We start from the raw sequence: 114,687 nt of genomic DNA, 5'->3' as shown, positions 1-114,687 counted from the left end.
GAATGAAGAACTCGCTGGGCATGCGGTTACCTCGCAGGGGCGACAGCCCCGGTTACGGGTCGGACAGGGATCACGTCAGCGAGACGCACCCGCGCTCCGCGGTCACCGACGCGCTCGTCGGCGACGGCGCCGCCCCGCCGCCGGCCCAGCCGGACCGCGACGGACGGGCCGTCGTGGGAAACCGGGGAGTGGCGGTACCGGCCGGTCCACCCGAGGGAGGGCCGTGCTCAGCCCACCCGAGGGGTGGGTCCGGCCGGACGGGGTGCGAGCGCGCGTACGCGCTCGGGCCATCGCATGCCGTTGACCTGACCCGGCTCGTCGCCGATGACGTAGCGGACGCGGCGCCCGTGGACCCGGCGGGCGGGGGCCCGGCAGCCGCGCGGACGACAGCCGCGGGCCAGCCGCGCGTAGGGATCGCGGGCCGCGGAGGCGGCGGGGAGCACCGCGCCGGACGGCACGAAGGGCCGCCCGGTCCCGGCGCGGCCGGGAAGGTCGAGGTGCCCGTCCGGCGCGGCGGACGGAAGGCAGTCTCCGTCGTCCGTGCGCGCTACGGGCGATCCGGCGCGAGGCCGGACGAGATCGCCGGACCGGTCCGGCAGGGCCGACCCCGCGCGCGCCGGTACGCCGTCGGGGCGGGAGCCCGGACGGGGTGCGGCGGCGGCGAGGGTCGGGGTGGTCACCGGCGGGTCAGTCCCGTCCGTGCCGCAGCGCCGGGTGGGCGCCGGCGGCGACGAGGTCGGAGACCGCGGTCTTCGGGTCGCGGCCGGTGACGAGGGACTCGCCGACGAGGACGGCGTCGGCGCCCGCGTTGGCGTACGCGATGAGGTCGTGCGGGCCGCGGACACCGGACTCGGCGATCTTGACCAGATCGTCCGGGATCTCGGGGGCGACGCGCTCGAAGGTGGTGCGGTCCACCTTCAGCGTCTTCAGGTTGCGCGCGTTGACACCGATGATCTTCGCTCCGGCGTCCACCGCGCGCTCGACCTCGTCCTCGTCGTGCACCTCGACGATCGGCGTGAGTCCGATGGACTCGGCGCGCTCGATGAGGGACTCCAGGGCGGGCTGGTCGAGGGCCGCGACGATGAGCAGCGCCAGGTCGGCGCCGTACGCGCGGGCCTCCCAGAGCTGGTACGACGTGACGATGAAGTCCTTGCGCAGGACCGGGACGTCCACGCGGGCGCGGACGGCCTCCAGGTCGGCGAGCGAACCGCCGAAGCGGCGCTGTTCGGTGAGGACGGAGATGACGGCCGCGCCGCCCGCCTCGTAGTCGGCCGCCAGGGCCGCCGGGTCCGCGATCGCGGCGAGCGCGCCCTTGGAGGGGCTGGACCGCTTGACCTCGCAGATGACCTTGACGCCGTCACCTCGCAGGGCGGCGACGCCGTCCTTGGCCGCAGGAGCCTTCGCCGCGCGCTCCTTGAGCTCGTCGAGGCTGACGCGCGCCTGCCGCTCCGCGAGGTCGGCACGGACTCCGTCGATGATCTCGTCGAGCACACTCACGCGAGCGGCCCCCTTCCCTGCGGTGGACGGTTGAAGCGGTGGAGCAGTCGACCCGGGTTCACCGTCGCTGACGGAAAAGTGAGTCACTGCGATGGTATCCGGAGGAAGGCGTAGCCCTCGCATCCGGTTGACGCCGGTCCCACTACCTGGACATTTGTCATTTGATCAAGGATGCAACCAGCCGCCGAAGGGCAGGTTCCGGACAACCGTGAAGACCAGCAGCAACGCGCCCACGCTCCACAGGTGGACCGGTCCGAGGTCGAGCCGGGCCGGCCGGCCGCGCACCACACGGATCACCCAGAAGGCCCACACGACGGCGAAGACGAGATAGCCGGCGACGGCCAGCGCGTTATCCGTGAGCGCCGCGGCCACGTCTCCGTGGACGAAGGCGTGCGCGCTGCGCAGACCGCCGCAGCCGGGGCAGTACACGCCGGTGAGGCGCAGCAGCGGGCAGACCGGGTAGTGCCCGGGCTGGTTGGGGTCGACGGCCCCGACGTAGGCGAAGGCGCCGACGACGGCCGCGAGCATCCCGGCCGGGACGGCGAGCCGCCGCAGGACCGCGCCGGTACCCGTCCCCGCGGAGGAGGTGCCCGCGGGGGCTGCCGGGGCCGGAGCGGGGACGGTGGGCGCCTGCGCGGCGGGACCGGCGTGGGGCTCCGCGCCGGACGTGCTCCAGGAGCCGGGGCCCCCGGTCTGCGTCACCCTCTGGGATTCGGCGTTCACCCAACGCATTCTGCCTCGCGCGCGGGGTGGACGCTCGCCCGGTACGCGAAAGGCGGCCCCGGCGGATGTGCCGGGACCGCCCTTCGGCGAAGACCTTCGCGGATCAGGCGTCGGCGCTCGCGGTCTCCCGGGCGCGCACGACCTGCTGGGAGGAGGTCTTCGGCTGGCCCAGGCCCATGCTCCGCATGACCATGCCGACGACACCACCGAGGGCGACGACGACCAGACCGGCCCAGAAGCCCAGCGGGTCGGCCATCACCATGAAGGCACCCGAGATGCAGAAACCGATGAAGGCGATGATGACACCGGTCCAGGCGGCCGGGGTGTGACCGTGGCTGCTGCCCGCCATGACTTGCTCCTCGTTGCTGTGTGCGTGTGTGAGTCGGACGCTCACCGTCCATTGTCCCGTACGGACGGGTCTGCCGTGAGCCGGGGGTCGCCGCTCGCGCGTCGGTCCGGCCACGTCAGGACGTGCGGCCCGGGGCGTGGGACCCGGTGGGGTGGGACGAAGGTCCTCCCGGGCCGGGGCTCAGGTCCCGGCAGGGTCGGGGCCGGTCGGGTCCTCGCCGCGGTCCAGGGCCTTCCAGAGGTCCTCGGGGCGGTCCGGGTCCACCGGCTTCGTCCTGCGGGGCCGGGGGGCGCCGTCGCGCTCGTAGCGGCCGGACATGGCGGGCCACAGCCGTCCGTAACGCACGGCGAGCAGGCCGGCCAGCAGGATCAGCGCGCCACCAGCCGCGGCCACGTACGGCCAGGCGGTGTGGCTGAGTCCGGCCGCGGTGGCGGCGGTGTTGCCGGAGGCGGCGGCGGCCTGTTCGTCGAGGGCGGAGCTGTCGCCCGCGCCGAGGACGGCCGCCACGACCGTGCCCGCGCCGGAGAGGGCGAGCAGCACGGAGACCAGCAGGCGGCCGGAACGGCGGACGGCGAAGACGGCGACGAGCGCGGCGAGGCCGACTATCGCGAGCGCCGCGGGCACGCCCGTGACGTCGCTGCCCTTGGCGGTCAGCGGAAAGGCGCCGCCGGCCACGGTCGCGGTCCCCTCCGCCCAGCTCTGCCGGGTGGACAGCAGGGCCACGGCCGCGCCGAGCGCACCGCTCAGCAGGGCCACGCCAAGGCTGCGGCGGCCGGACCGGGAGGGTCCGGCGGCTTCGGATCGGGGGTGAGGTACAGCAGTCACGTACTCCACTATCGCCTGAACCCTGGGCGAACCGTCACCCGGGGCTCACGTGACCCTCGTCCTATTGCCCGCACCGGTACGTCCCCGCCCCCGACCGGACGTCCCTCAACTGCCCGCGATCCGACCGCTCCAGGGGTCGGTCCCGGGCGGGCGGGGCGCTTGCGGGGTGGCCGTTTCCGTCGGCCCGCGGGTCGCAGGCAACCGCGGCCGCCTGCCGGTCGGTGACGTCCTCGGATCGGTCCTCCGGGCGCTGGGCGGGGCCGGGCGGCCGGGGTCAGGTGCCGAGGCGGTTGGCCGTGTGGACCGCTCGGAGCACTGCCGCCGCCTTGTTGCGGCACTCCTCGTCCTCCGCCTCCGGGACCGAGTCGGCGACGATGCCGGCGCCCGCCTGGACGTACGCCGTGCCGTCGCGCAGCAGGGCCGTGCGGATGGCGATGGCGGTGTCCGAGTCGCCGGCGAAGTCCAGGTAGCCGACGCAGCCGCCGTACAACCCGCGCCGGGAGGGCTCCAGTTCGTCGATGATCTGCATCGCGCGCGGCTTGGGCGCGCCGGACAGGGTGCCGGCGGGGAAGCAGGCGGTGAGCACGTCGAACGCGGTGCGGCCGGCGGCGACGCGGCCGGTCACCGTGGACACGATGTGCATCACGTGCGAGTACCGCTCGATGGACATGAAGTCGACGACCTCGACGGAGCCCGGCTCGCAGACCCGTCCCAGGTCGTTGCGCCCGAGGTCGACGAGCATGAGGTGCTCGGCACGCTCCTTGGGGTCGGCGATCAGCTCGTCGGCGAGGGCCTGGTCCTCCTGGACGGTGGCGCCGCGCGGCCGGGTGCCCGCGATGGGGTGCACCATCGCCTGCCCGTCCTCGACCTTGACCAGGGCCTCCGGGGAGGAGCCGACGACGTCGAAACCGTCGAAGCGGAACAGGTACATGTACGGGGAGGGGTTGGTCGCCCGCAGCACGCGGTAGACGTCCAACGCGCTGGCCGTGCACGGCGTTTCGAAGCGCTGGGAGGGGACGACCTGGAAGGCCTCGCCGGCCCGGATGCGCTCCTTGACGTCCTCGACGGCTGCCCGGAAGTCGGGGCCGCCCCAGAGCGCGGTGTACTCCGGCAGTTCGGAGGGCGGGAGCGCGGCGGGCGGCTGGGAGACCGCGCGCGAGAGGTCGGCCTCCATGGCGTCGAGACGGGCGACCGCGTCCGCGTAGGCCTCGTCGACGCCCGTGTCGAGGTCGTTGTGGTTGATGGCGTTGGCGATGAGCTGGACCGAGCCGTCCCAGTGGTCGAGGACGGCCAGGTCGCTGGTGAGCAGCATGGTCAGCTCGGGCAGCTTCAGGTCGTCGCGCTCGCCGGGGCCGATCTTCTCCAGGCGGCGCACGATGTCGTAGCCCAGATAGCCGACCATGCCGCCGGTGAACGGGGGCAGGCCCTCGCCGTGCGGGGTGTGCAGTGCCTCGATCGTGGCGCGCAGGGCGGCGAGCGGGTCACCGTCCACGGGGACGCCGACCGGCGGGGTGCCGAGCCAGTGCGCCTGTCCGTCCCGCTCCGTGAGGGTCGCGGCGGAGCGGACGCCGACGAAGGAGTAGCGGGACCAGGACAGGGAGGTGCGGCCGTTCTCCGCGGATTCGAGCAGGAACGTGCCGGGGCGCTCGGCGGCCAGCTTGCGGTAGAGCGCGACCGGCGTGTCGCCGTCCGCGAGCAGCTTGCGGCTGACGGGGATGACACGGCGGTCGGTGGCCAGCTTGCGGAACGTCTCGAGGTCCATGGCGGCTGACCTTACTGATCCCGGGCCGGTACACCGGAATCGGCGCCCTCGGGTCCGGTCCCGGCGTCCTTCAGCAGCACGTCGGCGTCGAAGCAGGTGCGGTCGCCGGTGTGGCAGGCGGCGCCCACCTGGTCGACGCGCACGAGGACCGTGTCCGCGTCGCAGTCCAGGGACACGGACTTCACGTGCTGGACGTGGCCGGAGGTGTCGCCCTTGACCCAGTACTCCTGGCGGCTGCGCGACCAGTAGGTGCAGCGGCCCGTGGTGAGGGTGCGGTGCAGCGCCTCGTCGTCCATCCAGCCGAGCATCAGCACTTCACCGGTGTCGTACTGCTGGGCGATGGCGGGGACGAGTCCGTCGGCGCCGCGCTTGAGGCGGGCGGCGATCTCGGGGTCGAGGCTGCTGGGCGGAGGCGTGCTGGTCATGGGTGCCATTGTGCCGCGCCCGGCGGACGTACCCGCCCGTTGTCCACAGGCCGGACCCGATGGCCGTCCCCGGGGCGGGACTGGCCGGATCCGCCCTGTTCTCCACTGGGCGGACCGGCTACCCGGTCGTAGGCTGGCTGGCATGTCGACCCATGCGAAGCGTGAACGACTCCTTCTCGCCGACCTGTTGGAAGCCGTGGGCCCGGAGGCCCCGACCCTCTGCGAGGGCTGGAACTCCCGGGACCTCGCGGCCCACGTGGTGGTCCGCGAGCGCCGCCCCGACGCGGCCGGCGGCCTCCTCGTCAAGCAGCTCGCCCCCCGCCTCGACCGGGTGATGGCGGAGTTCGCCACGAAGCCGTACGAGGAACTGATCCAGCTGGTCCGTACGGGACCGCCGCGGTTCTCGCCCTTCTCCCTGAAGCAGATCGACGAGGCGTCGAACGTGGTCGAGTTCTACGTCCACACCGAGGACGTGCGGCGCGCGCAGCCCGGCTGGACTCCGCGCCCGCTGGACGCGGTGTTCCAGGACGCCCTCTGGTCGCGCCTGGAGCGCACGGCCCGGCTGATGGGCCGCGGCACCCCGACGGGCGTGGTCCTGCGCCGTCCGAACGGTCAGACGACGGTGCTGAACAAGAACACGCCGGTCGTGACGGTGACCGGCGAGTCCTCCGAGCTGCTGATGTTCGCGTTCGGCCGGCAGGCTGTCGCGGACGTCGAGCTGGACGGCGACAAGGAGGCGATCACCAGGCTTCAGGAAGGGAAGCAGCTGGGGATCTGAGGACACGGGCCGCCCGACGGTGCGGCCGGTCCGGCGGGCACCGCCGGGACGGGCGCCGGCCGGGGCGCAGACCTGCGTCGCTCCCCGGCCGTCGGGCTCCTGCCCGTTCGGTCGCGAACCCGTCAGCGGGGCAGTTCGGCCCGCCGCAGGTCCCGTACGCCCAGGGCGACGACCCCGCCGAGGCCGCACACGACGGCGCTGCCGACGAAGACGGGACCGGTGCCCCACCAGCCGATCGCGGCGGCGGTCAGCGGCATGCTGAGCGGGGCGAGGCCGAGGCTGACGATGCCGGCGACGGCGGTGACCCGGCCCAGGTAGGCGGGGTCGGACTGGGTCTGCAGGAGCGCTCCGCACAGGGCCCCGCTGAGTCCGGCGAGCAGTCCGATGGCGAGGGCGACACCGACGGCCGCGCCGACGCCCGGCACGTAGGCGAGCGCGCCGATGGCGACCGAGCCGCCGAGGAGGGCCGCGGCGCCGGCGCTCCCGGCGCGCGGCAGCGTGCCGCGCCAGGCCAGCAGCAGCGCGGCGGCTCCCGCGCCGGCGCCGAAGGCGGCGACCACGAGGCCCATGCCGGACGCGCCCCACCCTCGCCGGTCGGCGAGCAGGGCCAGTCCCACGTTCAGGGGGCCCACGAAGCCGAGGTCGCCGAGGGCGATGGTGACGATGAGCGGGGCGAGGACGCGGTGGCCCCGGATGTAGCGCAGTCCGTCGCGCAGATCGCGCCAAGCGGTGGCGCGGGCGGGCTGCTCCGGCGCGGCGGCCGCGCCGTCCTCGCCGTCGGGCACGCGCGCGTCCGGGGCGGATTCGTCCACGCGCGCGGGGACCGCGCCGAGGTCCCCAGGCGTTCCGTCGGCATCGGCGACCACGTCCGGGGTGTTCGCGCCGTCGGCGACGCCCGGCGCCGGCTCCCGCATCCGTACGGAGATCAGCAGCGGCACCGAGACCGCGATGAGCAGGCCGGCGAGCGCGAACGCCGTCGCCGAGCCGCCGAGGGCCACGCCGAGTCCGCCGAGGGGCGCGCCCACCACGTTGGCGAAGCGGACGGCGAGGCCGCGCATGCCCTGGACCCGGGCGAGCTGGTCCCGGCCGGTCACCCGGGCGGGCAGGGCGCCCACGGCGGGCATGAACACGGCGTCGACGATGCCGAAGACCACGGCGAGCAGAGCCAGCAGCCAGAGCCCGGGACTGGTCACGAAGAGCAGCGCGGCGACGGTCAGGACGGCCGCGCACCGCACCGCGTCGCTGCCGATGACCACCCTGCGCGGCCCGAACCGGTCGGCGACCACTCCCCCGCCCAGCATCAGCAGGGCCCGCGGCACGGCGCTGACGGCCATCACGAGCCCCGCCTGCGACGGCGTGCCGGACTGGACTGCCGCCCAGGACAGGGCGATGTAGAAGACGTTGTCGCCGATCATCGAGGCCGTGTAGGCACCGAGCCAGCGCAGTACGTTGCCGTCGCGGTGGGCGGCTCTGCCGGGGGCCTGGGCGGCGGGCGGTATGACGGTCGTGGTCACGGACCGGGTCCTCTCGGAGTCAGGCGCGGAAGGGGAAGCCGTACGTGTGCAGCGCGACGTTCTCGCGCCCTTCGGTGTCGCCGGCCGCCTCGTCCGCGCGGCCCTTCTCGTCGTACTTCCTGATGACGTCGAGCAACTCCTTGTTGAGCGCGGCCAGTTCGGCCGGGGTCAGGCGCAGGTTCGACTCGGAGTCGGACGCGGCGCCGCCCCACTCGGCGCCCCAGGCGTGCCGCTCGTCCAGAAAACGCCGGTAGAGGGCGGCCCGCTGGTCGACGAGGAGCCGGGCGAACGCGGTGTGGGCGGCGGCCTTCTCCGGGGCGCTCCGGAAGTCCTCGTCGTGGACGCTCACGCCTTCCGAGGCCGGTTGCCACCAGCGCTCGCGGGCGTCGCTGCGCGGCTCGGCCTCCTCGATCAGGCCGTGCTCGGCGAGTTTGCGCAGGTGGTAACTGACCAGCGACGGCGCCTCGTCGACCTGTTCGCCGAGCTGGGAAGCCGTGGCCGCCCCGGCGACGTGCAGGGCGCGGTACAGCTGCATGCGGAGCGGGTGGGCGATCGCCTTGAGCGTCCCCATGTCGCTGATCCGACGGTCTTCCTTGCGTGTCATGCCTTCAGCGTAGATGCGAAAGAAAAGTTGCGCAATCAAAATTGCGCAACTTCTCTTTCACACTCTTCGCGCTCCGTCGCGCCCACCGCGTCCACCGCGTCTCGCCCGCCCGCACCGGCGGACCGTCGGCTCCCACGACGAAGCCCCGGCCGCCGAGGCGACCGGGGCTTCCCCCACGACGGGGCGGCGAGCGCCGCCGCTCAGGGGTCGAGCAGCGTGTGCGCGGCCAGCGCCAGGGACAGCTCCACCACGTCCGCGGGGCGGGTCAGCGAGCGGCCGGTGAGCTGCTCGCAGCGGCGCAGCCGGTTCAGGACCGTGTTGCGGTGGCAGTAGAGCCGTCCGGCGGCCCGCTGCGCGGACCCGTCGCAGGCGAGCCAGGCCGTGAGGGTGTCGAGCATGATGTCCCGGTCGGACAGGTCCAGCCGCAGCAGCGGCCCGAGGACCCGCTCGGCGAGCGCGGCACCGAGGGCGGGGGCGGAGACGACGAGCGCGGCCGGCAGGTGTTCCTCCAGCACGACGGTGCCGCCGGACCGGGGGCAGGCCCGCAGGGCGGTGTCGGCCAGCCGGCGGGCGTCACCGATCGCCGCGAGGCCCTCCACCACCGGGCTGACCCCGATCCGGGCCACGGGCGGGGCGGTCAGCCGGCGGGCGATCTCCCCGGCGTCCACGTCGAGTCCGTACGCCCACGGGCGCCCCTCGTCCCGTCCGTCACCGCCGTCGTCGTCGGCGCCCGGGGTGCGTTCCCCGGTGCCGTACGTCGGCCCGGTGCCGGTGTCGAGAAGTCCGGTCTCGTGGCCGTGGCCGGGTCCGTCCCCGTCGTGGGGGTGTCCGCCGAGCAGGACGATGCCGTAACTGCCCGCGCCGTCCCGGTCGCGGTCGCGGTACCAGAGGACGCGCAGCCCGGAGAGGTGCACCTGGCTCCGCGCCTCGGCGAACGCCCGGCCGGCGGGCAGGCGGGCCAGGACGACCGCGTACCTCCCCTGTTCGGGGAGGCCGAGGGCGGCCGCCGTGGCGGGCAGGTCGGCGATCCGCGCGGTGCCGTCGAGCAGCGCGGCCGTCATCAGCCGCAGCCTGTTCTCCCGGCGCCACATCAGCTCGCGCTCGGTCTGCCGGTAGGCGTCGGCCACCACGGCGCAGTGGTCGTCGACGAAGTTCCAGACGTCGGCGGCGACATGGACGAGCAGGCGGGCGTCGGCGGGATGCCGGCGGGTCGTCTCGTCGACGAGTTCCTGCCAGATCATGCCGCCGCCGAGGCGGAAGGCGCGCAGCAGCGCGTCCAGCGGGAGTCCGCGTTCGGCCCGCGCCCTGCCGATGGCCCAGGAGCAGCGCTGGGCGTCCTCGCGCAGCTCGCCGGGCCGGATCAGGGAGCCGACGTTGAGCCGCAACGAGCGCTGCACCTCGTCGCGCACGCCGTCCACGTCGGTCTCCATGGCCGTGCGGTAGGCGGGCTCACGCTCCCTCAGCAGCGTCATCAGGCGTTCGGTCAGCTCGGGCAGCCCCGCCATCAGTGCCCGGGCGGCGCGGTGCAGGACCGAGAGGGCCTCCGCGTCGACGGCGGAGCGCGCGGCCGGTACCAGGGGCCGCCGTCCGGGCAGGGGCCGGCCGTGGGCGGGTACGAGGTGCTGCATCGCTGTCCTCCACCGGAGTCGGCTCGGTCCGGCCGGTCCCGGCGGCCGACGCGCGGCACACGGGTGCTCCGGACCTCCTGATCCCGCAGGATGACATACCGCCCAGTCGGTACCTAGGGGTGTGCGGTGGTCTTCTCCGCGCGGTCCACCCAGCGGGAGAGTTCGACGCGGGAACGCACCCCCAGGGCGGCGAAGACATTCCGCAGGTGATGGTCCACCGTGCGGGGGCTGACCGACAGGCGCAGCGCCACTTCGCGGTTGGTGGCTCCCTCCGCCACACAGCGGGCGATCCGCAGCTGTTGGGGTGTCAGGAGGGCCAGCGGGCCCACCGGTTCGGCCGGGGCCGCGTCACCGGTGGCCCGCAGTTCCGCTCTCGTCTGCGCCGCCCAGCCGAGCGCGCCGCCCCGCTCGAAGGACACCAGCGCGTCCCGGAGGCGGCCACGCGCCTCCCCCGGTCTGCGCCGCCGTCTCAGCCAGGCCCCGTACAGGAGTTGGGTGCGACCGCGTTCGAAGTCACCGCCGGCCTCCTCGTGGTGGGCGAGCGCGGCGGCGAACAGGGGCTCGCAGCCGTCACCGTCACTCAACAGCGCCCGACAGCGCGCCAGTTGTGCCGGTGCCTGCGGATCGGCGCCCTGTGCGGCCCAGTGTGTGAACTCGGCGACCGCCGACCGGGCGGCCTCCGCCTCGCCGGTGCGGACGGCCGCTTCCACGAAGCAGGGGACGGCGAGCATCCGTAGGGCGAAGTGGCCGTGGCGCGGGCCGGCGCCGACCAGCGGGCCGAGCCGCGCGGCGGCCTCCGGGAGCCGGCCGCGGGCCAGATCGGCACGGGCCCGCGCCCATTGGGACAGGGTGGCGGCCTGCGCGAGACCGTGCGGCGCGGCGATGCGCTCGGCGGCGGTCGCGTGCTCCGCGACGGCCTCCTGGGACCCCTCGACGGACGCCACCAGCGCGAGGATCGCGTGGTGGTGGGCCGCGAGGTTGCTCTGCCCGGCGGCGAGGGCGGTGCGCAGGCCGTCCTCGGCGTGGGCGCGGGCCCGCGCGTGCCGGCCCGCGCGCAGTTCCCCGTACGCGAGGCGCTCCAGGGCCTGGGCGACCAGGACGTACGGTCCGCGGGCCCTGGCGACGGCGAGCGCGCGGGAGTTGGCCCGGCAGGCGGCGGAGAGGTCACCGGTGACGAGCGCCGCTCCCCCGGCCAGCAGCAGGGACTCGGGTCCGTCGTGCATCCCCGCGGCCCCCGCCCCGGCGACCACTTCCCGCAACCGCGTCCGCCCGGTGTCCAGCCGGCCGTGCATGACCGCGGACATCCCGGCCCGGTACGCCGCGACCCCGCCGTCGGCCGCCGGCTGCCCGGGCGCGTGGTCCGGGCCCTCGGAGTCCGCCGCTCCCACAACGGGGTTCACGTCGTCGGATCCACCGGGTCCGGGACCGCGATCCAGGACCTCCAGGCAGGCCGCCGCGTCGCCCACCGCCCAGGCGGCCTCCATCGCGGCGAGCCGGGCGGCCAGGGCGCGGGCGGGATCGGCACGGGCCAGCAACTCGGCTGCCAGCAAGAGCACTTCGTGGGCGTCGGCGACGGGCCCGTCCTGGAGGCCGAGCCGTCCGTACACCAGCTGGGCCGCTCCGCGGACGGCGTCGGGCGCCCCCTCGTACCGAGCTTGCGCGAGCAACTCCCGGGCCCGGCGCGGAAGTCCGGAGAGCCGGGCCTGCTCCGCCGCGTCGATGAGTCCGAGGGCGCGTCCGCCCTCGTCGCCGGTTCGGGCGGCGGGCCGGATGGCGGTACCGGCGGAGTCCGCGCCCGCCGAGCCGGGGCCGGCCGGACCGGCTTCGACTCCCCCGGCGGGAAGGGCGAGTTCGGCGGCGTCCGTAAGCCCGTCACCGGCCGGGAGGACGATCGACGGTGCGCCGGAGCGGGCGGGCCCGGTGGCGAACCGCGGGGTGGGATCGGGGAGTTCGGCGGCCGTCGGCGCGATCCCCGACTCCCCACCGGGGCTCGATCCTCCACCGGACCGAGGAGTGCCCTGTGGGCCGGGGTCGTATACGACCGCCGTTCGACGCGGGCCGAACGGCGGCACCCGGCGTTCGACACCGTCCTGTCGGTCCCGGCCCTCGGGGCTCTGGGGGCGGCGTGCGGCCGCTCCGGTGCCGGCGTCGTCCACGCGGCGGGGCGGCTCCGGAGCGGTCGCGGCAGCCCGGGGTGGCGTGGGGCCCGGCAGGTCGGGGCGCTCCGCCGGGCACCCGGGAGGGGCCGGGCGGCCGGGCTCGCGGCTCCGGCCCGGCTCGTGCGCCGCCCCTCGCGAGGGCGGCGGTAAGGCGCTCCGGCCCGCTGTCCGGAGTGGACTTCGCGCAGTCGCGTTTCCCGTCACGACCGTCACGTTACTTCCGCGTAAACGAAGGCGGAAGACCCGCGTTCACTTGCCCGACTCGCCCCGGAAACCCCCTGTGACCAGGACGGACAGGGCCCCGGAGGGGTGCCGGATGGGCCGGCTCCCAGGCCCGGGAGGCAAGGCTTGTGCGCCGGCACAACTGCCGCCGTCCCCACGGGCCGGGGCAGAGGCGCCGCGTCCGGCGGCGGGCGCCGACGCGGGTGACGGCCACCGGATCCGGTGGCCGTCACCCGCGCACGGGGTCGTGCGGGTCGAGGTCAGGAGGTGTGCGGGCAGTTGCCCCGGTACTCGGCGATCGCCAGGGACGCCTGCGGCAGCGGGCAGAGGAACTGCTCGTAGCGGGTGTCGTTGTCGATGAACCGCTTCAGCCACGAAATGCTGTACTTCGCGATCGTGGTGTTCGAGCTGTTGGGCGTGAAGTGGGTGGCGCCCCGCAGCTCCAGGTACGCCTTGTCGAGGGTGCTCGGCAGGCTCTGGTAGAAGGGCTCGGAGTGGGTGGCCACGGGCGCGATCGTGTCCCCGTCGGCGCCCACGACCAGTGTCGGCGTCTTGATCTCCGGCCAGGTGGTGTCCAGGTTCCAGCCGGTGAGCGGGATGGCCGCCTGGAGCGAGGGACGGCTCTTCGCCGCCTCCAGCGTGCCGCCACCGCCCATGGAGTGGCCCATCACGCCGAGCCGGGTGCTGTCGATCCGGGTCCGCACGGAGCTGCGCTGGGTCAGGTAGTCGAGCGCGGCGAGCAACTGCCGCCCACGGCTGTCGGGTTGGTCGAGGGTGGTCAGGGTGTCGATGGTGAACACCACGAAGCCCTGGGAGGCGAGCCGCGGTCCGAGCCAGGAGATGGACGACTGGTACGCGGTGTATCCGGGGGAGATGGCGACCGCGCCGAAGGTCCCGTCGCTCGTCGAGGTCGGGTAGTAGATGGTGCCCCCGCCGAAGCCGGACACCGACAGCGAGGAGACGCTGGTCTGCGAGACGGCGTACGAACCTCGGGTCGCCTCGATACTGGCCGTCGTGGGGGCGGGGCCGCGCTCGTACGGGTTCGCGGCGAGCTGCGCCGCGACGACCGGTTCTCCGGCGGCCTGCGCTCCGGTGGCCTGGGCGGCGACGAGCCCGCCCGCTGCCAGGAGCGCCGCGAGACCGGCCCGCACCAGGCGGCTCGTGAGTCGATGCGGTCGGCGTCCGGACGGGGCGGGGCCGCCGGGTGCGGCGGGGAGTGCGCGGTTCTGCTGCACGGTGGGTGCATCCTCTCGGTGAGGGACGACGGACCCGCACCGCGCCACGGCGCTGCCGGGGCATGGGTGTCGGATGGCGCTGCGGAGCGGCGGGGTCCGTCTCGGTGGTTGCGGTGGCAACTGTCCGGCCCTCAACCGCCCGCGCACATCGGCAGAATCACCGGCCTTGGCTTGCGCCGGGCCGCGCCCGTCCGACCGGGGAGCGGCGTCTCCCGGTCCGCTCTCCCCGGCCGGAACGTGGCGTGTGCCGGCGGCAGCACGGCCGGTGTGCCACGGCCGAGGACGAGGCAGGCGAACGGCCCGCACCCGGCAGCAAGTGCTGCTCGGATGCGGGCCGTTGACGTGGTGCCGGAGTCCGGCGGGCGGTCCTAGCGGACGGGGTGCCCGGCCTCCCGCAGGGTCTCCTTGACCTCGCCGATCCGCAGATCACCGAAGTGGAAGACGGACGCGGCCAGGACCGCGTCGGCGCCCGCTCCGACGGCGGGCGGGAAGTGGTCGAGTCGCCCGGCACCGCCGCTGGCGATCAGCGGAACGGTGACGTGCTTGCGTACGGCCTCGATCATCTCGATGTCGTAGCCGTCCTTCGTGCCGTCCGCGTCCATCGAGTTGAGCAGGATCTCGCCCGCGCCCAGCTCGGCGGCCCGGTGGGCCCACTCGACGGCGTCGATGCCGGTGCCCTGCCGGCCGCCGTGCGTGGTGACCTCGAACGAACCGCTCTCGGTCCTGCGCGCGTCCACGGAGAGCACCAGCACCTGGCGGCCGAACCGCTCCGCGATCTCGCGGATCAGGTCGGGCCGGGCGATCGCGGCCGTGTTGACGCCCACCTTGTCGGCGCCGGCCCGCAGCAGCTTGTCGACGTCCTCGGCGGTGCGGACACCACCGCCGACCGTCAGCGGGATGAAGACCTGCTCGGCGGTGCGGCGCACCACGTCGTACGTGGTCTCGCGGTTGCCCGAGGACGCGGTGATGTCCAGGAACGTCAGCTCGTCGGCGCCCTCGGCGTCGTACACCTTGGCCATCTCGACCGGGTCGCCCGCGTCGCGCAGGTTCTGGAAGTTGACGCCCTTGACGACCCGGCCGTTGTCCACGTCCAGGCAGGGGATGACCCGGACCGCCAGGCTCATGAGGCCTCCTCGTCCACCGGACCGCTCGAACGGAACGCCTCCACCTCGACCTCGACGACCAGGCGCGAGTCCACGAACCCGGAAACGATGATCATCGACGAGGCGGGGCGGACGGCGTCGAACAGCTCCTTGTGGGCGCGGCCGACGTCCTCCACGTCCCGGGCGTGCGTGATGTACATGCGCGTACGAACGACGTCCTCCCGGCCCAGGCCGAGCTGCTCCAGCGCCGCGAAGGCGACGTTGAAGGAGGTGATCGCCTGGTCGTACGGGCCGCCCTCGGTGATCTCACCGTCGAGCACGGAGGTGCAGCCGGAGACCAGCACCAGGCCGTTCGGCAGCTCCACCGCTCGGGAGTACCCGAAGGCGTCCTCCCAGGGCTCACCGGTGTTCACCCGGTGTACGGCGCTCACTTCGCCACCGCTTCCAGGGCCTCTTCGAGGGTGAACGCCTTGGCGTACAGCGCCTTGCCGACGATGGAGCCCTCGACGCCCAGCGGCACGAGTTCGGCGATGGCGCGCAGGTCGTCCAGCGAGGACACCCCGCCGGAGGCGACCACGGGGCGGTCGGTGGCGGCGCACACGGTCCGCAGCAGCTCCAGGTTGGGGCCCTGGAGCGTGCCGTCCTTGGCGATGTCCGTCACCACGTAGCGGGCGCAGCCCTCGGAGTTGAGACGCTCCAGCGTCTCGTAGAGGTCGCCGCCGTCGCGGGTCCAGCCGCGCCCGCGCAGGGTCGTGCCACGGACGTCGAGGCCGACCGCGATCTGGTCGCCGTGCTCGGCGATGACCTTGGCGACCCACTCGGGGGTCTCCAGGGCGGCGGTGCCGAGGTTCACGCGGGTGCATCCGGTGGCGAGGGCGGCCGCCAGGGAGGCGTCGTCGCGGATGCCGCCGGACAGCTCGACCTTGATGTCCATCGCGCGGGTGACCTCGGAGATGAGGTCGCGGTTGTCGCCGGTGCCGAACGCGGCGTCCAGGTCGACGAGGTGCAGCCACTCGGCGCCCGCGCTCTGCCAGGCGAGCGCCGCCTCCAGTGGGGAGCCGTACGAGGTCTCGGTCCCGGACTCGCCGTGGACGAGACGGACGGCCTGGCCGTCGCGGACGTCGACGGCGGGGAGGAGTTCGAGCTTGCTCACAGTGTTCCGATCCAGTTGGTGAGGAGCTGGGCTCCGGCGTCGCCGGACTTCTCGGGGTGGAACTGGGTGGCCCACAGGGCGCCGTTCTCGACGGCCGCCACGAACGGCTTGCCGTGCGTGGACCAGCTCACCAGGGGCGCGCGCATCAGCGGGTTGCCGACCTCCAGGGACCAGTCGTGGACGGCGTAGGAGTGGACGAAGTAGAAGCGCGCGTCGGCGTCGAGGCCCGCGAAGAGCCGGGAGTCCGCCGGGGTGTCCACGGTGTTCCAGCCCATGTGGGGCACGACGTCGGCCTGCAGCGGTCCGACCGTGCCGGGCCACTCGTCGAGGCCCTCGGTCTCCACACCGTGCTCGATGCCCCGGGTGAAGAGGATCTGCATGCCGACGCAGATGCCCATCACCGGGCGCCCGCCGGCCAGCCGGCGGCCGATGATCCAGTCGCCGCGCGCTTCCTTGAGGCCCTGCATGCAGGCGGCGAAGGCACCGACGCCGGGCACCAGGAGACCGTGCGCGTTCATCGCGGTGTCGAAGTCGCGCGTTATCTCGACCTCGGCACCGGCGCGGGCGAGGGCGCGCTCGGCGGAGCGCACGTTGCCGAAGCCGTAGTCGAAGACGACGACCTTCTTGGCGGCTGCGCTCACGCCCACACCGCCAGCCGCATCACGCCCGCGACGAGACACATCACGGCACCGAAGGAGAGCAGCACGATGAGGCTCTTCGGCATCTGCTGCTTGACGAAGGAGTAGATCCCGCCGAGGAGGAAGAGACCGACGACGATGAGAATGCTGGAAAGACCGGTCACAGTGCGCCCTTGGTGGAAGGAAGAATGCCTTCGGCGCGCGGGTCGCGCTCGGAGGCGTAGCGCAGGGCCCGGGCCAGCGCCTTGAACTGGCACTCCACGATGTGGTGCGCGTTGCGCCCGTACGGTACGTGGACGTGCAGGGCGATCTGGGCCTGGGCCACGAAGGACTCCAGGATGTGCCGGGTCATCGTCGTGTCGTACTCGCCGATCATCGGCGCCATCTTCTCGGGCTCGGTGTGCACGAGGTAGGGGCGGCCGGACAGGTCGACGGTCACCTGGGCGAGCGACTCGTCCAGCGGGACGGTGCAGTTGCCGAAGCGGTAGATGCCCACCTTGTCGCCGAGCGCCTGCTTGAAGGCGGCGCCGAGCGCGAGGGCGGTGTCCTCGATGGTGTGGTGGGAGTCGATGTGCAGGTCGCCCTCGGTCTTCACCGTCAGGTCGAACAGGCCGTGCCGGCCGAGCTGGTCGAGCATGTGGTCGTAGAAGCCGACGCCGGTCGACACGTCGACCTTGCCCGATCCGTCGAGGTCGATCTCGACGAGGACGGACGTCTCCTTCGTCACCCGCTCCACGCGTCCTACGCGGTTCATGCGCTCTGCTCCTTCTTCAAGTCACGTACCGCGTCGAGGAACGCGTCGTTTTCCTCCGGGGTTCCGGCGGAGACCCGCAGCCACCCCGGTACGCCGTTGTCCCGGACCAGGACGCCCCGGTCGAGGATCTGCCGCCAGGCCTCGTGGGAGTCGGCGAACCGGCCGAACTGCACGAAGTTGGCGTCGGACTCGGTCACCGCGAAGCCGAGGGCGCGCAGTTCGGCGACCAGCCGGTCCCGCTCGGCCTTCAGCTGCTCCACGTATCCGAGCAGGACGTCGGTGTGCTCCAGGGCGGCCAGCGCGGTCGCCTGGGTGACGGCCGACAGGTGGTACGGCAGCCGGACGAGCTGGACGGCGTCCACCACGGCCGGATGGGCGGCGAGGTAGCCGAGGCGCAGTCCCGCCGCGCCGAAGGCCTTCGACATCGTGCGGGAGACGACGAGATTCGGCCGTCCTTCGAGCAGCGGCAGCAGCGAGTCGCCGTGGCTGAACTCGACGTACGCCTCGTCGACGACGACCATCGACGGCTTGGCCCGCTGCGCGGCCTCGTAGAGCGCGAGGACCGTCTCGGGCGGGACCGCGTTGCCCGTGGGGTTGTTGGGGGTGGTGATGAAGACGACGTCGGGCCGGTTCTCGGCGACGGCCTGCTCGGCGGCGGCGGCGTCGATGGTGAAGTCCGCGTTGCGCGGCCCCGAGATCCAGGCCGTGCCCGTGCCGCGCGCGATGAGCGCGTGCATCGAGTACGAGGGCTCGAAACCGATCGCGCTGCGGCCGGGGCCGCCGAAGGTCTGGAGCAGTTGCTGGATGACCTCGTTCGACCCGTTGGCCGCCCACACGTTCTCGCTGGTGACCAGGTGCCTGCCGGTCTTCGTCAGATAGGCGGCCAGCTCCGTGCGCAGTTCCACCGCGTCCCGGTCGGGGTAGCGGTTGAGCCCGCGGGCCGCGTCGCGGACCCGCTCGGCGATCCGCTCGACGAGCGGTTCGGGCAGCGGGTAGGGGTTCTCGTTGGTGTTCAGCCGTACGGGGACGTCCAGTTGGGGCGCCCCGTAGGGGGACTTGCCGCGCAGCTCGTCCCGGACGGGGAGATCGTCGATGCCGGTCACTTGCCCTCGGGTACCTTCCATCCGAACCTTGCCTTGATCGCCGCGCCGTGGGCGGGCAGGTCCTCCGCGTCCGCGAGCGTCACCACGTGGTGGGCGACGTCGGCGAGGGCGTCCTTCGTGTAGTCGACGATGTGGATGCCGCGCAGGAAGGACTGGACGGACAGGCCCGAGGAGTGGCAGGCGCAGCCGCCGGTGGGCAGGACGTGGTTGGAGCCCGCCGCGTAGTCGCCGAGCGACACGGGGGACCAGGGGCCGACGAAGATCGCTCCGGCGTTCCTGACCCGGTCGGCGACGGCCGCCGCGTCCGCCGTCTGGATCTCCAGGTGTTCGGCCCCGTACGCGTCGACGACCCGAAGGCCCTCGTCGATCCCGTCGACCAGGACGATCGCGGACTGCCGGCCGTTCAGGGCCGGGACGATCCGGTCGTCGATGTGCTTGGTGGCCGCGACCTGCGGTTCCAGCTCCTTCTCCACGGCGTCCGCGAGGGAGACGGAGTCGGTGACGAGGACGGCGGCGGCGAGCGGGTCGTGCTCGGCCTGGCTGATCAGGTCGGAGGCGACGTGCACCGGGTCGGCGGTGTCGTCCGCGAGGACCGCGATCTCGGTCGGTCCGGCCTCCGCGTCGATGCCGATCCGGCCGGTGAAGTAGCGCTTGGCGGCGGCGACCCAGATGTTGCCGGGGCCGGTGACCATGTTCACGGACGGGCAGGACTCGGTGCCGTACGCGAACATCGCGACGGCCGTGGCGCCGCCGGCGGCGTACACCTCGTCGACGCCGAGGAGGGCGCAGGCCGCGAGGATCGTGGGGTGCGGGAGACCGCCGAACGCGGCCTGGGCCGGGGAGGCGAGCGCGATGGAGCCGACGCCGGCCTCCTGCGCCGGGACGACGTTCATGATCACGGACGACGGGTAGACGGAGCGGCCGCCGGGCGCGTACAGCCCGACGCGGTCGACCGGCACCCACTTCTCGGTGACCGAGCCGCCGGGCACGACCTGGGTGGTGTGCGTCGTCCGGCGCTGCTCGCGGTGGACCAGACGGGCGCGGCGGATGGACTCCTCCAGGGCCGCGCGCACGGCGGGGTCGAGCCGCTCCAGGGCGTCGCCGAGAGCCTCGGCCGGGACCCGTACGGACTCCAGCCGGACCCCGTCGAACTTCTCCGCGAAGTCGATCAGCGCCGCGTCGCCCCGATGATGCACGGCCTCGCAGATCGGACGCACCTTCTCCAGGGCGGCCGAGACGTCGAAGTCGGCTCGGGGCAGCAGGTCGCGCAGGGCGGTGCCCTCGGGGAGGGCGTCGCCGCGCAGATCGATTCGAGAGATCACGGGGACAATTCTCTCAGACGGCGCGGAGGCGCCGGACGCCTGTATCAATGGCTGATACAAGCCACCTTCGGTTCACCGGAAGATCCCCTTCACCTATAGCGTTCGGGCGGTCACTGAGCGGGCATTGCACGCATGTACGAAACCCGCGAGTAGCCGGGGAGGAAGGGACGTGCCGTGACCGAGGGTGCCGGCCTCCGCACCGGGGATCTGCCGGACGAACTGACCGCCGCCGAGGCCGGGATGTGGCAGGCGTTCCGCAACGGCAGCGTGTACGACCTGCGCTGCGGGGACGGCACCGCCGACGATCCGCACGGCGGCCATCCCTGGGGGCCCGGGCGGAGCGTCCGGGCCCGGATCGTCGCCTGGCTGCTGCTCGACGGGCCGCCTCCCCTGCAGGGCCGGGTCGCCTCCCTGAAGCTGACCGGCGTACTGATCACCGGGGTGCTCGACCTCGCGGGTGGCACGGTGGTGCCGTACGTGGAGCTGAAGGGATGCCGCTTCGAGAAGGAGGTCCTGCTCCCGGAGACCCGCTTCACGACCGTACGGCTGGTGGACTGCGCGGTGCCCCGCCTGGAGGCGGCCCGGCTGCACACCGAGGGCGATCTGCATCTGCCCCGCTGCCGCTTCCACAACGGCGTCCGGCTGACCGACGCGCACATCGGCACGGACCTGCTGCTCAACCAGGCCGTGGTCTACCGGGACCGGCGCGGGCGTTCGATCACGGGCGACGGCATGACCGTCGGGCAGGACCTCCAGGCGGAGATGCTGGAGTCGCACGGCGAGCTGAGCCTGCGCGGCGCCACCGTCGGCGTCTCGCTGAGCCTGCGCGGCAGCCGGCTCAGCAACCCGTACTCCCGGCTCGCCCTCAACGCCCCCCAGCTGACCGTCAACCGCACGGTGTACATGACCCCGGCCGGGCTCGGCAATCCGGTGCTGACCAGCGGCACCACCCCGGCGCGCGGCACGCTGGTGCAGCGGTTCGAGTGCCAGGGCGGTGTCCGCCTGGACGACGGGCGGTTCGGTGACGCGCTCGATCTGGAACGGGCCCGCTTCGTCCTCGGCGAGGACCAGGAGCTGTCGTTGCGCCGGGTGCAGACGCCCGAGCTGCGTTTCCTCGGCGAGGCACCGGAACGCGGCAAGGTCGTGCTGTCCGGCGCGCGGATCGTCACCCTGGTCGACCGGGCGTCCAGCTGGCCCGCCCCCGGCGCGCTGCACATGGGCGGTTTCGCCTACGAGAGCCTGGTGCCGCAGGGCGCCTTCCCGCTGACCCGCCGCCTGGAGTGGGTGGCGGCGGCGACCGCCGAGTACAACCCGGAGCCGTACGAGCGGCTGGCCGCCGTGCTGCGCGGTTCCGGCGAGGACGAGGACGCCCGCGAGGTGCTGCTCGCCAAGCAGCGCCGCCGCCGCGAGACCCTGCCCCTCGCCGCCAAGCTCTGGGGGTACGCACAGGACTGGACGGTCGCCTACGGGTACCGGCCGGGCCGGGCCGCCCTGTGGATGGCGGTGCTGTGGGCGGCGGCGTCGGTCGCCTTCGCGCACGCCGACCATCCGCCGGTCGACGCGGGCTCCCATCCCCAGTGGAACGCCTCGCTCTTCGCCCTGGACCTGCTGCTGCCGGTGATCGACCTGGGCCAGGTCGGGGCCTGGCAGCTGCGCGGCGGCTGGCAGTGGCTGTCCGCGGCGGTGATCCTGCTCGGCTGGATCCTGGCGACGACGGTGGCGGCCGGGGCGACCCGGCTGCTGCGGCGCGGCTGAGCCGGCGGCCCGTACCGCGCCGGGGGCTTTCGCGCCGACACGGGCCGCCCGTCCGCGCACCTCGGCGGCCCCGGCCCGGAGCGGCAGGCACGCTCCCTGGGCGCCCCGGAGCCGGTCCGGCCCCCCGCACGGTGGCCGAGTACCGGAACGAGCCACTCTTTGCCCGTCCTTGACCAGGGCCGAAGCAACCGAACGACGGTTACGAAAGCGTCACCGCGTCCCTCTGGTGCAGCCCCGACCTGCGGTTTTCAATAGTCGACACCATGGCATTGCTGCGCGCACTCATCCGTACGGCCCGGATGGCACGGAACACCTCCCGCCTCGCCGTCGGGCTGCCCGCCGACGACGAGGTGCTGCTCGACGCGCCCGACGAACGCCTCGGCCCCGCGCTCGTCGCGGCGGGCCGCGGCGAGTACGCCCCCGCCGCCAAGCTGCTCGCCGCCACCCGTGACGCCGCCGAGTGGGAGAGCCGCGACCGGTACGCCCTGCGCCTCGCGGCCTTCGCGCGCTCTCGCGACCAGTGGCTGCGGGCGTGGCAGGCCGCCGACCCGCACGACCCGGACGCGCTGCTCGTCAGGGCGGAACTGGCGGTGCGGCGCGGCTGGGAGTCGCCCGCGCGGGCGGAACTGCTGCGCGAGGTGAGCCCGCTGATCACGTCAGCCGCCGAGGGCGACCCGCGCGACCCGGTGCCGTGGCGGATCGCGCTCGACCACGCGCGCGGCACGAACCTCGGACACACCGGGTTCGAGCGGCTGTGGGGCGAGGCCGTCCGGCGCTCACCGCACCACTACGGCTGCCACGTGGCAGCCCTCCAGTACCTGTCGGCCGCCTGGTACGGCTCGCACCGGGAGTGCTTCGACTTCGCCGAGCCGGCCGCGCAGGACGCCCTGCCGGGCTCTCTCGTGCAGGCGCTGCCGGTCCGCGCGGCCTTCGCGTACCTCACCGAGGGCGGCGGTCCCCGGATGCCCCGGAAGAGGCTGGACGCCGCGGCGGATCTCGCGATCGAGGTCTCCGCGTCCTACGCCGCCGCCGACCCGTGGCCCGCCGAGGTCCGCAACCTGCTGACCTACGTCCTCATCCGCCTCGACCGCTGGCAGGACGCCCTGGAACAGCTGCGCCTCATCGGCCCGTACGCGACCTCCTTCCCCTGGGACAGGGTCTCCGACGACCCGCTCGGCCAGTTCCTGGAGATGCGCGACGGCGTCCGTCTGGAGGTCGCGGCGGGGCTTCCGCTGCGGGCTCCGCGGCCCGATCGGCATCCAGTCGGTGGGCACGGCGGACCTGATCGCTCCGGCGACCATTAGGCTTTCGCGTCGTGACCACCGTCCGGCTCCCGCTCTTCCCCCTGAACTCGGTGTTGTTCCCCGGGCTCGTGCTTCCTCTGAACGTGTTCGAGGAGCGCTATCGCGCGATGATGCGCGATCTGCTCAAGATCGCCGAGGACGAACCGCGCCGCTTCGCCGTCGTCGCCATCCGCGACGGCCACGAGGTCTCGCCCAGCGCTCCCGGCATGCCGGACCAGACCGCCGTACCCGAGCGCGGGGCCGCGGCCGGCTTCGGCGACGACCCGGTGAAGGCCTTCCACACGGTCGGCTGCATCGCGGACGCGGCGACCGTCCGGGAGCGCGCCGACGGCAGCTTCGAGGTCCTGGCGACCGGCACGACCCGCGTCCGGCTCCTCTCCGTGGACGCCTCCGGGCCGTATCTGACGGCCGAGCTGGAGGAACTGCCGGAGGAACCCGGCGAGGAGGCGGGCGCGCTCGCCGAGGGAGTGCTGCGCGCCTTCCGCCAGTACCAGAAGCGGCTGGCCGGAGCGCGGGAGCGTTCGCTGTCGACCGGCGCGGACCTGCCGGACGAACCGGCGGTGGTCTCCTACCTCGTCGCCGCCGCCGTGATGCTGGACGTCCCGGCCCGGCAGAGCCTGCTCCAGGCCCCGGACACCGCGTCCCGGCTGCGCGAGGAGCTGAAACTGCTGCGCACGGAGACCGCCATCATCCGTAATCTGCCGTCGTTGCCCGCGTCGGAACTGACGCGCGGCCCGACGAGCCTGAACTGACGCGTACGGGAGGGCCGATGGCGAAGAAGCCGAAGAAGCAGCAGCCCGGAGGAACCCCGGCGACGGTGGCGCTGACGGAGGCCGGGGTGCCGTACACGGTCCACGCGTACGAGCACGACCCCTCCCACCCCTCGTACGGCGAGGAGGCGGCCGAGGCCATGGGGGTCTCCCCGGAGCGGGTCTTCAAGACCCTGGTGGCGGACGTGGACGGGGCGCTGGTGGTCGCGGTGGTCCCGGTGGCGGGCTCGCTCGACCTGAAGGCCCTCGCCACGGCGGTGGGCGGCAAGCGGGCCGCGATGGCCGACCCCGCGGCGGCGGAGCGCACGACGGGCTACGTCCGGGGCGGCATCTCGCCGCTCGGCCAGCGCAAGAGGCTCCGCACGGTGCTGGACGCCTCGGCGTCCGCCCACGCCACGATCTGTGTCTCGGCGGGCCGTCGCGGCCTGGAGGTCGAGCTGTCCCCGGCCGACCTGGCGCGGCTCACGGAGGCGGTGTCCGCGCCCGTCGGACGCGCGTGACTCCCTGGCACCGGCGGACACCGGCCGGTGTCCCCCTCACCCGGCCACGCGCGCGCGGCCGGGTGGCCGAGCCCGCGCGGACGCGTCGTGCGCGTGCCCTCGACGGATGCCCCGTCCTCGGTTAAGCACGAGGGGCATGTCGAAGAGAACGCGCAAACGCAAGTGGCGCACCAGGAAAGGCCGCTCGAACCACGGCCGCCGTCCGGCATGACCCACGCTCCGCACCACGGCACCGGCCGGGACCGGACTCCTTCGGGAGCGCGGGCACCGGCCGGTCCCCCGTCGTCCTAGGCGACGGGCGGTCCGGAAGGCGTCGACGCGTAGGGGCTCTGCTCGTACGGGTCGGGGTCGCGGGGGCCGAACAGGGCCGTGAGGGCCAGATGGACCACCAGGGCGGTCAGCGACCACGCGAGCAGCGCGCCCTTCGCGCCGAGTTTCAGCGGCGCGGAGAACGTGACGCCCTTGCCGACGGCCTTGGCGTGCGCGACCACGTTCTGCGTCGGACCGAGCCAGACCCCGATGCGCCAGGCGAGCAGCGAGCCCAGCAGGCCTCCGAGGGCGAGCGCGACCACCAGCGGCACACCACCGCGCCGGCGCAGCAGGAACACGACCAGCGCGCTCAGCGCCCCGAAGCCCAGGGCGAGAAGAGTGAACGTTCCATCGACGCCGATGGCCTGCTCCCCCTCGGTGTCCTTGAGGTACACCGCGGTGTCGTCCGCGATCAGCGGCACGTGCGGCGCCAGCCACCACCAGAGCACTCCGAGGAGCGCCCCCGCGAGCGCCACCGCCACCGTGATCACGGCGGCCTCCCGCAGTTCGGTCTTCATCCCGGGTCCGTCCTGTCCGTAGGAGACCTCGTACGCGGCGGGGTACGCGGGGTGTGCCGCGGGTCCGTGCGTCTGCGGGGCCTGCCAGGCATGGTGCGGCTGCTGCCGGTTCTGGGGGGACTGTTCGTGCGGCGGCGGAGGTGGAGTCAGCGGAGCGGTCACCCTGACATCGTGCCAGGCCCGGCTGTCACCCGCGTCACCGGACGGCTGCCCGGCGGTAGGCCCAGGTCGCCAGGGCCAGCGAGACGACCCCGACCCCGGCGCAGACGGCCAGATCACCGAGCACGGCGGCCCAGTCGGGCTGGGCGGCGAAGGTGCGGGCGAAGGCCTCGACGCCGTAGGTCGAGGGCAGCAGATCGCGGGCGTACCGGACCACGGTCGGCATCCGGTCCGCGGGCAGCACGCCCAGGAGCAGCGCGGCCGACATGCCCAGCTGCCCGAGCAGCGTGGCCAGCTCGGGACGCGGCGCGAGCAGCCCGAACGCGGCCCCGAGACCGGCGAGCGCGGCACCCGCGAGGGGGACGACCGCGGCGAGCACCCACAGGTGGGCGAGCGGCAGCCCGAAGAGCACGCACCCGAAGACGGCGGTGACCAGGGTGCCGGGCACGGTGAAGGACGCGTACGCGCCCGCGGCCCCGAGCACCACGGCCGCCGGGGGCACCGGCAGCGTCGCGTAGTGGTCGAGCCCGCCGCTCGCCCGGAGCTGTCCGAAGTACTGCGCGAGCAGGTTGAGGGCGACGAACGCGACGACCAGGACGGTCGACCCGGCCACCACGGCCCGCGCCTCGGCGCCGCCGTCCACCACGCCGCGCATCATGATCATGATGCCGACGGACTGGAAGGTGGCCACGAACAGCAGCGGGATCCGCGCGACACGGGCCCGGGAGAGCTGTGCCCGGTACACGGCGGCCAGCGACGGCCAGAGCCGCGCGGGCGGCCCCAGCTCCGCGGCGCCGGTGTCCGCGGCCAGGGGCAGCGCACTGCCCGGCAGAACTCCGGCGGGTACGACACTCACGTCGAGCTGCTTCCCTTCACTCCGGCAGCCGTCCTGTTCGGCACACGTACGACGCCCTCCTCCCGTACGGATTCCACACCCCGGACACTCACGCCTTCACCAACCCCTGCGTCGTGTGGCCGCCGAGGGCGAGGTACACGTCCTCCAGGCTCGGCGTGGCCAGGGTGAAGTCGTCGAGGGCGGCGAAGGCGGCGCCTCCGGTGACCGTGGCGACGGCAGCGCGGGCCTCCTCCGGGGCGAGCCGCAGCGTCCATCGGCGGCCCGACTCGACCGCGCGGTCGCGCAGGGCTGCGACCTCGGGGACGTGCAGCGGGGCGCTCGTACGCCAGACGAGTTCCACCCGCACCTCGCCCGCGACGCGTTCCTTGAGCCCGGCCGGGGTGTCGCAGGCGATGACCCGGCCCTCGTCCATGACGGCGACCCGGTCGAGGACGGTCTCGGCCTCGATGACGTTGTGGGTGACGAGCAGGACCGTGGCGCCCTGTTCCACCCGGCGCCGGTCGACGGCGGCCCAGACGGCGCGTCGGGCGACCGGGTCCATGCCGGTGGTGGGCTCGTCGAGGACCAGCAGCGGGCGCTGCCCGACGAGTGCGGCGGCCAGGCAGGCGAGCCTGCGCTGCCCCCCGGACAGCTTCCTCAGCGGGCGCGGGGCGAGCGCGGTCAGGCCCAGTTCGTCGAGGACGGCGTCCCGCTCCGCCCGCGCGGCGCGCAGGTCGAGTCCGCGCAGCCGTCCGGTCGTCTCGGCGGCGAGGGAGACGGTCAGGTCGTCGAGGGCGGTGGACTCCTGCCCGAGGTAGGCGAGGATCCGTGCGGCCCGCTCGGGATGGCGCACGATGTCGTGCCCGAGGATCTCGACGCTGCCGCTGTCGGGGCGCATCAGCCCGGTCAGCTGGCGGACCAGGGTGGACTTGCCGGCGCCGTTCGGGCCGAGGAGCCCGAAGATCTCACCGCGACGGATGTCGAGACGCACGTCGTCGGTGGCCCTGACCTCGGGCGTCGCCGGGGCGCCACGACGGCCGCGGACGGCCGGGTAGGTCTTGGTCAGACCGCGCACGGCGCACACGACATCGCCCCTGTGTCCCATCCGGACCGCCTGTGCCGTGCGCGTACTCACGAAGGACGAGAGTACGGGGTCCGATGCCCCGTTATGCGCTCGGGGCCGCGGCGGGGCACCGGCGAGGGCCCTCCCGCGCCCGCTCCGGAGGTTTCGGATCACTCCCCGGCGGGCGCGTGCTCGGCGGCCGTGCGCACGTCGATCTCGCGCCAGAAGCCGGCCCGGATCGCGTACCGGTCGTGCTCGTCGATCTGGTCGTCCTTGTGCGCGAGCAGGCCGAACCGGGCCGCGTAGCGCAGCAGTTCACCGTCGACCCGGTGCGGGACCCGCGGGTACATCGCCGACAGCTTCTGCAGATGACCGGCGTCGGTGAGGCGCGCCATCCAACGGCGGGCGAAGACCTGACCGACCTCGTACGGATCGCCGCCGACGGTGGTGATGTCCTCCTCGCGGTCCGCCCAGCGCTGCTCGGCGGAGGTGAGCTGCGCGAGGGTGGGCAGCGCGGCGGCCTCGGCCGGCTCGGCCACTCCCCCGGGCCGGTCGACCCAGCCCTTGTCCGAGGACCAGCGCAGGGTGGCGTTCGTGGGGTGCTGGGCGGCCTGGGTGCCCGGTCCGCGCAGCGCGGCCAGGTCCTTGGGGGTCGGTACTCCCTTGGGGGTGGGCACGCGGTCCTGGACGCCGTTCTGCGCTTCGACGGCCTGGTGGTGCTCGGGCTCCGGGGCGGAGTGCTCGGCCGCCGCCGCGAGAGCCGACTCGGGCAGCGGCGCGGAGAGGATCGCGGCGATCTCCGGACGCGGTACCGGCGGCGGCGCGCAGACTCCGCCGAAGTCCTTCGCGCGGACCGCCTTGGTGATCCAGACCCGGTCGAGGACCCGCCGCTCGTCCGCCTCGGCCACCAGGTCCTCGGACTGGTTGTAGTCACCGTCCGCGGCCTGCACGGCCCACAGGTGTACGGCGACGCCGTGCTCCTTGGCGGCCATCATGCCCGGCAGCAGATCCCCGTCGCCGGTCACCAGGACCACGTCGGAACAGGCGCGGTTGCGGGCCAGCTCGGTCAGTTCGGCGTGCATCGCGGCGTCCACGCCCTTCTGCGCCCAGCGTCCGTCGCTGCGGGTCAGCGCGCCCAGGCGCACGGTCACCCTGGGCATCACGCGCAGCCTGCGGTGTTCCGGCTGCGGTACGCGGTCGGGGGCGCCGTCGAACCAGTAGATGCGCAGCAACGGCCGCTCGGTGTCGGACTCGGCGCGCTCGCGCAGACCCTGGATGAGGGCGGCGTGGTCGACGGTGATCCGGGAACGTGAAGGCTCCCCGGCCAGAAGGCTGGCAGCAGCCCCGAGCAGATACCCGGCGTCCACCAGGACGATGCAGCGGTCCACGCGGTCCACCCTCTTTCCGGGAGGTTTGCTTCGGGCTTCCTTGGAGTCTGCCCGACCGTGCGGAGGTTAACGGCCGGAACTCGATCTTCGGCGTGGCGGATCGGGAGAGCACGTACCGACAGGGCTTATTACGCACGGTAATTCTACGAAATGCGCCACTTGCCAGCCTATGTGAATCTGGTCGCGGCCCTGGCCCCTACATCCCCCTCAGGAGGCTGATCCCCATGGCCAAGAACAAGAACCGCAAGCAGGGCGGGCAGCAGGACCGCTCCTCGCAGGCCGAGCGTGCGCAGGAGCAGGCCCAGCGGTCGTCGACCGAAGCACAGTCGCCGATATCGCAGGCGCAGGGCAGCCCCGCTGATGTCGCCCGTAAGCATCAGAAGCGCTTCGGCCACAACTGAGGCCGCTGCGTGGACTGTTGAGGTCCAGGGTCCGTAGCGAGGCCCACCCGGGCCGCCTGGGTCCGGGCATGAATCGAGGGGCGCATCCGCGTGCGGATGCGCCCCTCGCGCATGTCACGTGGCCCGGCCCCGCGGGGCCGGGCGGTGCTCAGCCGGCCAGGCAGGACGGGCCGAGCAGCACCTTCAGGTCGCCGAAGAGCGCCGGGTCGGGCTTCACCCGGTGCCGGTCGAGCCGCAGCACCGTGGTCTTGCGCGGGCCCTGGAGCTTGATGCGGACCTCGCTCTCGCCCTTGTGGTGGCTGAGGATCTCGCCGAGCCGGCTGACCATGGGCGGAGTGACCTTCAGCGCCGGGATGGTGAGGATCACGGGCGCGTTGGTGCCGGCGTTGGACAGGTCGGGGACCTGGAGTTCCATCGCGACCAGGCGCGGCACGTCCTCGCGCTTGTCGAGCCGTCCCTTGACGAAGACCACGGCATCCTCGACGAGTTGGGTCGAGACCAGTTGGTAGGTCGCCGGGAAGAACATGCACTCGATGGAGCCCGCGAGGTCCTCGACGGTGGCGATCGCCCAGGCGTTGCCCTGCTTGGTCATCTTGCGCTGGAGGCCCGAGATGATGCCGCCGATGGTCACGACGGCGCCGTCCCCGTGCTCGCCGCCGGTCAGCTGCGAGATGCCCGCGTCCGCCTTGTCGGACAGGACGTGCTCCAGGCCGAAGAGCGGGTGGTCGGAGACGTACAGGCCGAGCATCTCCCGTTCCTGGGCGAGCAGATAGACCTTGTCCCACTCGTCGGTGGTGAACTCCACGTCGAGTCCGAAGCCGGGCTCGCTGCTGGCCTCGTCGCCCATGCCGCCGAAGAGGTCGAACTGGCCCTCGGCCTCCTTGCGCTTGACCGCCACCACGTTGTCGATCATCGGCTCGAACTGCGCGGTGAGGCCCTTGCGGGTGTGCCCCATCGTGTCGAAGGCGCCCGCCTTGATCAACGACTCCGTGGTGCGCTTGTTGCAGGCGACGGCCTCGACCTTGTCGAGGTAGTCGGGGAACGAGCCGTACTTCCCCTTGGCCTTGCGGCTGCGGATGATCGACTCCACCACGTTCGTACCGACGTTGCGGACGGCGGAGAGGCCGAAGAGGATCACGTCGTCGCCCTGGGCGGCGAAGTTCTGCTCGGACTCGTTCACGTTGGGCGGCAGCACCTTGATGCCCATGCGCCGGCACTCGTTGAGGTAGACGGCCGACTTGTCCTTGTCGTCCTTGACCGAGGTGAGCAGCGCCGCCATGTACTCGGCGGGGTAGTTCGCCTTCAGGTAGCCGGTCCAGTACGAGACGAGTCCGTACGCGGCGGAGTGCGCCTTGTTGAAGGCGTAGCCGGCGAAGGGGACCAGCACGTCCCACAGGGCCTGGATCGCCTCGTCGCTGTAGTTGTTCTCGCGGGCGCCAGCCTGGAAGAGGACGAAGTTCTTCGCCAGCTCGTCGGCCTTCTTCTTGCCCATCACGCGGCGCAGGATGTCGGCCTCGCCGAGCGAGTACCCGGCGATGATCTGGGCGGCCTTCTGGACCTGCTCCTGGTAGACGATCAGGCCGTAGGTGACCGCGAGGACCTCCTGGAGCGGCTCCTCCAGCTCCTTGTGGATCGGCGTGATCTCCTGGCGGCCGTTCTTGCGCTCCGCGTAGTTGATGTGCGAGTTCATGCCCATCGGGCCCGGCCGGTAGAGGGCCGAGACGGCGGAGATGTCCTCGAAGTTGTCGGGCTGCATCTGGCGGAGCAGCGAGCGCATCGGGCCGCCGTCGAACTGGAAGACACCGAGGGTGTCACCGCGGCAGAGCAGTTCGAAGGTCTTCGGGTCGTCCAGCGGCAGGGCGAGCATCTCCAGGTCGATGCCCTTGTTGGCCTTCACCATCTTGATGGCGTCGTCCATGATCGTGAGGTTGCGCAGGCCGAGGAAGTCCATCTTCAGCAGGCCCAGCGACTCGCACTGGGGGTAGTCCCACTGCGTGATGGTCACGCCGTCGGTGTGCCGCACCCAGATCGGGGCGTGGTCGACGATGGGCTCGCTGGACATGATCACGCCGGCCGCGTGGACGCCCATCTGCCGGACCAGGCCCTCGACGCCCTTGGCGGTGTCGATGACCTTCTTGACGTCCGGCTCGTTCTCGTACATCGCGCGGATCTCGCCCGCCTCGCCGTAGCGGGGGTGCGAGGAGTCGGTGATGCCGTTGAGGTCGATGCCCTTGCCGAGGACGTCGGCGGGCATCGCCTTGGTGAGCCGGTCGCCCATCGCGTACGGGTAGCCCAGCACGCGCGCGGAGTCCTTGATGGCGTTCTTCGCCTTGATCTTGCCGTACGTGCCGATCATGGCGACCTTGTCGGCGCCGTACTTCTCGGTCACGTACCTGATCACCTCGACGCGCCTGCGCTCGTCGAAGTCGATGTCGACGTCGGGCATGGAGACGCGCTCGGGGTTCAGGAACCGCTCGAAGATCAGACCGTGCGGGATCGGGTCGAGGTCGGTGATGCCCATGGCGTACGCGACGATCGAACCGGCCGCCGAGCCACGGCCCGGGCCCACCGCGATGCCCTGGTTCTTGGCCCACATGATGAAGTCGGCGACGACGAGGAAGTACCCCGGGAACCCCATCTGGATGATGACGTCCATCTCGTACTCGACCTGCTTCTGGCGGTCGTCGGGGACGCCGCCGGGGAAGCGGCGCTCCATGCCGAGCCGGACTTCCTCCTTGAACCAGGTGATCTCGGTGAAGCCCTCGGGGATGTCGAACTTCGGCATGAGGTTCTTCGCCTCGAACATGCCGGTCGTGTCGATCTGCTCGGCGACCAGGAGGGTGTTGGCGCAGCCCTGCTGCCAGGCGTCCGAGGAGTCGACGGCGTACATCTCGTCCGTCGACTTCAGGTAGTAGCCGGTGCCGTCGAAGCGGAAGCGGTCGGGGTCCGAGAGGTTCTTGCCGGTCTGGATGCACAGCAGGGCGTCGTGGGCGGTGGCCTCGTGCGCGTACGTGTAGTGCGAGTCGTTCGTCACCAGGGGCGGGATGCCGAGCTTCCTGCCGATCTCCAGGAGCCCGTCACGGACCCGGCGCTCGATCTCGATGCCGTGGTCCATCAGCTCCAGGAAGTAGCGGTCCTTGCCGAAGATGTCCTGGTACTCGGCGGCCGCCTTCAGTGCCTCGTCGAACTGGCCGAGGCGCAGCCGGGTCTGCAGCTCACCGGAGGGGCAGCCGGTGGAGGCGATGAGCCCCTCGGACCACTTGGAGATCGTCTCCTTGTCCATCCGGGGCCACTTCTGGAGCCAGCCCTCGGCGTACGCGTCCGAGGAGAGCTTGAAGAGGTTGTGCAGGCCCGTCCGGTTCGCCGCCCAGATCGTCTTGTGCGTGTAACCACCCGAACCGGACACGTCGTCGCGCTTCTGGTGCGGCTGGCCCCACTGGATCTTGCGCTTGTTGCGCCGGGACTCGGGGGCGACGTACGCCTCGATGCCGATGATCGGCGTGACGCCCGCCTTCTTGGCCGTGTGGAAGAAGTCATAGGCCCCGTGCAGGTTGCCGTGGTCGCTCATCGCGATATGGGTCATGCCCATGTCGTTGCACGCGTCGAACATGTCCTTGAGCCGCGCGGCACCGTCCAGCAGCGAGTACTGGGTGTGGACGTGCAGGTGCGTGAACGGCGGCTTCGACACGGTTGCGGCCTCCAAGAAGAACGATCGGCGACAGGCTGCGGACAGTCTGGGGGGACAGCGTCGAAGTCTATGACGCCCGACTGACACTCCGCGGAGCATCACCCGTACCTTCATGCGGGGTCCCGGGACCGGGGGTGTGCGTTCGCCGCCGGAGGCCGGGCACTCCGGCGTATCTTCGTCCGTTGGAAGTGGACGGACACCCTTGTCCCGGGTGCGGCGCGTCCGCTCCCTCATGTCCCGCACCACCTGCACCAGGAGGCACCCAGCGATGTCGGTTCCGCAGCTCAGCGACGAGCAACGCGGCGAGCAGATCCTCGCCGTGTTCGACACCGCCTTCGGCCAGCTCCTGGCCGCCGACCCGGCCGCGTTCCGCGTGAAGTTCCGCAAGATGGCGGCCTCCGCCTTCGCGTTCTACCGCGGCACGGCCGGCCTCTTCTACCACGACCTCGAACAGGACAAGCGGGGCGGCCCGTACCTGGACGAGCGCACCTCGCGCGTGTGGATCCACGGCGACCTGCACGCGGAGAACTTCGGCACCTACATGGACGCCCAGGGCCGCCTGATCTTCAACGTGAACGACTTCGACGAGGCCTACGTCGGCCCCTTCACGTGGGACCTCAAGCGCTTCGCCGCCTCCGTGGCCCTGATCGGCTACGCGAAGGCCCTCAGCGACGACCAGATCACCGAGCTGGTCCGGATCTACGCGGGGGCCTACCGCGAGCGCATCCACGCCCTCTCGACGGGCGCCAAGAACGACGAGGTGCCCCCCTTCACGCTGGACACCGCCGACGGCCCGCTGCTGGGCGCGCTGCGCGTGGCCCGGTCGCTCACCCGCTTCGGGCTGCTCGACTCGATGACCGAGATCCGTGACTTCGAGCGCCGCTTCGCGTCGGGCGGCGGCTCCATCGAGCTGGACGCGGCCACGCGCTACAAGGTCCTCGCCGCCTTCGACGGCTACCTGGAGACCCTCCCGGAGTCCTCGCTGACCCGCCCCGACTCGTACCGCGTGAAGGACGTCGTGGGCCGCCGCGGCATCGGCATCGGCTCGGCCGGTCTCCCGTCGTACAACATCCTCCTGGAGGGCAACAGCGACGCCCTGGAGAACGACGTGGTGATCTACATCAAGCAGGCCCAGACCCCGGCCGTCTCCCGGCACATCACGGACCCCGCCGTCCGCGGCTACTTCCAGCACGAGGGCCACCGCACGGTGATCTCGCAGCGCGCCCTCCAGGCGCACGCGGACCCGTGGCTCGGCTGGACCGAGCTGGACGGCGCGGGCCAGCTGGTCGCCGAGGTCTCGCCGTACGCGGTGGACCTCGACTGGAGCGACCTCGACGACCCCGAGGAGATCGCCTCGGTCGTCGCGGACCTCGGCCGGGCCACCGCGGCGATGCACGCGGCCGCGGACGACGACAGCGGCCACTCGGAGCTGGTGCCGTTCTCCACGGAGCGGGCCATCGACGCGGCGATCGCCGGCGACGAGGAGGGCTTCGCCGGTCTCCTGGTCGACTTCGCCCACAGCTACGGCTCCCGGGCGCGCGCCGACCACCAGATCTTCGTGGACCTGTTCCGCAACGGCCGCATCCCGGGCCTCTAGCCCGGCGGCCGGGTCTGCGCACCACAACGCTCCCGTAACGCACAGGCACCCTTTAGGGGGCTCTTACGGCAGCGCGTGGGAGACTCTCCTCCGCTATGGACATATCCGGGATCCAGCTCAGAGCCGTGCGCGCGGCGGTGTTCACGGCTGTCGTCGTGACGCTGTCCGCCGCGTCGCACGTGCTGCTGTCCCGGGTTCCGCTGCCGCTGACGACCGTGGCCGCGATCGCCACCGCCGTCTTCGCGGTCGCCTTCGCGCTGGCGGGCCGCGAGCGCGGCTTCGGCCGGATCGCGGCCCTGCTGATCCCGCTGGAGCTGGCCGCCGACACCGTGTTCACCACGGGCCAGCACGTCTGCTACGGCAAGGCCGGCGGCCCGGTCGCGGGCCCCCTGCGCGCCGTGGGCTTCGACGTCCTGTGCGGCGGCGGCAGCGTGGGCACGCCCCTCTCCCGCGTGACCGGCGGCGCACCCGGCCACGCCGGCGCCCTGCTCGCGCACGCCGACCCGGCCGCCGCCTGGCTGCTGCTCGGAGCCCACCTCGCCGTCGGCCTGCTGGCCGCCGCCTGGCTGCGGCGCGGCGAGCGCGCCCTGGACCAGTTGCTGCGCGCGGTGGCCGCCTCGACGTTCCGGCCGCTGCTGCTCGCGGTCGCCGCGGTGACCGTACGGCTCGCCCCGGCCCGTCCGCTGCCGCGCGCCCCGCGCCGGACGACCGCCGCCCGTACCCGCCTGTTCGTGCACTCCCTGGGGCGACGCGGACCGCCCGTCGCCGCCGCTCTCGCCTGAGCGACCGCTCCCGAGGTACGCCTCCCGAGCGGCGGCTCCGCACAACCGCCCCGCGCGCGGCTCCCCGAGCGCCGGCAGTCCCCCTCACGTATTCCGCGTACGACACGTGCGCGTCCCCCTTGGAGATCACCACCATGAGCAAGCGGAACAGCCAGTCGGCGAAGACGGCGGCCCGCGAGCGCCTGCGCGTCGAACGCGAGCGCCAGGCCAAGCGCGACAAGGTCAGGCGCCAGGCGATCGTGGCCGGCTCCCTGGTCGCGGTCCTCGCGATAGCCGGCGGCATCGGCTACGCGGTCGTGCAGAACAACAAGCCGTCCCAGTGGGAGGCCGTCGCGAGCGACAAGGTGGTCGCCCCGGCCAACACCACGGGCACGGACGGCACCACCGTCGTCCTCGGCAAGAGCACCGCGAAGAAGACGCTGAAGCTGTACGAGGACCCGCGCTGCCCGATCTGCGCCTCCTTCGAGCAGACCGTCGGCCCGACCCTGACAAAGGACTTCGACGCCGGCAAGTTCAAGATCCAGTACATCGGCGGCACGTTCCTCGACGGCGACACCGACGACAAGGGCAAGATCCAGATCGGTTCCCGCGGCGAGGGCTCCAAGAACGCCATGAGCGCCCTGGGCGCCGCGCTGAACGTGAGCCCCGAGGCCTTCCTCGAGTACAAGACCGCGCTCTACTCGGCGAAGTACCACCCCGACGAGACGAACGACAAGTTCAAGAGCGACGACTACCTGATCAAGGTCGCGAACACGGTCGACGCGCTGAAGAACAACACCGCGTTCCAGAGCGCCGTCAAGGACGGCAAGTACGACGCCTGGGCCCTGGCCATGTCCGAGACGTTCAACACGAACAAGGACGACGTGAACGGCACGCCGAGTCTGGTGATGGACGGCAAGAAGCTCACCGGAGCGGACGGCCAGGCCGCGCCGATGTCCGTCGCCGACTACACCAAGGCGATGGAGACTGCTCTCAAGGCCTGACAGACGCGGGCACCCCGAGGGTCCACGTGACCTGAGCGGCCAGAAAGCGAAGAGCGGGCGAACTTTCACAAGTTCGCCCGCTCTTGGGCTGTACCGGTCGGTAACCTGATCGCCCGTGACCAGTCGACAGAGATCATCCGACTCCGCGGGCGTCCTCGACTCCCGCGCTCCCAGCCGCCGTTCGGTCGTCAAGGCCGCGGCCGCCACCGCCGTCCTCGCCGGCCCCCTCGCCGCGGCGCTCCCCGCCCGCGCCGCGACCGAGACCCCCGCCTTCCTGCACGGCGTCGCCTCCGGTGACCCGCTGCCCGACGGCATCCTGCTGTGGACCCGGGTGACCCCCGAGTCCAGTGCCGTACCGGGCTCGGGACTCGGCGCGGACACCGAGGTGAGCTGGACCGTCGCCACGGACAAGGCGTTCGCCACGGTCGTCGCCAAGGGCTCCACCGTCGCGACGGCCGCCTCCGACCACACCGTCAAGGCGGACATCCGCGGCCTGCGGCCCGCCACCGACTACTGGTTCCGGTTCTCCGCCGGTGGCACCGACTCCCCGGCGGCGCGTACCCGCACCGCGCCGGCGGCGGACGCGGCGGTCCCCGGTCTGCGCTTCGGCGTGGTCTCCTGCGCCAACTGGGAGGCGGGCTACTTCTCCGCGTACCGCCACCTCGCGGCCCGCGGCGACCTCGACGCCTGGCTGCACCTGGGCGACTACATCTACGAGTACAAGTCCGGTGAGTACGGCACCCGGGGCACGGTCGTCCGGCCGCACGCCCCGGCCAACGAGATCATCACCCTCGCCGACTACCGCACCCGGCACGGCCGTTACAAGACCGATCCGGACCTGCAGGCCCTGCACCACAAGGCGCCCGTCGTCGCGATCTGGGACGACCACGAGTTCGCCGACAACGCCTGGTCGGGCGGCGCCGTCAACCACACCGAGGGTGCCGAGGGCACCTGGTCGGCCCGCCAGTCCGCCGCCAAGCAGGCGTACTTCGAGTGGATGCCGGTCCGCCCGGCGATCGCCGGCACCACCTACCGCCGACTGCGCTTCGGCAAGCTCGCGGACCTCTCCCTGCTCGACCTGCGCTCCTTCCGCTCGCAGCAGGCGGCCACGGCCAGCGGCTCGGTCGACGACCCGGACCGTACGATCACCGGCCGCGCGCAACTCGACTGGCTGAAGACCGGGCTCAAGGCCTCGGACACCACCTGGCGACTGGTCGGCAACTCGGTGATGATCTCGCCGTTCGCGGTGGGGGCGCTCTCCGCCGACCTGCTCAAGCCGCTCGCCAAGCTGCTCGGACTGCCGCAGGAGGGCATCGCCCTCAACACCGACCAGTGGGACGGCTACACCGACGACCGCCGCGAACTGCTCGCGCACCTGCGCTCCAACGCGATCCGCAACACGGTGTTCCTGACCGGCGACATCCACATGGCCTGGGCCAACGACGTGCCGGTGGACGCCGGTACGTACCCGCTGTCGGCCTCCGCCGCGACCGAGTTCGTGGTCACCTCGATGACCTCCGACAACCTCGACGACATCGTCAAGGTCCCCGAGGGCACCGTCTCCGCCCTCGCCTCGCCGGTCATCCGCGCGGCCAACCGTCACGTCCACTGGATCGACACGGACCGACACGGCTACGGCGTCCTGGACATCACGGCCGCCCGCGCGCAGATGGACTTCTACGTCGTCTCCGACCGCACGAACCCGAACGCGACCTCGTCCTGGGCCCGTTCGTACCGCACCCGCAGCGGCACCCAGACGATGGAGCGCACCTACGACCCGGTGTAGCACCGGGTCGCGGGCCCCTGCCTCCGGCCACAGGTACGGCTACAGCTACAGACTGTCGACGAAGCCGAGTGCCACCTTCCAGGTGGCCTCGGCCGCCTCGGCGTCGTAGTCGGGGAGGTCGGGGTCGGTGTAGAGGTGGCCGGCGCCCGCGTAGCGGTAGATCTCCACGTCGGCGCCGGTTCTCTGCATCTGGAGGTACCAGGCGCTCAGCCAGTCGTCGGTCTCGAACTGGTCGGGCTCGGCGACGTGGAGCTGGACGGGCAGGTCGTCCACCGACGCGGTCTCCGCGATGTCCGACGTGCCGTGCAGCAGGAGCAGCCCTCGGGCCTTCTCGTCCCCGAGGGCCAGGGTCTGCGCGACGGAGGCTCCGAGGGAGAAGCCCGCGTAGACCAGGCCCCGGTCGGAGTAGGGCGCGGCGGCCAGCACCGCGCGCTTGAGCAGCTCGACCTTGCCGATCTCCTCGTTGAAGGCCATGCCCTCCTCCACGGTGTCGAAGGTGCGCCCTTCGAAGAGGTCGGGCGTCCACACCTCGTGTCCCGCGGCCCGCAGCCGGTCCGCCGCCGCGCGCACCGCGGGGCGCAGACCGTACGTCGAGTGGAAAAGCATGATGTCCATGGGTTCCATGGTGCCAGCCGGGACCGACAGCCCCGGACGGAGGCCGTGCCCCATCTCACACCGGGCTCGTGGCCCCGCCGATCGGGCGGCGTACGCGGTACCGGCCTCGCGACGTACCCCGTTTCGTCCAGAGATCACATGTTCATGACCGCCGCGAGCCGGTTACGTTCCCTGGCATGGAGAACGTACTGCGCCCGGTGATCGTCGTCGGCGGCTCGGTCGTGATCGCACTTCTCATCGGGTGGTCCGTGGACCTCCTGTTGCGTCGGGTGGACGACCGGCACAGAGAGACCTCCCTGTGGGGTCTGCTCCGCCGTGGCCGCATCCCCTTCCAGCTGGTCCTGTTCGCCGCACTGCTCAGAGGCTCCTTCGACCAGGCGAAGCTGCTGATGGAGCACCGGATCGGCATCGGCAGGACCCTGACCCTGATCCTCATCGGCGCCGCCGCCTGGCTGGTGGTGAGCATCACGACGGCGATCGTCGACACCTCGTACTCGCGCTACGCGAACGCGCACCGCGATCCGGCGCGGGTACGCCGGGTCCGTACCCAGGTGGCGCTGATCCAGCGCGTGGTCACCGCTGTCGTCGGCGTGGTCGCCGTCTCCGCGATGCTGCTGACCTTCCCGGCGATGCGGGCGGCCGGCGCCTCACTGCTGGCCTCGGCCGGCATCCTGGGCATCGTCGCCGGTGTCGCCGCCCAGTCCACGCTGTCCAACCTCTTCGCAGGACTGCAGATCGCCTTCGGCGACATGGTGCGGCTCGGTGACACCGTGGTCGTCGACGGCGAGTGGGGCACCGTCGAGGAGATCACCCTGACCTTCCTCACGGTGCGGACCTGGGACGAGCGCCGGATCACCATGCCGGTGTCGTACTTCACGTCCAAGCCGTTCGAGAACTGGTCCCGCGGCACTCCGCAGATGACCGGGATCGTCTTCCTGCACCTCGACCACTCCGCCCCCGTGGAGGCGATGCGCGGGAAGCTGCGTGACATCCTGCGCGAGTGCCCGGCCTGGGACGGTCGCGACTACGGTCTCGCGGTCACCGACACGACGCCCAACACCATGCAGGTGCGCGCCCTGGTCACCGCGAAGGACGCGGACGACATCTGGACGGTACGGGTCACGGTCCGCGAGCAGATGATGCGCTGGCTGACCGAACAGCATCCCTACGCGCTGCCCCGCGTCAACACCGCCGAGGCGATGCTCACGCCCGGACAGGGACGGTGCGCCGGACGCGAGGACCGGGAGGGCAAGGACGGAGGGGACGGTGCGGCGGCCCGTCTGCACCGCAGCCGCTACGCGTACTCGTCCAGCCACGAGCCGCCCAGGACGGGTCCCGGCCGGGGGTGAACCCCGGGCCCCCGGCCCTTTCCGCGAACCCGGTCCGGGTCGCCCGCGCCGAAGCGCGCGGGCGGCCCGGACCACCTGTTTCACGTCTGCGGCTGTCCGGAGAAGGCGGCCCGGACCTGCTCACGACCGTCCGCAGGGGACGGCACGGGCCCGTCCGCGGCCCTCCGGAGAAAACGGTGCGGGAACCCGCCGCGGGTCAGCGCAGGCTGCGTACGTCGAGGTGCCGCAGGACCCGGTCCACGATCTCCGGATCGGCGCCGGGCTCGTTGCGCGCGGACAGCACCTCGTGCCGGGCCGCGCTCATCATCTCCGCCTGGATCCGCCGCATCCGCTTGATTCGCCGGACCCGCTTCTCGTGCGCCTCGCGCCGCTCCTCGTCCCCGACGTCGGGACTGATCCGCACCCCGATCTCGTAGGCCCGGCGCAGCAGTTGCTCGGAGACCTCCTCCGGCAGGTCCTCCGAGTCCTCGATCTCCCGCAGCCGGAGCTTCGCGGCCTTCGCGGCCCGCAGCGCCAGCTCCTTCTCGAACGCCTTCTCGACGTCCTCGTCGGCCCGCACGCCGAGCCTCCTGACCAGCCACGGCAGGGTGAGCCCCTGGATCAGCAGCGTGGCCATGATCACCCCGAAGGCGATGAAGACGATCTCGTCCCGGTCGGGGAACGGCGATCCGTCGTCCATCTCCAGCGGGATGGCGAGCGCGAGCGCGACGGACGCCACTCCTCGCATTCCGGCCCACCACATCACCACGGTCTCCCGCCAGGACGTGGGGATCTCCTCGTCGTAGTCCCGCTTGGCGTGCAGCCGCTTGGTCAGCCAGGTCGCGGGCAGCAGCCAGGCCAGGCGTACGAGCACGACCACGCCCACGATCGCGCCGGCCCAGCCGAGCATCTCGCCCCACCGCCCGGCGGCCGTGCGCAGCGCGTTGTGCAGTTCGAGCCCGATGAGCCCGAAGGCGACACCGGTGACGAGCGTGTCGACCACGTCCCAGACGGTCGATCCGGCGAGCCGGGTCATGACGTCGTCGGCGTCGGTGGCGTACTCCGACAGGAACAGGGCGGTGGTGAGCACGGCGAGCACGCCGGAGCCGTGCAGTTCCTCGGCCAGCACGTACGAGGCGTACGGCACCAGCAGGGTCAACCCGATCTGCAGGGTGGTGTCGTCGAGCAGCGTCATCAGTTTGTTCGCCGCCCAGCCGAGCGCGAAGCCGATGACGACGGCGACGACGGCGGACAGCACGAGGTCGAGCCCGGCCCGCCAGGGCGAGAAGCTCCCGCTGACCGCGGCCGCGATGGCGACGTGGTACAGCACGATGGCCGTCACGTCGTTGAAGAGTCCCTCCCCCTCCAGGATCGACACCAGCCGGCGCGGCAGGCCGAGCTGGCCGGCGACGGCGGTCGCGGCGACCGGGTCGGGAGGCGCCACGAGCGCGCCGAGGGCGACCGCTGCGGCGATCGGGAGGCCCGGCACGATCGAGCTGGCGACGGCCGCCACGACGACCGTCGTGACGAACACGAGCGCCACGGCGAGCAGGAGGATGGGCCGCACATTGGCGGCGAACTGTCTCCACGAGGTCCGCCGCACCGCCGCGTACAGCAGGGGCGGCAGCAGCGCGGGCAGGATCAGGTCCGGCGGGATGTCCACGTTCGGGACGAACTCGGGCAGGGCCAGGGCGATACCGAGCAGGGTCATCAGGACCGGCGAGGGCAGCCCGAGCCGGTCTCCCACCGGGACGCTGATCACGGCCCCGAGCAACAGCACGAACAGCAGGGCCAACTGATCCACGGTCAGCGCTCCGGCGAGGTCTAGGCGATCAAGGTCGATCCGGATCTCAAGCGTGCCATGCCGCTAGGACAAACCCCGCTCACAGGGCCTTGCGCATCGCGCGGTGCGGGATTCCGGCGTCGGGGAACTCCGGGCCGTAGGCCGCGTATCCGAGCCGTTCGTAGAAGCCGAGGGCGTGGGTCTGGGCGTGCAGGTCGACGGCGGCCAGGCCACGCGCGTGCGCGGCCCGCTCGATGGCGCCGACGAGCGCGGCGCCGACCCCGAGCCCGCGCGCCTCGCGCGTCACGGCGAGCCGTCCGAGGGAGCCCACGGTCGGGTCCCCGCCGGTCTTCGCCGCGGCCGCCTCGCCGTGCAGGAGCCGCCCGGTGCCGAGCGGTACGCCGTCCTCGCGGACCGCCAGCACGTGCAGGGCACCGGCGTCGTACGCGTCGTACTCGATGTCCTCCGGCACGCCCTGCTCACCGACGAAGACGTCCTTGCGCACCCTGAAGCAGGCCTCGCGGTCGGTCGCCTCGTCGGCGACCCGCACCACGTACGAGGCGTCCCGCGCAGCCGGGGAACCTGGCCCCGTCCCGTCCGGGCCCGTCACGCGTAGCTCTCCTCACGGACCTTGTCGAGGGCCTGCTGGAGGTCCTCGGGGTAGCCGCTCTCGAACTCGACCCACTGCCCGTCACCGGGGTGCTCGAAGCCGAGACGCTTCGCGTGCAGCCACTGCCGGGCGAGGCCGAGGCGCTTGGAGAGGGTGGGGTCCGCGCCGTAGGTCAGGTCGCCGACGCAGGGGTGGCGGTGGGCCGACATGTGGACGCGGATCTGGTGGGTGCGCCCGGTCTCCAGCTTGATGTCGAGCAGCGAGGCGGCGCGGAAGGCCTCGATCAGGTCGTAGTGCGTGACGGAGGGCTTGCCCTCGGCCGTGACCGCCCACTTGTAGTCGTGGTTCGGGTGGCGTCCGATGGGCGCGTCGATGGTGCCGCTGGTCGGGTCCGGGTGGCCCTGCACGAGCGCGTGGTAGCGCTTGTCGACCGTGCGCTCCTTGAACTGGCGCTTCAGCGACGTGTACGCGTACTCCGACTTGGCGACGACCATCAGGCCCGAGGTGCCCACGTCGAGGCGGTGCACGATGCCCTGGCGCTCGGCGGCGCCGGAGGTGGAGATCCGGTAGCCGGCGGCGGCGAGACCGCCGATGACGGTCGGGCCGGACCAGCCGGGGCTGGGGTGGGCGGCCACGCCGACGGGCTTGACGATCACGACCACGTCATCGTCGTCGTGCACGATCTCCATGCCCTCGACGGGCTCGGCGACGATCTGCACGGGCGCGGGGGCCTGCGGCATCTCGACCTCAAGCCAGGCGCCGCCGTGCACCCGGTCGGACTTGCCGACCACCGAGCCGTCGACCGAGACCTTCCCCGCCGCGGCGAGCTCTGCGGCCTTCGTACGGGAGAAGCCGAACATGCGGGAGATGGCGGCGTCGACACGCTCGCCCTCCAGGCCGTCGGGCACGGGCAGGGTGCGGATCTCGGGAATGGTGCTCACCCGTCGAGTATGCCGGACGCCTCGGACACCCCCGGACCACGGCCCGAACACGCGTACCCCTGGAGCCCCCGGCGAAGCGGCTCCGCGGACGGTGGGCGGGCGGTCCCCGACGCCTGCGACGAGCGGAGCCGGGACAGCTCCCCCGGCCCGCCGTCGGGGCGTACGTCAGTCCTTGTGGACCGTTCCGTCCGGGTCGAGGCCCCGGAAGGACAGCAGGACGATCAGGATGCCGCCGCAGACGATCGCCGAGTCGGCGAGGTTGAAGACGGCGAAGTGCTTGGGGGCGATGAAGTCCACGACCGCGCCCTCGAAGACGCCCGGCGAGCGGAAGATCCGGTCGGTCAGGTTGCCGAGCGCGCCGCCGAGCAGCAGGCCGAGGGCGATGGCCCACGGCACGCTGTACAGCTTGCGGGCGAGCCGGGCGATGACGACGATCACCGCGGCGGCGATCACCGTGAAGATGATCGTGAACGCCTCGCCGAAGCCGAAGGCCGCGCCCGCGTTGCGGATGGCCTCGAACCTGAGCCAGTCCCCGATGATCTCGATCGAGTCGTGGTGCTCCAGCTTCGCCACGACGATCATCTTGCTGATCAGGTCGAGGGCGTAGGCCAGAACGGCCACCGTGAAGAGCACGGCGATCTTGCGCCTGCCCCTGGGCCGCTCGTCCGTCCCGTCCGCCGCGGACGCCGGGACGGAGTTCCCGGAGGGCCGCTCGGCCGGGGTCTGCCCGTCGCCGCCGGACCGGTCCCCCGACGCCGCGTTCCCGTCGGACTGCTCCGGCTCGGCAGACGCCGCCCCTGGGATGCCCGGCGTACCGATGATGCGCTCCGCCTCTGCCACGTGAGTGAGTCCCTCGACCTAGGTTCCTGACTGAGGACGAGGGTACGGCACACCCCTGCGGGCCCCCGTGCTCAGGAGCCCTCCCGCGCCGCGCGCGGAGCCCTCCCGCGCGACGCGGACGACGTCCGCCCCGGGCGTCACGGGGCCGGTGGCGCGGCGCGCGGGAGGTCCGGCCGACGGTTCAGTGCCGGCGCTCCTGCTTCTGCTTGCACTCGACGCACAGCGTGGCGCGCGGGAAGGCCTGCATCCTGGCCTTGCCGATGGCGTTGCCGCAGTTCTCGCAGAGCCCGTACGTGCCCGCGTCGAGGCGGTGCAGGGCGCGCTCGGTCTGCTCCAGCATCTCGCGGGCGTTGGAGTTCAGGGCCATCTCGTGCTCGCGCGTGATGTTCTTCGTGCCGGTGTCCGCCTCGTCGTCGCCCGCGCCGTCACCGGAGTCGCGCATCAGGCCGGCGAGGGCGGCCTCGGAGGTCGAGATCTCGGCGCTCAGCCGCAGCGCCTCGGACTGGAGCTCCGCACGGGCCTCCTCGACCTCCTCCGGGGTCCACGGGTCCTCGCCGGGGCGCACGGCGAGCTCGCCGGACTCCGCCGCGGCGAGCCGCGCCTTGGGAACCGCGGTGGGCTTCTTGGCGGCCGTGGCCGCGCCAGGGGTCTTCTTCGCAACCACCGTCGTGGCTCCCGTCGTCTCCGCGGCCTCCGCCGCGCCCTCGGCCGCGGACGCGGCCGTCTTCTTGGCCGTGCTGGTGCTCTTCCGCGCCGTACCCGCGGTCTTCTTGGCCGCGGCCTTCCCGGCCGCCTGCTTCTTCGCCGCGGCCGCCGCCTTCTTGGCGGGAGTCCTCTTCGCCGTGGCCTTCTTCGCGGCGGACTTCCTGGCGGTGCCCGCCTTCGTGCTCCCCGACCCGGAAGCCGCCGTCCTCGTGGACGCGGTCTTCGCGGCCGAGGCCTTCTTCGCCGGTGCCTTCGCGGACGCGGCCGTCGAGGGCTGCTCCGGGGACTCGCTCTCCTCCGGGGCCGAGGTCTTCGACGTGGTGGCCCTCGCGGCGGCCTTCTTCCTGTCGGCCGCCTTGGCGCCGGCCTTCTTGTCGGTGGCCTTCTTGTCGACCGGCGTGTCGGCCGTCTTCGCGGTCACGGCCTTGGCCGTCACCGTCTTGGCGGTCACTGTCGCGGCCGGGGTCGCTGTCCTGGAAGTCGTCTTCACCGGTTTCGCCTCGCTCGTCGCGGAAGCCCCCTGCGCGCTCTTCTTCCCACCCACATTCTTGGCCGCCGAACCCGTGGATCTGCCGGACGCCGACTGCTGTACGGCGGTCTTATTCGCCACCATGGCCGCGGCCCCTTCACATTTTGTGATCTTGCTCGCGCGTCGTGCTGGGACGATAAATCGACTTCTGGCCCGCGGCAACGGGGCACGCCCGCGAATCGTCCGCCCCGCGGGTCCCGCGTGGCAGGCATGCAAGCGTTGTGCCCAGCTCCCCGCCCGGTAATCCGCCGGGACCACCGTCCCCGGATCCGGACGGGCGCCCCGCGCCATTCGGGTCATCGCGCAGGCCACGGCGGTGCCCGGGAAAACCGGTCGGCCACTGTCCCCGGGGCGCCGTACACTGGGCGCAGCGAGAAGCGTGGATGGGGACGAGTAGCGGCGTACGCGGCCAGGAGCGACCCGGGGACGGTGGAAGCCCGGGGGCCAGCGCGACGTGAAGATCACCCCGGAGCCGCCGGCAGAACACCCCTGAGGGGCCAGTAGACCCGGCATCGCGACCCCAATGAGGGGGCTCACCGGTGCGAACGGCGCACGGGCGGGCCAAGGAGGGTGGTACCGCGGGAGCGCGCCGAACACGGCGTCCGCAGCAACAACGCTCTCGTCCCTCCGACGGAAGGCAGAAAGTCCGTTGGAGGAAGCTCGCCGATGACAGCGCCGACGTACCGCCAGGTGCCCGCCCAGGTCGACCTGCCCGCCCTCGAGCACGCCGTGCTCGACTTCTGGGGCGAGCAGAAGATCTTCGCCAAGAGTCTCGACCAGTCCGAGGGCCGCCCCGAGTGGGTGTTCTACGAGGGCCCGCCCACCGCCAACGGCATGCCGGGCGCCCACCACATCGAGGCGCGCGTCTTCAAGGACGTCTTCCCGCGCTTCCGCACCATGCGTGGCTACCACGTGGGGCGCAAGGCCGGCTGGGACTGCCACGGCCTGCCCGTGGAGCTGGCGGTCGAGAAGGAGCTGGGCTTCACCGGCAAGCAGGACATCGAGGCGTACGGCATCGCCGAGTTCAACGCGCAGTGCCGTGAGTCGGTGACCCGTCACACCGACGCGTTCACCGAGCTGACGAACCGCATGGGCTACTGGGTCGACCTGGACGACGCCTACCGGACCATGGACCCCGAGTACATCGAGTCCGTGTGGTGGTCGCTGAAGGAGATCTTCAACAAGGGCCTGCTGGTCCAGGACTACCGCGTGGCCCCCTGGTGCCCGCGCGACGAGACGGGCCTCTCGGACCACGAGCTGGCCCAGGGCTACGAGACGATCGTCGACCCCTCGGTCTACGTCCGTTTCCCGCTCACCTCCGGTCCGCTGGCCGGCCGCGCCTCGCTCCTGGTGTGGACGACCACGCCGTGGACCCTGGTCTCCAACACCGCGGTCGCCGCGCACCCGGGCGTCACCTATGTCGTCGTGACGAACGGCGAGGAGCGGCTCGTCGTCGCGCAGCCGCTCGTCGAGAAGTCGCTCGGCGAGGGCTGGGAGACCACGGGCGAGTCCTTCACGGGCGCCGAGATGGAGCGCTGGACGTACCAACGTCCCTTCGAGCTCATCGAGTTCCCCGAGGCCGCGCACTTCGTCGTCAACGCCGAGTACGTGACGACCGAGGACGGCACGGGTCTGGTCCACCAGTCCCCCGCCTTCGGTGAGGACGACCTCAAGGTCTGCCGCGCGTACGGCCTGCCCGTGGTGAACCCGATCCGCCCGAACGGCACCTTCGAGGAGAGCGTCCCGCTGGTGGGCGGTGTCTTCTTCAAGAAGGCGGACGAGAAGCTCACCGAGGACCTCCAGAGCCGCGGCCTGCTCTTCAAGCACGTTCCCTACGAGCACAGTTACCCGCACTGCTGGCGCTGCCACACCGCGCTGCTCTATTACGCGCAGCCGTCCTGGTACATCCGCACCACCGCCGTCAAGGACCGCCTCCTCGAGGAGAACGAGGGGACCAACTGGTTCCCGGAGTCGGTCAAGCACGGCCGCTTCGGCGACTGGCTGAACAACAACATCGACTGGGCGCTCTCCCGCAGCCGCTACTGGGGCACCCCGCTCCCGTTGTGGCGCTGCGAGGAGGGCCACGTCACCTGCGTCGGCTCGCGCGCGGAGCTGACCGAGCTGACCGGCACCGACCAGTCGGACCTGGACCCGCACCGCCCGTTCATCGACGCGGTCACCTTCCCCTGCCCGGAGGGCGGCTGCGGTCTGACGGCGACCCGCGTCCCGGAGGTCATCGACGCCTGGTACGACTCGGGTTCGATGCCGTTCGCGCAGTGGGGCTACCCGTACAAGAACAAGGAACTGTTCGAGAGCCGCTACCCGGCGCAGTTCATCAGCGAGGCCATCGACCAGACCCGCGGCTGGTTCTACACGCTGATGGCCGTCGGCACGCTGGTCTTCGACAAGTCCTCGTACGAGAACGTCGTCTGCCTCGGCCACATCCTCGCCGAGGACGGCCGCAAGATGTCCAAGCACCTGGGCAACATCCTGCAGCCGATCCCGCTGATGGACCAGCACGGCGCCGACGCCGTGCGCTGGTTCATGGCGGCCGGCGGCTCCCCGTGGGCGGCACGCCGCGTGGGCCACGGCACGATCCAGGAGGTCGTCCGCAAGACGCTCCTCACGTACTGGAACACCGTCGCCTTCCAGGCGCTGTACGCCCGCACCGCCGACTGGGCGCCCAGCGAGGCCGATCCGGCCCCGGCCGACCGTCCGGTCCTGGACCGCTGGCTGCTCTCCGAACTGCACGCGCTCACCGACCAGGTGACGCAGGCTCTGGAGGCCTACGACACGCAGCGCGCGGGCAAGCTCCTGTCGGCGTTCGTCGACGACCTCTCCAACTGGTACGTGCGCCGGTCCCGTCGCCGCTTCTGGCAGGGCGACAAGGCCGCGCTGCGCACCCTGCACGAGGTCGTGGAGACCGTCACGCGGCTGATGGCCCCACTGACCCCGTTCATCACCGAGCGGGTCTGGCAGGACCTGGTCGTCCCGGTCTCCCCGGACGCCCCCGAGTCGGTCCACCTGTCGTCCTGGCCGGAGGCGGACCTGTCCGCCATCGACCCGGAGCTGTCGCGCCAGATGCTGCTGGTCCGCCGTCTCGTGGAGCTCGGCCGGGCCACGCGCGCGGAGTCCGGCGTCAAGACACGTCAGCCGCTGTCCCGCGCGCTGGTCGCCGCGACCGGCTTCGAGACGCTCGACCGCGAGCTGCACGCGCAGATCACCGAGGAGCTGAACGTGAGCTCCCTCGCATCGCTCTCCGAGGTCGGGGGCTCACTGGTCGACACGACCGCCAAGGCGAACTTCCGCGCGCTGGGCAAGCGGTTCGGCAAGGGCGTCCAGGCGGTCGCGAAGGCCATCGCCGAGACCGACGCCGCCGCGCTGTCGCTCGCCCTGCGCGAGGGCACCGCGTCGGTCACGGTGGACGGCGAGACCGTGACGCTCGCGCCGGACGAGGTCATCATCACGGAGACCCCCCGCGAGGGCTGGTCGGTCGCGTCAGACTCCGGCGCGACCGTCGCCCTCGACCTGGAGATCACCGAGGAGCTGCGCCAGGCGGGCCTCGCCCGTGACGCGATCCGGCTGATCCAGGAGGCGCGCAAGAACAGCGGCCTGGACGTCGCCGACCGCATCGCGCTCCGCTGGAGCTCCACGGACCGGGCGGTCGCCGCCGCACTCGGTGAGCACGCGACGCTCATCTCCGACGAGGTTCTCGCCACGGACTTCGCGCAGGGCGAGGCCGACGGCGCCTACGGGGACCCCTTCACGGACGAGGGCCTGTCCCTCACGTTCCGCCTCCGCAAGGCGTAGCACCGCGGCGCGACCCGCCGAGGCCGTACGGACCGAAGGCCCGGGGCCGCCAGGATGTCCTGGCGGCCCCGGGCCTTCGGCGTCGCGTCCCCCGCACAAGCGCCCGCGCGAGCACGCCCGTTCAGGACACGCGGACAACGACGGCCGTTCAGGCACCCCGTCCTGGGGCCCCCGCGTGCCCCCCAGCTCACCGCAGGCCCCCGCACGCTCGCCCCTGGTCTGCGTACCCCCGGCGCCTCACGGACAGCACAAAAGGGCGGAGCCCCCGGATGATCCGGGGGCTCCGCCCTGAACGCTGCCGACGCCTAAGGCGTACTCAAGGCCGTCAGTTGTCGTCCTCGTCGATGAGGAACCCGCGCATCGGCGAGGGCGCCTGCTGCATCGGCGACGGGCCCTGGGGCCGCACCGGAGCCATCGGCTGGGTCATCGCCGGCGACATCTGCTGCTGTCCGCCGTAGGACGGCGCGGCCGGAGCCGGGCCACCCATGCCCTGGTTGCCGCCGCCGTAGGACGGGGCACCGGCGCCCGCGGGAGCCATGGAGGGCGCGGAGGACGACGGCAGGGAGGCCGTGGCCGGGGTCCGCGGCGGGGCGAGCGAGTCGTCCGCCTGCGTCTCCAGCTGGCGCAGCTGCGACTCCAGGTAGGACTTCAGACGCGTGCGGTACTCGCGCTCGAAGCCGCGCAGGTCCTCGACCTTGCGCTCCAGCGTGGCGCGGGCGGACTCAAGGGAGCCCATCGCGACGCGGTGCTTCTCCTGCGCGTCCCGCTCCAGGGCGTCGGCCTTGGCACGGGCGTCGCGCTCCAGACCCTCGGCGCGGCTGCGAGCCTCACCGACGATCTTGTTGGCCTCGGAACGGGCCTCGGCGATCGCCTGGTCGGCGGTCTGCTGAGCCAGCGAGAGAACACGGGCGGCGCTGTCGCCACCGGGGCCCTGCTGCGGCATCTGCGGACCGTGGCCGCCCATGGGGCCACCCATGGGACCGCCCATCGGGCCGCCCATCTGCTGCATCTGCTGCATCTGGCCGGGACCCTGGCCCATCGGACCCTGGCCCATCGGACCGCCCTGGCCCATCGGACCCTGACCCATGGGGCCACCCTGACCCATGGGGCCGCCCTGACCCATCGGACCCTGACCCATGGGGCCCTGGCCCATCGGACCGCCCTGGCCCTGCTGGCCCTGCTGGCCGCTGGGACCGGCGGGAAGCTGCGGCGCACCGCTGGGCAGCTGGGGCGGGCCACCCATGGGGCCACCCATCTGCTGCTGCGGCGGGCCCGATATGCCCGCGGGCACGGGAGCACCCGGGCCACCGCGCATACCCTGCGGCGGACCCTGCTGCTGGTCCTGCTGTTCGGGCGGCTTGCGCATCCCCTGCTGTTGCTGGTTCTGCGCGGCCGCGCGCGTGGCAGCGGCCAACTTGGCGCGCAGGTCCTCGTTCTCGCGGAGCAGGCGCGTCAGTTCGGCTTCGACCTCATCGAGGAAGGCATCGACCTCGTCCTCGTCATAGCCTTCTCGGAGGCGGACGGTCGTGAACTGCTTGTTCCGCACGTCCTCGGGGGTCAACGGCATCTCTTCACCTCAACGTAGTCGTCGGCATTCGGCAAGACCGTATCGTTCACAGCCGGCTCACGACGGAGATCAGGATGTAGACGATGATCATCAGTACGAAGAAGGACAGGTCAAGCGCCACGCCCCCGAGACGCAGCGGCGGAATGAACCGCCGCAGAAGCTTGAGCGGTGGATCGGTGACAGTGTAGGTGGCCTCCAGAACGACCACCATCGCCTTGCCGGGTTGCCATGAGCGGGCGAACTGGAAGACGTAGTCCATGACCAACCGGAAAATCAGCACGATGAGGAAGCACATCAGCGCGATGTAGAGAACCTGCCCGACCACGCTCATGATCCCGTGCTTCCCTCTCCCCTGTTTCCCTGCGGTGTTCCGGTCCTGCGTCTCAGCTCTGGTTGAAGAACCCGCCCTCTGCGATGCGGGCCTTGTCCTCCGCCGTGACATCGACGTTAGCAGGCGACAACAGGAACACCTTCTGCGTCACCCGCTCGATGCTGCCGTGGAGACCAAACACCAAACCGGCCGCAAAGTCGACAAGTCGCTTCGCATCCGTGTCATCCATCTCGGTCAGATTCATGATCACCGGGGTGCCTTCACGGAAGTGTTCCCCGATGGTACGGGCCTCGTTGTAGGTCCGGGGGTGCAGCGTGGTGATCCGGTACGGCTCTCGTTCCGACACGACCTTGGGCATGATCACCGGGGCGTTCTTCTCCAGGGGCTGACGTTCTTGTGTGATGGACGCCACGGGGGCGATACGTGCCGGACGCCCGGACTCCGCGGCCAGCGAAACGGAATGGGGCACCGGGTCGCGCGGGGCCGAGGGCTGTACCACTCGTACCGATTCGTCCCGTTGGGACTGGTGCGCCTGATGTGACTGGTGGGGCGGCTCGTGCCGTCGCCGGTCCCGCTCGGGCTCCGGGTCGAGCTCGGGCTCGAAGTCGTCGTCGGGGTCGAATCCCCTGCCGTCGTACCCATCGTCCTCCACGAGGCCGAGGTAGACCGCCATCTTGCGCATCGCGCCGGCCATTGCTCTGAGTCCTCCGCTCTGTGGTGGATCGGCTGACGAACTGCCAAGTGCCCGCGATCCACGAGGTCGTTATGCCCGCCTGCGGCGGAAATGACCATATTTTCTGCTGTGGTCCGACTTCTTGGCGACGTTACCCGAGCCTGGGTCGGACTCCGAGTACCGCAGTACCGACGCGTACATGTGTCGCTCCGGCTGCCACGGCCTGTTCGAGGTCCGAGCTCATCCCTGCCGAGACCATGTTCGCAGCCGGATGCGCGCGGCGCAGGACAGTCGACAAATCCATCAGCCGCTCGAACGCCGCCTGTTGCCGGCCCGCGTACTCACCGGTGAGCGGGGCGACGGTCATCAGTCCGTCGAGCCGGAGACCCGGAGCCCCGGCGACGAGCTCGCCCAACTCCTCGATCCCGCCGGTTCCCACGCCTCCGCGTTCGCCGCGACCGCTCTCCTGCGCGTCGAGCGCCACCTGGATCAGGCATCCGATCTCGCGCTCGGTCCGCACCGCCTCCTTCGAGAGGGCCGTGACGAGCCGGGCACGGTCGACGGACTGCACGAGATCCGCGTAACCGACCACGGAACGCACCTTGTTGGTCTGCAGCTGCCCGACGAAATGCCACGTGAGGGGCAGATCGGAGCATTCCGCCGCCTTGGGCGCCGCGTCCTGGTCCCGGTTCTCGGCGACGTGCCGCACCCCGAGTTCCGAGAGAATGCGCACATCGCTCGCCGGATACGTCTTGGTGACCACGATGAGGGTCACCTCTTCCCGCTTGCGACCGGCCGAGATGCACGCCGTCGTGATGCGGTCTTCCACTTTCGCCAGGTTTTCGGCGAGTTGAGCCTTACGGTCCGTCATGCCCCATCAGTCCAGCCAGACATAGCCCGCGAGCCGCCCGGTGGTGCGGTCCCGTCGGTAAGAGAAGTGGTCCCCCGACTCGATCGTGCAGACCGGCGACTGCTCCCGGTCGCGCACGCCGAGCCGTTCCAACTGCGCGTGCACTCCGGCGGTCACGTCGACCGCGGGAGTTCCCCAACTCGTCTCGGAGTATGCCGCCGGTTCGACGGCGGCGACCTCGGCGCGCATCGCGGCCGGTACTTCGTAGCACCGGCCGCACACCGCGGGGCCGGTGCGGGCGACGATCCGGTCCGGATCGGCGCCGAGTTCCACCATGGCCCGCACGGCGGCGGGCACCACGCCGGCGATCATGCCCGGCCGTCCCGCGTGGGCGGCGGCCGCCACCCCGGCGACCGGGTCGGCCAGCAGAACGGGAGTGCAGTCTGCGGTGAGGACGGCGAGCGCCAGTCCGCGCCGCGTCGTGACGAGGGCGTCGACCGACGGGATGTCCGCGGAGTCCCACGGCCCTTCGACCACCGCCACGTCCGGACCGTGCACCTGGTTCATCCAGACGACCCCGGCCGGATCGAGCCCGAGCGACTTGGCGGCCAGGTCCCGGTTGGTGCGGACGGCGTCGGGGTCGTCGCCGACCGCTCCGCCGAGGTTGAGCTCCTCGTACGGAACGGCGCTCACTCCGCCCCACCGGTCGGTGAAGGCGAAATGGGCGCCGCTCGCGTTGCTCGTTCCGGAGCGCTGTCCTATCACTTCAGGAAGTCCGGCACGTCCAGTTCCTCGGCCGCGCTGTCCGAGTAGGAACGGGACGGCGGGACCGGCGGGGAGACGGGCAGTTCACTGACCGGCTCCGGAGCGGGCTCCGGGGCGGCCTCCTTCGGGGTGACGCTGCCGAGCGACCCGAAGGACGGCCGGCTCTCGGAGGTGCGCGCCGGGGCGGGCTCCTCACGTCGGGCCGAGGTCGAACCGAGGACGTTGTCCCGCTTGGCCGGCGGCTGGCCGCCGTCGAAGCCGGCGGCGATGACGGTGACCCGCACCTCGTCGCCGAGGGCGTCGTCGATGACCGCGCCGAAGATGATGTTGGCCTCGGGGTGCGCGGCCTCGCTCACCAGCTGGGCGGCCTCGTTGATCTCGAACAGGCCGAGGTCGGAGCCACCGGAGATGGAGAGCAGGACGCCGCGGGCGCCGTCGATGGAGGCCTCGAGGAGCGGCGAGGAGATCGCCATCTCCGCGGCGGCCACCGCGCGGTCGTCGCCGCGGGCCGAGCCGATGCCCATGAGCGCCGAACCCGCCTCGGACATCACGGACTTGACGTCCGCGAAGTCGAGGTTGATCAGACCGGGCGTGGTGATGAGGTCGGTGATGCCCTGAACACCGGAGAGCAGGACCTGGTCCGCCGACTTGAAGGCGTCGAGGACCGAGACCTGGCGGTCCGAGATGGACAGCAGCCGGTCGTTCGGGATGACGATGAGGGTGTCGACCTCTTCGCGGAGTTCGGCGATGCCGTCCTCCGCCTGGTTGGCGCGGCGCCGGCCCTCGAAGGTGAACGGGCGGGTGACCACGCCGATGGTGAGGGCGCCCAGCGAGCGGGCGATGTTCGCCACCACCGGAGCGCCGCCGGTGCCCGTGCCACCGCCTTCACCGGCTGTCACGAAGACCATGTCGGCCCCCTTGAGGACCTCCTCGATCTCCTCGCGGTGGTCCTCGGCGGCCTTGCGGCCGACTGCCGGGTTGGCTCCGGCCCCGAGGCCGCGCGTGAGTTCCCGACCGACGTCGAGCTTGACGTCGGCGTCGCTCATCAACAACGCCTGTGCGTCGGTGTTGATGGCGATGAACTCGACGCCCTTGAGACCGACCTCGATCATCCGGTTGATGGCATTGACACCACCGCCGCCGACACCGATGACTTTGATGACTGCGAGGTAGTTCTGCGGTGCTGCCACGTCGAAGGCCTCTCGCCTCGAGTTACGTGTCGTCGCCTCGCGGTGTTCGCGATCCGACGACTGATGCCGAATGGGACGGTCCGAACGCCGACCCGAACCCTAACGCTGAAGTTTAGGGTTACCAGTGTGTCTGTTCCTTGGACTCTTCCGAACAGGACACTAAGTCGACAAGTGGCGCACGTTCAACGAACACGCCGAACCTCCCGTTTTTCTTTTCACCCTATGTGATCAGCCATGTCGCTGCCCAACCAGGGTGCTGGCCTGCACAGATGTGCGTCAACTCCCCGACGAGGCAGGGGCGGTGGGAGCACTCACGTCGAAGTGCCGGGCCTTCGGAGAGGCTTTCATGAGAGCGGTGAGTGTTCTGGCCTTCGCCCGGCCGTTCTCGCCGCTGCCCCACTCCACGCTCCGGCCGTCCTTCAACTGCAGCGACGCGGAGTCGTAGGAACGGACCTTGACCGCGCGGGTGTCGCGGGCGACGGCCGACGGAATGTCACCGGCGATCCGGACCGCCGCGCGCACCAGCCGGTCGGCGGGGAAGCGACGCAGCGACTCGGGGCGGGACACGGCCAATTCCAGCGAGGGCACGTTCTTCGGGGCGTCGGAAACGGTGGCGAATCGCACGCCCTCGTCGTCCACTTCGATGAAGTTTGCGCCCTTTTCGATCAGCAGGACCGGGGTCCGCTCGGTGACGTTCAGGCTGATTCCGTGCGGCCAGGACCGGACGACGTCAACCGAGTCGATCCGTGGCAGTTTCCGGCGCAGTCGCGCTTCGATCGTGCCCGTGTCGACGGAGATCAGCGGGGACCCGACCGGAACGTCGGCTGCTTTCCGTACCTGTTCGGGTGTCAGGACGCGTGTGCCGGAGGCCGATACGCGCTCCAGGCGCAACCAGGGCGAACCGTACAGAATCCACAGCGTCGCGGCGCCGGCCAACACCAGGGCGAGGATAAGGATGATGAGCCTATGAGGGCGGCGGAGCCGCCCGAGGAAGGGCGGCCGGGGCGGGCCGGATTCCAGCTTCTGCCGTTCACCGCGCTCGGCGGTCGTCGGTCCGGCCACGCTCCCTGCCTTCCCTCATGCGGTCCTAGCGGTGGCGCGAGGCGATCGCCTCGTACACCATGCCGACGAGCAGGTCGTCCGCGTCCCGGCGGCCGAACTCGCTGGCGGCGCGGGACATCTCGTACAGCCGGTGCGGGTCGGCGAGCACGGGCAGCACGTTCTGCTGCACCCACTGCGGGGTCAGTTCCGCGTCGTCGACCAGCAGTCCGCCGCCGGCCTTGACCACCGGCTGGGCGTTCAGCCGCTGTTCGCCGTTGCCGATGGGCAGCGGGACGTAGGCGGCGGGGAGCCCGACGGCGGAGAGTTCGGCGACGGTCATCGCGCCCGCACGGCAGAGCATCATGTCGGCCGCGGCGTACGCGAGATCCATCCGGTCCACGTACGGTACCGGGATGTACGGGGGCATCCCCGGCATCTGGTGCACCTGCGGCAGTTCGTTCTTCGGGCCGACCGCGTGCAGGATCTGGATTCCCGCCTGCTGGAGGTACGGAGCGGCCTGCTGCACCACCTCGTTGAGGCGGCGGGCACCCTGCGAGCCGCCCGACACGAGGAGCGTGGGCAGGTTCGGGTCGAGCCCGAACGCGGCGCGCGCCTCGGGCCGTACCGCGGCACGGTCGAGGGTGGCGATCGAGCGGCGCAGCGGGATGCCGATGTACCTGGCGCCGCGGAGCTTGCTGTCGGGCGTGGAGACGGCGACCTGGGCCGCGTAGCGCGAGCCGATCTTGTTCGCCAGCCCGGGGCGCGCGTTGGCCTCGTGGATGATGATCGGCACGCCGAGGCGCTTGGCCGCCAGGTAGCCGGGCAGGGCCACGTAGCCGCCGAAGCCGACGACCGCGTCCGCCTTGGTGCGCTCCATGATCTGCTCGACGGCCTTGATCGTGCCGCGCAGCCGGCCGGGGACCGTGATCAGTTCGGGGGTGGGCTTGCGCGGCAGCGGTACGGCGGGAATGAGCGCGAGTTCGTAGCCACGCTCGGGTACCAGTCGGGTCTCAAGTCCGCGTTCCGTGCCCAGGGCCGTGATCCCCACGGTCGGGTCCTGCCTCCGCAGGGCATCCGCGAGGGCGAGCGCGGGCTCGATGTGGCCGGCGGTCCCCCCGCCGGCGAGTACGACATGCACCGAAATTCACCGCTCTCCGGACGAACGCGCCGCCGAGGCACGCCGTCGCATCGTGTTCCATCTCCGGGGCCCCGCGGCCCCCGCGGAGCCTCTCACCGCAGCCCGCTTTCTGCCAAAGCGGGGTTGCCGCATGGCGAGGGCCGCCCGCGCGGCGGGATCGTCACGCGCGAAGGCGATCAGGAGCCCGACGGCGAACATGGTCGGCAGCAGGGCGGAACCCCCGTAGGAGAACAGCGGGAGCGGGACACCGGCGATCGGCAGCAGACCGAGCACCGCACCGACGTTGATCACGGCCTGGGCCGTGATCCAGGTGGTCACGCCTCCCGCGGCATACCTCACGAAGGGGTCCTCCGTGCGTCCGGCCACGCGGATACCCGCATAGCCTAGAGCCGCGAAGAGGGCGAGGACCGACAGCGTCCCCGCGAGGCCCAGTTCCTCCCCGGTGATGGCGAAGATGAAGTCGGTGTGCGCTTCGGGCAGTTGGCCCCATTTCTCCACACTGGCTCCGAGGCCGGAGCCGAAGAAGCCGCCGGAGGCGAGGGCGTAGATGCCGTGCACGGCCTGCCAGCAGGTGTCGTGCGGGCCCGGTTCGGTGGCGCCGATGCACCCCAGCCGGGACATGCGGTTGGGGCTCGTCTTGATGAGGATGAAGCCGATGGCGAGGGCGACGGAGAGCACACCGACGAACAGCCGCGTGGGCGCTCCGGCCAGCCACAGCAGGCCGAACAGGATGGCCGTGAGGATGATCGCCGTGCCCATGTCCCCGCCGAGCATGATCAGGCCGAGCAGCATGAAGGCGGCGGGCACGAGCGGCACCAGCATGTGCTTCCACTGGGTCAGCAGCCGCTTGTCCTGCTTGCGGGCGAGCAGGTCGGCGCCCCACAGGACGAGCGCGAGCTTGCCGAACTCGCTGGGCTGGATCTGGAAGGAGCCGCCGAGGGAGATCCAGTTCTGGTTGCCGTTGATCTCGACCCCTATCCCGGGCACCTGGACCAGGGCCATCAGGAAGACGGCGCCCGCCAGCATCGGGTAGGCCAGGGCCCGGTGCAGTTTCACCGGCATCCGCGAGGCGACCAGCATGAGCACCCCGCCGATCACGGCGGCCAGGAACTGCTTGCGGAAGAAGTACGACCCGGGCAACGACAGCTGGAGCGCGGTGATCTGCGAGGCCGAGTAGACCATCACGAGGCCCAGCACGGTGATCAGCAGGCTGCCGCCGAGGATCAGGTAGTACGCGGTCAGGGGCCGGTCCCAGGCCCTGCGGGCACGGGTGACGAACCGGCCCGCGGGATTGTCGTGGGGGGTGCGGGCGAGGGCGGGTCGCCGGGCCGCCCGCTGCACGGGAGGTCGTCCGGTACGGCTAGTCGGCATCGGCGTCTCCGGGCCACAGCGATGTCACGCGTCCGTCCCTCCCAGGTTCGCCCGGCGAGCCGGCCGGGTCAGGCGCCGAGTTCGCGAACCGCCTCCGCGAACGCGTCACCGCGCTTGTTGTAGTTGGCGAACATGTCCATGGACGCACAGGCCGGCGCCAACAGCACCGTGTCCCCGGGCTCGGCGAGCCCCTTGGCCTCCTGGACAGCCGCGAGCATCGCCCCAGTGTCGGTCCGGTCGAGGTCGACGACGGGTACTTCCGGGGCGTGTCGCGCCAGGGCTTCGCGGATCAGGGCGCGGTCCGCTCCGATCAGGACGGCGCCGCGGAGCCGCTTGGCCGACTTGGCGACGAGCTCGTCGAAGGTCGCGCCCTTGGCGAGCCCGCCGGCGATCCACACGATCGACTCGTAGGCCGCCAAGGAGGCTTCCGCGGCATGCGTGTTGGTCGCCTTGGAGTCGTCGACGTAGGCGACCTCGTCCACGTCGGCGACGTGCGCGATGCGGTGGGCGTCGGGGGTGAAGTCCCGCAGTCCGTCGCGTACGGCCCGGGCGGGCACCCCGTAGGCGCGTGCCAGGGCCGCCGCGGCAAGGGCGTTGGCGACGTTGTGCGGGGCGGGCGGCCGGACGTCGGAGACCTCGGCCAGCTCCTGCGCGTTCTTCTGCCGGTTCTCGACGAAGGCGCGGTCGACCAGGATGCCGTCGACGACGCCGAGTTGGGAGGGTCCGGGCGCGCCGAGGGTGAAGCCGATCGCCCGGCAGCCCTCCTCGACGTCCGCCTCGCGCACCAGGTCCTCGGTGGCCTTGTCGGCCACGTTGTAGACGCAGGCGACCCGATTGCCCTCGTACACGCGGCCCTTGTCGGCGGCGTACGCCTCCATGGAGCCGTGCCAGTCGAGGTGGTCCGGCGCGAGGTTGAGCACCACGGCGGAGTGGGCGCGCAGCGAGGGCGCCCAGTGCAGCTGGTAGCTGGAGAGTTCGACGGCGAGGACGTCGTACTTCTCCTCGCCGAGGACCGCGTCGAGCAGGGAGACACCGATGTTGCCGACCGCGGCCGTGCGCAGGCCCGCCGCCTTCAGGATGGAGGCGAGCATCTGGACGGTGGTGGTCTTGCCGTTGGTGCCGGTGACGGCGAGCCAGGGTGCGGGCTCCCGGCCGTCCAGGTCCCGCAGCCGCCAGGCGAGTTCGACGTCGCCCCAGACGGGGACGCCCGCCGCGGCGGCCGCGGCGAACAGCGGCTTGCCGGGCTGCCAGCCGGGCGCGGTCACGACGAGGTCGGTGCCCTCGGGCAGGGTCGCGCCGTCACCGAGGCGCACGGTGACGCCGAGCGCCTCCAGTTCCGCGGCCTGCGCCCGGGCCCGGTCGTCGTCGCCGTCGTTGACGACGGTGACGACCGCGCCGAGGCCGTGCAGGACCCTGGCCGCCGGGATGCCCGAGACGCCGAGGCCGGCGACGGTGACGTTCCTGCCCTGCCAGTTGGTCACTTCTTGGCTGCCCATCCTGCGTAGAAGAGGCCGAGTCCGACGATCACGCACATGCCCTGGATGATCCAGAAGCGGACCACGACAAGGACTTCGGACCACCCCTTGAGTTCGAAGTGGTGTTGCAGTGGCGCCATGCGGAAGACGCGCTTCCCGGTCAGTTTGAAGGAGCCGACCTGGATGACCACCGACATGGTGATGAGGACGAAGAGGCCGCCGAGCAGGGCGACCAGGATCTCCGTGCGGGAGCAGATCGCGAGACCGGCGAGCGCGCCGCCGAGGGCCAGCGAACCGGTGTCGCCCATGAAGATCTTGGCGGGCGAGGTGTTCCACCACAGGAAGCCGAAGCAGGCGCCCATGAGGGCGGAGGCGACGACCGCGAGGTCGAGCGGATCGCGTACCTCGTAGCAGGCGCCGGGGTTGGTCAGGGTCGCCGCGTTGGCGCAGGACTCCTGGAACTGCCAGACGCCGATGAAGGTGTAGGCACCGAAGACCATCGTCGCGGCGCCGGTGGCGAGGCCGTCCAGACCGTCCGTCAGGTTCACGCCGTTCGACATGGCGAGGATCATGAACAGCGCCCAGACCACGAACAGCACCGGTCCGATGGACCAGCCGAAGTCCTGGACGAAGGAGAGCTTCGTGGAGGCCGGGGTGTTGCCGCGGTTGTCGGCGAACATCAGGGCCAGCACCGCGAAGCTGATGCCGACGATCAGCTGTCCGGCCATCTTCGCCTTGGCCCGCAGGCCCAGCGAACGCCGCTTGATGATCTTGATGTAGTCGTCCAGGAACCCGACCAGGCCCATGCCCGCCATCAGGCCGAGCACCAGCAGACCGGAGAACGTGGGCGTGTAGCCCGTGATCACCTTCGACAGGAAGTACGCGATGATCGTCGCGAGGATGAAGGCGATACCACCCATGGTCGGCGTACCGCGCTTGCTGGCGTGCTCGCGCGGGCCGTCGTCGCGGATGTACTGGCCGTAGCCCTTGCGGGCCAGCAGCTTGATCAGCAGCGGAGTGCCGACCAGAGTCAGGAACAGGCCAATGACTCCCGCGAACAGGATCTGCTTCATCATCGGGCGGAAACCTCACCCTCGGCGCCGTCGGAGAGCAGCGCCAGCGCCACCCGTTCCAGCCCGACGGACCTGGACGCCTTCACGAGTACGACGTCTCCCGGGCGCAGCTCGCTGCGCAACAGGTCGACAGCCGCCTGTGCGTCGGACACGTGCACCGACTCCTCACCCCACGAACCCTCGTTATATGCGCCCAGTTGCAGCCAGGACGCTTCCCTGCCCCCGACCGCGACGAGCTTGCCGACATTGAGCCGGACGGCAAGCCGTCCGACCGCGTCGTGCTCGGCGAGCGCCTCGTCCCCGAGCTCGGCCATCTGACCGAGCACCGCCCAGGTCCGCCTCCCCTTGCCCATCGACGCGAGCGCGCGCAGGGCGGCTCGCATGGACTCGGGGTTCGCGTTGTAGGCGTCGTTGACGACCGTCACGCCGTCCGGACGCTCGGTGACCTCCATCCGCCAGCGGGAGAGGGAGCCCGCCTCGGAGAGCGCACGGGCGATCTCGTCTGCGGACATGCCCAGCTCATGGGCGACGGCGGCCGCGGCGAGCGCGTTCGACACGTGGTGCTCACCGTACAGGCGCATGGTCACATCACTGCACCCGGAGGGTGTGCGAAGGCTGAAGGCGGGCTGTCCGTTCTCCGTGAGGCGGACGTTCTCGGCCCGTACGTCCGCTTCGTCGGACTCTCCGAAGAGGATCACGCGCGCCTTCGTGCGGGACGCCATCGCGCGGACGAGGGGATCGTCGGCGTTGAGGATCGCGGCGCCTTCCTCGGGAAGGCCCTCGACCATCTCGCCCTTTGCTTGCGCGATCTGTTCGCGGCCGCCGAACTCGCCGATGTGGGCGGTGCCGACGTTGAGGACGAGACCGATCTTCGGCGGGGTGAGTCCGGTGAGGTAGCGGATGTGCCCGATGCCGCGGGCGCCCATCTCCAGGACGAGGAACCGCGTTTCCTCGGTGGCGCTGAGCGCGGTGAGGGGCAGTCCGATCTCGTTGTTCAGGGAGCCGGGCGTGAAGACGGTCGGTGCCTTGGTCCGCAGCACCTGGGCGATCAGGTCCTTGGTGCTGGTCTTGCCCGCGGAGCCGGTGAGGGCGACGAGGGTCGCGCCGAGGCGCTCCACGACATGGCGGGCGAGGGCGCCGAGCGCGGCCTGCACGTCGTCGACCACGATGGCGGGCACGCCGACGGGGCGGGACGCCAGGAGGGCGACCGCGCCGGCTCCGACCACCGCCTCGGCGAAGTCGTGGCCGTCCACGCGTTCGCCGACGAAGGCGACGAAGAGGCTGCCGGGCTCCACTTCACGGGAGTCCCTGACGACCGGTCCGGTGACCTGTACCGCCGGATCCGGTATGTCGTACGTCTGCCCGCCGACGACTGCTGCGATCTCGGCGAGAGAGAGGGCGATCACAAGTTCATCCCTGGGTCTGCTGGATAGCTTCGCGAAGCACCTGGCGGTCGTCGAAGGGACGCACCACCCCGGCGATGTCCTGGCCCTGCTCGTGTCCCTTGCCCGCGATCAGCACGGTGTCGCCCGGCTTTGCTCGCGCTACGGCCGCGGCGATGGCGGCGGCCCGGTCCTCGAAGACCTGGACCTCGCCGCGCTCGTGCGCCGGCACCTCGGCGGCGCCCGCGAGCATCGTGGCGAGGATGGCGAGGGGGTCCTCGGAGCGGGGGTTGTCCGAGGTCAGGACTGCGGTGTCGGCGAGCCGGGCCACGGCCGCGCCCATCGGCATCCGCTTGGTCCTGTCCCGGTCGCCGCCGCAGCCGAGCACCACGTGCAGCTCGCCCTCGGTCACCTTGCGCAGGGCGCGCAGCACCGATTCGACGGCGTCCGTCTTGTGCGCGTAGTCGACGACGGCGAGATACGGCTGGCCCTCGTCGATCCGCTCCAGGCGGCCCGGGACGCCCGGCACGGCGGCGACGCCGTCCGCGGCGGTCTGCGGGTCGATCCCCGCGACGGCGAGGGCGACGATCGCGGCGAGGGTGTTCGCCACGTTGAAGGGGCCGGCGAGCGGCGAGCGCGCGGTGATCCGCTCGCCCTTGGGGCCGACCGCGGTGAACGTCGAGTCCATCGGGCCGACTTCGACGTCCTCGGCGCGCCAGTCGGCGTCCGGGTGGCCCTCGGCGGAGAAGGTGACGACGGGGACGCCGGCCTCCACGGTGAGCCGGCGGCCGTACTCGTCGTCGAGGTTGACCACGCCGAGCCTGCTGCGCTCCGGCGTGAACAGCTGGGCCTTGGCCTGGAAGTAGTCCTCCATGCCGGAGTGGAACTCCATGTGTTCCGGGCTCAGGTTGTTGAAGACGGCGATGTCGAAGACGCAGCCGTCGACGCGGCCGAGGACCAGCGCGTGGCTGGAGACCTCCATCGCGACCGAGTCCACCCCGCGCTCACGCATGACGGCGAACAGGGCCTGGAGGTCGGTGGCTTCGGGCGTGGTGCGCTCCGACTTGATGCGCTCGTCACCGATGCGCATCTCGACCGTGCCGATGAGCCCGGTGGAGCGGACGGTCTTCAGGCCGCCCTCGACCAGGTAGGCGGTCGTGGTCTTGCCGGAGGTGCCCGTGATGCCGATCTGCAGGAGATCGCGCCCCGGGTGGCCGTAGATGGCGGCCGCCAGCTCACCCATCGATCCGCGCGGGTCCTCGACGACGAGGACCGGCAGACCGGTGGCCGCGGCGCGTTCGGCGCCGGTCGGGTCGGTGAGGACGGCGACGGCACCGAGGCCGGCCGCCTGGGTCACGAAGTCGGCGCCGTGCAGACGCGCGCCGGGCAGGGCGGCGTACACGTCACCGGGGCGCACCGCGCGGGAGTCGTGGGTGATGCCCGTGACCTCCGGCTCGCTCCCCGGCTTCTCGGCGCCCAACTGATCGGCCAGTTCTCCGAGGCGTGTGGCGGAGACGTGAACCGGTCGCGGCGGCCCCGGATATGTCACAGGAACGCCCTTCTGGGTGGTTTGGGACTGATCAGCGGTTGGCACGGCGGTGAGCGTACCGGGCGCACCCCCGCCGGGGCGAAGCGAGGGCGGGGGCGGGTCCTGCGATGAGGAGCGGTTCCCGGGGTCCGGGGTGATCGTTGTCACGAGTGGTTCCTGGTCCGTTGTGCGTGGGGGCTGATCAGGGTGTGCGGTCGGGGGCGGTCACGGCGTGTAGGTGACGGGCAGTCGGGCGGCCTGGGCGCCGGTGGGCGGGACCTGGAGGGTCTTCAGCGCGAACTCCATGACCTGCTTGTAGACGGGTCCGCAGATCTGACCGCCGAAGTAGCTGCCCCTGGTGGCGTTCTGGATCGCGCAGTACACGGTGATGCGGGGCTTGTCCGCGGGGGCGAACCCGGCGAACGACGAGGTGTAGCCGTGGTACTTGCCGGTGGCGGGATCCACGCGGTTGGCCGTACCCGTCTTGCCCGCGACCCGGTACCCGGGGATGCGCGCCTTGATGCCGGTGCCCTGCTCGTCGTCCACCACGGACTCCAGCATCTGGGCGAGGGTCTTCGCCGTCTTCTCGCTGACGACCCTGGTCTTCCTGGGCTCGGCGGCGGGGGTGAAGCGCCCGTCGGGGCCCTTCGCGCCGCGCACCAGCGTCGGCTCGATCCGGACGCCGCCGTTGGCGATCGTCGAGTAGACGGACGCGGCCTGCATCGCGTTGATCGAGACGCCCTGGCCGAAGGGAATCGTGAACTGCTGCGAGGTCGACCAGGTGTCCGGGGGCGCGAGGATGCCCGCCGTCTCGCCGGGGAAGCCGAGCCCGGTGTGGCTGCCGATGCCGAACTTGCGCAGATACGAGTAGAGGACCCGGTTGGCCTGCTTCTGCGTCTTGCCGAGCTGACCGGTCGCCAGGATGGTGCCGATGTTGCTGGACTTGGCGAGGACGCCGTTGAGCGTCAGGTACCAGGTGGCATGGTCGATGTCGTCCTGGAAGAGCCGATCGCCGCGGTGCAGCCGGTTGGGCACCACGACATGCGTGGTCGGCGTCGCCGCGTTCTCCTCCAGGACGGCGGCCATCGACATCAACTTGGCGGTGGAGCCGGGTTCGTACGCGTCCTGGAGGGCCGCGTTGCCCATCGCCGCCGCGTTGGCCTGGGTGAGGTCGTTGGGGTCGAAGCCGGGCGAGTTGGCCATGGCGAGGACCTGACCGGTCCGGGTGTCCTGCACTATCACGTAGCCGCGGTCCGCCCTGGACTTCTTCACCTGCTCGGTGATGGCGTCCTGCGCGGCCCACTGGATGTCCCGGTCGATGGTCAGCTCGACGTCGGAGCCGGCCACGGCGGGCGTCTCGGTGGAGCCCACGGTCGGCACCTGACGGCCGCCGGACTGGGCGTAGCGGATCTTGCCGTCCTTGCCGGACAGCTCCTTGTTGAGCTGCTGCTCGACGCCGCCGCCGCCCTTGCCGTCGGCGTTGACCCAGCCCAGTATCCCGGCGGCGAGCTCTCCGTTGGGGTACACGCGCTTGCTGGCCGGGACCGCGAGGACGCCCGCGAGGACGTTGACGGTGCCCTTGTCGGTCTCCGCCTTGGTCGCGAGGGTGCTCTTCAGGTCCTTGATCTGCTGCCAGACCTGCGGGGTGCGGCGGTGCGCGAGGAGCGTGTAGCGGGTGTTCTTCGCGCGCAGCTTCTTGGCCACGGTGTCGGTGTCCTGGCCGATGATCGGGCCGAGCAGCGCCGCGGCCTGCTCGGGCGCGTCGGTCACCTTGGTGGCCGCCTGCGTGAACATCGTCGGGTCCGCGGTGATGTCGTACGCGTCGACGCTCGTGGCCAGTTCGATGCCGTCGCGGTCGGTGATCCCGCCGCGCACGGCGGCCAGCGTGCGCCCGACGTACCGGTTCTGCTCGGCCTTGGCCGCGTAGGTGCTCGCGTCCACGGCCTGGACCTGGAGGAGCCGTACGACGAACGCGATCATCACCAGCGTCAGCGCGAGGCTCACCATGCGCAGCCGGGGGCGCGGGCTGCCGAGCCGGATGACGCGCGGGCCCGCGGGGCGGCGCGAGGCCGGCCGGCGCACGGGTCTGCCGCCGGGGCCCGGTCGGCGCCCGCCGCCGGGACGTACGGGCCGGGCGGGGCCGGGCACACGGCGGCGGGGCGGTTCCCTGTCGGACACTTCCGTCACCTGCCGGGGATCGTGGAGGGCTGTGTGGACGGGGCGGGGGCCCGGGTGGTGAGCGGGCCCGGGGAGGACTGCCCGGGGGCGGGCGTCGCGGCGGGGGTCGCCGGTGCGGCCGGGACCGGGGCGAGGACCTCGGGCGGCGGGGTCACCGGCGTCCGCGCGGCGGACTGCCGGGCGGCGGATCCGGGGACGCCGAGGACCGTGCCGTCGGGGTTGAGGAAGGCCGGATCGCCGCCGGGGACCATGCCGAGTTCGCGGGCGCGGCGCTGGAGGGCGTCGGGAGCGGAGTAGGCGTCCACGTCGCGCTGCAGTGCCTGTTCCTCGTCGGTCAGGCTCTTGGTGTCCTTCTGGAGGTCGTCGAGGCGGAACGCGCCCTCGCTGAGCGCCGAGTTCAGGACGAGGAGTCCGATGAGGCCGCCGCCGAGCAGCAGGACGACCAGCAGGACGAAGGGGGTGCGGGCGGCCTGTCCGGCGCCGGCCGGCAGCAGCCGTGCGAGCCGGGCGGCCCTCCCCTTGAGTTCGGGTTTTCCGCTCACGCGCCCTCCTTCTCCCCGCGCCTCACTCGGCGGCGTCCTCACGGATGCGTTGCGCTCCCCGCAGCCGGGCGGGTGCCGCTCGCCGGTTCTCGGCGACCTCTTCCTCGGTGGGAAGTTCGGCACCGCGGGTGAGGAGCTTGAGCCGGGGCTGGTACCGCTCGGGCACGACGGGCAGGCCGGGCGGCGCGGTGTTGGCGGCGCCGGCCGCGAACACCTGCTTGACGAGCCGGTCCTCCAGCGAGTGGTACGACAGCACGGCGATGCGGCCGCCGACGGCGAGCGTCTTCACCGCCGCGGGGACGGCCCGTTCCAGGACGCTCAGTTCGCCGTTGACCTCGATGCGCAGCGCCTGGAAGGTCCGCTTGGCGGGGTTGCCGCCGGTGCGCTTGGCCGCCTGGGGCAGCGCGTCGCGGATCAGCTCGACGAGGCGGGCGCTGTTGGTGAACGGCTCCTTCTCGCGCTCGCGCACGACGGACGAGACGATCCGCTTGGCCTGCTTCTCCTCGCCGTACGCGCGCAGGATCCGCACGAGTTCGCCGGGCGGGTAGGTGTTGAGGACCTCGGCGGCGCTCATGCCGGTCGTCTGGTCCATGCGCATGTCGAGCGGCGCGTCCTGCGCGTACGCGAACCCGCGGTCCGCCTCGTCGAGCTGCATGGAGGAGACGCCGAGGTCGAACAGGACGCCCTGGACGCGCGGGATGTCCAGGCGGTCCAGCACGTCGGGGAGTTCGTCGTAGACGGCGTGCACCAGGGAGGCCCGGTCACCGAAGGGGGCGAGGCGTTCCCCGGAGAGGCGCAGCGCCTCCTTGTCGCGGTCCAGGGCCACGAGCCGTACGTCGGGGAACCGGGTGAGGAGTGCCTCGCTGTGACCGCCGAGGCCGAGCGTGCAGTCGACGACCACGGCTCCGGGCTCGGTGAGGGCCGGGGCGAGCATGTCCAGACACCGTCGGAGCATGACCGGGACGTGCCGGCTCCGTCCCTCCGGTCGCTCGCTGCCGTCCTCGGTCGGAAGCGCTTCGCGCCCTTGCATTCCGGGCCCTCTCAGGTCCGGCGCGGCGATACGCACCGCCGGGTCCCCACCCGCTCGGGAAGGGGAGGCCTGCTGGCGCCGGATGAGAGGCGTCAGCCGACCGGGAGCGGGAGGAGGCCGAGCCGTACGTACGCGCCGCGCACGTGGGGAAACGCCGGAAAGTCGCCGGGTTTCCAGGGAAATCAGTCCAGCGGGGAGAGCCTCGCCTCCCGCTTCGCGTCACTTTAGTCCACGGTGTCGCGCGGTCAATCAACCGGCCTGCGCGTCGCGGACGCCACTCGAAACGAAGCCGCAAATCGGCATGAACCACCCGTACGGGCGGGTCGTCACCGCCCGTGTGGATTAGCTCACAACAAGCCGCGATGGCGTTCTTTGTCCCCTCCTACAGCAGGACTACTCCCCGCGTGACCAGTAACGTCGTGCCTATGACGACCTCTGCATCCGTTCCCACCGAACCCGAAGGCGCCATAGCCGCGGACCGCACCGTCACGGACCGTCTCGTGGACGCGAACGGGCAGTACGCCGCCGCGTTCACCGACCCGGGGATGGACGCCCGCCCCGTGCTGCACGTCGCCGTGGTCGCGTGCATGGACGCCCGGCTCGACCTGCACGCCGCGCTCGGCCTGGAACTCGGTGACTGCCACACCATCCGCAACGCGGGCGGCGTGGTCACCGACGACGTGATCCGCTCCCTCACCATCAGCCAGCGGGCGCTCGGCACCCGCAGCGTGGTCCTCATCCACCACACCGGCTGCGGCCTGGAGTCCCTCACCGAGGAGTTCCGGCACGACCTGGAGATGGAGGTCGGCCAGCGCCCCGCGTGGGCGGTCGAGGCCTTCCGCGACGTCGAACAGGACGTACGCCAGTCGATGCAGCGCGTGCGCACCTCCCCGTTCCTGGTGCACACCGACGACGTGCGCGGCTTCGTCTTCGACGTCACCACGGGCCTGCTCCGCGAGATCGACCCCGCCTGACCCTCGGCCCGCGAAGCCCCAGGTCGCCACGGTCGTCACCGCGTGGGACCCTCTCTTCACGAAAAACCCCGGCCTCACGGTGCCCAAAGGACCGTAAGAGCTGACATATCGCGGCCAGTTGTCCACAGGCGAGTGACACGAACCGGTAACGGCAACAAGAATGCGGGTGTGGCGTCACGCGGAACTGTTCGCGCGTGGTGTCCGTGTTTCGGGGTGGGCCGGTCCGCACAGGGCGTCGGCCCGTGAAAGGGCCGAGGAGGGCCGGGTGACGACCTATGACGATCGAGCGAGCCTCACTGATCTGACCGCCACTGCGGAGCGTGTCCGCAGTTCGGTGGAAGGAGTGATCGAAGGCAAGCCTGAGGTCGTACGGCTTTCGCTGACCGTGCTGCTCGCCGAGGGACATCTCCTGATCGAGGATGTCCCCGGCGTCGGCAAGACCATGCTGGCCAAGGCGCTGGCACGGTCCATCGACTGCTCGGTGCGGCGTATTCAGTTCACACCCGACCTGCTCCCCTCGGACATCACCGGTGTCTCCATCTGGGACCAGCAGCGGCGTGACTTCGAGTTCAAGCCGGGCGCGATCTTCGCGCAGATCGTGATCGGCGACGAGATCAACCGCGCCTCGCCCAAGACGCAGTCCGCGCTCCTGGAGTCGATGGAGGAGCGGCAGGTCACCATCGACGGGCAGACCTACGAACTGCCCAGCCCGTTCATGGTGGTCGCCACCCAGAACCCGGTCGAGATGGAGGGCACCTACCCCCTCCCGGAGGCTCAGCGCGACCGCTTCATGGCCCGTGTCTCCATCGGCTACCCGAGCGCCGAGGCCGAACTGCAGATGCTGGACGTGCACGGCGGGGTGAACCCGCTGGACGACCTCCAGCCCGTCGCCCACGCGCACGACATCGTCAAGCTGATCGACGCGGTCCGCACGGTGCACGTCGCCGACCCCGTCCGGCGGTACGCGGTGGACCTGGTGGCCGCCACCCGCGTCCATCCGGACCTCAGACTCGGCGCCTCGCCGCGTGCGACGCTGCACCTGCTGCGCGCCGCGAAGGCGTCCGCCGCCCTCAGCGGCCGTGACTTCGCCCTGCCGGACGACGTGCAGGCGCTCGCCGTCGCGGTCCTGGCGCACCGCCTGCTGCCCACGGCCCAGGCGCAGCTGAACCGCCGCACGGCCGAGCAGGTCGTACAGGAGATCCTCCAGCACACCGCGGTGCCCGCCGCGCCCCATCAGCAGTCCGGTCTCACGATGGGCCGGGGGGCACCCGCATTCGGCCAGCAGCCGCCCCGGAGGCTGTGATGAGCCACGGGGGCACGGAGCACACCGCCGAGGAGGACAAGGGCGGGCTGCGCACCGCGCTCGCCGGGCTCACCACACGCGGGCGGTCCTTCCTGGCCGCCGGAGTGGCCGCCGCGATCTGCGCCTACGTCCTCGGGCAGAGCGACCTGCTCCGGGTCGGCCTGCTCCTCGCGGTGCTGCCGCTGGTCTGCGCGACCGTGCTGTACCGCACCCGCTACCGGGTCGCCGGCAGCCGCAGGCTCTCCCCCGGGCGCGTGCCCGCCGGCTCGGAGGCCCGCGTCCATCTCCGCATGGAGAACGTCTCGCGGCTCTCGACGGGACTGCTGATGCTCCAGGACCGCGTGCCGTACGTGCTCGGTCCCCGCCCCCGGTTCGTGCTGGACCGGGTGGAGGCGGGCGGCCGTCGCGAGGTGTCCTACCGGGTGCGCTCGGACCTGCGCGGCCGGTACCCGCTGGGTCCGCTGCAACTGCGCCTGACGGACCCGTTCGGGATGTGCGAGCTGACCCGCTCCTTCTCGACGTACGACACCCTGACGGTCATCCCCCGCGTGGAGGCGCTGCCGCCGGTGCGGCTGACCGGCGAGGCCAAGGGGTACGGCGACGGACGGCAGCGGTCGCTGGCGCTCGCCGGCGAGGACGACATCATCCCGCGCGGGTACCGCTACGGCGACGACCTGCGCCGCGTGCACTGGCGGCTCACCGCGCGCTACGGCGAGCTGATGGTCCGCCGCGAGGAGCAGCCCCAGCGCTCCCGCTGCACCGTGCTGCTCGACACCCGGGGCGTCGCCTTCCGGGGCGCGGGCCCCGACTCGGCCTTCGAGTGGGCTGTCTCGGGCGCGGCATCGACGCTGGTGCACATGCTCGAACGGGGCTTCTCCGTGCGGCTGTTGACGGACACCGGCAGCTCCGTCCCCGGCGAGGGGGCGGAGGGGTTCACGGGCGCCAGCCAGGAGTCCGCGGACGCCGCCGGGATGATGATGGACACGCTCGCCGTGATCGACCACTCGGACGGTACGGGCCTGTCCCCCGCGTACGACGTGCTGCGCGGCGGGAACGAGGGGCTGCTGATCGCCTTCCTCGGGGATCTCGACGAGGAACAGGCCTCGGTGCTGGGCAAGATGCGCCAGCGCAGCGGCGGAGCCGTCGCGTTCCTGCTGGACAGTGAGTCCTGGGTGCGGGAACCGTCCGACGTGTCCGGCCCGTTGGACAGGAGCGAGGACAGGCTGCGCATGCTGCGCGATGCGGGCTGGACCGCCGTCACGGTGCCGCGGGGGGTGACCCTCGCTGAGCTGTGGCGGGAGGCGGACCGCCTGCGTACGCACATGGTGTCGACGGGGACTACCACGGGGGGTGGTGGCATATGAGCGGGCGGGCCCGACTGGCAGTGTGCGCGACCGCGGCCACACTGATGGCCTCCTGCGCGCTGCTGCCGCTGGTGGACCCGGCGACCTGGCTCTTCCAGGCCGCGTTCCTGCTGACCGTCCAGAGCGGTGTGGGCGCGCTGACCCGGCGGGTTCCGCTGGCCCGGCCGCTGACCGTGGCCGCGCAGGCGCTGGTGACGCTGATGCTGCTGACCCTGGTCTTCGCCCGTCAGCAGGCCGTCGCCCTGATCGTGCCCGGACCGGAGGCGTTCCAGCACCTCGGAGCCCTGCTCCAGGCGGGCACCGACGACGTCGGCAGGTACTCGATCCCGGCCCCGCTGTCCGACGGCATCCGGCTGATGCTGGTCGGCGGTGTCCTGGTGATCGGACTCGCGGTGGACGCCCTCGCGGTGACCTATCGCAGCGCCGCGCCCGCCGGACTGCCGCTCCTCGCGCTGTACTCGGTCGCCGCCGGTCTCGCCGGTGGCGGCGCGGCCTGGCTGTGGTTCCTGCTCGCGGCGGCCGGCTACCTCATGCTTCTGCTGGCCGAGGGCCGCGACCGGCTCTCGCAGTGGGGCCGCGTCTTCGGCGGCGCCGCCCGCGCGCCCGGCCCGGACCTCGCCACCGGTGCCGTCGCACCCGTCAGGACCGGGCGGCGGATCGGCGCGGTCGCGCTGGGCATCGCCCTGGTCGTGCCGCTCGCCCTGCCCTCCCTGGAGGGCGGTCTGCTGGACGGCACGGGTCGGGGCGTGGGCAACGGCCGCGGAGGCGGCGGCACCATCTCCGCCGTGAACCCGCTGGTCTCGCTCCGCGACAGTCTGAACGTGGACGAGGACCGCACGGTCATGACGTACCGCACGAACACGAACGAGACGCAGGACCTGTATCTGCGGATCGTCTCGCTGGACGACTTCGACGGCACCGCCTGGAAGCCGGCCCAACGGCACATCCAGGAGGTGCCGAAGACGTTCCCGGCGCCGATCGGTCTCGCCGGCGACGTCCGGCGGTCCGCGATCCAGACCCGCATCTCGGCCGCCGAGTGGTACGGGCAGGACTGGCTTCCGATGCCCTACCCGGCGAGCAAGGTCGACATCAGCGGCTCCTGGCGGTACGAGCCGGTGGGGCGCACCCTCGTCGGTGACCACGGCCAGAACACCCGCGGTGTGCAGTACCAGGTGACCAGCCTGATGGTGCAGCCGACGGCGCAGCAGCTGGCCGACGCGCCGGAGCCTCCGAGCTCCCTGAAGCGCGAGTTCACGAAGGTGCCGGAGTCGTTGCCCGCGGTCGTCGCGAACACGGCCCGCAAGGTCACCCGGGGCTCGGCCAACCACTACGAGCAAGCGGTCAAGCTCCAGGACTACTTCGCCGTCAGCGGCAATTTCCGGTACGACACCCAGGTGCAAGCCGGCAGCGGCTCCGCCGCGATCGCGCGGTTCCTCAAGGAGAAGGAGGGCTTCTGCGTCCACTTCTCCTTCGCGATGGCCGCGATGGCACGGACGCTGGGGATCCCGGCCCGCGTGGCGGTCGGCTTCACCCCGGGCACCCCGCAGGCCGACGGATCGATGTCGGTGGGGCTGCGGGACGCGCACGCCTGGCCCGAGCTGTACTTCGAGGGTGTGGGCTGGACCCGCTTCGAGCCGACCCCCAGCCGGGGCACGGTACCGGCGTACACGCAGTCGGACACCCCGGGCAACGACCTGCCGGTGGTGCCGAGGCCGTCCGACTCGGCGTCCGCGGCACCCTCCACGGCCCCGTCGGCGAGCGAGAGCTGCTCGACGCAGCTGCGCAAGCTCCAGGCCTGCCCGAGCGAGTCCTCCGCCGTGGCGGTCGGCCCGCACGACGACGACTGGCCCTGGTTCAAGATCCTCGGACTGACCCTGGCCGGCCTTCTCGTCCTGGGTGTGCCGCTGCTGCCGATGCTCTGGCGGACGAGGGTCCGTGCCGTCCGGCTCGGCGGTCACGGCCGCACCGAGGCCGACGCGCCGGCGTACACGCTGGCTGCCTGGCTGGAGGTGACGGACACGGCGTGGGACTACGGGATCGCGCCGGAGGAGTCGCAGACCCCGAGAAAGGCCGCCGAGCGGATCGTCCGGCTGGGCGAGTTCGGACCGGAGGCCTCGGCCTCGGCGTACCGGCTGGCCGCGGCGGTGGAGCAGGTGCTCTACGCTCCGCGTCCCCGACCGGTGGCGGGTCTCGCGGACGACGCGCGCCGGATCGAGGGGGCCTTGAGAGCCTCCGCGAGCCGTCCCGCCCGGCTGCGCGCTCTCCTCGCCCCGCGTTCCGCCGTCCGGGTGGCCTGGTCCACGGCGACAGCCTGGACGACGTTCAGAACCCACCTGTCGGCCCGCCTGGACACCCTCCTCCGTCGCCCGCGCCCGTCGGGCCAGAACCCCTGAGCGAGACCGGGCCCGGCCGCAGAGCTCGCACGCTCGCGGCCGGGCTCAGTTCTGCCGGGGGCCCCACGGCCGCGGGCCGTAGGCCCGCAGGGTCGGGCGTCACCAACGGCGAACCGCTGTGGCCCCCGGCCCTGCCATGAGCACGCGCCCCGCGATCCCGGGCAGCGGACGTAGAGGTGCCCTGAACGCATGGCTGAGGGGGCGTCCACCCGGTCGGGTGGACGCCCCCTCACGCACAAGGTCTTCGGCTACGACACCGGAGGTCTACTGACCGCCCTGTTCGTCGCGACGACGCTGCCAGCGCTGTTCGATCCGATCCATCACGGACCGGCGTTGCCGGCCCTGACGGCGAGCGGCGGGCGAACCCGCAGCGGTCGGCTGTTCACCCGGCTTGGGAGCTTTGCGCCAGCCGGTGACGGCGAGCACCGCGCAGCCCAGCATGACGAGGAAGCCCACCACGCTCAGCCAGATCTGAACTGCGACCATTCCAGCCATGAGGAGCGCGATACCCACCAGGAAGCCCGCGACCGCCTGGTAGACCCGTCGCCGGGTATACGTACGCAGCCCGCTTCCCTCAAGCGCTGTCGCGAACTTGGGATCTTCGGCGTACAGCGCTCGCTCCATCTGCTCGAGCATTCGCTGCTCGTGCTCCGAGAGCGGCACGGAGTCCTCCTCATCGTGCAGTCGCCGGGGCGACCGGGGGTCCCCTTCAGGATAGGCAGGGAATCGCCCCCGTGAAACCCGCCCCTCTACGCCAATCCGCCAACCGGAACCCGCCATGGCACCCCGATCCACTGAGGCGTGCATTCCCCAGCGAACGGTCCGTCATGCCGGACGGTCTCCCTCGATCATACGGCGCCGAGCACACGATCGGGTGGTCTGTGGCGTACTCCATCTGACGCCGAGCCCCTGATCAGCGGCGCACCGCGGGAGCCACTCAGCCCTCGACGGCCCCGCGGGCCTCACCGAGCACATGCAGCTGCGTGGCCACGGAGTGGAAGGCGGCGAGTTCGGCCGCCGCGGCCTCCAGCTTCAGAAGCGCCTCCAGCGCGCCCGGCTCGGTGTCCACCAGGACTCCCGGCACCAGGTCCGCGAAGACCCGGACCCCGTGCACGGCGGCCACGTGCAGGCCCGCGCCGGTGACCAGAGCGGTGAGCTGGTCGGCGGTGAAACGGTGCGGAACAGGATCACCCTCACCCCAGCGTCCGTCCGGGTCATCGAGGGCGTGTCGCGCCTCCTTGAAGTGGCCGGCGAGGGCCCGGGAGAGCACGGCGCCGCCCAGCCCGGCGGCGAGGAGGCTGAGGACGCCCTCCGGCCGCAGGGCGTCCACCACGTTGCGGACGCCTTCGGCCGGACTGTCCACGTACTCCAGGACGCCGTGGCACAGCACCGCGTCGTAGCCGCCGCGCTCGACCACGTCGAAGAGTCCGTGCGCGTCGCCCTGGACGCCCTGCACCCGGTCGTCCACGCCGGCCTCGGCGGCGCGGCGCTCCAGTGCGAAGAGCGCGTTCGGGCTCGGGTCGACGACGGTGACCCGGTGGCCGAGGCGGGCGACGGGAACGGCGAAGTTGCCGCTGCCGCCTCCGGTGTCCAGGACGTCGAGCGACTCCCGCCCGGCGGCCTTGACCCGGCGGTCGAGAGCGTCCTTGAGGACCTCCCAGACCACGGCGGTACGGAGAGAAGCGCGGGGGCGCATCGGGTCCGACACGGCAGTTGACTCCTCGGCGCGGCGCCGCCTCGTGAACGGCGGAGCGATCTTCGGGCCCCCCGGCGGGAGGCAGCAGGCGCCTCCACCTTATTGCCTCCGCCGCCGTGGCCGATCCCCCGTCTCACGCGCGCCGGACCGCGTGAGGACCGGGTGCCGATCCCGTGCCCGGCGGACGCGGATCGGAGGCGGATCGAGTGCCGATCGGACGCGGATCAGGTGCCCACCTGATCCCCGCGGCCCCTCCGGTTCCCCCACTCCCGCCCCTCCCCCGGCTCGCCCTCCTGGTCCTGCCGGGGCTGGGGCAGCACGGGTTGCAGGACGAGCATGCGCTCGACGAGACGCAGGAACATGGCGACGTCGCGTATCAGATCGTCGGCGTCGCGCGTGGTGGCCGCTCCCCGTATGCCCGCCTCGGCGCGGGCGCGGCGGGTCGCCCCCGAGGCGAACAGCGCGCTCCACTCGGTCAGTTCGGGTGCGATCTCCGGGAGGACCTCCCAGGCGCTGCGGATGCGGGCCCTGCGGCGGGACGTGGGCTCCGGGCGGCCGCGGGCGGCGAGTACGGCGGCGGCTGTTCGAAGTGCCGCCAAGTGGGCAGTCGCATAGCGCTCGTTCGATGTCTCCAGCGCTGTCGCCTCGTCGAGGCCGGCGCGGGCCTGGGCGAGCAGGTCGAGAGCGGCGGGTGGCGCGGTGGCCCGGCGGAGCACGGGGTGCACGTCGCCGGCGGGGCCGGTCAGTGAGGGGGCAGGGCCGGTGGCGCGGCGCCGGCGGGCGGCGGCTGCGGACGAGCTGGCCATGACGAACCTCCTGTCGTCGTGTGACGGCACTGTGGCCGTATGTGCCCATCGTGCGGTATGCCACTGACAATCCGTTCTGACCTGGGATTTTGCTTCGATCGAAGGTTCGGAGTAGTTTTTGCACTGACCAGTCAGTTCAAAAGTAGTTCGATGTTCCAGGGGATGGGGAAGCTGTGGACGGTCCGCACGGACTGGGCGTCACGGCCGAGGAGTTCGGGCTCAGGGGACCCCGCGGCTGGGCGTTCCGCGGGGTCCGGTTCGACGTGGAGCCGGGATCGCTCGTCGCGATCGAGGGACCGTCCGGGTCGGGCCGTACCTGTCTGTTGCTCGCACTCACGGGACGGATGAAGGCCACCGAGGGGACGGCGGCCGTCGGTCCGTCGCGACTGCCGAAGCAGTTGGGCGCGGTGCGGCGGGTGAGCGCGGTCGCGCACGTGCCCGGGGTCACGGACCTCGACCCGGCGCTGACCGTCGGGGAGCACCTGCGGGAACGGGCGCTGCTGCAGCGGCGGTTCGGCGGTTCACTGCGGTCCCTGCTGCGACCACGCGGCGAGCGGGCACGCGAGGCCGAGCTGCGGATCGAGGCCGCGCTGACCGCCGCGGGGCTCGACCGGGAGGCGCTCCCCAAGGGGGCCAGGACCGCCGTACGGGATCTGGAGCGCCTCGAAGCGCTGCGGCTGGAGATCGCCCTGGCCCTGATCGGGGGCCCCCTGCTGCTCGGCGTCGACGACACGGACCTGAAGCTGTCGGACGCCGAACGGGCCGACGCGTGGGCCCTGTTGTCCTCCCTGGCCGAGTCCGGCATCACCGTGCTCGCCGTGTGCAGCGAGGCCCCCGAGGGCGTCCCCGTCGTGTCCACCACCGCGGCGTCGGCGGACACCGATGCCCCCGCCGACAGCGACAGCGACAGCGACAGCGACAGCGACAGCGAAGACAACGACGACGACAAGGAGTCGGCCGATGCGCTCGCCGAAACTGGCCGCTCTTGAGCTCCGCCGCTTCGGGCGGGGCAAGCTCCCCCGCGCCGCGCTGGCCGCTCTCCTGCTGCTGCCCCTGCTGTACGGCGCGCTCTACCTGTGGTCGTTCTGGGACCCGTACGGCCGACTCGACCGCATACCCGTGGCGTTGGTGAACGACGACAAGGGAGCCACCGCCGCCGGCAGGAAGATCGAGGTCGGCGACGACATCACCGAGGGGCTGCACGACAGCGACACCTTCGAATGGCACGAGGTGAGTTCCGCCGAGGCGCAGCGGGGCATCGAGGACGGCACGTACTACCTGTCGCTCACCATGCCGGGCGACTTCAGCGAGCGGATCGCGTCCAGCTCCGGGAGCTCGCCCGAGACGAGCGCCCTCCAGGTGCGGACCAACGACGCGAACAACTACATCGTGGGGCAGATCTCCCGGACGGTGTTCAGCGAGGTCCGCACGGCGGCGTCCACGAAGACCTCGCGCTCGTTCCTGGACAAGATCTTCATCTCGTTCTCGGACATCCACGGGAAGACCGTGCAGGCGGCGGAGGGGGCCGACGAGCTCAACGGCGGCCTCGGCAAGGCGAAGAAGGGTTCCAAGGACCTGGCCGACGGCCTGAAGGAGGCCAAGAAGGGCAGCGGGAAGCTCTCCGGCGGCCTGAAGAAGCTCACCACGGGCGCCGGCGACCTGGAGGACGGATCGCGTCAGGTCGCGGACGGCACCCAGCAGTTGGCGGACAAGGTCAACGGGGTCGCTGACAAGGTGGGCCCGTTCCTGAAGGACAACGAGAAGTCGATCGGGGACACCGCCCAGCTCGTCGCCGACTCGACCACGGGGATCCGCCACAACCTGGACACCCTGGTGACGACGGCCCCGCTGGCGGCCAAGGGCGCCCACGCGGCGTCCGACGCGCTGGACGGCGTCTACCGCGCGCGGTGCACGACCCTGCCCGTCCCCGACCCGGCGTGTCCCGAGCTGAAGAAGGCGAAGGAGGCCGCCTCCGACGTCGTGAAGGTCGCCGACGACCTCAACACGCTGATCGACGACCAGGACGGCGACCTCGCCGCGATGGACAAGAACCTGAAGACGCTGGGGAAGCAGGCGCAGGCCCTCGCGGACCGCTCGCCGCACCTCTCCGAGGACCTCGACGACGCCGTCTCCAAGATCAACAAGCTGAACGACGGTGCCTCGAAGGTCGCCAAGGGGGCGAAGCGGCTGCACTCCGGGCTCGGCACCGCCAAGTCCGGCGCCGCCGACCTCGACGACGGCCTCGGGCGCCTGAAGACGGGCGCGACCACGCTCGACGGCGGCCTGTACAAGCTCGTCGGCGGTTCCGACAAACTCGCCGGCGGGCTGCACGACGGCGCCAAGAAGATCCCCGACTACGACAAGCACGACCGCGACCGGCGGACGCAGGTCATGGCCGACCCGGTCCAACTGGCCTCCAGGGACCTGCACAAGGCGCCCAACTACGGCACCGGATTCGCCCCGTACTTCATCCCGTTGTCCCTGTGGGTGGGCGCGATGGTGGCGTACATGCTGATCCAGCCGCTGAACCGGCGCGCGCTCGCCGCGGGCGCCTCGGCCTGGCGCATCGCGCTGGCGGGCTGGCTCCCGGTCGCCGCCGTCGGCGTCCTCCAGACCGCCGCGCTGATGGCGGTGCTGCACTGGGCGATCGGCCTCCAGATGGTGCGGGCCGCCGGAACGGTCGGGTTCCTGTTCCTCGTCACCGCGTGCTTCGCGGCGATCGTGCAGTGGCTCAACGCGCGCTTCGGAGCGGCCGGACGGATCCTCGTCCTCGCGCTCCTGATGCTCCAGCTGACGTCCGCGGGCGGCACCTACCCCGTCCAGACCAGTCCGGGCTTCTTCAACGCGATCCACCCCTTCCTGCCGATGAGTTACGTGGTCGAGGCGCTGCGCCGGCTCATCACCGGGGGCGGCCTGGGACCCGTCTGGCTGGCCTGCGCCGTCCTGACCGCCTTCACCGCGGGCGCCCTCGCCCTGACCGCCCTGTCGGCACACCGCAAACAGGTGTGGACCCTCGACCGGCTGCACCCGGAGCTGAGCCTGTGACTCCACGCGCGGGCGCTCCTGTGAGAATCGGGACCATGGAAAGCAGCAGCACCACGGCGGGCGGCGGCGGCCGGCGCGAGGCCACCCGACAGAAGCTCTACGAGGCGGCCGTCACCCTCATCGCCGAGCAGGGCTTCTCCGCCACCACGGTGGACGAGATCGCGGAACGCGCCGGGGTCGCGAAGGGCACGGTCTACTACAACTTCGCGAGCAAGTCGGTCCTCTTCGAGGAGCTGCTGCGGCACGGGGTGGGACTCCTCACCGCCTCGCTGCGGGACGCGGCGGAGGGCACCGCGCGGGACGGCGGCAGCAAGGTCGACGCGCTGGACGCGATGATCCGCGCCGGTCTCGTCTTCATCGACCGCTACCCGGCCTTCACCCAGCTGTACGTGGCCGAGCTGTGGCGCACCAACCGGGCCTGGCAGTCCACGCTGATGGTGGTGCGGCAGCAGGCGGTCGCCGTCGTGGAAGGCGTGCTGCGCGACGCTGTCGCCGGGGGCGAGCTGAGCGACGAGATCGACATCCCGCTGACCGCGGCGGCTCTGGTCGGGATGGTCCTCGTGGCGGCCCTGGACTGGCAGGCGTTCCAGCCCGAGCGCTCCCTGGACGACGTCCACGCGGCGCTCTCCCGGCTCCTCCAGGGACGGGTCAGCGGCCACAGCTGAGCACACGAAAGCGCCGGTCCGCAGTGGCCGCGTCCCCCGCGGGCCCTGCCAACCGGCGCTCCGTCGTGCTCCCCCGTGCGTTCCCCGACGAGACCCCGTTCGGTCGTCCTCCGGGCTCCCCCGTGCCTCACTCCCGCCGGGCCTGCCGGCGGAAGGAGCGGCCAAGGGCGCGTGTTCCGTTCCGCCGCCCCGTGTCGGCGGTACCGGAGCCGCGCCCCCTCCGTGCCTCCACTCTCTCGTTCCCGCAGGTCGGAAGCCATCCGTGCGCCTACTCATCTCGGCGCATGGGTACGGATACTCAGGCCTGCGCACGGATGCCCAGGACGTGCGCCCGGCGAGTGGCTACGATCGCGTCCGTGTCCGTACTCCCCCTGGTCTTCACCAGCGGCTGGGCCAGCGGCATCAACGCGTACGCGGTGGTGCTGCTCCTCGGCATCTTCGGCGCGACCGGGCTGACCGACGAGGTCCCGGAGACGCTCCAGCGCCCCGAGATCCTGATCACCGTCGGCGTGCTGTTCCTCTTCGAGGCGGTCGCGGACAAGATCCCGTACGTCGACTCGGTCTGGGACTCCGTGCACACCGTGGTCCGGCCCGCGGCGGGCGCCTGGGTCGGGGCCCTGCTCGCCGGACAGAGCGGCTCCGTCTCCGACCTGTGGGCGGGTGTGCTCGGCGGCTCCACGGCGCTGGCGAGCCACACGGTCAAGGCCGGGACCCGGATGGCGATCAACACCTCGCCCGAGCCGTTCAGCAACTTCGTGATGAGCACCGCCGAGGATCTCGGCGTCGCGGGCATCCTCACGTTCGCCATGTTCCATCCCGAGGCGGCGGCGATCATCGCGGCGGTCCTGCTGTTCAGCGGCCTCGTGGTGGTCTACTTCCTCGTCTCGCGCATCCGGCGGTTCATGCGCCGCAGGGCGCAGCGCCGGGAGGAGAAACGGCTCGCGGAACGGGTCGGGCGGCCACCCGACAGAACCGGGCCCGTGCACCGGGACTGACCTCGGCGACCGTCCGGCGCCGAGCGGTCCCGCGCGGGCCCGGACCACTCGTCCGACCTCGTGGACCGGGCTGTCGGTGGCGGCCGATAAAGTCGCCGGCATGGGACGGATTGCGGTGATCGGCGCCGGGATGGGCGCGATGGCGGCCGCCGCCCGGCTGGCCGTCGCGGGCCACCGGGTGGTGGTGTACGAGCGGGCGGAGACGTACGGCGGTTCCGTGGGCCGCTTCGAGCGTGACGGCTTCGCGTTCGACACCGGCCCCGGCCTGCTGCCGCTGCCCGCGGTCTACCGCGACCTGTTCGTCAAGACGGGCAGGCAGCCGCTGGAGGACTGCGTCGGCCTGGTGCAGGTCGACCCGTCGTCGCGGCACGTCTTCGCCGACGGCACCGAGGTGTCGCTGCCGAACGCCTCGCGCGCGGGGGTGCTCTCCGCGCTGGACGAAGCGCTCGGCTCGGGTGCCGGCGCGCGGTGGGGCGACTTCCTGGTGCGGGCCCGCGAGGCGTGGGACCGCGCGCGCAGACCGCTCCTGGAGGAGCCCCTGTGGCCCAACTGGCCGGTGCTGGCCGGGCGCGACCCGTATCCCTCGGAGCCGCACAGGAAGCTGCTGCGTACCCGCCGGGCCGGCACGCTCGCCGAGGTCGCCGCCTGGGAGCTGCGGGACGCCCGTCTGGCGGCCCTCCTGGAGAGCCACGCCCTGGCGTACGGGCTCGACCCGCGCGTCACGCCCGCGAGCGCCGCGGTGCTGCCGTACATGGAGCACGCCTTCGGCACCTGGTACGTGCGCGGCGGCGTCCGGGAGCTGGCGCGCGCGGTGTACGAGCGGTGCGTGGCCCGCAGGGTCGAGTTCCGGTTCGGGACGCCGGTCGAGCGGATCGTGGAGAAGGACGGCCGGGCCGTCGGTGTGGAGCTGTCCCCGGACGGCGCCGGTGCTTCCAGCCCGGGCGGGGGCGCCTTCGAGGAGGCGGACTTCGTGGTCGCCGGTGTGGCCCCCGGAGTCCTCGACGCCCTGCTGCACGGGACGGTGATCCGGAGCGTCGACGACGTGCCGGCGCGGTCCGGGGGCGCGAGCCGGCTGACCGTCCTGCTCGCGCTGCGCGGCGGGCGTCCCGCGGGGACGGCGCACCGGACGGTGGTCCACACGACCGACCGGGAGGGGGAGTTGGAGGGGATCTTCGGTGAGCGCCCGGGTCCGCCCGTGGCGCCGACCGTCGTGGTCTCGCGGCCCGACGACCCTGCCCCGGTGCCCGACAGCGGCCACGAGGCGGTCACGCTGACCGTCACGGTGCCCTCGGGTGCTCCGGTGTCCGAGGCGGACGTGGAGCGGGTCCTCGACACCGCAGAGCGGGCCCTGCCGGGTCTGCGGGACCGGCTGCTGTGGCACGAGGTCCGGACACCCGCCGATGTGGCGGAGGTGACCGGTGCCGCGGGGGGCGCGGTTCCCGCCCCGGCGCTCGCCGCGGCGGACGGACGGCTGCTGCATCCGTCGAACAGCACGCGGCTGCCGGGGCTGTTCACGGCCGGGGGATGGGCGCATCCCGGCGGCGGTCTGCCGCACGCGGGCATGTCGGGCGCCCTGGTGGCGGGACTGATCGTGGAGGGACCGGACTTCCAGGGCTCGCAGTGACGGGAGCCGCGGGGACACGCGTCAGCGCCGGTTCGGGCCCTCCCGCGCGGTGCGCCGGTCAGTACCGGTACTGCTCGTCGTACCCGGTGTTGTTGCCGTTGCCGCCGCCGTTCCCCTGGTAGGGGTACTGCTGCTGCTCGGGCGGGAGTTCGCCGCCGTAGGACTCGTCGGTGTTGCGCTGCTGCGGCACCCAGACACCACCGGCCGGGGTCTCGCCGCCGTACGTGCCGTTGCCGTACTGGTCCTGGCCGTAGCCCTGCTGCTGCGTGTACTGCTGCTGGTCGCCGTAGCCCGTGGTGTCGTACGAGGCGCCGGAGTACGTCTGCGTGCCGATGTACGGGTCGGAGTAGGCGGCGTACTGCTGCTGGCCGTTGTCGTAGCCGTACTGCTGCTGGTCGTAGCCGGTGTAGCCGTCGTACGCGTAGGCCTGCTGGTCCTGGGACTGGGCCGTCGCCGCGTACGCCTGCTGGTCCTGGGAGGCACCGGCGTAGGACTGGTCCGCGGCGGCCGCGTAGGCGTTGGCGTCGTACACGCCGTAGGAGCCGGTGTCGTCGGGCAGGGGCTGCGGCTCGTAGACCGCGGTGGACTCGGCGGCCGTGGGCTCGCCGGCACCCGGGGGCATGAACCGGTCGGACTGGGCGGGCGCGAAGACGTCGTCCTCGCCGGGGTACGGGTCCTCGTGGGCGTAGGACGCCCCGCCGGTCGATTCGAGGTCGGAGGGCTCCGGTGACGGGTCCGCGAGGTCCGGCTCGCCGCGACGGCGCTTGCTGGGCTTGGCCGGCTTCTCGGACGCGGAGCGGCCGTTGATGGCCCAGCCCTGCGCGAAGCCCTTGCGGAAGGAGAGCGTCACGTACGTCTGGCCGACGGTGAACGCGACCGCGCCCAGACCGATGACCACGACGGAGTGCATCAGGACGCCGAGGACGACACCGAGGAAACCGACGAAGGCGAGCAGCCGGAACCGCAGGCGCGCCTTGTACTGCAACAGCACCTCGCCGAGCAGCCACAGCGCGACGATGCCGAATGCAAGATAGAGGACCGTCAAGCCCATGTACGCCCCTCTCCCAGTGGCCGCACGCAGTCTGTCGTACGCGGGTGCGACCGGTCTAGGCCTGCTGTGGGTGGTGCAGGCCCAGATTCTCGTAGATTTCCAGCGTCGCCGTGGAGTTGTTCAGCGTGATGAAGTGCAGTCCGGGGACTCCCTCGGCCAACAGCCTCGCACAGAACTCCGTCGCGAACTCGATGCCAAGGGAGCGTACAGCCGCCGGATCGTCTTTGACTGTGAGGATCCGCTCTTTCAGGGCGTCCGGGAGCGAGGCGTTCGAGAGCTGTGGCAGCCGCTCCAGCATCCGCACGCTCGTCACCGGCATGATCTCGGGGATGACCGGGGTCTCGCAGCCGGCCTCGGCCACACGGTCGCGCAGCCGCAGGTAGGACTCCGGCTGGAAGAACATCTGGGTGATCGCGTAGTCGGCGCCGGCGCGGCACTTGTCGACGAAGTGGGAGACGTCCAGGTCCCATTCCGTGGACCGCGGGTGCATCTCGGGGAAGGCCGCCACCCCGACGCAGAAATCGCCCGACTCCTTGATGAGGCGCACGAGTTCGGCGGCGTAGGTCAGACCCTTGGGGTGCGGCACCCAGTCGCCCATGGGGTCGCCCGGCGGGTCGCCGCGCACGGCCAGCATGTTGCGGATACCGGCGTCCGCGTACTGCCCGATGATGTTGCGCAGTTCCGCGACCGAGTGATTGACGGCGGTCAGGTGGGCGACCGGGGTGAGCGTCGTGTCGAGCACGATCTGCTCGGTCTCCTTGACCGTGCCGGCCCGGGTGGAGCCGCCGGCCCCGTAGGTCACCGAGACGAAGTCGGGCGCGACGGCCTCGACCCGTCGCAGGGCGTTCCACAGGTTCCGCTCACCCTTCGGGGTCTTGGGCGCGGAGAACTCGAACGAGCACGTCTGTTTGCCGGTCGCGAGCATGTCGCGCACGGTGCGTGCGCGATCAGTCCTGGTGGAAGCAGATCCGAGGGCCATACTCGCAGGTTAGCCAGAGGGTGCCCCTCCCCCAACCGAACCGACGCGATTTGTCCCATCTGCCGGTTTCTTGTCCACCCCTCGGACAGAGGGCCTGGTCTCGGCCTACGGGCACGTCTGTTCCCGGCCGCGGAGCCCTCGGGGCTTCGCCCCCGCCCCTGCTGCGGGCCGTCGTTTCGCCGCCTCGCCGGTGGGGGCTCGGCGCGCGGTTCGCCGCGCCCCCGACGGCCCCTGCGGGCGCGGCATTCGCGGCCCGCGCCTACGCCGCGCGCAGCCGCTTCGCGAACTCGGCGGACGCAGCGCCCGGGTCGTCCGCCTCGGTGATCGCCCGCACGACGACGACGCGGCGGGCTCCCGCTTCGAGCACCTCGTCGAGGCGGCCGAGGTCGATGCCGCCGATCGCGAACCAGGGGCGGTCGGTCCCGAGGGCGGCGGTGTGCCGGACCAGGTCGAGGCCGGGTGCGTGCCGGCCGGGCTTGGTGGGGGTGGGCCAGCAGGGGCCGGTGCAGAAGTAGTCCACGCCGTCCTGGACGGCGGCGGCCTCGGCCTCCGGGCCCGCGTGCGTCGAACGGCCGATCAGCGCCTCGTCGCCGAGGATGGCGCGGGCCGCGGGAACCGGAAGGTCGCCCTGGCCGAGGTGCAGCACGTCGGCGCCGACGGCGTGGGCGACGTCGGCGCGGTCGTTGACCGCGAGGAGCTTGCCGTGGCGGGCACACGCGTCCGCGAAGACCCGGAGGTGTTCCAGCTCCTCCGCCGCCTCCATGCCCTTGTCGCGCAGCTGCACGATGTCGACCCCGCTCGCCAGGACCGTGTCGAGGAACTCGGCGAGGTCTCCCTGGCGCCTGCGGGCGTCGGTGCAGAGGTAGAGGCGGGCGTCGGCGAGCCGGGCGCGGGCGGAAGTGGCTGCTGCGGGCATGCGTGGGTCCCCCGTGGTCGGTGCGCGGGGAGCCGCGGCGGCCGGATTGGTCCCGGCCGCCGCGCTCCCCGCGCCGGACTGTCTCGTGTCAGGTCAGACGGCGAGCGCCTGGGCGCGACGCTTCACCTCCGTGCCGCGATTCTCGCTCAGAGCCTGCGCGGGGGTGCCGGGCAGGGTCGCGTCGGGGGTGAAGAGCCATTCGAGGGCCTCTTCGTCGGAGTAGCCGTCGTCCCTCAGGAGCGTCAGGGTGCCGGCCAGGCCCTTGACGACCTTCTGCTCGTCCGCGTCGATGAAGGCGGCGGGGACGTGCAGCGCGCGGTTCTCACCACGGCGTACGGCGATGAGCTGGCCGTCCTTGACCAGCTGCCGGACGCGGGTCACCTCGACGCCGAACTGTTCGGCGATGTCGGGGAGGGTGAGCCAGGCGGGGACGAGAGCATCGATCTTTGCGTCAATCTCGGTCACGGGACAAGCCTGCCATCCCGGACCGACAGTCGGAAGCCGAGGGCGTCCGACCTGGGGTGACGGAGGCGCCCCGGCTCTAGAACGTGGCGGTCTTCAGCGGCCTCGACGGGTCCGCGAGCAGCAGCGGGTCCATGCGGGCGCCCGCCTCGATGAGCCGGCGGCCCTGCGCGAGATCCCTCGGGCGGCCCACCGCCAGGAGGGCGACCAGGCGTGTCTCGCGGAGCCAGCACACCGACCAGGCCGCGCCCGAGGGGTCGCCGCGCCACACCAGGGTGTCGGCGGGCGTGTGATGGCCGACGTACTGCACGAAGCGGCCGAACTGCTCGGACCAGAAGTACGGCACCGGGTCGTAGGCGGCGGGCGTCTCGCCGACGATGTTCGCGGCGACCGTGCGCGGCCCCTGGAGCGCGTTGTCCCAGTGGTGGACGAGGAGGCGGTCCTCGTAGCGCCCCGACGGGAAGGAGGCGCAGTCCCCGACGGCGTAGACGTCCGGCAGCGAGGTGCGCAGGTGGTTGTCGGCGAGGATCTCGCGGTCGGCGCCGAGCGCGATGCCGGAGGCGGCGATCCACCCCGTCGCGGGCCGTGCCCCGATACCGACGACCACGGCGCCCGCGGGCACCCGGGAGCCGTCGTCCAGGACCACGGCGCCGGGCTCGACGCGCTCCACGCGCGTGTGCGTGCGCAGCGTGGCGCCGCTGTCCGCGTACCAGCCGGCCATCGGCGCGGCCACCTCGGCGGGCAGCGCGGCGGCGAGCGGCCGGTCGGCGGCCTCGACGACCGTCACCGCGCAGCCGGCCTCGCGCGCGGCGGTCGCGAACTCGGCGCCGATCCAGCCGGCGCCGACGACCACGATGTCGTGCTGCTGGAGCAGGACGGGCCGCAGCCGGTCGGCGTCGTCCAGCGTGCGCAGCAGGTGCACCCCCGGCACGCCCTCGGCGCCGGGCAGCCGGATCGGTTCGGCGCCGGTGGCGACGACCAGGACGTCGTACGGGACCGGCCCGCCCGCCGTGTCGAGTTCGTGGTCCCCGGCGCGTACGCCGAGCGCCTCCAGGCCGAGCCGCAGGTCGATGTCCAGGGCCTCGAAGTCGACGTCGAAGGCGGAGCCCTCGGCCTTGCCGAGCAGGACCGCCTTGGACAGCGGTGGCCGGTCGTACGGCTGGTGCGGCTCCGCGCCGATCAGCGTGACGGTGCCCGTGAAGCCCTGCTCGCGCAGGGCGACCGCCGTCTGCACCCCGGCCATGCCCGCGCCCACCACCACGACCCGCCGTGCGGGGGACCCCTGCGCCTTCGCCTGCGTCTGCTCGCTCACCCGATCACCATAGACACCTGACAATCCGTCAGTCAGCGGACGTGCTCGGTGATCTGCTGCACAGGGGCCGTCTCAAGCACCTCTTCGACGACGCTGGTGCCCGACCCGGCCTGCGACTCCCAGGCCCAGGTCTCCTCCAGCCGCACACGGCCGTCGGGCAGTTCGGTCACGAGGGACACGCAGTGCCCGGACGAGGTGACGCCGTCCGTCCTGAGCTGGACGTAGCGGAAGTTGAGGCGGTCGCCCTCGCGGGTCCCGACGAGGTGTCCGCGGACGACCTCGCCGCCCGTGTAGTCGGCCCAGACCGTGCCGTCCGCCTCGCGGTAGGCGAACCGGGTACGGGTCCCCACCTGACCCGGCGCCTGGTCGGCGACCGGGGCGAGGACGAGGCCGTCGAGCGAGCGTGCCATGGGCGGAGGCTCCCTTACTGAGTCCGGGCAGGGCGGGCTAGGGTGGCCACCGTAAAGCACTCGCGGGAGCCCGTACGCAACGGGCTGAGAGGGAGGCTGGGGCGGCCTCCGACCGTACGAACCTGATCCGGGTCATGCCGGCGAAGGGAGGGGCTGGACGCCCATGTCGCCTACACGTTCGTCCGACGTCCTCGTCATCGGGGGCGGGATCATCGGGCTGGTCACGGCCTGGCGGGCCGCGCAGCGCGGGTTCACCACCGCGCTCGTCGACCCCGAGCCGGGTGGCGGGGCCGCGCAGGTCGCGGCCGGGATGCTCGCCGCCGTCACCGAGCTGCACTACGGCGAGGAGACCCTGCTCGGCCTCAATCTCGCCTCCGCGCGCCGCTACCCGGACTTCGCGGCCGAGCTCACCGAGGCGACCGGCCAGGATCTGGGCTATCGCCAGTGCGGCACGCTGGCCGTCGCGCTGGACGCCGACGACCGCGCCCACCTGAGGGAACTCCACGCGCTACAGAGCCGTTCGGGGCTCGACTCGCAGTGGCTGACCGGTCGGGAGTGCCGCCGTCTCGAACCGATGCTCGCGCCCGGGGTGCGCGGCGGCCTGCGGGTCGACGGCGACCACCAGATCGACCCGCGGCGCCTCGCGGCGGCCCTGGTCACGGCGTGCGAACGGGCCGGGGTGAGCATCCACCGGACGTGGGCGGAGCGCCTGACCGTCGTCCGTGACCGGGCCGCCGGAGTGGTCACCTCGGACGGCACCGAACTCGGCGCCGGCCAGGTGGTGCTGGCCGGGGGCAGTCTCAGCGGGCAGCTGGCAGGTGTCCCCGACGACGTCCTGCCGCCGGTGCGCCCGGTGAAGGGGCAGGTGCTGCGGCTGACCGTGCCGCAGCGGTACGCGCCGTTCCTGAACCGCACCGTGCGGGCCGTGGTGCGCGGCGGCCACCTGTACCTGGTGCCGCGCGAGAACGGCGAACTGGTCGTGGGCGCGACCAGCGAGGAGCTCGGCTGGGACACCACGGTGACGGCGGGCGGTGTGTACGAGCTGCTGCGCGACGCCCATGAGCTGGTGCCCGGGATCACCGAGCTGCCGCTCACCGAGACCCGCGCGGGACTGCGCCCCGGCTCCCCCGACAACGCGCCGCTGCTCGGCCCGACCGCGCTGGACGGGCTGCTGCTGGCCACCGGGCACTTCCGCAACGGCGTGCTCCTCACGCCGGTCACCGGCGACGCCATGGCGCACGTCCTGACCACCGGCGAACTCCCGGACGAAGCCCGCCCCTTCAGCCCGCGGCGCTTCGGCGCCACCGCCCTCACGGAGCAGCCCGCATGAACATCGTCGTCAACGGAGAGCGGCAGCGGATCGCCGCCGGGACCGCTCTCGACACACTCGTCGCGACCCTCACCCCGGCACCGTCGGGGGTGGCCGCCGCCCTGAACGAGACCGTCGTCCCACGCGGGCGGTGGTCGTCCACCTCACTGGCCGAGGGCGACCGCGTCGAGGTCCTCACCGCCGTACAAGGAGGCTGACCCATGGCCGACGACCCCTTCGTCCTCGGGGGGACGACCTACACCTCCCGGCTGATCATGGGTACGGGCGGGGCGCCCAGCCTCGACGTCCTGGAGCGCTCCCTCGTGGCGTCCGGCACGGAGCTGACGACGGTCGCGATGCGGCGCGTGAACGCGTCCGTGCACGGCTCGGTCCTCTCCGTGCTCGACCGCCTCGGCATCCGGGTGCTGCCGAACACGGCCGGCTGCTACACCGCGGGCGAGGCCGTCCTGACGGCCCGTCTCGCGCGCGAGGCGCTCGGCACCGACCTGGTCAAGCTGGAGGTCATCGCCGACGAGCGCACCCTGCTGCCGGATCCGGTGGAGCTGCTGGACGCGGCGGAGACGCTGGTCGACGACGGCTTCACGGTGCTGCCGTACACGAACGACGACCCGGTCCTCGCGCGCAAGCTGGAGGACGTCGGCTGCGCCGCGGTCATGCCGCTCGGCTCGCCCATCGGGTCCGGGCTCGGCATCCGCAACCCGCACAACTTCCAGCTGATCGTCGAGCACGCGCGCGTGCCGGTGATCCTGGACGCCGGGGCCGGTACGGCGTCGGACGCGGCGCTCGCGATGGAGCTGGGCTGCGCGGGGGTGATGCTCGCCTCGGCGGTGACCCGCGCGCAGGAGCCGGTGCTGATGGCCGAGGCCATGCGGCACGCGGTGGAGGGCGGGCGCCTGGCACGGCGGGCGGGCCGCATCCCGCGCCGGCACTTCGCGTCGGCGTCCTCCCCCACCGACGGCATGGCGGTCCTGGACCCGGAACGTCCGGCCTTCTGACCGCTCGGGAGACGCCCGCGCACCCTCCCTCCACGCGGGCGACGCCCGGTGCTGACCGTGTGATGTGTGCCTCGCCACGCGGGGCCGCGGCCGCGGAGGACCACGGGTTCCGGGATGTCCGGCGGTCCCCCGGCGCGACGGTGGCCGGTGCGCCACGGCCGCGCGGGAGCGGGCCCGAGCTGGTCGGACGCCAGTGCGAGAGAGGGGTCCCGGTGCGCGCGGTGCGCGTCACAGGTCGGTCGCAGTCATGCCCCGGTATCGGCCGAACGGGGCGGTCCGACAGTGGCGGCTCGTAGACTCACCTGCGTGGATACGACCCTTCAGGACCCGCTTGTCGGACACGTGCTCGACGGCCGCTACCGCGTCGACGCGCGCATCGCGGTCGGCGGGATGGCCACGGTCTACCGGGCCCTGGACATCCGCCTCGACCGCGTGGTCGCGCTCAAGGTGATGCACCCGGCGCTGGCCGCGGACGGTTCGTTCGTCGACCGTTTCATCCGCGAGGCCAAGTCGGTGGCCCGGCTGGCGCACCCCAACGTGGTGCAGGTCTTCGACCAGGGCACGGACGGGTCGTACGTCTACCTCGCCATGGAGTACATCGCCGGCTGCACCCTGCGCGACGTGCTGCGCGACCGCGGAGCACTCCAGCCGCGGGCCGCGCTCGACATCCTGGAACCGGTGCTCGCCGCGCTCGGCGCCGCGCACCGCGCCGGGTTCGTGCACCGCGACATGAAGCCGGAGAACGTCCTGATAGGGGACGACGGCCGGGTCAAGGTCGCGGACTTCGGTCTCGTGCGCGGGGTGGACACGGTGACGAGCACGACGGGCGCCGTCCTCGGCACCGTCTCGTACCTGGCACCGGAGCAGATCGAGCACGGCACCGCCGACCCCCGCGTCGACGTGTACGCGTGCGGGGTCGTCCTCCACGAGATGCTCACCGGCGCCAAGCCGCACACCGGGGACTCCCCCGCCCAGGTCTTCTACCAGCACCTCAACGCGGACGTGCCGCCACCGTCGGCCCGGGTGCCGGGAATGGCGTACGAGCTGGACGAGCTGGTCACCACGTCCACGGCCCGCAATCCGGACGTGCGCCCCGCCGACGCGGTGGCGCTGCTGGGCCGGGTCCTCGAAGCGCGCGCCGCCCTCACCGCCGACCAGCTCGACGCCGTACCGCCGGGCGCTCTCGCCGTGGGTCACGACAACGCCCACGACCGTACGAGCGTGATCCCGCGTTCGCTGTCCATGCAACGCCCGCTGCCGGTGAACGAGGACGAGGGCGACGGCGTCAACCGGACCAGCCGGTTCGAGAGCACCGGCTACCTCCAGGCACCGCCCGCCGCGCCCTCGCGGTCTGTGGGCACGCGTCCGCGGCGGGGGATGCTGTTCGTCGTCGCCGCCCTCGTGCTGCTGCTCGGTCTGGGCGCCGGGGTCTGGTACATCAACTCCGGCCAGTTCACGAAGGTCCCGCCGGTCCTGACGCAGACCGAGCGGCAGGCCAGGGACCATCTCAAGGACGCCGGGCTGGACGTCAAGCGGGTCAAGCACGCCTACAGCGACACGGTGAAGCGAGGCAGCGTCATCAGCACCGACCCCGGCGTCGGTGAGCGGATCCGGGACAACGACTCCGTGACGCTGACCGTGTCGGACGGCCCGAGGACCGTGAAGGTGCCCGACCTGACGGGCGTCGCGCTCGGGAAGGCGAAGGCCGAGCTGAAAGATGCCGGGCTCGCCGCGGGCATGGTCACCAAGGAGTTCAGCGAGGACGTCCCCCGGGGCTCGGTGATCAGCACGGACCCGGACACGGGCACCTCGCGGCGCGCCGGTTCGGCGATCGCGCTCGTGGTCAGCGAGGGCAGCCCGGTGGAGGTACCCGACGTCACCGGCTCGTCCGTCGAGGACGCCACCGCGGAGCTGGAGGACGCGGGTCTGAAGGTGAAGATCGCTGCGAAGCAGGTCAACTCCGAGTTCGACAAGGGCCAGATCGCCCAGCAGTCGCCGAATCCGGAGCGCGAGGCCGCCACCGGCGACACGGTGACGCTGACGGTCTCCAAGGGTCCCGAGATGATCGAGGTCCCCGACGTCGTGGGCGACAGCGTGAACGACGCGACGCAGAAGCTGAAGGACGCCGGGTTCGAGGTCGACGAGGACCGCGGTCTCCTCGGCCTCTTCGGCGACACGGTGAAGAAGCAGTCGGTGGACGGCGGCGACACCGCGCCCAAGGGCTCGACCATCACGATCCAGATCCGCTGAGCCCGAAGCACCCGCGGCTCACGGACCGGTGTCACCGGGGGTGCCCGAGGACCGCCCGTGGAGTGGCCGACGGCGCGTGACACCCTGATGGGTGTGACCAGCAAGCAGCTCCGCAACCCCGTCGGCGGCCATGTCCCGGTGGCCGGCGGCCTCAGCTCCGTCGGCCTGTCCTACGCCCGCGACCTCGCGGCCGAGACCGTCCAGGTCTTCGTCGCCAACCCGCGCGGCTGGGCGACCCCCGCCGGGAACCCGAAGCAGGACGAGGAGTTCCGCGCGGCCTGCGCCGCCGAGTCGATCCCCGCCTACGTCCACGCCCCGTACCTGATCAACTTCGGGTCGCACACCGAGGCCACGGTCGAGCAGTCGGTGGAGTCGCTGCGGCACTCGCTGCGCCGCGGCCGGGAGATCGGCGCCCTCGGCGTCGTCGTGCACACCGGGAGCGCCACCGGCAACCGGGAGCGATCCGTCGCCCTCCGGCAGGTACGGGCCCACCTGCTGCCGCTGCTCGACGAACTGACCCACGACGACGACCCGTTCCTGCTGCTGGAGTCGACCGCGGGCCAGGGCGCCTCGCTCTGCTCGCGGACCTGGGACTTCGGACCGTACTTCGAGGCCCTCGACGCCCACCCGAAGCTGGGCGTCTGCCTGGACACCTGCCACATCTTCGCGGCCGGCCACGACCTGACCGGCCCGAGCGGCATGCACCAGACCCTCGACCTGCTGGTCGACACCGTCGGCGAGGGGCGGCTGAAGCTGATCCACGCCAACGACTCGAAGGACGTCGTCGGCGCGCACAAGGACCGTCACGAGAACATCGGCTCCGGCCACATCGGCGAGGACCCGTTCCGCGCGCTGATGACCCACCCGGCCACCGAGGGCGTCCCGCTGATCATCGAGACGCCCGGCGGCAAGGAGGGGCACGCGGCGGACGTCGAACGGCTGAAGAAGCTGCGCGACGACTGAGACACACAGGAGGGAATACCCCCAGGGGGTATACGGTTCCCGACAGGTACAGGAACCGCTACCGGACGCCGGGGGCCCTCATGGAGCACGGACCGCACACGCACGCGCACGCGCACGCGCCCACAGGAGCGAGCTGGCAGATGGCCGCCCAGGCCACGCTGCACTGCCTCACGGGCTGCGCCATCGGCGAGGTGCTCGGCATGGTGATCGGTACCGCGTTCGGCTGGGGGAACCTGCCGACCACGGTCCTCGCGATCGTGCTGGCCTTCTTCTTCGGCTACGCGCTCACGCTCCGCGGCATCCTGAAGGCGGGCGTCACCTTCCGGACGGCGTTCCGGGTGGCGCTGGCCGCGGACACCCTGTCGATCGCGGTGATGGAGCTGATCGACAACGGCGTGATCGCGCTGTGGCCGGCCGCGATGGACACGGAACTGGCCGACGCCCTCTTCTGGGTGTCGCTGGCCGTGTCGCTGGTGATCGCCTTCGTGGTCACCACGCCCGTGAACAAGTGGATGATCGGCCGCGGCAAGGGCCACGCCGTGGTGCACGCCTACCACTGACCCGCCCGGAGAGGCGGCGCCGGACCTCAGAGTTCGGGGCCGTCCCCGGGCTCCTCCTGGTAGGAGTAGCGCTGCTCGCGCCAGGGGTCCCCGACGTTGTGGTAGCCCCGCTCCTCCCAGAAACCGCGCCGGTCGGCGGTCATGTACTCGACGCCGCGGACCCACTTGGGGCCCTTCCACGCGTACAGCTGCGGGACCACCAGGCGCAGCGGGAAACCGTGTTCCGCCGTCAGCAGCTCGCCGTCCTTGTGGGTGGCGAAGATGGTGCGCTCGGAGGCGAAGTCCGCGAGGCGCAGGTTCGAGCTGAAGCCGTACTCGGCCCAGACCATCACGTGGGTGACGGTGGGCGCGGGCGGGGCGATCTCCAGGATCGTACGGGCGGGGACGCCACCCCATTCGGCCCCGAGCATGCTGAACTTCGTGACGCAGTGCAGGTCGGCGACGACGGAGGCGTACGGGAGGGCGGTGAACTCCTCATGGGTCCAGCACCGCTTGTCACCGTCGGCGGTGGCCCCGAAGACGCGAAACTCCCAGCGTTCGGGGCGGAACTTGGGGACGGGTCCGTAGTGGGTGACCGGCCATCCGCGCTGGAGTCGCTGTCCCGGCGGTAGCTCCGACAGTGCCGATTCTCCCGTTTCCCGCTTTGCCGGCTGACCCATGTCTCCATCCTGACAGACCGGGGACCGTGCCCATGACCAGCGGGTCGGGGATTCGGGCAACTACTACTAAGCGTGCACTTACTGGACGGTTTTCAGTGGCCGGTGCAAAGATGCGGCGCAACCTTGCCCAGTCCCCCCGCGTGGAAGGAGCCTCTGCGATGCAGGGCGACCCCGAGGTCATCGAATTCCTCAACGAGCAGCTGACCGGCGAGCTGACGGCGATCAACCAGTACTTCCTGCACGCGAAGATGCAGGAGAACTTCGGCTGGACGAAGCTCGCCAAGTACACGCGGCACGAGTCGTTCGACGAGATGAAGCACGCGGAGGTCCTCACCGACCGCATCCTCTTCCTGGACGGCCTGCCGAACTACCAGCGGCTCTTCCACGTGCGGGTCGGGCAGACCGTCACGGAGATGTTCCAGGCCGACCGTCAGGTGGAGGTCGAGGCGATCGACCGTCTGCGGCGCGGGATCGAGGTGATGCGGGCGAAGGGCGACATCACGTCCGCGAACATCTTCGAGTCGATCCTGGAGGACGAGGAGCACCACATCGACTATCTCGACACCCAGCTGGAACTGGTCGAGAAGCTCGGCGAGGCGCTCTACATCGCGCAGCTCATCGAGCAGCCGGAGAGCTAGGGCCGGACGGGGTTACGCGGCCTCGCGCCCGGCGGAATCGTGCAGGGCGGTCTCCTGGAGGACGGCTTCGTGCTGGGCGGCCTCGACGGCTCCGCGCACCTCGGCGAGCACCGGCATGCCCTGGTCGGCGAGCTGACGGCGCGGGCAGGAGCCCCTGCCGAGCAGTGCCTGGATCTGACGGACGCACGACCCGCAGTCCGTGCCCGCCTTGGAGGCGGACGCTATCTGCCGCGGAGTGCAGGCGCCGTCCTCCGCGTGCTTCTTCACCTGCTGTTCGGTGATCCCGAAGCAACTGCAGACGTACACGCGGTTCACCTCCCGCCGAATGGATGGGGCACGCCGTCCCGATAATCGGTGAGGCTAACCTAACCTTACCCGGCATGCCAGAGCCACAAAAGTGGGGTGGGGCGCGGATCGTATGTGATCCGCGCCCCACCCTTTGCGCTGGTGACAGGCACCTCGGATGCCGGTCTCTTACCGGTCCTCTTACTGGTCGCGGTACATCTCGGCGACGAGGAAGGCCAGGTCCAGGGACTGGCTGCGGTTCAGGCGGGGGTCGCAGGCCGTCTCGTAGCGCTGGTGCAGGTCGTCGACGAAGATCTCGTCGCCGCCGCCCACGCACTCGGTGACGTCGTCACCGGTGAGCTCGACATGGATGCCGCCCGGGTGCGTGCCGAGACCCTTGTGGACCTCGAAGAAGCCCTTGACCTCGTCGAGCACGTCGTCGAAGCGGCGGGTCTTGTGGCCCGAGGCCGCCTCGAAGGTGTTGCCGTGCATCGGGTCGGTCACCCAGGCCACGGTCGAACCGGAGGCGGTGACCTTCTCGACCAGCTCGGGCAGCTTGTCGCGGACCTTGTCGGCGCCCATGCGGACGATGAAGGTCAGGCGGCCCGGCTCACGGTCGGGGTCGAGGCGCTCGATGTACTGGAGCGCCTCCTCGGCCGTCGTCGTCGGGCCCAGCTTGATGCCGATGGGGTTGCGGATCTTCGAGGCGAACTCGATGTGCGCGCCGTCCAGCTGACGGGTGCGCTCACCGATCCAGACCATGTGGCCCGACACGTCGTACAGGCGGCCCGTACGCGAGTCGACGCGGGTCAGCGCCGACTCGTAGTCGAGGAGCAGCGCCTCGTGGGAGGCGTAGAACTCGACGGTCTTGAACTCCTCCGGGTCGGTGCCGCAGGCCCGCATGAAGTTCATCGCGTTGTCGATCTCGCGCGCCAGCTGCTCGTAGCGCTGGCCCGAGGGGGACGACTTCACGAAGTCCTGGTTCCAGGCGTGCACCTGGCGCAGGTCGGCGTAACCGCCGGTGGCGAAGGCGCGCACGAGGTTGAGCGTGGAGGCGGACGCGTTGTACATCCGCTTCAGGCGCTCGGGGTCCGGGATGCGCGCCTTCTCGTTGAACTCGAAGCCGTTGACCGAGTCGCCCCGGTACGTCGGCAGGGTGAGTCCGTCGCGGGTCTCGGTGCCCTTGGAGCGCGGCTTCGAGTACTGGCCGGCGATCCGGCCGACCTTCACGACCGGCACGGAGGCGGCGTACGTGAGGACGGCGCCCATCTGGAGCAGCGTCTTGAGCTTGTTGCGGATCTGGTCGGCCGACACGGCGTCGAAGGCCTCGGCGCAGTCGCCGCCCTGGAGAAGGAACGCCTCTCCCTTGGCGACGGATGCCATCCGGGCGCGCAGCTGGTCGCACTCGCCCGCGAAGACGAGCGGCGGATACGACTCGAGGTCCGCGATCACATCGCGCAGAGCCTCGGCATCGGGGTACTCGGGCTGCTGCGCCGCGGGCAGGTCTCGCCAGGTGTTGCCAGCGCTCGCGCTGGGCTTAGCGTTCACGGTCACCCCGACAACATTACGGGGTCGTGTCCGGCGTCCATCCACATGCTCATCAATTGAGACGAACCCCGCTCGATCGGCGCGGTTCCGGACGGCCGCACGACGGGTCGCGGCGGCCGTCCGGAACCGGGCCGGCGGAGGGCCTAGTCCACGTCGAGGCGGTCGCGGTCGATGGAGATCGTCACACCGCCGTGCGTCTCGGTGGTGTCCCCTACGTACTGGTGGATGCGCTGGTGCTTGGCCCACAGGGTCGAGGGGATCGACGCGTCGGAGGTGGTCGACGAGCCGTTCCAGCGGGCGAAGTGGATCACGTCGGGCAGGGTGACGTCGGTCCGGTTGGCGATCAGGTCGGCGACCAGGGACGAGGTGTTGCCGTACGCGCCCGCGCGGTAGCCCAGCGCGTGCAGGCGCTCGGTGTAGGCGTCGATGTAGCCGAGCACCTGGGCGGTGACCGTTTTGCCGGGCTCGTAGTGCTCCAGGTCGTTGTAGAGCACCGTGCCCTTGCCGAAGCCGAGCGCGGCGGCCTGCGCCGCCGCGTCGTCGGCGGCGGCGGTGCCCTGCGCGACCGGGCTGGTGATGGCCGCGCAGCCGCCCCCGCAGCTGCCGCCGTCCGAGGAGGGCTGGCGGCCGACGTAGAGCGGGAAGAACCGCCATCCCCGCGTGTACTGGGTGCGCACCCAGTCGGCGGTGAGGTGCTGCTGGGCACAGGCACGGTTGAGGCCGCCGATGTAGACGCCGATGGCGCCGTAGGCGGAGTTGTCGCGCCAGGCGTCCATCGCGGACTGGCTGGGGGCGGTGCAGGCGTCGAAGCCCTCGCCGCGGAAGGAGGTCGCGTCGGCGGGCAGCGCGGTCACGGCGGGCAGCGCGGCGGGGGCGCCGGGCGTCGCGGTGACGGGCAGCCCGGCGCTACGCAGGATGTCCTGGATGCGGGTGCGGTCGTAGCCGTAGGCGGCGGTGACGGTGATGCGGTCGGCGGTGGCCCGGTAGGTGCGGGCGGTGGGGTTCTCGCTGACGGCGCGCGCCGCGGCCCGGGCGGGCTGGACGAGCAGGGCCTCCGTACGGCCGCTGGCCCGGGCCGGACAGTTCTGGTTGCCGCCCGGGGTGCCGAGGTAGACGGCGTGCCGGTCGAAGCGGACGCAGGCGTCGGGATGTTTCTCCAGGTCCACGATCTGCCAGGAGGCGGGGACGGTGAAGGCGTGACCGCGGTAGGAGACCTGGGTGACGTCCTCGGAGTCGGTCGGCCGCGGGGCCGATCGCGCGGCGCCGAGCGGCCCGGCGGCCAGGGCGGCGGCCGCGAGGAACACGGTCAGCGTGCGGGCGGCGGTCCGGCGGGGCTGTTTCGGGCGGGCTGGGGGCATGGCGGGCGCTCCTCGGTCGGTTCGTTCTGTCTGGCCATCCATGGCCGGTGACCGGCTCCTCGGAACGCCGCGCGGAAGCGGTTCACGCTGTTGCCCGCTCCGGGGCGTCGGGTAAGGTGCGGCACATGTACGCGCCGACGAACCAGAACTGGTGGTGGACCGCTCATCCGGCGGCCCACTGACTGCGCGTACACACGACGTCGACAAGGCCGCCCGAGGGCGGCCTTCGGTGTTTGCGGACCCGGGTCGTTCCTCTCCGAGATGCACGATCCGAGAGAAGGACCGCACCCATGAACCTGCACGAGCTGCTGGACGATCCCCGCCCGTTCGCCCTGCTGCGCCGTCGCACCCCCGGCCACGACCACGACGTCGTGGAGCTGCTGCTGGGGCCGGTGCGCGAGGTGGAGCACCTCGCCGGCCTCCCCGACGAGTGCCTCGCGCTGATCCCGTTCCGGCAGATCCGGGAGCGCGGTTTCGACGTCCGCGACGACGGCACCCCGCTCGCCGTGCTGGTCCCCGAGGAGCGGCACGAACTGCCGCTCGGGCAGGTGCTGGAGCAGTTGCCCGCGCACGACGTGCGGGTCGAGGGCGGCGGCTTCGACGTCGCCGACGAGGAGTACTCCGGGATCGTCGAGCGGGTGCTGCGCGAGGAGATCGGCAGCGGCGAGGGCGCGAACTTCGTGATCCGGCGGACGTACGAGGGACGGATCCCGGGGTTCGGGCGGGCGGACGCGCTGGCGCTGTTCCGCCGGCTGCTGGAGGGCGAGCGCGGCGCGTACTGGACGTTCGTCGTGCACACCGGGGAGCGGACGCTGGTCGGGGCGAGCCCGGAGGTGCACGTGCGGATGTCCGGCGGGACGGTGGTGATGAACCCGATCAGCGGGACGTACCGCTACCCGGCCGGCGGCCCGACGCCCGAGGACCTGCTCGCCTTCCTCTCCGACGGCAAGGAGATCGAGGAACTCTCGATGGTCGTCGACGAGGAGCTCAAGATGATGTGCACCGTCGGCGACATGGGCGGGGTGGTGGTCGGGCCGCGACTCAAGGAGATGGCCCATCTCGCGCACACCGAGTACGAGTTGCGCGGCCGGTCCTCGCTGGACGTGCGGGAGGTGCTGCGGGAGACCCTGTTCGCGGCGACGGTCACCGGCTCGCCCGTGCAGAACGCGTGCCGGGTCATCGAGCGGCACGAGGTCGGGGGCCGCGGGTACTACGCGGGCGCGCTGGCCCTGCTCGGACGGGACCCGGCGGATGGACGGGACGGCGCCGGCGCGCAGACGCTCGACTCCCCGATCCTCATCCGGACCGCCGACATCGGGGCGGACGGCCGACTGCGGGTGCCGGTCGGCGCGACGCTCGTCCGCGGATCGGACCCGGCGGGCGAGGTGGCCGAGACGCACGCGAAGGCGGCCGGGGTGCTGGCGGCCCTGGGGGTGCTGCCCGGCCGCCCGCGCCCGGACGGTGTCCGGCCGCGGCTGGGCGACGATCCGCGGGTCCGGGCGTCGCTGGACGGCCGGCGGGCCTCGCTCGCGCCGTTCTGGCTGCGGATGCAGGAGCGGTCCCCGGAACTGACCGGGCACGCCCTGGTCGTGGACGCCGAGGACACCTTCACGGCGATGCTCGCGCACGTGCTGCGGTCGTCGGGGCTCGACGTGACGGTGCGCCGCTACGACGAGCCCGGGCTGCGGGAGGCCGTCCTCACGCACCGGGGACCGGTCGTCCTCGGCCCCGGCCCCGGCGACCCCCGCGACCTCACGGACCCCAAGATGCGCCTCCTGCGGGCGCTCACCGCAGAGGTGATCCGGGAGCACCGGGACGGCATCCTCGGTGTCTGTCTCGGGCACGAGCTGATCGCGGCCGAGCTGGGCCTGGAGATCGTCCGCAAGGACGTGCCGTACCAGGGCGCGCAGACCGTGATCGACCTGTTCGGGCGGCAGGAGACCGTCGGTTTCTACAACAGCTTCACGGCCCGGTGCGACGAGGAGGCGCTGGTGGAGCTGTCGGCGCACGGCGTCGAGATCAGCCGCGCGGCGAACGGCGAGGTGCACGCGCTGCGCGGTCCGGGGTTCGCCGGCGTGCAGTTCCACCCGGAGTCGGTGCTGAGCCTGAACGGCACGGCGGTCGTCCGGGAACTGGTCGGTCAGCTGCGCGGCACCAGCACGTTCTCCGAGCGGCGGCCCTCCGCGTAGTCGACGACGTTGCGGACGGTGGCGTCGACGATCTGGCCGACGGCGTCGGCGGTGTAGTACGCCTGGTGCGAGGTGACCAGGACGTTCGGAAAGGTGACGAGGCGGGCCAGGGTGTCGTCCTCGACGGCTTCGAGGGACTTGTCGAGGAAGAAGAGCCCGGCCTCCGCCTCGTACACGTCGAGGCCGACGCCCGTGAAGCGGCCCTCGCGCAACTGGGCGACGAGGGCCTGGCTGTCGATGAGACCGCCGCGGCTGGAGTTCACCAGGACGGCGTCGTCCTTCATCGTGCGCAGGGCGTCGGCGTCGATCAGGTGCTGGGTCTGCGGCATCAGCGGGACGTGCAGGGAGATCAGGTCGGACTCGGCGAGGAGGCGCTCCTTGGGGACGTACTCCATGCCGAGTCCGACGCAGGCGGGGTTCTCGGCGATGTCCCAGCCGAGCAGCCTCATGCCGAAGCCGTGGGCGATCCGGGTGAACGCCTCGCCGATCTTCCCGGTGCCGAGGACGCCCGCGGTGCGCCCGTGCATGTCGCGGCCCATCAGCCCGTCGAGCCGGAAGTCGAAGTCGCGGGTGCGGTTGGCGGCGCGCACGACCCGGCGGTTGACGGCCATCCCGAGGGTCCAGGCGAACTCGGCGACCGAGTAGGGCGAGTAGTACGAGACCCGGGCGACGGTCATGCCGAGGCGCTCGGCGACGTCCAGGTCGATGTTGTTGAAGCCGGTGGAGCGCTGGGCGACGAGCTGGGTGCCGCCGGCGGCGAGGGTCTGCAGGACCCGGTTCCCCAGGCCGCAGTTGACGCTGGTGGAGATCGCCTCGTGGCCCGCCGCGATGGGCGCGGTGTCCTCGGTGAGGAAGACGTCGAGACAGCGGACCTCGTGGCGTCCGGCGAAGGCCTTCTCGATCAGGGGCTTCTCGTCGGACTGGACGCCGAACGCCAGGATCTCCACCGGCTGCTCCCGTTCTGGAGGGTTATGGGCCGGATGCCGAATATACGGCCCGTCCCTCCAGGCCGCAGAGGCGAACGGGGGCGTGGTGGAGACCCCGGGGCGGTGTCGCCGTCAGCCGAAGAAGACGCCGACCTCCTCGTACAGCGCCGGGTCGACGGTCTTCAGACGGGCGGTCGCCTCGGCGATGGGGACGCGGACGATGTCCGTGCCGCGCAGGGCGACCATCTTGCCGAAGTCGCCGTCCCGGACGGCCTCGATGGCGTGCAGCCCGAAGCGGGTGGCGAGCCAGCGGTCGAAGGCGCTGGGCGTCCCGCCGCGCTGGACGTGCCCGAGGACGGTGGTGCGCGCCTCCTTGCCGGTGCGCCGTTCGATCTCCTTGGCCAGCCACTCGCCGACACCGGAGAGCCGGACGTGCCCGAACGAGTCCAGCGTGCCGTCCTTGAGGACCATGTCGCCGTCCTTGGGCATCGCGCCCTCGGCGACGACGACGATCGGCGCGTACGACGCCTTGAAGCGCGAGGTCACCCAGGCGCAGACCTGCTCGACGTCGAAGCGCTGCTCGGGGATGAGGATGACGTTCGCGCCGCCGGCCAGGCCCGAGTGGATCGCGATCCAGCCCGCGTGGCGGCCCATCACCTCGCAGACGAGGACGCGCATGTGGGACTCGGCGGTGGTGTGGAGGCGATCGATGGCCTCGGTCGCGATGCCGACCGCCGTGTCGAAGCCGAAGGTGTAGTCGGTCGCGGACAGGTCGTTGTCTATCGTCTTCGGCACGCCGACGATGTCGATGCCGTACTCGTCGCCGAGCCGCGCGGCGACGCCCAGGGTGTCCTCGCCGCCGATCGCGATGAGCGCGTCGACGTCCTGTTTGACGAGGGTCTCCTTGATCCGGCGGATGCCGTTCTCCTGCTTGAGGGGGTTGGTGCGCGAGGACCCGAGGATGGTGCCGCCGCGCGGCAGGATGCCCCGGACGGCGGGGATGTCCAGCCGGACCGTGTCGTCCTCCAGCGGCCCCCGCCAGCCGTCCCGGAAGCCGACGAAGTCGTAGCCGTACTCCTGTACGCCCTTGCGGACGATGCCCCGGATGACGGCGTTGAGTCCGGGGCAGTCGCCGCCTCCGGTCAGTACTCCGACCCGCATGGAAAGTCCCTTCGCCGAGTGGCTGATGGACTCACGCTAATAGTGACCCATGTCACTCAGGGATGGTGCGGATGGTCAATTCCGGTGCATTGTCGCGTAGTTGATCACCAGAGATCACCCGAAGGGGGTCATTGGGTGGTTATCGGGCGGTTTACTCGTCGTCCAGGCCGCGCTCGATGGCGTAGCGGACCAGCTCGACGCGGTTGTGGAGCTGGAGCTTGCCCAGGGTGTTCTGCACGTGGTTCTGGACCGTGCGGTGCGAGATGACCAGACGCTCGGCGATCTGCTTGTAACTCAGGCCCTTGGCGACCAGGCGCAGCACCTCGGTCTCACGGTCGGTCAGCTGCGGCGCCCGCGGCTCGTCGGCGCCGGCCGCGGTGGCGGGCTCCGAGGCCAGCCGGCGGTACTCGCCGAGGACCAGTCCGGCGAGGCCGGGGGTGAACACCGCGTCCCCGACCGCCGTCCGGCGCACGGCGTCGGTCAGCTCCTCGGTGGACGCGGACTTGAGGAGGTAGCCGGTCGCCCCGGACTTCACCGCCTCCAGCACGTCGGCGTGCTCGCCGCTGGCCGACAGGACGAGGACGCGCAGGCCGGGGTCGGCGCCGACCAGTTCCTTGCAGACCTGGACGCCGGGCTTGGCGGGCAGGTTCAGGTCGAGGACGAGGACGTCGGGTGCGACGGCCAGTGCGCGGCGCACGGCCTGCTCGCCGTCCCCCGCGGTGGCCACCACGTCGAAGCCGGCGGCCTCCAGGTCACGGGCCACGGCGTCCCGCCACATCGGGTGGTCGTCCACCACCATGACCCGCACGGGGCCCTCCCCCGTCCGCCGCTCCTGCGCCGTGCCGCCCGTCATCGCCGTCCCCTCGTGTCCGTCATCGTGTGCTCGCCCTTCCCCGTGAGACCTTCGGTACCTTCAGCTCGACCTCCGTGCCCTGCCCGGGGACCGAGACCAGCTCCGCCGTGCCGCCCAGGTCGCGCAGCCGGCCACGGATCGACAGCGCCACCCCGAGGCGGCCCTCTCCCTCGGCCTGGGGGAGCCGGCCCTCCGGGATGCCAGGGCCGTCGTCGCGCACGGTCACGACGACCTCGTCCGGTTCGTCCTCGACCAGGATCCAGGCGCGGGCGTCCGCACCGACATGTCTGCGGACGTTGTCCAGGGCGGCGCCGACGGCCGCGGCCAGCTCCCGCGCGGCGGCCGGGGCGAGCGGCACCGGAGCGCCGGGCTCGGAGAGGGTCACGCGCGCGGTGGCGTACGGGGCGAGCAGGGAACGCAGGTCAACGGGGCCCACCGGGTCGGCCTCGTCGTCCGGTTCGTCGACGGCTCGCACGAGCGCGCCGAGCGCGGCGTCCTCCGACACCCGGGAGAGGGGCACCATCCCGCCCGACACCAGCGTGCGCAGCGCGACCTCCTGCTCGCCCGCCATCCGGCCCAGCTCCCCGGCCTCGCCGCCCAGCGCACTGCCCCGCCGCTGCACCATCGCGAGGACCTGGAGCACGCCGTCGTGGATGTCCCGGGCGAGCCGCTCGCGTTCGCGGGTGGCGGCCTCGATCTCCAGCGCCCGGGCGAGGGTGCGCTCGGAGGCGCGGGCCACCTCGACGACGTAGCCGATGGCGATGGAGGCGACCCAGACGAGGATCACGTTGTGCACGGTGTCGCGGGTCGGAGCGCCACGCTCGACGAGGTTGGCCGCGGCGACGAGCGTGGAGGCGAACGCCGCCCATCGCCAGCCGCCCTTGATCGCGAACGCCAGGACGGCGCCGGCCGTCCATATCGACGGCAGCGTCGGGCCTCCCGCGTCGATGCGCGGGCCCGCGTCGGCGACCCGGGTGAGCAGGATGCCGGTCAGCGCGACGGTGAGGTCGGCGGCGAGGAACGGCTTGGTGCAGTGGACGGCGCCGGCGACCCTCGGCAGGGTGGCCAGGGTCCAGACGAACAGCACGGCGAAGTACGTGACGGCCACCCAGGGGTGGGTGAAGCTGTCGTACGCGGTGGCGAACAGCCCGACCGCGTAGAACATGGTCAGTACCCGGTACGCGGTCAGGGCACGCCACAGCGGCTGCTCGACCGACATCCTCATGACTCTCTCGCGCTTGGCCATGCCCCCCACCCCACACTGCCGACGTCCTGACGGACGCTCCCGGCGGCCGGACCGTTCCGTCCACGCCGGACTGTTCCGTCCACGCCGGTCCGGCTCCCCCGCGGCCGCTCGGCCCCCGGCCCGCCCGGAGGCCTCCGGGCCGCCGCTCCCCCGCTAGACGTCCTTCGGCCCGGCGTCCTTCGCCGCGCTGTCCGCACTGGTCTCGCTGTCCTTGGCCCCGGTGCCCTCGTCCTCGACGGTCCCGGTGCTCTCGCGCTCGCCCTCGACTGTCCCGGTGCCCTCGTCCTCGACGACCGTCAGCTCGGCGCGCCTCTGCTCGGCGGCCCGCTGTTCGGCGGCTTCCGCCGCCGCCTGCTTCTCGGCCTGCGCGAGCGCCGCCTTCTCCGCCTTCTCCTCTTCCTTCTCGGCCTTGGCCGCCTCCGCGATCTGCCGCTTGGCGGCCGTCGCGTAGATGTCGACGTACTCCTGGCCGGAGAGCTTCATGATCTCGTACATGACCTCGTCGGTCACCGCGCGGAGCACGAAGCGGTCGTGCTCCATGCCGTTGTAGCGGCTGAAGTCCAGCGGCTTGCCGATGCGGATGCCCGGACGCATCAGCTTGGGCATCACCTTCCCCGGCGGCTGGATCTTCTCGGTGTCGATCATCGCGACGGGGATGACGGGCGCGCCGGTGGCGAGCGCCACGCGCGCGAGGCCGCCGGGCTTGCCGCGGTACAGCCGGCCGTCGGGCGAGCGCGTGCCCTCCGGGTAGATGCCGAACAGCTCTCCGCGCTCGATGACGTCTATCCCGCTCTTGATCGCGGCTTCGCCCGCGCCGCGGGCGCCGGACCGGTCCACCGGGAGCTGGCCGACGCCCTTGAAGAAGGCGGCGGTCATCCGGCCCTTGAGGCCGGGGGTCGTGAAGTACTCCGCCTTGGCGATGAAGGTGACCTTGCGGTCGAGGATCGCGGGAAGGAAGAACGAGTCCGAGAACGACAGGTGATTGCTCGCCAGGATGGCGGCACCCTCGGCAGGGATGTTCTCGAGGCCTTCCACCCAGGGCCTGAAGGCGAGCTTCAGTGACCCTCCGATGGAAAACTTCATTGCGCCGTAGATCACCCGAGTGCCTCCTGAGTCGTGGATCAGACCTTAACCCGGAGCACTGTCAAAGGCCCCGACGACCCTGGTCGGTGTCAGTACCGTCGCGTACGGTGAAGCAGACCTGGAGTCGTTCCCGCCCTTCTCACGAACAGGAGACCGAGGTGCCGGTCCTTCCTGGAGCCGAGCCGTTCCGCCACGAGGGCGGAGAGGTCGGAGTCCTCCTCTGCCACGGTTTCACCGGCTCCCCGCAGTCACTGCGCCCCTGGGCGGAGTACCTGTCCGAGCGCGGCCTCACCGTCGCGCTGCCCTTGCTGCCCGGGCACGGCACCCGCTGGGAGGACATGCAGCTCACCGGCTGGCAGGACTGGTACGCGGAGGTCGACCGCGAGCTGCGCGCCCTGCGCGAGAGGTGCTCGCGGGTCTTCGTGTTCGGGCTCTCGATGGGCGGGGCGCTGGCGCTGCGGCTCGCCGCCCGGCACGGCGACGAGATCAGCGGCGTCGTGGTCGTCAACCCTCTGAACAAGGTGCACGGCCTCGCCGCGTACGCCCTGCCGGTCCTCCGTCACCTCGTCCCCTCCACGAAGGGCATCGCGAGCGACATCGCGAAGGAGGGCTCCGAGGAGCTCGGCTACGCGCGCGTGCCTCTGCACGCCGCCCACTCGATGCGGAAGCTGTGCGCCGTCGTCGACGCGGAGCTGCCGCAGGTCACCCAGCCGCTCCTGCTGCTGCACAGCCTCCAGGACCATGTCGTCTCCCCCGCCGACGCGGCCCGCATCCTCGGCCGGGTGTCGTCCACGGACGTGACGGAGTCGGTCCTGGAACAGAGCTACCACGTCGCGACGTTGGACCACGACGCGGACCGGATCTTCGAGGAGAGCTACGCCTTCGTCACCCGGCTCGCTCCCGGAGCGGGCAAGGAGTCCGGCCCGGGTCAGGTGGGTCAGCAGGAAGGGACGGCAGCCGGTGGCTGAGCAGGACGCGGACCGCGGCGATTCCGAGGAGAAGGGCGTTCCCGTCGGCGAGCCCCTCGACGGGGCGCTCGGCGAGGGGCTCGGGGAGTCCCGCGCCGAACCGCTGGCGGAGCCGCTCGGTGACACCCGAGCGGAGGCCCCGGGTGACACGGGCGGGCAGTCGCCCGGCGACGAGCAGAGCGTGCCGTTCGACGAGGAGGCCGCCTGGCAGTCGATCGTCCAGGGATACGGCGAGGAGCCGCCGGACCCGCCCGGCGCGAAGCCGTTCAAGTCCGTGGAGGACCTGGCACTGCTGGACCCCGAGACGAACGACGGCCCCGACGGCGGCGGCAGGTCCGGCAAGCGCGCCGGGACAGCCGGGGACGCCGCGGGCGAAGGCGACGGAGACGGAGCCGACGACACCACCGGCGCCGCGTCCCCCTCGGACGCCTCGACCGGCGAGAAGCCCCCGGCCGCGAAGGCCCTCGGCAGCTCGGTCGCCTTCGCGCCCGGTGTGGGTGGCGTCGGCGGCCCGCGGGACTACGCCGCGCCCGAACCGGCGGAGGGCGACTTCGACGAGGACGACGAGGGCCACTTCGTACCGCCCGAGCCGCCCCCGCTGCCGGTCGCGGACACCACGGCCAAGTTCGCCTGGCTCGGTGTGCTCGGCGGACCCACGCTGCTGCTGCTCGCCGTGCTCCTCGGCTGGGACATGACCTGGTGGCTCACCACCCTCGGCATCGGCGGCTTCCTCGGCGGCTTCGCCACCCTGGTGACGCGCATGCAGACCGACGACGACGATCTGGACGACCCGGGGCGCGGCGCGGTGGTCTGAACCCCGCACCACGCACCACCGGGAGCGGCGACGCCCTAGGCCGCGGGCACTCTGAGCGCGGCCAGTACGGGCAGATGGTCCGTGGCCGCCCTCAGGTCCGCCTCCGTGATGCCGGGCAGGCCGAGCGGGACGCCGCAGCCCAGGACCTCGACGCCGGGCGTCGCGAAGATCGCGTCGATGCGGCGCTCCGGCTCCGTACGCGTCCAGGTGTGCTCCGCGCCCCAGGGACGGGTCACCCAGCCGTCCTGGAGCGCGCCCGCGATACGGCGGAACGTCGGCCCGGTCGGCCGTTCGTTGAGGTCGCCGCCCGCGACGGCGTACGGGGTTCCGAGGTCGGCCAGGCGGTCGAGCAGGAGGCCGCCGTGCGCCGTGCGCTCGTCCTTGTGCAGCGACAGATGGCAGCTCAGCACACCGAGCCGGGCTCCCCCGAAGCGGACGACCGCCGTGGCGAAGCCGCGCCGGTGCCGGCCGGGCATCCGCGGGAGCAGCACGTCCTCGGTGCGCTCGACGGTGGCCCGCAGGGAGCACAGCAGCGCGGGCCCGGAGGTGGTGGCGCCGCCCGAGAGCACCACCTGGCCGGAGGCGGCGGCCAGGCGGGCGAGCTTCTTGCGCCACCGGAAGAAGCGCGGCGCCTCCTGGATCAGGACGAGGTCCGGCGCGCAGGCGGTGATCACACGGGCGAGCGCGGCGGTGTCGTCGCGCATCGAGCGGATGTTGTAGCTGAGCACCCGGACCACGGCCGAACCGTCGGGTTCGGTACGGGAGTCGGGCAGCGGACTGGCGGTGGGGCTGGTCGGCATGGCGATCAAGATACGCGCTACGACCGTGCCGGACGGGCGGAAGGGTGGAAGCGCGACGCGGGTCAGGCGCTCCTCGGTGCGAGGCGTCCTCGCTCGTCCTCGATCGTCCGCGAACATTCTCGATCGACCTCATCGACCTCATGGATCTCGATCGGCGAGGAGGTTCGGCAACCGGCAGGGCCTGGGGGTGGGGGGCCAGGGGCCGAGCGCCGGGAACGACGGAGCCCGCCGGCCCCGTGAGGGCTCGGCGGGCTCCGCTGTGCGGCAGAAGCGGTGCGCTACATGATCGGGTCGGGCTCCCGGGCCAGGTCGGCCGCGCCGACCAGCCCCGCCTTGTTCCCCAGCTGGGCGGCGATCACGTCGGCGACCGGGCGCCAGTTGCCACCCACCAGCCAGCGCTTGTACGACTTCCGGATCGGGTCGAGGACCAGCTCGCCCTCGTCCGAGAGGCCGCCGCCGACGATGAAGGCGGACGGGTCGAACAGCGAGGCGAGGTCGGCGAGACCCGCGCCGGCCCAGCGGGCCAGCTCACGGTAGGAGTCCACCGCCACCGGGTCGCCCTGCCGGGCGGCCATCGAGATGTGCTTGCCCTCGATGCCGTCGGGGCTGCCGTCGCCGAGGCCCAGCAGGACCTCGGCGGCCTCCGGAGTGGCGTTGGCCCGCTGCTTGGCGTAGCGGACGAGGGCGCGCCCGGACGCGTACTGCTCCCAGCAGCCCTGCGAGCCGCAGCCGCACAGCAGACCGTCCGGGACCATCCGGATGTGGCCGAACTCGGCGGCCACGCCGAAGTGCCCCCGGCGCAGCTTGTTGCCGATGATGATGCCGCCGCCGAGGCCGGTGCCCAGGGTGATGCAGATGACGTTGCGGTGCCCCTTGCCCGCACCGAACTTGTACTCCCCCCACGCGGCCGCGTTCGCGTCGTTCTCCACGACGACCGGCAGGCCCACGCGCTGCTCGACCTCGGCCTTCAGCGGCTCCTGGCGCCAGTCGATGTTCGGCGCGAAGTACACCGTCGAGCGCTGGCGGTTCACGTATCCGGCGGCACCGATGCCGACGCCGACGATGTCGTGACCCGCGCGCGCGCCCTCCACGGCCGAGGCGATGGCGTCCACGATGGCCTGCGGCGTGCTGGGAGTCGGCACCTTGTGCGTCGAGAGGATGTTGCCTTCCTCGTCGACCACACCGGCCGCGATCTTCGTGCCGCCGATATCGACGCCGATGGTGAGTCCCATGAATCCCTCAGTTTCGGTCGAGCCCCGCTACGGGCAACCGTACCCGAGCGACCTTTAGTCCAGGTCGATGTGTTCCCCTGGACCGGGCTCCTCGTCACGAGTTCCGGTGCCCCGGGTGGTCCAGCGGCGTTCCTGCGTCTCGACGGCCGAGCGGTAGGCGGCGAGCAGTTCGGTGCCCGCGGCGGCGAGATGGTCGAAGACGTCCGGGTTGCGCTCGATCACCGGTTCGACGGCGGCCCTGGCCTGCTGGACGACCTGGTTGACCATCTGCTGGGCGGTGCCCGAGGCGACCGCGCCGAACAGGGGCGACTGGATCCCGGAGAGCTTGTCCGCTACGGCGTCGACGAGCTTGCGCAGTTCCTCGGCGGCGGAGCCGGGGGGCGGACCGTGCTGGGCTCGGCGGCGGGCCTGTTCCTCCGCGAGATCCTCGGCACACGCCGTCGCCCAGGCGTCGGCGTCCGCCGCGTGCGTCTCGTCGACGCGCACGTCGTCGGACGTCTCCTCCTGAGCGGCGTCGGATGGGGGGCGCTCTTCGCTCATGGCGGACTCCTGCCTACGTGTTCGTGCCTTCGACGTTACCCGAACGGCGGTACACCGTTCACCGTCCCGACGGCCCCGATCGGGACCGGGGCACGTCCTGCGGCCACGTCTGCGGTCCCGTCACCGCTCCCCGCGCGGCCACAGGCCGGGGTCCGGCGCGAAGCGGATGCGCAGCTCGCCCTCGCGCAGGGCCGCGCCCGCCACGGTGCACCGGCGCAGCGCGGACGGCAGCGGCACGATCCGGCGGAACGGGCCGACGGTGACGACGAGCTCGTCGCCGCGCCGGACGAGGTCGAGTTCGTCGCGTATCGCGCCGGGCAGCGGAATGTTCCAGACGAGGACGCCGTCGTCGGCGAGGCGGTCGGTGACGGGCCACTCGACGGGGGTGGGCGCGGTGTTGACGGCCGGTACGGGCAGCGCGGCGAGGTCGTGGGGGCCGCGGGGGTCGTGGCCGGCGTGCGGGACCTCGTGCAGGTCGTACGTGTCCTGCCATTCGTCCAGGGCCTTGCGCTGCTGGGCGGCGAGGGCCGCGAGCCAGGTGTCGTTGGTGGCGCCGGGCAGCACCCGGTTCGCCACCAGGGTGTCGACGGGCAGGCCGCGCAGGGCGAGGGCGGTGGCCGCGGTGCGGACGGCGTCGGCACCGGCCGGGCCCGGCTCGGCGACGAGCCGTACGGTCGTGGCGCGGTCCTCGACGACCGCCTGCACGGCGGCCAGCTCGACGTCCCAGCGGGCGGCCGTCTCGTACAGCCACTCGGCGGGCATCGGTACGCCGGCGAGACGGCCGAGGACGGGGCGCAGGGCGCGGGCGGCCTGGCGCTCGGGCGGGAGCAGGCGGCGCAGGTAGCGGCGGAGTTCCTCGGGCAGGGAGAGGAGGGCGAGCGCCTGTGGGGCGGGCGGCAGGTCCACGACGAGGAGGCCGTACGCGTCCGACAGTGCGGCGTCGCGCAGGGCCCTGAGCAGGGCGAGTTCCTCGGCGCCGGGCAGCGGCGTGACCTCCTCGGCGTCCAGGCGGGAGGCGCCGAGCAGGTCGAGGGCGGTGGTGGCGCGCTGCTGGAACGCGGTGAGGTCGTCACGGAAGCGGGCGGCGGCGTCGGGGCGCCACGCGGTGAGGCCGGGGGCGGCCTCGACGGGGTCCGGGCCGGTGGGGACGCCGAGCACGGCACCGAGGGTGTCGGTGCGGTCGGCGGTGAGCACCAGGGTGCGGGTGCCCTCGCGGGCCGCCTTCAGCGCGGTGGCCGCGGCGACGGTCGTACGGCCGGTGCCGCCTTGGCCGGTGATCAGGATGGTGCGCATGGAGCTGAACGCTACCGGTACCGGGCGGGGGGCCCGTGCCGGTCTCGGGTGCGGTCCGGTGGGTGGTTCGGGGCCGTGCCGGTACATCCGCCCGTCGCCGTTGGATCAGACGTCAGTCACCAACGCCCGGCTGCTCGATCCGGACGTAAGCGACGGGCATGTGATGTACCGGCACGACCCCTCCCGCCGCCCGCCGGGTGCGGGGATTCAGCCCCTCCGGCGTTTGAGGAGCGGGGTCTGGGGCGGAGCCCCAGGTCGGGAAGGGAAGGGGCGGAGGGGGCGAGGAAAGCCTGGGCCTGACGGACGGGGGATTGCCCGGGCTCGCCAGGGTGGAAGGGTGGCCGGGCTCGCCAGGGTGGGAGGTGGCCGGGAGAGCAGGCGCCCTCGGGGGCTAGGCCGTTTCTTCGACGCGCTTCTTCAGGCCGGCCAGCGCCCGGTCGATGATGACCTTCTCGGCCTTGCGCTTGATCATCCCGAGCATCGGGATCTTGACGTCGACGGTGAGCCGGTACGTCACCTCGGTCGCCCCGGCACCGACGGGCGCGAGCAGGTACGAGCCGTCGAGCGAGCGCAGCATCTGGGACTTGACCAGGGTCCAGGAGACCTCGTGGGCCCCGGTCCAGGTGTAACCGAGGGTCTGGTCGTCCTTGATGGCGCCGGCGTCCATGACGAGGCGGACCTGCTCCGCGCGGCCCTGCGCGTCCGTCTTCAGCACCTCGGCCTCCTTCACCTCACCCGTCCAGTCCGGATAGCGGGCGAAGTCGGCGATCACCGCCATGACCTCCTCCGGTGCCGCCTCGATCGTGATGCTCGAACTGGTGTGTTCCGCCATCGCGGTGGCTCCTCCAGATGCGGTCCGGTGAGGGAGGGTGGTGCGCACGTCTGTGCAGCGTGAAGGCTACCGCGCACAACCACGGCCGCCGTCACCCCGCCCGGCGTTCACCACCGCCGACGACTCACCACTCCAGCACCCAGGGCCGGCCCGACCCCGCGAAGTGCCCCACATTCACGCATTCCGTCGCCCCGACACGCATCCGGGGGGCGAGTGGCTGATGGACGTGGCCGAAGAGCGCGTACCGGGGGCGCGTGCGCCGGATCGCGTCGAGCAGGGCGCGGGAGCCCCTCTCGAAGCGGCGCGCCACGGTGTCGTACACCAGCTCCGGAACCTCCGGCGGGATGTGCGTGCAGAGCACGTCGACCTCGCCGACCGCCTCGACCTTGGCCGCGTACTCCTCGTCGCTGATCTCGTACGGGGTGCGCATCGGCGTCCGCAGACCGCCGCCGACGAAGCCGAACACGCGGCCGCCGATCTCGACCCGCTCGCCGTCGAGGACGGTGGTACCGGGTCCGGCGTACTCCGGCCACAGGTTCGGCATGTCGACATTGCCGTAGGTGGCGTACGTCGGAGTGGGGAACGCTGCGAACATCTCGGCGTACTGCTTTCGTACGGCCTTCTCGATCGCGGCGGCCCGCTCGGTGCCGATGCCGGCCCACAGTCGGGCGCCGAACGCGCGGGCCTCCTCGAAGCGGCGGGCGGTGCGCAGCTCGACGATGCGGTCGGCGTTCTCCACGCCGAAGAGCTCGGGGAAGATGCCGCGGGAGTGGTCCGCGTAGTCCAGGAAGAGGACCAGGTCACCGAGGCAGACCAGGGCGTCCGCGCCGTCGCCCGCTCGGGCCAGGTCCCGGACGTTGCCGTGCACGTCACTGACCACATGAACGCGCGTCCTTGGATTTCCGACCGGTGTGGGTGCCATGACGATCAAGCGTAGGCGTGTGCGGCAAACGTGAACAGAGGCGGCCGGACCTGCGATTACTGGCTGGCCGGGAAAGGCGTGGACTACTCTGCGCGAAGGAACGCCAACACGTGTGACGCATGGAACATCTCGCTCGACCCCCCTGTCGAAGAAGCCATACCGACGGGTAACGTCCGGCCAGTCCAGTCGTACTCAGGATTTCAACCAGTGATCTTCCGAGTACCTGCCCGAGCCTTGGACCGCACCGTCGCATCACACAGAGTCGTGGCGTCGGCGCCCTATGAGGAGCAGCAGTCTTGCGCGAGTTCAGCCTTCCGGCTTTGTACGAGGTCCCCGCTGACGGAAATCTCACCGACATCGTCCGCAGAAACGCCGCGCAGCATCCCGACGTCGCCGTTATCGCGCGCAAGGTCGGCGGCACATGGACGGACGTGAGCGCCACGACCTTCCTCGCCGAGGTGCGCGCCGCGGCCAAGGGCCTGATCGCCTCGGGCGTGCAGCCCGGGGACCGGGTCGCCCTGATGTCCCGTACCCGATACGAGTGGACGCTGCTCGACTTCGCGATCTGGAGCGCCGGCGCGGTCACCGTGCCGGTGTACGAGACCAGCTCCGCCGAGCAGGTGCAGTGGATCCTCGGTGACTCGGGCGCGACCGCCTGCATCGTCGAGCTGGCCACGCACGCGGCCTCCGTCGAGTCGGTGCGCGACCACCTGCCCGCCCTCAAGCACGTCTGGCAGATCGAGGCCGGCGGCGTCGAGGAGCTGGGGCGCCTCGGCCACGACGTCAGCGACGCCGCCATCGAGGAGCGCAGCTCGCTCGCCAAGGCGGACGACCCGGCGACCATCGTCTACACGTCGGGGACGACGGGCCGCCCCAAGGGCTGTGTCCTCACCCACCGTGCCTTCTTCGCCGAGTGCGGCAACATCGTGGAGCGGCTGCGCCCGCTGTTCCGTACGGGCGAGTGCTCCGTGCTGCTCTTCCTCCCGCTCGCCCACGTCTTCGGACGGCTCGTGCAGGTCGCGCCGATGATGGCGCCGATCAAGCTGGGCTGCGTCCCGGACATCAAGAACCTCACGGACGAGCTGGCCTCGTTCCGGCCGACGCTGATCCTCGGTGTGCCGCGCGTCTTCGAGAAGGTCTACAACTCGGCGCGTGCCAAGGCCCAGGCGGACGGCAAGGGCAAGATCTTCGACAAGGCCGCGGACACGGCCATCGCGTACAGCCGGGCGCTGGACACCCCCGCGGGCCCGTCGCTCGGCCTGAAGATCAAGTACAAGACGTTCGACAAGCTCGTCTACAGCAAGCTGCGCGCGGTCCTCGGCGGACGCGGCGAGTACGCGATCTCGGGCGGTGCCCCGCTGGGCGAGCGGCTCGGCCACTTCTTCCGCGGCATCGGCTTCACGGTCCTGGAGGGCTACGGCCTCACCGAGTCCTGTGCGGCCACGGCCTTCAACCCGTGGGACCGCACGAAGATCGGCACGGTCGGCCAGCCGCTGCCCGGCTCCGTCATCCGCATCGCCGACGACGGCGAGGTGCTGCTGCACGGCGAGCACCTGTTCAAGGAGTACTGGAACAACGAGGGCGCGACCGCCGAGGCGCTGGCCGACGGCTGGTTCCACACCGGTGACATCGGCACCCTCGACGAGGACGGCTATCTCCGCATCACCGGCCGCAAGAAGGAGATCATCGTCACCGCCGGCGGCAAGAACGTCGCCCCGGCCGTGATCGAGGACCGCATCCGCGCGCACGCGCTGGTCGCCGAGTGCATGGTGGTCGGCGACGGCCGTCCGTTCGTGGGCGCGCTCGTCACCGTCGACGAGGAGTTCCTGGTCCGCTGGGCCGAGGAGCACGGCAAGCCCGTCAGTTCGACCGCGGCGTCGCTGCGCGAGGACCCGGACCTGCTCGCCGCCATCCAGGACGCGATCGACGACGGCAACGCGGCGGTCTCCAAGGCCGAGTCGGTCCGTAAGTTCCGTATCCTCGCCCACCAGTTCACCGAGGAGTCGGGGCACCTGACGCCGTCGCTGAAGCTGAAGCGGAACGTCGTCGCGAAGGACTACGCGAGCGAGATCGAGGCACTTTATCGGGGCTGATGCGCTGCATCGGGGCTGATGCCCGAGCGCCGGGGTTGCGGCCCCTGCCCCTTTCCGGCTGCGCCGCGAGGTCGGCCGGCCGCCGGATCCGCCGTAGGGGCGAAGGTCCCTCCCGGGCGACCGGCCCGTCGTGGTCGCTCGCGCAGTTCCCCGCGCCCCTGACGGGGCGCCCCGTCAGGGGCGCGGGGAACTGCGCGGCCGGCCCCCACCGGGCCCAAGGGGCCAGC

The 114,687-nt window shown here is 72.0% G+C and carries 104 protein-coding genes, 1 pseudogene and 1 riboswitch (1 of these 106 only partly in view); of the genes and pseudogenes, 33 read left to right on the top strand and 72 right to left on the bottom strand.

The window, feature by feature from the left end:
- The 8 genes from trpB to hisI form a co-directional block, all read right to left on the bottom strand.
- A protein-coding gene (trpB, locus tag AB0C62_RS20715) for a tryptophan synthase subunit beta (protein WP_362975115.1) crosses the window boundary here: on the bottom strand, window positions 1–22 show its beginning. It extends 1,271 nt beyond the left edge of the window; the window shows 22 of its 1,293 coding nt (coding positions 1–22); the start codon lies at window positions 20–22; its stop codon lies off the left edge, out of view.
- A gap of 205 nt (window positions 23–227) precedes the next feature.
- Window positions 228–443: a tryptophan synthase subunit(beta) gene (locus AB0C62_RS20710; protein WP_362975172.1), complete on the bottom strand. Its 216-nt coding sequence runs from the start codon at window positions 441–443 to the stop codon at window positions 228–230.
- 244 nt (window positions 444–687) lie between these two features.
- On the bottom strand, window positions 688–1,497 hold the full coding sequence (trpC, locus tag AB0C62_RS20705) for an indole-3-glycerol phosphate synthase TrpC (RefSeq protein WP_164371571.1): 810 nt from the start codon (window positions 1,495–1,497) through the stop codon (window positions 688–690).
- Between the two features lie 165 nt (window positions 1,498–1,662).
- Window positions 1,663–2,052, bottom strand: a complete 390-nt coding sequence (locus AB0C62_RS20700; protein ID WP_362975170.1) for a DUF2752 domain-containing protein — start codon at window positions 2,050–2,052, stop codon at window positions 1,663–1,665.
- 271 nt (window positions 2,053–2,323) lie between these two features.
- The gene (locus AB0C62_RS20695; RefSeq protein WP_362975113.1) at window positions 2,324–2,569 is read right to left on the bottom strand and encodes an HGxxPAAW family protein; all 246 of its coding nucleotides are present in this window, start codon (window positions 2,567–2,569) and stop codon (window positions 2,324–2,326) included.
- 180 nt (window positions 2,570–2,749) lie between these two features.
- Window positions 2,750–3,403 carry a TIGR02234 family membrane protein gene (locus tag AB0C62_RS20690; RefSeq protein ID WP_362975111.1) on the bottom strand — a complete coding sequence of 218 codons (654 nt, stop codon included), beginning with the start codon at window positions 3,401–3,403 and terminating at the stop codon, window positions 2,750–2,752.
- 265 nt (window positions 3,404–3,668) lie between these two features.
- Window positions 3,669–5,156 carry an anthranilate synthase component I gene (locus AB0C62_RS20685; protein ID WP_362975109.1) on the bottom strand — a complete coding sequence of 496 codons (1,488 nt, stop codon included), beginning with the start codon at window positions 5,154–5,156 and terminating at the stop codon, window positions 3,669–3,671.
- Between the two features lie 11 nt (window positions 5,157–5,167).
- Window positions 5,168–5,581, bottom strand: coding sequence for a phosphoribosyl-AMP cyclohydrolase (hisI, locus tag AB0C62_RS20680; protein WP_362975107.1), 414 nt, complete (start codon window positions 5,579–5,581; stop codon window positions 5,168–5,170).
- Between the two features lie 142 nt (window positions 5,582–5,723).
- Here hisI and AB0C62_RS20675 point away from each other — a divergent pair, with 142 nt between their 5' ends.
- On the top strand, window positions 5,724–6,359 hold the full coding sequence (locus AB0C62_RS20675; RefSeq protein ID WP_362975105.1) for a TIGR03085 family metal-binding protein: 636 nt from the start codon (window positions 5,724–5,726) through the stop codon (window positions 6,357–6,359).
- Window positions 6,360–6,481: 122 nt separating this feature from the next.
- Here AB0C62_RS20675 and AB0C62_RS20670 read toward each other — a convergent pair whose 3' ends face one another.
- The 13 genes from AB0C62_RS20670 to hisD form a co-directional block, all read right to left on the bottom strand.
- Window positions 6,482–7,873 (bottom strand): MFS transporter, encoded by a 1,392-nt coding sequence (locus AB0C62_RS20670; RefSeq protein ID WP_362975103.1) that lies wholly within the window; start codon window positions 7,871–7,873, stop codon window positions 6,482–6,484.
- Window positions 7,874–7,892: 19 nt separating this feature from the next.
- Window positions 7,893–8,477 carry a helix-turn-helix domain-containing protein gene (locus AB0C62_RS20665; protein WP_362975101.1) on the bottom strand — a complete coding sequence of 195 codons (585 nt, stop codon included), beginning with the start codon at window positions 8,475–8,477 and terminating at the stop codon, window positions 7,893–7,895.
- Between the two features lie 200 nt (window positions 8,478–8,677).
- Window positions 8,678–10,105, bottom strand: a complete 1,428-nt coding sequence (locus AB0C62_RS20660) for a helix-turn-helix domain-containing protein (RefSeq protein WP_362975099.1) — start codon at window positions 10,103–10,105, stop codon at window positions 8,678–8,680.
- Between the two features lie 113 nt (window positions 10,106–10,218).
- A complete protein-coding gene (locus AB0C62_RS20655; protein ID WP_362975097.1) occupies window positions 10,219–12,261 on the bottom strand; it encodes a helix-turn-helix transcriptional regulator in 2,043 nt (680 codons plus the stop codon).
- Between the two features lie 485 nt (window positions 12,262–12,746).
- The gene (locus AB0C62_RS20650) at window positions 12,747–13,637 is read right to left on the bottom strand and encodes a dienelactone hydrolase family protein (protein ID WP_362975168.1); all 891 of its coding nucleotides are present in this window, start codon (window positions 13,635–13,637) and stop codon (window positions 12,747–12,749) included.
- A gap of 452 nt (window positions 13,638–14,089) precedes the next feature.
- A complete protein-coding gene (gene hisF, locus AB0C62_RS20645) occupies window positions 14,090–14,845 on the bottom strand; it encodes an imidazole glycerol phosphate synthase subunit HisF (protein WP_081216702.1) in 756 nt (251 codons plus the stop codon).
- The gene (locus AB0C62_RS20640; protein ID WP_362975095.1) at window positions 14,842–15,255 is read right to left on the bottom strand and encodes a RidA family protein; all 414 of its coding nucleotides are present in this window, start codon (window positions 15,253–15,255) and stop codon (window positions 14,842–14,844) included. The genes hisF and AB0C62_RS20640 overlap by 4 nt, the downstream gene beginning before the upstream one ends.
- A complete protein-coding gene (priA, locus tag AB0C62_RS20635) occupies window positions 15,252–15,977 on the bottom strand; it encodes a bifunctional 1-(5-phosphoribosyl)-5-((5-phosphoribosylamino)methylideneamino)imidazole-4-carboxamide isomerase/phosphoribosylanthranilate isomerase PriA (RefSeq protein WP_362975093.1) in 726 nt (241 codons plus the stop codon). Before priA ends, AB0C62_RS20640 begins: the two co-directional genes overlap by 4 nt.
- Window positions 15,974–16,618, bottom strand: coding sequence for an imidazole glycerol phosphate synthase subunit HisH (gene hisH, locus AB0C62_RS20630; protein ID WP_362975091.1), 645 nt, complete (start codon window positions 16,616–16,618; stop codon window positions 15,974–15,976). Before hisH ends, priA begins: the two co-directional genes overlap by 4 nt.
- A complete protein-coding gene (locus tag AB0C62_RS20625) occupies window positions 16,615–16,779 on the bottom strand; it encodes a hypothetical protein (RefSeq protein ID WP_362975089.1) in 165 nt (54 codons plus the stop codon). Before AB0C62_RS20625 ends, hisH begins: the two co-directional genes overlap by 4 nt.
- Complete coding sequence (hisB, locus tag AB0C62_RS20620; protein WP_081216706.1) at window positions 16,776–17,369, bottom strand: imidazoleglycerol-phosphate dehydratase HisB; 594 nt, start codon at window positions 17,367–17,369, stop codon at window positions 16,776–16,778. Before hisB ends, AB0C62_RS20625 begins: the two co-directional genes overlap by 4 nt.
- Complete coding sequence (locus AB0C62_RS20615) at window positions 17,366–18,493, bottom strand: histidinol-phosphate transaminase (protein ID WP_362975087.1); 1,128 nt, start codon at window positions 18,491–18,493, stop codon at window positions 17,366–17,368. Before AB0C62_RS20615 ends, hisB begins: the two co-directional genes overlap by 4 nt.
- A complete protein-coding gene (hisD, locus tag AB0C62_RS20610) occupies window positions 18,469–19,794 on the bottom strand; it encodes a histidinol dehydrogenase (protein WP_362975085.1) in 1,326 nt (441 codons plus the stop codon). Before hisD ends, AB0C62_RS20615 begins: the two co-directional genes overlap by 25 nt.
- A gap of 174 nt (window positions 19,795–19,968) precedes the next feature.
- On the opposite strand from hisD, the gene AB0C62_RS20605 reads away from it, so the two are divergent.
- The 4 genes from AB0C62_RS20605 (at window position 19,969) to ybaK (ending at window position 24,123) form a co-directional block, all read left to right on the top strand.
- Window positions 19,969–21,549, top strand: a complete 1,581-nt coding sequence (locus AB0C62_RS20605; protein ID WP_362975083.1) for an oxidoreductase — start codon at window positions 19,969–19,971, stop codon at window positions 21,547–21,549.
- Between the two features lie 263 nt (window positions 21,550–21,812).
- Window positions 21,813–22,853, top strand: coding sequence for a hypothetical protein (locus tag AB0C62_RS20600; protein WP_362975081.1), 1,041 nt, complete (start codon window positions 21,813–21,815; stop codon window positions 22,851–22,853).
- Between the two features lie 11 nt (window positions 22,854–22,864).
- The gene (locus tag AB0C62_RS20595; protein ID WP_362975079.1) at window positions 22,865–23,605 is read left to right on the top strand and encodes an LON peptidase substrate-binding domain-containing protein; all 741 of its coding nucleotides are present in this window, start codon (window positions 22,865–22,867) and stop codon (window positions 23,603–23,605) included.
- 17 nt (window positions 23,606–23,622) lie between these two features.
- Complete coding sequence (gene ybaK, locus AB0C62_RS20590) at window positions 23,623–24,123, top strand: Cys-tRNA(Pro) deacylase (RefSeq protein ID WP_355870090.1); 501 nt, start codon at window positions 23,623–23,625, stop codon at window positions 24,121–24,123.
- Between the two features lie 287 nt (window positions 24,124–24,410).
- On the opposite strand, the gene AB0C62_RS20585 is transcribed toward ybaK, so the two are convergent.
- From AB0C62_RS20585 to AB0C62_RS20570, 4 genes are all read right to left on the bottom strand, one after another.
- Complete coding sequence (locus tag AB0C62_RS20585; RefSeq protein WP_362975077.1) at window positions 24,411–25,112, bottom strand: AAA family ATPase; 702 nt, start codon at window positions 25,110–25,112, stop codon at window positions 24,411–24,413.
- A 34-nt stretch (window positions 25,113–25,146) separates the two neighbouring features.
- Complete coding sequence (locus AB0C62_RS20580; RefSeq protein WP_362975075.1) at window positions 25,147–25,965, bottom strand: ABC transporter permease; 819 nt, start codon at window positions 25,963–25,965, stop codon at window positions 25,147–25,149.
- A gap of 88 nt (window positions 25,966–26,053) precedes the next feature.
- Window positions 26,054–27,028: an ABC transporter ATP-binding protein gene (locus tag AB0C62_RS20575; RefSeq protein WP_362975166.1), complete on the bottom strand. Its 975-nt coding sequence runs from the start codon at window positions 27,026–27,028 to the stop codon at window positions 26,054–26,056.
- 149 nt (window positions 27,029–27,177) lie between these two features.
- On the bottom strand, window positions 27,178–28,395 hold the full coding sequence (locus tag AB0C62_RS20570) for an NYN domain-containing protein (protein ID WP_362975073.1): 1,218 nt from the start codon (window positions 28,393–28,395) through the stop codon (window positions 27,178–27,180).
- Between the two features lie 224 nt (window positions 28,396–28,619).
- Here AB0C62_RS20570 and AB0C62_RS20565 point away from each other — a divergent pair, with 224 nt between their 5' ends.
- Window positions 28,620–28,796 carry a hypothetical protein gene (locus AB0C62_RS20565; protein WP_179165207.1) on the top strand — a complete coding sequence of 59 codons (177 nt, stop codon included), beginning with the start codon at window positions 28,620–28,622 and terminating at the stop codon, window positions 28,794–28,796.
- Between the two features lie 148 nt (window positions 28,797–28,944).
- Here AB0C62_RS20565 and dnaE read toward each other — a convergent pair whose 3' ends face one another.
- Window positions 28,945–32,484 (bottom strand): DNA polymerase III subunit alpha, encoded by a 3,540-nt coding sequence (gene dnaE, locus AB0C62_RS20560; protein ID WP_362975071.1) that lies wholly within the window; start codon window positions 32,482–32,484, stop codon window positions 28,945–28,947.
- A 268-nt stretch (window positions 32,485–32,752) separates the two neighbouring features.
- On the opposite strand from dnaE, the gene AB0C62_RS20555 reads away from it, so the two are divergent.
- From AB0C62_RS20555 to AB0C62_RS20540, 4 genes are all read left to right on the top strand, one after another.
- Complete coding sequence (locus AB0C62_RS20555; protein ID WP_362975069.1) at window positions 32,753–34,081, top strand: DUF2252 domain-containing protein; 1,329 nt, start codon at window positions 32,753–32,755, stop codon at window positions 34,079–34,081.
- 95 nt (window positions 34,082–34,176) lie between these two features.
- Window positions 34,177–34,863 carry a hypothetical protein gene (locus tag AB0C62_RS20550; protein ID WP_362975067.1) on the top strand — a complete coding sequence of 229 codons (687 nt, stop codon included), beginning with the start codon at window positions 34,177–34,179 and terminating at the stop codon, window positions 34,861–34,863.
- 134 nt (window positions 34,864–34,997) lie between these two features.
- A complete protein-coding gene (locus AB0C62_RS20545; protein WP_362975065.1) occupies window positions 34,998–35,846 on the top strand; it encodes a thioredoxin domain-containing protein in 849 nt (282 codons plus the stop codon).
- A 115-nt stretch (window positions 35,847–35,961) separates the two neighbouring features.
- Window positions 35,962–37,632, top strand: a complete 1,671-nt coding sequence (locus AB0C62_RS20540; RefSeq protein WP_362975063.1) for an alkaline phosphatase D family protein — start codon at window positions 35,962–35,964, stop codon at window positions 37,630–37,632.
- A 45-nt stretch (window positions 37,633–37,677) separates the two neighbouring features.
- On the opposite strand, the gene AB0C62_RS20535 is transcribed toward AB0C62_RS20540, so the two are convergent.
- Window positions 37,678–38,247, bottom strand: coding sequence for a dienelactone hydrolase family protein (locus AB0C62_RS20535; protein WP_362975061.1), 570 nt, complete (start codon window positions 38,245–38,247; stop codon window positions 37,678–37,680).
- 176 nt (window positions 38,248–38,423) lie between these two features.
- Here AB0C62_RS20535 and AB0C62_RS20530 point away from each other — a divergent pair, with 176 nt between their 5' ends.
- Window positions 38,424–39,596: a mechanosensitive ion channel domain-containing protein gene (locus AB0C62_RS20530; RefSeq protein WP_362975060.1), complete on the top strand. Its 1,173-nt coding sequence runs from the start codon at window positions 38,424–38,426 to the stop codon at window positions 39,594–39,596.
- Between the two features lie 196 nt (window positions 39,597–39,792).
- On the opposite strand, the gene AB0C62_RS20525 is transcribed toward AB0C62_RS20530, so the two are convergent.
- The 5 genes from AB0C62_RS20525 to AB0C62_RS20505 all read right to left on the bottom strand — a co-directional run bounded on the left by AB0C62_RS20525 (window position 39,793) and on the right by AB0C62_RS20505 (window position 45,067).
- A complete protein-coding gene (locus AB0C62_RS20525) occupies window positions 39,793–41,379 on the bottom strand; it encodes a Na+/H+ antiporter (RefSeq protein ID WP_362975058.1) in 1,587 nt (528 codons plus the stop codon).
- Between the two features lie 79 nt (window positions 41,380–41,458).
- Entirely contained in the window at window positions 41,459–41,968 is a 510-nt protein-coding gene (locus tag AB0C62_RS20520) for a GNAT family N-acetyltransferase (protein WP_362975056.1), read from the bottom strand.
- Window positions 41,965–42,909: an RluA family pseudouridine synthase gene (locus AB0C62_RS20515; protein ID WP_362975054.1), complete on the bottom strand. Its 945-nt coding sequence runs from the start codon at window positions 42,907–42,909 to the stop codon at window positions 41,965–41,967. The genes AB0C62_RS20520 and AB0C62_RS20515 overlap by 4 nt, the downstream gene beginning before the upstream one ends.
- Window positions 42,910–43,074: 165 nt before the next feature.
- Window positions 43,075–43,749: a signal peptidase II gene (gene lspA / locus AB0C62_RS20510; protein WP_362975052.1), complete on the bottom strand. Its 675-nt coding sequence runs from the start codon at window positions 43,747–43,749 to the stop codon at window positions 43,075–43,077.
- A 181-nt stretch (window positions 43,750–43,930) separates the two neighbouring features.
- Complete coding sequence (locus AB0C62_RS20505; RefSeq protein ID WP_362975050.1) at window positions 43,931–45,067, bottom strand: TraR/DksA C4-type zinc finger protein; 1,137 nt, start codon at window positions 45,065–45,067, stop codon at window positions 43,931–43,933.
- 582 nt (window positions 45,068–45,649) lie between these two features.
- On the opposite strand from AB0C62_RS20505, the gene ileS reads away from it, so the two are divergent.
- Window positions 45,650–48,793: an isoleucine--tRNA ligase gene (gene ileS, locus AB0C62_RS20500; protein ID WP_362975048.1), complete on the top strand. Its 3,144-nt coding sequence runs from the start codon at window positions 45,650–45,652 to the stop codon at window positions 48,791–48,793.
- A 325-nt stretch (window positions 48,794–49,118) separates the two neighbouring features.
- On the opposite strand, the gene AB0C62_RS20495 is transcribed toward ileS, so the two are convergent.
- From AB0C62_RS20495 to rsmH, 16 genes are all read right to left on the bottom strand, one after another.
- Window positions 49,119–50,360 carry a DivIVA domain-containing protein gene (locus AB0C62_RS20495; protein ID WP_362975046.1) on the bottom strand — a complete coding sequence of 414 codons (1,242 nt, stop codon included), beginning with the start codon at window positions 50,358–50,360 and terminating at the stop codon, window positions 49,119–49,121.
- Window positions 50,361–50,406: 46 nt separating this feature from the next.
- Window positions 50,407–50,691, bottom strand: coding sequence for a YggT family protein (locus AB0C62_RS20490; protein WP_028803186.1), 285 nt, complete (start codon window positions 50,689–50,691; stop codon window positions 50,407–50,409).
- Window positions 50,692–50,743: 52 nt separating this feature from the next.
- Window positions 50,744–51,385: a cell division protein SepF gene (sepF, locus tag AB0C62_RS20485; protein WP_362975044.1), complete on the bottom strand. Its 642-nt coding sequence runs from the start codon at window positions 51,383–51,385 to the stop codon at window positions 50,744–50,746.
- Between the two features lie 130 nt (window positions 51,386–51,515).
- Window positions 51,516–52,235, bottom strand: coding sequence for a YggS family pyridoxal phosphate-dependent enzyme (locus tag AB0C62_RS20480; protein WP_362975042.1), 720 nt, complete (start codon window positions 52,233–52,235; stop codon window positions 51,516–51,518).
- A 6-nt stretch (window positions 52,236–52,241) separates the two neighbouring features.
- Window positions 52,242–52,979 (bottom strand): peptidoglycan editing factor PgeF, encoded by a 738-nt coding sequence (gene pgeF / locus AB0C62_RS20475; RefSeq protein ID WP_362975040.1) that lies wholly within the window; start codon window positions 52,977–52,979, stop codon window positions 52,242–52,244.
- Entirely contained in the window at window positions 52,976–54,169 is a 1,194-nt protein-coding gene (ftsZ, locus tag AB0C62_RS20470; protein ID WP_362975038.1) for a cell division protein FtsZ, read from the bottom strand. Before ftsZ ends, pgeF begins: the two co-directional genes overlap by 4 nt.
- A gap of 276 nt (window positions 54,170–54,445) precedes the next feature.
- Window positions 54,446–55,231: an FtsQ-type POTRA domain-containing protein gene (locus AB0C62_RS20465; RefSeq protein WP_362975036.1), complete on the bottom strand. Its 786-nt coding sequence runs from the start codon at window positions 55,229–55,231 to the stop codon at window positions 54,446–54,448.
- 25 nt (window positions 55,232–55,256) lie between these two features.
- Window positions 55,257–56,348 carry an undecaprenyldiphospho-muramoylpentapeptide beta-N-acetylglucosaminyltransferase gene (gene murG, locus AB0C62_RS20460; RefSeq protein ID WP_081216733.1) on the bottom strand — a complete coding sequence of 364 codons (1,092 nt, stop codon included), beginning with the start codon at window positions 56,346–56,348 and terminating at the stop codon, window positions 55,257–55,259.
- 6 nt (window positions 56,349–56,354) lie between these two features.
- Window positions 56,355–57,719 carry a putative lipid II flippase FtsW gene (gene ftsW, locus AB0C62_RS20455; RefSeq protein WP_362975034.1) on the bottom strand — a complete coding sequence of 455 codons (1,365 nt, stop codon included), beginning with the start codon at window positions 57,717–57,719 and terminating at the stop codon, window positions 56,355–56,357.
- A 68-nt stretch (window positions 57,720–57,787) separates the two neighbouring features.
- The gene (murD, locus tag AB0C62_RS20450) at window positions 57,788–59,215 is read right to left on the bottom strand and encodes a UDP-N-acetylmuramoyl-L-alanine--D-glutamate ligase (RefSeq protein WP_362975032.1); all 1,428 of its coding nucleotides are present in this window, start codon (window positions 59,213–59,215) and stop codon (window positions 57,788–57,790) included.
- A complete protein-coding gene (gene mraY / locus AB0C62_RS20445) occupies window positions 59,197–60,270 on the bottom strand; it encodes a phospho-N-acetylmuramoyl-pentapeptide-transferase (RefSeq protein ID WP_081216736.1) in 1,074 nt (357 codons plus the stop codon). The genes murD and mraY overlap by 19 nt, the downstream gene beginning before the upstream one ends.
- Complete coding sequence (murF, locus tag AB0C62_RS20440; protein WP_362975030.1) at window positions 60,267–61,673, bottom strand: UDP-N-acetylmuramoyl-tripeptide--D-alanyl-D-alanine ligase; 1,407 nt, start codon at window positions 61,671–61,673, stop codon at window positions 60,267–60,269. Before murF ends, mraY begins: the two co-directional genes overlap by 4 nt.
- Window positions 61,674–61,677: 4 nt before the next feature.
- Window positions 61,678–63,345: a UDP-N-acetylmuramoyl-L-alanyl-D-glutamate--2,6-diaminopimelate ligase gene (locus AB0C62_RS20435; protein ID WP_362975028.1), complete on the bottom strand. Its 1,668-nt coding sequence runs from the start codon at window positions 63,343–63,345 to the stop codon at window positions 61,678–61,680.
- 57 nt (window positions 63,346–63,402) lie between these two features.
- Window positions 63,403–65,355, bottom strand: coding sequence for a penicillin-binding protein 2 (locus tag AB0C62_RS20430; RefSeq protein ID WP_362975026.1), 1,953 nt, complete (start codon window positions 65,353–65,355; stop codon window positions 63,403–63,405).
- 5 nt (window positions 65,356–65,360) lie between these two features.
- Window positions 65,361–65,897 carry a hypothetical protein gene (locus tag AB0C62_RS20425; protein WP_362975024.1) on the bottom strand — a complete coding sequence of 179 codons (537 nt, stop codon included), beginning with the start codon at window positions 65,895–65,897 and terminating at the stop codon, window positions 65,361–65,363.
- 22 nt (window positions 65,898–65,919) lie between these two features.
- Window positions 65,920–66,927, bottom strand: coding sequence for a 16S rRNA (cytosine(1402)-N(4))-methyltransferase RsmH (rsmH, locus tag AB0C62_RS20420; RefSeq protein WP_362975022.1), 1,008 nt, complete (start codon window positions 66,925–66,927; stop codon window positions 65,920–65,922).
- A gap of 425 nt (window positions 66,928–67,352) precedes the next feature.
- Between rsmH and AB0C62_RS20415 the strand changes: the two genes are divergently transcribed.
- The 4 genes from AB0C62_RS20415 to AB0C62_RS20400 all read left to right on the top strand — a co-directional run bounded on the left by AB0C62_RS20415 (window position 67,353) and on the right by AB0C62_RS20400 (window position 72,961).
- On the top strand, window positions 67,353–67,901 hold the full coding sequence (locus AB0C62_RS20415; protein WP_356165617.1) for a carbonic anhydrase: 549 nt from the start codon (window positions 67,353–67,355) through the stop codon (window positions 67,899–67,901).
- A gap of 265 nt (window positions 67,902–68,166) precedes the next feature.
- Window positions 68,167–69,204, top strand: coding sequence for a MoxR family ATPase (locus AB0C62_RS20410; protein WP_362975019.1), 1,038 nt, complete (start codon window positions 68,167–68,169; stop codon window positions 69,202–69,204).
- Entirely contained in the window at window positions 69,204–70,568 is a 1,365-nt protein-coding gene (locus AB0C62_RS20405; protein ID WP_362975017.1) for a DUF58 domain-containing protein, read from the top strand. The genes AB0C62_RS20410 and AB0C62_RS20405 overlap by 1 nt, the downstream gene beginning before the upstream one ends.
- Window positions 70,565–72,961, top strand: coding sequence for a DUF3488 and transglutaminase-like domain-containing protein (locus AB0C62_RS20400; protein WP_362975015.1), 2,397 nt, complete (start codon window positions 70,565–70,567; stop codon window positions 72,959–72,961). The genes AB0C62_RS20405 and AB0C62_RS20400 overlap by 4 nt, the downstream gene beginning before the upstream one ends.
- A 264-nt stretch (window positions 72,962–73,225) precedes the next feature.
- On the opposite strand, the gene AB0C62_RS20395 is transcribed toward AB0C62_RS20400, so the two are convergent.
- From AB0C62_RS20395 to AB0C62_RS20385, 3 genes are all read right to left on the bottom strand, one after another.
- A complete protein-coding gene (locus AB0C62_RS20395; RefSeq protein ID WP_355870708.1) occupies window positions 73,226–73,624 on the bottom strand; it encodes a DUF3040 domain-containing protein in 399 nt (132 codons plus the stop codon).
- A 274-nt stretch (window positions 73,625–73,898) separates the two neighbouring features.
- A complete protein-coding gene (locus tag AB0C62_RS20390; RefSeq protein ID WP_362975013.1) occupies window positions 73,899–74,669 on the bottom strand; it encodes a methyltransferase in 771 nt (256 codons plus the stop codon).
- Between the two features lie 212 nt (window positions 74,670–74,881).
- The gene (locus AB0C62_RS20385) at window positions 74,882–75,463 is read right to left on the bottom strand and encodes an SAV_6107 family HEPN domain-containing protein (protein ID WP_362975011.1); all 582 of its coding nucleotides are present in this window, start codon (window positions 75,461–75,463) and stop codon (window positions 74,882–74,884) included.
- A gap of 173 nt (window positions 75,464–75,636) precedes the next feature.
- Here AB0C62_RS20385 and AB0C62_RS20380 point away from each other — a divergent pair, with 173 nt between their 5' ends.
- From AB0C62_RS20380 to AB0C62_RS20360, 5 genes are all read left to right on the top strand, one after another.
- The gene (locus AB0C62_RS20380) at window positions 75,637–76,452 is read left to right on the top strand and encodes an ATP-binding cassette domain-containing protein (RefSeq protein WP_362975009.1); all 816 of its coding nucleotides are present in this window, start codon (window positions 75,637–75,639) and stop codon (window positions 76,450–76,452) included.
- Window positions 76,424–78,508, top strand: coding sequence for a YhgE/Pip domain-containing protein (locus AB0C62_RS20375; RefSeq protein WP_362975007.1), 2,085 nt, complete (start codon window positions 76,424–76,426; stop codon window positions 78,506–78,508). The genes AB0C62_RS20380 and AB0C62_RS20375 overlap by 29 nt, the downstream gene beginning before the upstream one ends.
- 35 nt (window positions 78,509–78,543) lie before the next feature.
- A complete protein-coding gene (locus tag AB0C62_RS20370; protein ID WP_362975005.1) occupies window positions 78,544–79,173 on the top strand; it encodes a TetR/AcrR family transcriptional regulator in 630 nt (209 codons plus the stop codon).
- A 356-nt stretch (window positions 79,174–79,529) separates the two neighbouring features.
- Window positions 79,530–80,168: a DUF4126 domain-containing protein gene (locus tag AB0C62_RS20365; protein WP_362975003.1), complete on the top strand. Its 639-nt coding sequence runs from the start codon at window positions 79,530–79,532 to the stop codon at window positions 80,166–80,168.
- Window positions 80,169–80,268: 100 nt separating this feature from the next.
- Entirely contained in the window at window positions 80,269–81,792 is a 1,524-nt protein-coding gene (locus AB0C62_RS20360; protein ID WP_362975001.1) for an NAD(P)/FAD-dependent oxidoreductase, read from the top strand.
- A gap of 58 nt (window positions 81,793–81,850) precedes the next feature.
- Here the strand turns inward: AB0C62_RS20360 and AB0C62_RS20355 are convergent, their stop codons facing one another.
- From AB0C62_RS20355 to AB0C62_RS20330, 6 genes are all read right to left on the bottom strand, one after another.
- Window positions 81,851–82,843, bottom strand: coding sequence for a hypothetical protein (locus AB0C62_RS20355; protein WP_362974999.1), 993 nt, complete (start codon window positions 82,841–82,843; stop codon window positions 81,851–81,853).
- Window positions 82,844–82,898: 55 nt separating this feature from the next.
- Window positions 82,899–83,822: a methylenetetrahydrofolate reductase [NAD(P)H] gene (gene metF, locus AB0C62_RS20350; RefSeq protein WP_362974997.1), complete on the bottom strand. Its 924-nt coding sequence runs from the start codon at window positions 83,820–83,822 to the stop codon at window positions 82,899–82,901.
- A gap of 259 nt (window positions 83,823–84,081) precedes the next feature.
- Entirely contained in the window at window positions 84,082–84,738 is a 657-nt protein-coding gene (gene thiE / locus AB0C62_RS20345) for a thiamine phosphate synthase (RefSeq protein ID WP_362974995.1), read from the bottom strand.
- Window positions 84,739–84,831: 93 nt separating this feature from the next.
- Complete coding sequence (locus AB0C62_RS20340) at window positions 84,832–85,203, bottom strand: Rv2175c family DNA-binding protein (protein WP_362974993.1); 372 nt, start codon at window positions 85,201–85,203, stop codon at window positions 84,832–84,834.
- 76 nt (window positions 85,204–85,279) lie between these two features.
- Window positions 85,280–86,512, bottom strand: a complete 1,233-nt coding sequence (locus tag AB0C62_RS20335) for an FAD-dependent oxidoreductase (protein ID WP_362974991.1) — start codon at window positions 86,510–86,512, stop codon at window positions 85,280–85,282.
- Between the two features lie 32 nt (window positions 86,513–86,544).
- Window positions 86,545–86,922 (bottom strand): hypothetical protein, encoded by a 378-nt coding sequence (locus AB0C62_RS20330; RefSeq protein ID WP_362974989.1) that lies wholly within the window; start codon window positions 86,920–86,922, stop codon window positions 86,545–86,547.
- A 52-nt stretch (window positions 86,923–86,974) separates the two neighbouring features.
- Window positions 86,975–87,088, top strand: a riboswitch (TPP riboswitch).
- On the opposite strand from AB0C62_RS20330, the gene thiO reads away from it, so the two are divergent.
- The 6 genes from thiO to AB0C62_RS20300 all read left to right on the top strand — a co-directional run bounded on the left by thiO (window position 87,086) and on the right by AB0C62_RS20300 (window position 93,020).
- A complete protein-coding gene (gene thiO, locus AB0C62_RS20325; RefSeq protein ID WP_362974987.1) occupies window positions 87,086–88,252 on the top strand; it encodes a glycine oxidase ThiO in 1,167 nt (388 codons plus the stop codon). (Overlaps the previous riboswitch by 3 nt.)
- Window positions 88,249–88,449 carry a sulfur carrier protein ThiS gene (thiS, locus tag AB0C62_RS20320; RefSeq protein ID WP_362974985.1) on the top strand — a complete coding sequence of 67 codons (201 nt, stop codon included), beginning with the start codon at window positions 88,249–88,251 and terminating at the stop codon, window positions 88,447–88,449. Before thiO ends, thiS begins: the two co-directional genes overlap by 4 nt.
- A 3-nt stretch (window positions 88,450–88,452) precedes the next feature.
- Complete coding sequence (locus AB0C62_RS20315) at window positions 88,453–89,247, top strand: thiazole synthase (protein WP_362974983.1); 795 nt, start codon at window positions 88,453–88,455, stop codon at window positions 89,245–89,247.
- Between the two features lie 306 nt (window positions 89,248–89,553).
- Window positions 89,554–91,497, top strand: coding sequence for a Stk1 family PASTA domain-containing Ser/Thr kinase (gene pknB / locus AB0C62_RS20310; RefSeq protein WP_362974981.1), 1,944 nt, complete (start codon window positions 89,554–89,556; stop codon window positions 91,495–91,497).
- A 93-nt stretch (window positions 91,498–91,590) separates the two neighbouring features.
- Complete coding sequence (locus AB0C62_RS20305; RefSeq protein WP_362974979.1) at window positions 91,591–92,460, top strand: deoxyribonuclease IV; 870 nt, start codon at window positions 91,591–91,593, stop codon at window positions 92,458–92,460.
- 80 nt (window positions 92,461–92,540) lie between these two features.
- Window positions 92,541–93,020, top strand: a complete 480-nt coding sequence (locus AB0C62_RS20300) for a DUF4396 domain-containing protein (protein ID WP_362974977.1) — start codon at window positions 92,541–92,543, stop codon at window positions 93,018–93,020.
- Window positions 93,021–93,046: 26 nt separating this feature from the next.
- Here the strand turns inward: AB0C62_RS20300 and AB0C62_RS20295 are convergent, their stop codons facing one another.
- Window positions 93,047–93,679, bottom strand: a complete 633-nt coding sequence (locus tag AB0C62_RS20295) for a sulfite oxidase-like oxidoreductase (RefSeq protein WP_362974975.1) — start codon at window positions 93,677–93,679, stop codon at window positions 93,047–93,049.
- A 158-nt stretch (window positions 93,680–93,837) separates the two neighbouring features.
- On the opposite strand from AB0C62_RS20295, the gene bfr reads away from it, so the two are divergent.
- Window positions 93,838–94,317, top strand: a complete 480-nt coding sequence (bfr, locus tag AB0C62_RS20290; protein ID WP_081216766.1) for a bacterioferritin — start codon at window positions 93,838–93,840, stop codon at window positions 94,315–94,317.
- 12 nt (window positions 94,318–94,329) lie between these two features.
- On the opposite strand, the gene AB0C62_RS20285 is transcribed toward bfr, so the two are convergent.
- The 3 genes from AB0C62_RS20285 to AB0C62_RS20275 form a co-directional block, all read right to left on the bottom strand.
- A complete protein-coding gene (locus tag AB0C62_RS20285; protein ID WP_362974973.1) occupies window positions 94,330–94,632 on the bottom strand; it encodes a (2Fe-2S)-binding protein in 303 nt (100 codons plus the stop codon).
- Window positions 94,633–94,803: 171 nt separating this feature from the next.
- The gene (locus AB0C62_RS20280) at window positions 94,804–96,156 is read right to left on the bottom strand and encodes a class II 3-deoxy-7-phosphoheptulonate synthase (RefSeq protein WP_362974971.1); all 1,353 of its coding nucleotides are present in this window, start codon (window positions 96,154–96,156) and stop codon (window positions 94,804–94,806) included.
- 137 nt (window positions 96,157–96,293) lie between these two features.
- Window positions 96,294–97,508, bottom strand: coding sequence for a glycoside hydrolase domain-containing protein (locus tag AB0C62_RS20275; RefSeq protein WP_362974969.1), 1,215 nt, complete (start codon window positions 97,506–97,508; stop codon window positions 96,294–96,296).
- Between the two features lie 125 nt (window positions 97,509–97,633).
- Here AB0C62_RS20275 and AB0C62_RS20270 point away from each other — a divergent pair, with 125 nt between their 5' ends.
- Together AB0C62_RS20270 and AB0C62_RS20265 are read left to right on the top strand one after the other, a co-directional pair.
- Window positions 97,634–97,690 carry a trp operon leader peptide gene (locus AB0C62_RS20270; protein ID WP_205382378.1) on the top strand — a complete coding sequence of 19 codons (57 nt, stop codon included), beginning with the start codon at window positions 97,634–97,636 and terminating at the stop codon, window positions 97,688–97,690.
- Window positions 97,691–97,798: 108 nt separating this feature from the next.
- Window positions 97,799–99,697 (top strand): anthranilate synthase family protein, encoded by a 1,899-nt coding sequence (locus AB0C62_RS20265; RefSeq protein ID WP_362974967.1) that lies wholly within the window; start codon window positions 97,799–97,801, stop codon window positions 99,695–99,697.
- On the opposite strand, the gene AB0C62_RS20260 is transcribed toward AB0C62_RS20265, so the two are convergent.
- The 5 genes and pseudogenes from AB0C62_RS20260 to AB0C62_RS20240 form a co-directional block, all read right to left on the bottom strand.
- Window positions 99,649–100,644, bottom strand: a complete 996-nt coding sequence (locus AB0C62_RS20260; RefSeq protein WP_362974965.1) for a 2-hydroxyacid dehydrogenase — start codon at window positions 100,642–100,644, stop codon at window positions 99,649–99,651. The two genes, AB0C62_RS20265 and AB0C62_RS20260, sit on opposite strands and share 49 nt — an antisense overlap.
- Before the next feature lie 111 nt (window positions 100,645–100,755).
- On the bottom strand, window positions 100,756–101,784 hold the full coding sequence (locus tag AB0C62_RS20255) for a 6-phosphofructokinase (RefSeq protein WP_362974963.1): 1,029 nt from the start codon (window positions 101,782–101,784) through the stop codon (window positions 100,756–100,758).
- A 151-nt stretch (window positions 101,785–101,935) separates the two neighbouring features.
- Window positions 101,936–102,637: a response regulator transcription factor gene (locus AB0C62_RS20250; protein ID WP_362974961.1), complete on the bottom strand. Its 702-nt coding sequence runs from the start codon at window positions 102,635–102,637 to the stop codon at window positions 101,936–101,938.
- A 19-nt stretch (window positions 102,638–102,656) separates the two neighbouring features.
- Entirely contained in the window at window positions 102,657–103,883 is a 1,227-nt protein-coding gene (locus tag AB0C62_RS20245; protein ID WP_362974959.1) for a DUF5931 domain-containing protein, read from the bottom strand.
- Window positions 103,884–104,186: 303 nt separating this feature from the next.
- Window positions 104,187–104,966, bottom strand: a pseudogene (locus tag AB0C62_RS20240) (lysophospholipid acyltransferase family protein); the annotation flags it as partial.
- Between the two features lie 158 nt (window positions 104,967–105,124).
- Here AB0C62_RS20240 and AB0C62_RS20235 point away from each other — a divergent pair.
- Complete coding sequence (locus tag AB0C62_RS20235) at window positions 105,125–105,934, top strand: alpha/beta fold hydrolase (protein ID WP_362975164.1); 810 nt, start codon at window positions 105,125–105,127, stop codon at window positions 105,932–105,934.
- The gene (locus tag AB0C62_RS20230) at window positions 105,927–106,748 is read left to right on the top strand and encodes a hypothetical protein (RefSeq protein WP_362974957.1); all 822 of its coding nucleotides are present in this window, start codon (window positions 105,927–105,929) and stop codon (window positions 106,746–106,748) included. Before AB0C62_RS20235 ends, AB0C62_RS20230 begins: the two co-directional genes overlap by 8 nt.
- A 35-nt stretch (window positions 106,749–106,783) precedes the next feature.
- Here AB0C62_RS20230 and AB0C62_RS20225 read toward each other — a convergent pair whose 3' ends face one another.
- The 6 genes from AB0C62_RS20225 to AB0C62_RS20200 all read right to left on the bottom strand — a co-directional run bounded on the left by AB0C62_RS20225 (window position 106,784) and on the right by AB0C62_RS20200 (window position 112,367).
- On the bottom strand, window positions 106,784–107,548 hold the full coding sequence (locus AB0C62_RS20225; RefSeq protein ID WP_362974955.1) for an endonuclease/exonuclease/phosphatase family protein: 765 nt from the start codon (window positions 107,546–107,548) through the stop codon (window positions 106,784–106,786).
- Window positions 107,549–107,826: 278 nt separating this feature from the next.
- Window positions 107,827–108,780 (bottom strand): ROK family glucokinase, encoded by a 954-nt coding sequence (locus AB0C62_RS20220; protein ID WP_081216777.1) that lies wholly within the window; start codon window positions 108,778–108,780, stop codon window positions 107,827–107,829.
- 54 nt (window positions 108,781–108,834) lie between these two features.
- Window positions 108,835–109,320 carry a DUF5304 domain-containing protein gene (locus AB0C62_RS20215; protein ID WP_362974953.1) on the bottom strand — a complete coding sequence of 162 codons (486 nt, stop codon included), beginning with the start codon at window positions 109,318–109,320 and terminating at the stop codon, window positions 108,835–108,837.
- A 120-nt stretch (window positions 109,321–109,440) separates the two neighbouring features.
- Window positions 109,441–110,613, bottom strand: a complete 1,173-nt coding sequence (locus tag AB0C62_RS20210) for an ArsA-related P-loop ATPase (protein WP_362974951.1) — start codon at window positions 110,611–110,613, stop codon at window positions 109,441–109,443.
- A 391-nt stretch (window positions 110,614–111,004) separates the two neighbouring features.
- Window positions 111,005–111,445 (bottom strand): SRPBCC family protein, encoded by a 441-nt coding sequence (locus tag AB0C62_RS20205; RefSeq protein ID WP_362974949.1) that lies wholly within the window; start codon window positions 111,443–111,445, stop codon window positions 111,005–111,007.
- Window positions 111,446–111,569: 124 nt separating this feature from the next.
- Entirely contained in the window at window positions 111,570–112,367 is a 798-nt protein-coding gene (locus tag AB0C62_RS20200; protein ID WP_362974947.1) for a metallophosphoesterase, read from the bottom strand.
- A gap of 296 nt (window positions 112,368–112,663) precedes the next feature.
- Here AB0C62_RS20200 and AB0C62_RS20195 point away from each other — a divergent pair, with 296 nt between their 5' ends.
- On the top strand, window positions 112,664–114,460 hold the full coding sequence (locus AB0C62_RS20195; RefSeq protein WP_362974945.1) for an AMP-dependent synthetase/ligase: 1,797 nt from the start codon (window positions 112,664–112,666) through the stop codon (window positions 114,458–114,460).
- The last annotated feature ends 227 nt before the right edge of the window (window positions 114,461–114,687 follow it).

Source organism: Streptomyces sp. NPDC048643 (genome assembly GCF_040650615.1).
GTDB lineage: Bacteria > Actinomycetota > Actinomycetes > Streptomycetales > Streptomycetaceae > Streptomyces.
Note: the sequence above shows the minus strand (reverse complement) of the source record. Positions and strands in the feature narration are given on the sequence as shown.

What these genes read in the sequence shown, in the direction of transcription:
- AB0C62_RS20695 (WP_362975113.1), bottom strand. Translation starts at nt 2,569, where the DNA reads ATGGCGGGCAGCAGCCACGGTCACACCCCGGCCGCCTGGACCGGTGTC.
- AB0C62_RS20685 (WP_362975109.1), bottom strand. Translation starts at nt 5,156, where the DNA reads ATGGACCTCGAGACGTTCCGCAAGCTGGCCACCGACCGCCGTGTCATC.
- hisI (WP_362975107.1), bottom strand. Translation starts at nt 5,581, where the DNA reads ATGACCAGCACGCCTCCGCCCAGCAGCCTCGACCCCGAGATCGCCGCC.
- AB0C62_RS20675 (WP_362975105.1), top strand. Translation starts at nt 5,724, where the DNA reads ATGTCGACCCATGCGAAGCGTGAACGACTCCTTCTCGCCGACCTGTTG.
- AB0C62_RS20665 (WP_362975101.1), bottom strand. Translation starts at nt 8,477, where the DNA reads ATGACACGCAAGGAAGACCGTCGGATCAGCGACATGGGGACGCTCAAG.
- AB0C62_RS20660 (WP_362975099.1), bottom strand. Translation starts at nt 10,105, where the DNA reads ATGCAGCACCTCGTACCCGCCCACGGCCGGCCCCTGCCCGGACGGCGG.
- hisF (WP_081216702.1), bottom strand. Translation starts at nt 14,845, where the DNA reads ATGAGCCTGGCGGTCCGGGTCATCCCCTGCCTGGACGTGGACAACGGC.
- hisB (WP_081216706.1), bottom strand. Translation starts at nt 17,369, where the DNA reads ATGAACCGCGTAGGACGCGTGGAGCGGGTGACGAAGGAGACGTCCGTC.
- AB0C62_RS20615 (WP_362975087.1), bottom strand. Translation starts at nt 18,493, where the DNA reads ATGGAAGGTACCCGAGGGCAAGTGACCGGCATCGACGATCTCCCCGTC.
- AB0C62_RS20600 (WP_362975081.1), top strand. Translation starts at nt 21,813, where the DNA reads ATGGCATTGCTGCGCGCACTCATCCGTACGGCCCGGATGGCACGGAAC.
- ybaK (WP_355870090.1), top strand. Translation starts at nt 23,623, where the DNA reads ATGGCGAAGAAGCCGAAGAAGCAGCAGCCCGGAGGAACCCCGGCGACG.
- AB0C62_RS20565 (WP_179165207.1), top strand. Translation starts at nt 28,620, where the DNA reads ATGGCCAAGAACAAGAACCGCAAGCAGGGCGGGCAGCAGGACCGCTCC.
- AB0C62_RS20555 (WP_362975069.1), top strand. Translation starts at nt 32,753, where the DNA reads ATGTCGGTTCCGCAGCTCAGCGACGAGCAACGCGGCGAGCAGATCCTC.
- AB0C62_RS20550 (WP_362975067.1), top strand. Translation starts at nt 34,177, where the DNA reads ATGGACATATCCGGGATCCAGCTCAGAGCCGTGCGCGCGGCGGTGTTC.
- AB0C62_RS20545 (WP_362975065.1), top strand. Translation starts at nt 34,998, where the DNA reads ATGAGCAAGCGGAACAGCCAGTCGGCGAAGACGGCGGCCCGCGAGCGC.
- AB0C62_RS20535 (WP_362975061.1), bottom strand. Translation starts at nt 38,247, where the DNA reads ATGGACATCATGCTTTTCCACTCGACGTACGGTCTGCGCCCCGCGGTG.
- AB0C62_RS20530 (WP_362975060.1), top strand. Translation starts at nt 38,424, where the DNA reads ATGGAGAACGTACTGCGCCCGGTGATCGTCGTCGGCGGCTCGGTCGTG.
- AB0C62_RS20505 (WP_362975050.1), bottom strand. Translation starts at nt 45,067, where the DNA reads ATGGTGGCGAATAAGACCGCCGTACAGCAGTCGGCGTCCGGCAGATCC.
- ileS (WP_362975048.1), top strand. Translation starts at nt 45,650, where the DNA reads ATGACAGCGCCGACGTACCGCCAGGTGCCCGCCCAGGTCGACCTGCCC.
- AB0C62_RS20495 (WP_362975046.1), bottom strand. Translation starts at nt 50,360, where the DNA reads ATGCCGTTGACCCCCGAGGACGTGCGGAACAAGCAGTTCACGACCGTC.
- AB0C62_RS20490 (WP_028803186.1), bottom strand. Translation starts at nt 50,691, where the DNA reads ATGAGCGTGGTCGGGCAGGTTCTCTACATCGCGCTGATGTGCTTCCTC.
- sepF (WP_362975044.1), bottom strand. Translation starts at nt 51,385, where the DNA reads ATGGCCGGCGCGATGCGCAAGATGGCGGTCTACCTCGGCCTCGTGGAG.
- AB0C62_RS20480 (WP_362975042.1), bottom strand. Translation starts at nt 52,235, where the DNA reads ATGACGGACCGTAAGGCTCAACTCGCCGAAAACCTGGCGAAAGTGGAA.
- ftsW (WP_362975034.1), bottom strand. Translation starts at nt 57,719, where the DNA reads ATGCCGACTAGCCGTACCGGACGACCTCCCGTGCAGCGGGCGGCCCGG.
- murD (WP_362975032.1), bottom strand. Translation starts at nt 59,215, where the DNA reads ATGGGCAGCCAAGAAGTGACCAACTGGCAGGGCAGGAACGTCACCGTC.
- mraY (WP_081216736.1), bottom strand. Translation starts at nt 60,270, where the DNA reads ATGATGAAGCAGATCCTGTTCGCGGGAGTCATTGGCCTGTTCCTGACT.
- rsmH (WP_362975022.1), bottom strand. Translation starts at nt 66,927, where the DNA reads ATGCAAGGGCGCGAAGCGCTTCCGACCGAGGACGGCAGCGAGCGACCG.
- AB0C62_RS20415 (WP_356165617.1), top strand. Translation starts at nt 67,353, where the DNA reads ATGACGACCTCTGCATCCGTTCCCACCGAACCCGAAGGCGCCATAGCC.
- AB0C62_RS20405 (WP_362975017.1), top strand. Translation starts at nt 69,204, where the DNA reads ATGAGCCACGGGGGCACGGAGCACACCGCCGAGGAGGACAAGGGCGGG.
- AB0C62_RS20400 (WP_362975015.1), top strand. Translation starts at nt 70,565, where the DNA reads ATGAGCGGGCGGGCCCGACTGGCAGTGTGCGCGACCGCGGCCACACTG.
- AB0C62_RS20385 (WP_362975011.1), bottom strand. Translation starts at nt 75,463, where the DNA reads ATGGCCAGCTCGTCCGCAGCCGCCGCCCGCCGGCGCCGCGCCACCGGC.
- AB0C62_RS20375 (WP_362975007.1), top strand. Translation starts at nt 76,424, where the DNA reads ATGCGCTCGCCGAAACTGGCCGCTCTTGAGCTCCGCCGCTTCGGGCGG.
- AB0C62_RS20370 (WP_362975005.1), top strand. Translation starts at nt 78,544, where the DNA reads ATGGAAAGCAGCAGCACCACGGCGGGCGGCGGCGGCCGGCGCGAGGCC.
- AB0C62_RS20360 (WP_362975001.1), top strand. Translation starts at nt 80,269, where the DNA reads ATGGGACGGATTGCGGTGATCGGCGCCGGGATGGGCGCGATGGCGGCC.
- AB0C62_RS20355 (WP_362974999.1), bottom strand. Translation starts at nt 82,843, where the DNA reads ATGGGCTTGACGGTCCTCTATCTTGCATTCGGCATCGTCGCGCTGTGG.
- metF (WP_362974997.1), bottom strand. Translation starts at nt 83,822, where the DNA reads ATGGCCCTCGGATCTGCTTCCACCAGGACTGATCGCGCACGCACCGTG.
- thiE (WP_362974995.1), bottom strand. Translation starts at nt 84,738, where the DNA reads ATGCCCGCAGCAGCCACTTCCGCCCGCGCCCGGCTCGCCGACGCCCGC.
- AB0C62_RS20330 (WP_362974989.1), bottom strand. Translation starts at nt 86,922, where the DNA reads ATGGCACGCTCGCTCGACGGCCTCGTCCTCGCCCCGGTCGCCGACCAG.
- thiO (WP_362974987.1), top strand. Translation starts at nt 87,086, where the DNA reads ATGTCGCCTACACGTTCGTCCGACGTCCTCGTCATCGGGGGCGGGATC.
- thiS (WP_362974985.1), top strand. Translation starts at nt 88,249, where the DNA reads ATGAACATCGTCGTCAACGGAGAGCGGCAGCGGATCGCCGCCGGGACC.
- AB0C62_RS20315 (WP_362974983.1), top strand. Translation starts at nt 88,453, where the DNA reads ATGGCCGACGACCCCTTCGTCCTCGGGGGGACGACCTACACCTCCCGG.
- AB0C62_RS20300 (WP_362974977.1), top strand. Translation starts at nt 92,541, where the DNA reads ATGGAGCACGGACCGCACACGCACGCGCACGCGCACGCGCCCACAGGA.
- AB0C62_RS20295 (WP_362974975.1), bottom strand. Translation starts at nt 93,679, where the DNA reads ATGGGTCAGCCGGCAAAGCGGGAAACGGGAGAATCGGCACTGTCGGAG.
- bfr (WP_081216766.1), top strand. Translation starts at nt 93,838, where the DNA reads ATGCAGGGCGACCCCGAGGTCATCGAATTCCTCAACGAGCAGCTGACC.
- AB0C62_RS20275 (WP_362974969.1), bottom strand. Translation starts at nt 97,508, where the DNA reads ATGCCCCCAGCCCGCCCGAAACAGCCCCGCCGGACCGCCGCCCGCACG.
- AB0C62_RS20265 (WP_362974967.1), top strand. Translation starts at nt 97,799, where the DNA reads ATGAACCTGCACGAGCTGCTGGACGATCCCCGCCCGTTCGCCCTGCTG.
- AB0C62_RS20255 (WP_362974963.1), bottom strand. Translation starts at nt 101,784, where the DNA reads ATGCGGGTCGGAGTACTGACCGGAGGCGGCGACTGCCCCGGACTCAAC.
- AB0C62_RS20250 (WP_362974961.1), bottom strand. Translation starts at nt 102,637, where the DNA reads ATGACGGGCGGCACGGCGCAGGAGCGGCGGACGGGGGAGGGCCCCGTG.
- AB0C62_RS20245 (WP_362974959.1), bottom strand. Translation starts at nt 103,883, where the DNA reads ATGGCCAAGCGCGAGAGAGTCATGAGGATGTCGGTCGAGCAGCCGCTG.
- AB0C62_RS20225 (WP_362974955.1), bottom strand. Translation starts at nt 107,548, where the DNA reads ATGCCGACCAGCCCCACCGCCAGTCCGCTGCCCGACTCCCGTACCGAA.
- AB0C62_RS20220 (WP_081216777.1), bottom strand. Translation starts at nt 108,780, where the DNA reads ATGGGACTCACCATCGGCGTCGATATCGGCGGCACGAAGATCGCGGCC.
- AB0C62_RS20215 (WP_362974953.1), bottom strand. Translation starts at nt 109,320, where the DNA reads ATGAGCGAAGAGCGCCCCCCATCCGACGCCGCTCAGGAGGAGACGTCC.
- AB0C62_RS20210 (WP_362974951.1), bottom strand. Translation starts at nt 110,613, where the DNA reads ATGCGCACCATCCTGATCACCGGCCAAGGCGGCACCGGCCGTACGACC.
- AB0C62_RS20205 (WP_362974949.1), bottom strand. Translation starts at nt 111,445, where the DNA reads ATGGCGGAACACACCAGTTCGAGCATCACGATCGAGGCGGCACCGGAG.
- AB0C62_RS20200 (WP_362974947.1), bottom strand. Translation starts at nt 112,367, where the DNA reads ATGGCACCCACACCGGTCGGAAATCCAAGGACGCGCGTTCATGTGGTC.